The organism is Ralstonia sp. TCR112 (assembly GCF_007997035.1).
GTDB lineage: Bacteria > Pseudomonadota > Gammaproteobacteria > Burkholderiales > Burkholderiaceae > Ralstonia > Ralstonia edaphi.
The window spans coordinates 1-94,883 of record NZ_VOSS01000009.1; the positions used below are offsets into that span (position 1 = coordinate 1).

Genomic DNA, 94,883 nt, shown 5'->3' on the forward strand with positions numbered 1-94,883 from the left:
AGGTCCAGCTCCTGGCGCAGCACTTCGGTTTCTGCCTGCGACAGCAGCAGGTTGCCCGGGTCGTGGCGCCGGAAGACTTCATAGAACAGGCCGGAAGATGCCTGCAACTGGCGCGCGCTCTTGTGCGCGCCGGGGTAGCCCTGAAACACCAGGCCCGATACACGTGCGATCTCGCGAAAGCGGCGTTGCGCCAGTTCTCCGGCGTTGAGGCTGGCCAGCACATCGTGCATGAGCGTGTGCGTGGCAAAGAGTTCGCCGCTGGCCAGCAGCGCCGGCCAGTCGATGGGCGTGGCCGACAGCAGTTCGAGGCCGTAGTCGTTGAATGCCAGTGAGAAGGTCGCCGGCGTGCGATTGGCCGCGCGCCAGCCGAGGAGGCTCGCGAGGCCCAGGTGCGCATGCCGCCCGGCAAACGGGTAGAGAAACAGATGCCAGCCTTCGCGTGAGTGCAGCGTCTCGGCCACCAGCGTTGCCGTGGTGGGCAGCGCAGACCAGCGCGCCTGCAACTCCAGCAGCGGGCGCGCGGCCTGCATTTCGGGGCTGTCGAAGCGGGCATGTGCTGCCGCATCAAGCTGCGCCACCACCGCGTGCGCCAGCTCGGTGGAAAGCGGCATGCGACCGCCGTTCCAGCGCGGCACGGCAGCGCGTTTGCCGGTGGCGCGCCGCACATAGGCCGTCATGTCCTGCACGCGCACCAGCTCCAGCAGGCGGCCTGCAAACAGGAAGTTGTCCCCGGGGCGCAGCCGCGCAATGAAACCTTCTTCAATCGACCCCAGCGCGCCGCCGCCGGAGGCGTGCCACCAGCGCACGGTCATCGTTGCATCGCTGACGATGGTTCCGATGCTCATGCGGTGTCGCCGCGCAAGGCGTGCGTCGGGCACGCGCCAGACGCCGTGTTCATCGGGCACGACGCGGTGGTAGTCGGGATACGCCGTGAGCGAGTGGCCGCCCTGTCGTACGAAGTCGAGCGCCCATTGCCATTCGTCGTCGCGCAAGTCGCGGTAGGCCCAGGCGCGGCGCACTTCCTCCAACAGCGCGTTGGGCACGAAGCCACCGCCCAGCGCCACCGTCACCAGATGCTGCACTAACACGTCCAGCGGCTTATGCGGCGAGGTGCGGGCTTCCACCTGGCCCGACATGGCTGCTGTGCGCGCGGCCGCGCCTTCCACGAGTTCAAGGCTGTGCGTCGGCACCACCGTCACGCGAGAAGGGCGGCCGGGCGCGTGGCCAGATCGCCCCGCGCGCTGCAACAGCCTCGCCACGCCCTTGGGCGAACCGATCTGCAGTACGCGTTCCACGGGCAGAAAGTCGACTCCGAGATCGAGGCTGGACGTGCAGAACACGGCCTTCAGCAGGCCCTGCTTGAGGCCGGTCTCGACCCAGTCGCGCGTTGCGCGGTCCAGCGAGCCGTGATGCAACGCAATCAGCCCCGCCCATTCCGGCCGCGCGTTGATGACGGCCTGATACCACAGCTCCGCTTGCGACCGCGTGTTGAGAAACACCAGCGCGGTGCGGGCGCTTTCCAGCTCTTCCAGCACATGCGGCAGCATCGCCATGCCCAGATGACCGGCCCAGGGAAACCGCCCCACGCCGTCGGGGAGCAGCGTATCGATCTCCATGCGCTTGGGCAGGTGGCCCTGCACCAGCGTGCAGGGGGAGGGCGTTCCTGCATCGCCCAGCGCGTCCATGGCTTCCGTCAGGTTGCCCAGCGTGGCAGAAAGCCCCCACACGATCAGATCCGGCGACCACGCGCGCAGCCGGGCCAGCGCCAATTGGACCTGCACGCCGCGCTTGTTGCCAACGAGTTCGTGCCATTCATCCACGACGACCACGCGCACCGAGCCCAAGGCCTCGCGTGCATCGGCGCGTGCAAGCAGCAACGACAGGCTTTCGGGTGTGGTCACCAGAGCGGTGGGCAAGCGGCGTGATTGCGCGGCACGTTCGGCGCTGCCGGTGTCGCCGGTGCGCAAGCCGAGCGTCCAGTGCGGCGCCAGTGCCTGTGCCGCTTCGGTCAATGCGCGGGTGGTGTCGGCCGCCAGCGCGCGCATGGGCGTGAGCCACAGCACCGACAACGGCGGTGCGCCGCCACGTCCGCGCACCTGCGCCAGCCGCTGCAACGCCCCGAGCCACACCGCATAGGTTTTCCCCGCGCCGGTGGTGGCATGCAGCAGGCCCGATTCGCCGCGCGCCATGGCCGACCACACGGTGCGCTGGAACGGCATGGGCGTCCAGCCACGCGCAGCAAACCACGTATCAAGATCGGGCGGTGCAGGTGCGTTCATGACGGCGGTAGCAGGCTTTCCAGCGTCTGCAGCGTATCGGCTTCTGCGACGGGCTTGTCGTGCCGCCAGCGCAGCATGCGCGGAAACCGCACCGCGATGCCGCTCTTATGCCGGGGGCTGCGCGCAATGCCTTCAAAGCCCAGTTCGAACACCAGCGTCGGCGCCACGCTGCGCACGGGGCCAAAGCTCTCCACGGTGGTCTTGCGGATGAGCGCGTCGACCTGACGGATTTCTGCGTCGCTCAGGCCGGAGTACGCCTTGGCAAACGGCACCAGCTTGCGCTCGGGGACATCGGGCGGCGCATCCCACACGGCGAAGGTGTAGTCGGTATACAGGCTCGCGCGCCGGCCGTGGCCACGCTGCGCATAGATCAGGACGGCGTCTACCGAGAACGGATCGATCTTCCACTTCCACCACACGCCCACGTCCTTGGTGCGGCCGACGCCGTAGCGCGCGTCGCGCCGCTTCAGCATGAGCCCCTCCACGCCAAGCTCGCGGGACGCCTCGCGCTGCTGCGCAAGATGCTGCCAGTCGTCGCCTTGCAGCAAAGGTGACAGCTCCAGCGCCGGATGGATGCATTCGGCAATCACGCGTTCGAGTTGCGCGCGCCGTTCGCTCTGCGGGCGTTCACGCAAGTCTTGCCCCTGCCATTCCAGCAGGTCATACGCCAGCAGCACGGCCGGCGCATCGCGCAGCACGCGCGCATTCAGCGTCTTGCGGCCGATGCGTTGCTGAAGCAGGGCAAACGGCTGCACGCGGCCCGCCTGCCAGACCACGATCTCGCCGTCGAGCACGGTGCCTGGCGGCAGCACCTCGGCCATCGCAGACAGTTCGGGAAAGCGTTCGGTGATGAGTTCCTCGCCGCGCGACCACAGCCATGCGCTGTCGGCGCGACGCACGAGTTGCGCGCGGATGCCGTCCCACTTCCATTCGATTTGCCATTCAGCGGGCGCGCCGAGCAGGGTGTCGAAGGCTTCCACGTCAGCCTGCAGCGGGTGCGCGAGAAAGAACGGATACGGGTGCCCGGTATCGAGCGCGTGGCCATCGACGCTGGCATCGGCCAGCAACGCGCGATAGCGCTCGGCGGTGGGCGCCTGGCCGATGTCGGTATAGCCCATCAGCCGTTGCGCCACATGCTTGGGGTCGGTGCCGCCCACCTCCGCCAGCGCGCGCGTGACCAGCAGTTTGGACACCCCCACGCGAAACGCCCCCGTGATCAGCTTCATCAACACCAGCCGCGCATGCAACGGGAGCCCACGGCACAGTTCAGCCAGGCGCGGCAGCACGACTTCGGGCGGCTGCCCGCGCAACGGCAGCAGGCGGGCTTCCATCCACTCGGCCAGGCTGGCGTCGTCGGCGTGATCTGCATCGGGCAGTACGAGCGCGATGGTCTCGGCCAGATCGCCCACGGCCTGGTAGCACTCGTCAAACAGCCATTCGGGCAGGCCGGAGGTGGTCTGCGCAAAGCTGGCGAGCACGCGCACCGGCACCAGCTGGCGCGGCTTGCCACCGGCCAGGAAGTAGACCGCCCACGCGGCGTCGGCATCGGGCGCCGTGCGCAGGTAGGCCACCAGTGCGGCCAGCTTGCCGTTGCTCGATGTGGTGGCGTCGAGCTGCGCGTACAGGTCGGCGAAGGCTTTCATGACGCGGGCGTGTCCTCTGGGGCGCTTGCCGTGGGCGTATCAGCTGTTTCAGCGGCATTGCCTTCTTCGCCCTCGTCGCCATACTCGGTGGCGAAGGCGCGCGCATCCAGGCCCCGTTCGCACAGCCAACGCACCATTGGCGCCACCTGGCCGTGCGTGACATAGACACGCGTGGCCCCCGTGGCGTCGATGGCCTGCAGCAGGCCGGGCCAGTCGGCATGATCGGACAGCACGATGCCGCGATCGACGCCGCGCCGCCGACGTGCGCCGCGCAGCTGCATCCAGCCGCTGGCAAACGCATCTGCGTAGTCGCCAAAACGCCGCATCCACGCCGTGCGTTGTGCGGAGGGCGGTGCCAGCACGAGCGCGCGTCGCAAGTCCGCGCGCGGCACGTCGGTCGCGAGTTGCGTGGGCGGCAACGCCACGCCCGCGTGCCGATACGCGGCATCCAATTGCAGCATGGCGCCGTGCGAAACGATGGGCCCAATGTCGGTATCGAGCCCGGAGAGAATGCGCTGCGCCTTGCCGAAGGCGTAGCAGAACACCACGCTTGCGCGGCCCGCGTCGGCGTTGTCCCGCCACCATGCGTTGAGCTGCGCAAAGATCTCGGTCTGCGGGCGCCAGTGGTAGATCGGCAGGCCGAAAGTAGATTCGGTGATGAAGGTATTGCATCGCACCGGCTCGAACGGCGTGCAGGTGCTGTCAGCCTCCACCTTGTAGTCGCCGGACACGACCCACACCTCGCCGCCATATTCCAGTCGTACCTGCGCAGAGCCCAGCACGTGCCCCGCCGGGTGGAAGCTCAGCCGCACGCCGTGGTGGACGATGGATTCCCCGTACGGCAGCGTCTGCAGGGGGATGTCGTCACCCAGCCGCGCGCGCAGCACGCCCGCCCCCGGAGCGGCAGCCAGGTAATGCCGGTGCCCGACGCGAGCGTGGTCACTGTGGGCGTGCGTGATGACGGCGCGATCGACCGGCCGCCATGGGTCAACGTAGAAGTCGCCTGCAGGACAGTACAGGCCGCTGGGCGTTGTCACGATCAAGTCCGCTGCACTGGTCATCGCTCGCTCTCATTGGATGCCCCGATCTGGCTCCCGCGACAACATTAACGCAATGGCTGCTTGCGCACAGGCTCGCCGCGCATGTCCGCAGGCCCTCCCGGGCCCGCTGCGGCACTGGTGCCCGACGAATCAATGCTGCCACCGGGCTCGCGTGGTCCTGCGGGCGGGTTCGTGGTCTGCGGGGAGGGCGATTGTGGTGCGGAGGCCGGCATGGTGTCCGGATATCGCGACAAGGAGTGCTTTGCCGTCTTCGCTTCGCCGGGTTGAGGGGCTTGAGCGGCTTGAGCGGCGTCGGGCGATGCCGACCGGGGCTCCGTGGGCTGCGCGAGCGAAAGCCCGCTGCCCGTCGTCGATATCAGGAAGAGCAGCCAACCCGCGGCTGCTTGTCTTGTTACTCGTAATGCGTGATGCATGCGTGGCCTCCGGTTGCGCTCCCGTGCCGTAAGCAGCCGGCATGCCAGGCCGGCTGGCCGACTGGTTGCGGCGCCGAGGGGCCCGTGGCAGCGGCGCACCTGGCCGTTTCTTCAATGGTGAGAAAAAACGACGTTCGGCGCACGATCGGTTCGCGGGGCATAAGCGTCGATTGCAAAGGTCCTGGACGGCTGAACGCAGTTGAACGCCGCATCCGCGGTGCCTGCCGATCCAGTCGGAAGTTGATCTGTGTCAGCCAGCGAGGGGCAGCATCGACGTACCGTGGGTCCTATCAGAGAAGCCATCCAATAGGCTAAGAACGGGGAACGTCATGCTTGAGCAACAACCAGATGAGGTGGTCGCCGCCACGCTTTGGGAACTGGAATCCTCGGTGTCCCGTGCGCTGCCCGGAGGCGCGCTTGTCAGTTCCGCAAGGGCCGCCTGCGGCGGCTACGACGTGGCAGCGAAGTGGACGATGCCGACAGCCCTCGGCAATCGGCAGGAATGCACCTTGAAACTGCATTTCAGCTTGGTGGAGGCCAGGGCGTACTGCCGGTTGAACCATCCAAGACGGGAGGAAATCTGCCGGCGCATGAGCGAATGGCTGGTGGGGCAGTTGGAAATCCAGGGCCGAGAGCGCGCAGACACCGGGTACGACCTGGTGCTGGCCGTGCCAAACGACTTCTTTGTGGATGAGCAAGACACCATTCAGGTGGGCCGCCAGGACAGGGAGCACGATTTTTCGCTCTATCGAGGGGCATCACTGCCGCCGCTGACGTGAGCGGAAGTTCGGTCCGCCATTTGACGCTCCTCCGCTAAACATCGGTTCGTTGTGCGCCGTCAACGCACGCGGCTACGCAGGAGCTACCTTCGAATGGCGGCCCGTCAATGTGGGTGCGCGGAAATGCGGAGGCCTTATGCGCGAGACGATCAGCGAAGCCGAGAAGACCTGTCTACGTGAACTCCAAGATGCGCTAACCGAGACGCTGCCCCGCCGGGCCGTCTTGCGACTGGAAGGCGACGAGCTAGACGGAATAGATGTTCATGCGTGGTGGATAGTGGAAGGCCCGCAAGGCGCCAAGCAGGTGAATTCGTTTTCGTTCCACCTGACGGAGTCGATGTTGCAGGCTTACTTCCACCAGCCCATGGAGGCGCGTGCAAGTACGTGCAGACGATTGAAGGATTGGGCGAACTGGGCGCTCGAAGGTGCAGAGGAGACTGGCGACAGCGAGATGGGCTTCGATATCTGCGTTGCCGTACCTGGGGGCATCTTCCATCCAGGCGCTGATTTGCAACGGGCCTGACGGTCCATCGCAGGCGACGGCGGGAAGGGCTCGGTGCCATCGCGTGCGGGCCGGTAATGGACGTTGTGGGCGTCCATCCCGGAGCCCGCGTCAGGGCCGCTGCAGCCGGTAGCGAACCGGCAACCCCATCGCACCTGCTTACTGCGTAATCGCAGCGGTGCCCACTCGATAGCAGGTCGGAATCGCGTTCTTCTTGGGGCGTTGATAGATCAGTTTGTAGGCGCCGGTCGAGGCACGCGACTGCGGTGAACTGAATGTCACGACCTTCCCGTAATCGCCGTTCGCAGTGGCTTCTTTACCGATGATCAGCGGCGAGAGGATCGGGTCTGTACGCGCGGAGTCCGCGTCGATGATGCGGCGCACGTGCGAGAGATTCTCGACGTACCAGTCCGCCTTCATCGCTGCGGTGGGGATCACGAACGGACGATATGCCGGGCCCGCAAAATGGCTGTCGATGATCATCCATGGGTCCTTGTCGGCACTTCCCAGTTCAGACGGAAGCACCTTCTGACCGGCCGTTGCGCTCTTCAAGTAAGAACCAATGTCGGCACCCAGGCGCGAGCCGCGTTCTCCAGCGGTGGCCGGGTCGAACAGGTTGCCGTCCGGGCCATTTCTGAGTTCGCTGAATCGTTTGCCCGTCCAGGTGATGACGTGGGAGACGATGTAGCCGTTCGCGATGTTCGAAGGCGTGGCGTTCCTGGGCTGGGGCGCGGTCTGCGTGATGTACAGAAGGTCGCCCGGCCGCAGGTGGCCAACGAGGCTCGCGATGTTGCCTTGGTTGATGTCGAGCAGGACGCCCGCCTGCTCCTTGCCCACCAGCGGATCATCGCCGGTCGAACATGCCTGCGTGCCGATACCGGTTTCGAGATTGCCGTCCTTTTGCGTGACGCCCGCAAAGTTGTATGCCCATGATGTGAAGTCCGAGCAATCGACCCCTAGCCACTTGACCTCGGCATGTGTCAGGGCAGCGAGACTCTGCGCGCCGTCGCTCCTGCGATTTGCCGTACACGTCATGCCGGAGCTATCACCACCAGATGTACTTCCGGATGACGAATTGCGGAACTTCGCCGGGCTTGCGGGCGGGAGCCAGCCGGGGATGTGGTGGTGGCAATAGTTCAGGCCCTGGTCCACCCAGTAGTTTTCCACGGCCATCACGAGTTCACGCTGGAACGTCGCAACGTCGGCATTGCACGACGCCGCGGAAATCGCGCCGTATACGGCGGCATGCGGTCCCCACGTCCCCCCATTTGCGTAGTTCGCCCAATTGGCGACGGTCACGCCGTTGCCAAGCTGCGCCTGCACGTCGTTCTTTCGACTTTCGAACAGGGGGGACGCTTCGCCCAGGAGCGCGTTGCGGTCGTGGCAGGCCGCGTTGCTCACGGTGATGGACGAGGGTTGGCCCGGGATGATGGCGCGCAGCTTCGAAACAGACGTGATGCCAGAGCGGTTACGCGTCCCGCCGATATAGTCGGCAGCCCCTACCGTGATGGCGCAGTTCGCAGCGGCTGGCGCACTCACCGTGCCGTCAGCGGCTACGTCGCCCGCGCCGGCGTGGCAGTCGCTTAGTGTGTCGCCGTTGGCCGCCTGCGCGACGATGTTTGCAGTGCTCTCGGCAACTGATATCCCGGCAGACGTGCGGCTTTGTGATTCGGCACCCAAGGCCAGCGCCATGAGCGCGCCCGGCGTCACGTCCGACGTGCCGCCCGTTTCCACGAACGTGGGCAGCGTCTGCTGCACGTCGATGTTGCCTGCCAGGGCGTTCACGCGCGACAAAGCGGCGGCGACGTTGTCGGGAGTCAGGCCACCCGCGCTGCGGGCGTCTTCGACCACGGCATTCGACCACGGAGAGACAACCATCCGCGTCGGCTCAGACAAGTAGACCGCATCGACTTCACCCGAGAGGTTGCCGCTTGCGCCGCTCGCCTCTTCTTCGTATGTGCCTCCCGTTACCCGGACGAGCACGGGATAGCGCAGCGCCTGCCACAGCGAAAACGTGCCGTCGCTCGCGGTCATGGTGGTGGCAAGCGGCTCTGGCGCCGCACTGCCGTCGGGGTTCAGTGCGTAGATTGCGACTTTCGCGTTCGCCACGGCGCCCATTAAGACGCTGCCGGAAACGACGGGGGCGGACGAGCCGCAGCCCGCGAGGGTAAGCGCGAGTACAGCGCTCGCCATGTAGGAGAGTTGTAAAGCTTTCACGGATGGACGTGTCCGAATTCTGAGGCGGTTGATATTGCCGAGCTGCTCGAGCATCGACGTTGAGTATCTTCAGCGTATAAGGCGCACTGCCCGCCTGATCAACTAAATAGCGAAGCGGACACCAGCCTTATCTTCCAATTGCGCAGATGCCGCGCCGGCATGTGCGCGCGACGCCGGTTGCCACCGCGGCCGATTCAGTTTTTGTCGGTGCTCAAGGAGGGCCGCCGCACTGCGGTACGGCTTCTGTGATCGGAACGTCGTCGGAGAATTCGTAGCGCGCTTTGCCGTGGCCCTTGGCGCGATAGAGCGCCTCGTCTGCGGCGGCAAACACGACGGCCCGCTCCACGTTGTGGCTCAGTCGTGCCACGCCAACGCTACACCCCAGTTCAATGACGACTTCACCAAACTTGTAGGGCCGCGCGCCGATCGAAACGATTCGGCCAGCCAGCCTGTGCAACGCTTCGTCGTTCACCGGCCCGACGATGACGGCAAATTCGTCGCCACCGAAGCGGGCGACAAAATCGGACGGACGTGTGACTGTGCGCAGCCGGTCGGCAAATGCGCGCAGCACCTCGTCGCCGGTTGAGTGGCCGTAAGTGTCGTTGACGCGTTTGAACCCGTCGAGGTCGATGAGCAGCAGGGCGCCCAGCTCGCGGCGGTTGCCGGAAGAAAGCGCTTTCTCCATCTGGTTGTCAAAGCCAGCGCGGTTCATCAGACCCGTGAGATGGTCTGTCATCGACAGGGTTTTCAGACGGATCTCCTTCTCCCTGCGGGCGGTGATGTCCGTGACAAGGATGTGCACACCGATGACGGTGCCGTCGGCCCGGAACTGCGGAACATACTGAACTTCCCGGTATGTGAGCGAGGACCCGATGCGCTCCTCGCGCTCGAACTTCTGCGGGCTTCCCGCCAGCGCCTTCTCCAATGGCTCGCGCAGGCGCTCATACGCGGCCAGGCCCACGACTTCGGCAACGGTCTTGCCGACAAGACTCGAACGTGGCATGCCCATCTCGCTTGCATAGGCGGCGTTTACAAATTCGTATCGGCCGTCTGCGCCCACGAACAGCACGTGCCCCGGCATTGCGTCCGTGATGGTCTGCAAGGTCTCTGCGTTGCGCTGGATGGCTTCTTTCGCTGCCTTTTCGGCACGGATGTCCCGCATGAGCGCGGAGTAATGGTCAAGCTTGCCGGTGGCATCGCGGTGAACGATGACGGTGTGGGCCACAGGAACGACTTCTCGCTCGGCGTTGTATGCGAGCGTTTCGCCCATCCACATGCCCGATCTCAGCGCGGTGGGCACGGCGACCTCTTTCAGCAGCTGTAACGTCTGGGGCGGGTGGTAGTCGGCAATGGTCGTTTCGCTGACGGCTTTGTCGGGCGGAATGCCCGCGAAGACTCGACCCGCCGGGTTGATGTAGGTCAGTTGCCCGTACCGGTCTGTTTGGGCAATGAAGTCCGGCGTGGCTTCCAGAATGGACATCAGCGCGCCAATCGCCTCTTCGGCGCGAACGCGTTGTGTGATGTCTTCAATGACGCCGACATATCCTTCGGCTTTCCCGTCCACCACAACAGGGGCAGCCGTCACGGATATCTGGCGGTCCGGTTCGCCCGGTATGGAGAAGCGCTGCATGTCGCGAAAGAGCAGGCCCGCTTCTCTCGAGGCATCCCACGCGTTCTCTGCGCGCTCCTTGTCTTCCGGTGAGAGCCTTTCACGCCAGGAATCTGCAAGCGCATCTTCCTTCGACAGGCCGAGAATGCGGCAGTACGCGTCGTTGACATAGGTCGTGCGGCCGTCATTGCGTGTCCGGAAGAATCCGAGCGGTGATGCGTCGTTGACCGCTTCGAGTTCGGCCCTCTGCTGTACGACCTGACCCATGAGGGCGCGCAGGCTCCGCACGATGGAGTCGATTTCGGGAGAAGCGCGTCCGATATCGAGCGTAGTGAGCCCATCCCATTCGCAGTGGTCGGGCCGACGCAAAGCGACGTGCAGACGGTGCAAAGGCCTGAGAAGCCACTGCATGCCGCTCCACACAGACAACGCGACCAGACCAATCAGGCAAAGGGAAACCCACCCCAGGCGGTGTCGCATGACGGCAAAGGGGGCATCAACTTCGGCCCTGGGGATGACCGACCCCAACGTCCATCCTGTGGCAATGACGTTCTCCAGCGTGATCATCGGCGCTGCCTCATCCAGAGGTTGGCCGGCAAGCGCCTTTGCGATGTCCGGCTCCGCTGTGGTGTTGGCGAGGAGCTTTTCGTCGTCTGGATGGATGACGAATACCGGGGCATTGCCCCGCTGAACAACGAATAGATAGCCGTGCTCGCCAATGCGGGTACTCCGCATGTCGCCCAGAAAGTTCGGGCGAAGCAACCCCAGCGATGCGCAGAACACGCCAACCATGTGACCCGCTTCATTCAAGACGGGTGCGGCGAAGACGATGTTTGGCGCGCCTCCGATTCGGTTGCGCAGCGGTGCCGAGATGGTGGCCTGACCGACGACAACGACTTGCTTGAAGTAGTCGCGGTCATGAACGTCCAGACCGACTACCTGCTCTACGTAAGGGGACACGGCTGTCACCTTGCCGTCCATGCCGACAAGGAACACGCCATCAAACATCCCGGCAGTGGGCGCGATGGAAGCAAAGTACTTGCGAGCGTCTTGCATAGACGCGAAGTGGACCGTGCGGGTCTGGCCTGCGGTGCGCTGGACAATGTCGAGGTACGCGTCCATGCGCTGACGGAGATCGGTCGCGGCATCCTTTACCAGCGCCTGTTGGTGCTTCTGAATCAATACCTGAATGTCTGACCGGAACTTCGTTCGTTCGGCCAGGAAAGCGATGCAGATCAGGGTGGCCACGATGAGGCTGGCCAGCAAAGCAGCTTGGAATTTCAGGGTGGGCCGGCTCATGCGGATTTTTCTGTTATGCGTTTTGTCCGACTGCGGGACCGACGGCCCGGCGGGGCGCCGTCCACAGGCGCCGGCCGTTGTGAGCGGGATTGGGATTCGACGGAGTCACGGTGGTGGATCGACGCGCATCTCAATAGGGTGGCGTGCGTCTCGTAACGCGTGATCGCGGTGTACCGCTGCTCCAATCGACGCCTGCCGCGGAAACCTTAGAACCGCGTGCGAACGTTTCTTGATCTACGTCAAGGGTTTGGCGCTTGATTGCCGGCGACAGGACCGATGTTCAATGTTGCGTTTTTCCACAACTGTTCCAGAGTGGAACGTTGCTCAAGCAGAGGGCTGCCGTGTTGGCCGCTGTGTTCGCCTCACGGCGGCGGGCCACTACGTGGACGTCCTTTGTCAGCTTGCGCTTGGCTGCTTCTGGCCTGGGTCTTGCAGAGATGGCATCGCAGGCCAACGGACCTGCGGGCCAACCGTCATGCGTTGCGCCCTTACACAAAAACGCTGTTTTGCTGGGGAGCGCTATGCAACTTCTGTCGAGATTCAGTCTCACCAAGAGACTCTATTTTTTCTCCTTCATCTTGATTGGCGCATTGGCCGCACTGGCCATGGCGTCTTGGGTTCAGCTGTCCAACGTGGCGGCGCTTGCCGACACCGCTGGACGTGTCCGCGTGCTCCAATTGCAGCGCATCGCCAGTACCGAGCAGTGCGTGACGCGGGTGTTGCTGCAGATCCGCCATGCCATGTTGGTGAAGACGCCCGAAGACGTGGGCCAATCGGTTGAGCAAATCAACGCGCGACGCAAGCAGATTTCCGAGAACGATGCCGCGTTCCTGAAGGAACTGACCAAGGCCGCAGACCGTGACGCTTTTGAAGCGAACTGGTTGAACCTTCAGAAGGTCACGTGGCCCTTTGTTGAGCGCAACCTGAAGCTCATCCAAGCGGGGCAACGAGACGACGCGTTCCACATGCTCATGACTGAAACCATTCCTGCGCTGGATCGCATGCAGGCATGGCTCGACGCCGAGAAGAAGCGGCAAGAGGGCATCCTCACCGATGAAGTGGCGGGCATTACCGCCGCAGCATCGCAGACGCGGGGTCAGCTCAATGGCCTGGTGCTGGCGATTGCGGTGGGGCTTGTCGCTTTCTCGTGGTTCACGGGACGTTCCTTGCGTCAGCGTGTCGAAGTCTCGCAGCGTGTTGCAGAACGGGTGCGCGACGGCGACCTGATCGCAACACATGCCGACATGGCACGCGACGAATTCAGTCCGCTGCTGTCGGCCCTGAAGGCCATGCAGGATTCGCTGGCCAGCGTGGTCGGTACGGTCCGGCAGAACGCCGACAACGTTGCTGCTGCGTCCACCGAGATTGCGCAAGGCAATACCGACCTCTCGAAGCGCACCGAAGAGCAAGCCGCGTCCTTGGAGCAGACCGCTTCGACGATGGCTCAACTTACCGAGACGGTCCGGCAGAACGCCGATGCCGCCAAGCAGGCGAACGCTCTCGCCACGCGCGCTACCGACGTAGCCGACGCGGGCAACGATGCCATGCAAGGCATGGTCGGCACGATCGAGCAGATCAGCGGCAGCTCCACAAGAATCTCCGAGATCACCGGTGTGATCGAAGGCATCGCATTCCAGACGAACATCCTCGCGCTGAACGCGGCGGTGGAGGCCGCGCGCGCCGGCGAACAAGGCCGTGGCTTTGCGGTGGTTGCCAGTGAGGTGCGCAGCCTGGCGCAACGCTCGGCTGCAGCCGCAAAGGAGATCAAGGATCTGATCGGGTCGTCTGTGGCCATGATCCAGGATGGCGCCAGGCAAGCGACCGATGTCGGCGCCACCATCGGAGAAGTAAAACAGGCCATCAAGCAGGTCGCCGATATCGTCAGCGAGATTGCCGCAGCTTCGGAGGAGCAAAGCCAGGGCATCGAACAGGTCAATCAGGCGGTGAGCCAGATGGATGAGGCCACCCAGCAAAACGCCGCGCTCGTGGAAGAGGCGTCTGCGGCCGCGCATTCGCTAGAGGAACAGGCGATCAAGCTCAAGCAGGCCGTGTCCGTTTTCAGGCTTGCCGACGATGGCGGGCTGGCCATGAGCAGCGGGGCGCTGCATGGCATGCCGGCGCCTAAGGGCTCCGTGGCGCGCAAGCCGAGTGTCAGCCCCAGGCGAGGTTCTGAACGCCTGGCATCCGCGGTGCAACCTGCAATGGCAGCGGGCTCAGGCGACCAATGGGAGGCCTTCTGATGGACGCAGCAGCGATGATGTACGGCCCAGGAACATGCGGTGCGGCAACGGAGGACTTTACGCGGACAACCGCTGAAACCGTACTGCGGTTCAGTGGACGCCTGGCGGTGCTCTACCAGTTTGTGGGCGCGGTCTTTCTGCAGTGCGACGGCAAGCAACTCAAGGCCATTACGCCTGCCTTCCGGCGTGGCATCGAAGAGTCGATGTCATTGACGGACGACATGGCCGTCCCGGCGGAGTATCACGATGCGTTGCTGGAACAGGCAAACGTCTTGTTGACAGCCCTCGAAGCCTTGGGGAACAAGCCCGTATAGGGCAGCGTTTCCCTGGACGAGCGTCGGTCGCCCAATCGCCTCCCCATCCTTTCGGTGCCGCGTTGCCGTGGCACCTGCTTGAGGCAATTCCATGGTGGTGGGGAGTCTGTTTTGGGCGCGTAGAACGTCGCCACCGCATCGGCTTTGCTCTCCACCTCCACTACGGTGTGCGCGCAGCAGCTGAGTTGAGCTTGAGCAGGATCAACTCCGCTCGCCTCCATCCCGTGTGTGAAAGCAGGAGTCGCACTTAACTTGAGGTAAGCGGTTGAGTTGGTGAGCGCCTTTAACGGCGAGCAGCCTTGCGACAGGGAGGAGACAGCCATGACGCCCGAACCGGAAGACACAGGCGAGCTTATTCAGGTCAAAGCCGTTCTGCGAAAGAACCTGGAGTCCATGGGCGCCATTGCGGCGCGCATGGTGGTGCTGATGAAGTTTCGGGAGGCGGTATTGCCGTATCTCCCGCCTGCCGCCGCGCGGGCGGCCCTCGATGCCTTCAACGCAAGCCTGGAAGAGGCGATCCCGCTGGCGGCCGAGTTCGGATCGATGCCCGCATACAGCGATGCGTTTTTCGATGAAGTTCTGACGACCCGGGCAGCGATGCAGCGGCGGCAGAACGGCGAAGCGGTTCTCGATCATTGACGCGGCCGGACAACGCTATTTCGGTCTTTGATGGCCCCAGCCTGTCGTGGCCATCGATGCGGCTCGTCGTGGCTTTTTTTCCTGTTGCGATAGCGCGAATTTGCCTTAGCTCTTCCGGCGGATTCCAGGCCGCCCGGATTGGCCGCAGGATGTCGCCCGTGCCGTCCACGCTCGTGTTGCGGCACCCAGGGCGAGAGCTGACCTTCTCGTCTGTCCGAGGCCAAGCGCGTCCCAGCTTGGCCTTTTTTTTTGAGGGGCGCTTCGATCGCCAGGGCAATGGTGCAGTCGCTTTCCCAGGCCGGGTCGACGGCGGAGCTTGCGCAGCCGATGGCGCGGCGCAGAGCGGGTAGCGGGAAGCGGCGGTGTCGTTGGGTGCCATGCCGCTTCCGTGTGGGCGGCTTATGCAGCGGCAGGCAGGGAGGCGGAGGTTTCTTCAGCGGTCTGCTTGCCGAGCAGAATCGCCGCGCTCAATGCCATGCCTTCGGTGATGAAGCCTTCAGGCGAACACGCAGACTGCCACTCCAATGGTGCTCTGCCGGTGGGCGCATAGCGAAACTCGCTCGCCCATCTGCCGTCGGTTCGTCGCTGTGTGCGTATTTCGACGTGGCCTCTCTGTGCTTTGACGATCAATTCCATGGGACCCCTCGTTATTGTGTCCCCCCTTCTCCCGTAGGCGGGGCGCCGTTCTGCGCGGCGCATCCCAATAGCATCACGGTATGAATGTTTGAGTTCAATGTCTAGCGATTCCTCCAGTACATCGCGCGAAGCGCTGAATGGCCGCGCGTTTTCAGGATGTGCTGAATTGCGATGCGGCGATTTCTGCCAAGGCAGCGTGCCTTGCCCATTTGCCTTTGGGCGCATGGAAGATGCTCGCGAATGATCGACGAGCGAAAGCGCTTTCGCCGCCTGCTTCGTTCAGCGGAGGCTAGAGAACCGGGCGCTTTTGAACGCCCGCCTGTGCAACCGTCTCCAGCCCTTGCACGTCGAGGATCTGGATCTCGCGATGGTCCACTCGCAAGATGCCTTCGCGCGCGAGCAAACTGAAGATCCGGCTCACGGTTTCGAGTGTCATGGCGAGGTGCTCGGCAATCTCTTCGCGGCTCATGCGAAGGATGATGTGTCGATTGGAAAAGCCCCGTTCCCGCAGGCGTTCAGAAAGGTCGAGCAAAAACATGGCGATACGCTCTTCCGAGCGCATCGAACCGATGCAGAGCATCAGCCGTTGTTTGCGGCCGATGCGCGCGCTGAAGATCTGCGTAACCAGTTGTTGAATCGCGCCTTCCCGTTGTGCCAATTCGGCAAGGCTGTTCCACGATATGGCGCATACCTCGGAGTCTTCCAACGCGATTGCCGTTGAGGTTCGGGTATCCGACTCGAAGCCGTCCGTGCCGAATATGTCGCCGCTCAGGTAGAACGCTGCGATCATTTCCCGGCCTTCGGCGGTGCCCAGCGTCAGCTTGAACGTCCCGTACTTGACCGCATAGATATCGTCCAGCGCATCGCCGGAACGGAAAATCGACTCGCCTCTCTTTACCCTGATCTTTCGATGTGCGATGTCCTCCACCAAGGCCGCCTCGCGGGTGTTCAAGCCACGCGAAAGGCAAAGGTGACCGTTCCGGCACGTGGTGCAGCCGAGGTTGGGGGTGTTGTTGGACATGAGGCGTGCGGGGGGGCGGGAGGGGAAACAATAGTGTTATCGGCAGCCGCTCCCGGAACTTCATGTTGCCGCGTCAGATACCCGATACGCAGGTATCTTCGCGGCACGTAGCTCTTCGCGTGTGACGGATCGTTTGCAGAAGCCACAGTAGTACACGAGCCCACCGCCGATACGCCCAATAATTGATCCACGTCAGTATTTTGGCCAACGCGGCGGGTACGCTCGGGGAATTTCGATACTGGTCCAGCTTCGAACCCGGGGGAAACGCAATGCTGAACGCACAAGTCGAAGAGACCGGCGCCGCTGCCGAACGGGAATTGGGCGCCGTGGTCGCAGCAACGCTACCGCGAAGTGCATTTGTCAGAACATTCCACACAAAAGCCGGCGGCTACGACGTCGAAGCGGAATGGACGACCCGTAGCCCTTACGGGCTGCAGGCAAATTGCACGCTTGCGCTCCATTTCACGGGCGCGGAGATATCCAGCTACGCCAGTTTCAGTGCCGCCAAGCGTGAAGAGGCATGCCGCCGAGTGGCCGACTGGTTGAGTATTCGGCTGGAAGTGCAGGCAGGGGACATTCTCTGGGACAAGGGGTTTGATATCGAGGCGGTGGCGCCTTCGGCCTTCTTCGTTGAAGAGACCGGTCGGACTAAAACCCTGCAGTAGGTCGTTGCCCGCGATACCACTGCTGAAATTGGCGGCCCTGCAGACAAAAGAGGGTTGCCTATCTTGCGGGATGGCGCGCCGATCGACCAACCTCAACCACAAAGAGCCGGCACCCTAGGCGCCGGCCTTTACCCTCGGTTCAATTCCTCGGCACTACGCTTCGGCACTACGCTCACAGCCTAGTGCCCCTGCCCATACCCCTCCAGGCTCAGCAGCAATCCCTTCAACGCATCCTTGAAGCTATGGCCGGCCTTCATTAGTTCCGCCAGGCTCTTCACACACTCGGCGCGCTTGGCACCGGGCGGGTGGTCACCAGACCAGCCGGCGTTGAAGATGCCGGTCGCAACGCCGTTGTTGGCAACGTTGCAGATATCGTCCCAGCTCACCCCGGCTTGCTTCAGCAGGTATGCGGCACCCAGGTCCGCAATGATCTCCGTGCGCGGGCCGTCCAGCGGTCGCTTGTGGTCGTAGCCCAGGTCTGCCGCCAGCTTTTCGCTGAAGGCGTGGCCCAGTTCGTGGGCAAGGGCAAATTTGATGGTGTTGTCGCCAAGCTGGAGCAAGCGGCTGTTCACGTCGATGACGACGTCGGTCACGTTGTTGTGTTCGTAGGTGCCCAGCGTGGAGTTGGGCACAGCGTTGCCGATGCCGTTGTCCAGCCTGACTGCCCCGGTGACGGGCAGCCCGCCGATGGCGGTGAATGCGCCGCCGTTGTAGAAGTCCCGCTTGATGATGGCAACCAGGTTGCCACCAATAACAGTTGCTTGTGCGATGTCCATGATCGATCTCTTCCTGACGTTGGTTTGGGAGTCGGTCGACAACGTCAATCTGAACGAAGCCATGCGCGCAAAATGCGAGATCGCGATCGCACGTGTGTCGTCATCCGTTGCCGTGAAGAGAAGGTAGGTCTGCGTGCCGCATGAAACCATGTGCCAATCGGCCCAGCCGTCGCTATATGCCGTTGACAAGGGCCGGTGCGCGGCGTGTCCCGCAACAGGTGTTTGGCAGCGTTAAAGGCGTGGCACGCGGCAATTGCCGCAACCGTTAATCGCCTTACGGAATGAGCAATAGCTTTCCGATGGTCGCCCGGTTTTCCATGTCGGCGTGAGCGCGTGCTGCTTCCGAAAGCGGATATTGGCCACCAATCGTCACGTTGAGGCGGCCTTCGCCGATCCATTCGAAGAGTTGATTGGTGTGGCGACGAAGTAGGGTTGGCGTGGGGATGTGGTCGGAGAAGACCGCATAGCCGATCTTGACGCTCTTGGGCAGGCTCATGATCTCGATAGGGCCTGGTCCACCAAGAACGGGCCCAAACCAACAGAGGGTGCCCGAAGGACGAAGCGCGGCAAGAGAACCTTGAAACGTCTTCGGTCCTGACCCATCAAAAACGACGTCGACGCCTACACCTCCAGAGAGGCGGATCGCTTCCTCCGCGAAGGAGCCTTCAGTATCGACGATGACGTGATCTGCGCCGGCGGCCACCGCAGCACCGATTTTGTCGGAACTGGACACGCGACTGATCACATTGCCCCCTCGAAGCTTAATGAGTTGGGTCAGGATGAGTCCCAGACCTCCTGCCCCTGCATGAACGAGGGCGAGATCGTCTTGCCGCACGGGATAGAAGTCAGTGGCGAAGTGGCTCGCCGTGAGGCCTTGCATCATCACCGCTGCCGCTGTCAGATCGTCAATGTGGTCAGGAATCTTCACCAGCGAATTGACGTTTGCAACGACACGCTCGGCGTAGCTCGAAGCAACGTAAACCCAAGAGACGCGGTCGCCGGGACGAAAGCCGACCACGCCCGGTCCAATTTCGATGACTCGGCCTGCACCCTCAACGCCGAGAATGGTGGGCTTGTAGGCGCCTCCTTTCATGCCGCGCCGGATGCCGATGTCCATAAAGTTGACCCCGGCAGCGCGGACATCGATCAACACCTCGTTTTCACCGGGACGGGGATCTGGCTCATCGCTGTACTTGAGAACATGGACGTCGCCGACGCCGGTCATCCTGATAGCTTTCATGCCTTTCCTTTTTTGGAACAATCGTTCAAGAATTGGTAAAAAAAATCAGCGCAAAGCACGGATTGCGAGCCGTTCCATGACTTCAAGTTGGGCCCGCTGTGCGCCGCCCCGCGCCGCAACGCGTATTCCGGTAATGCATGCAACCAGAAAGTCGACGACGGAGTTTGGGTCAAGTTCGGACAGCAGGTCTCCGGCAAGCTGCGCCTCGCGAACGCATGCCACGAAAACTTGGCGCAACGAATGGTCGGCGGCGGCATTGATGTCGTTGACCTCGGGTTGTCGGCTGCCGAACTCGCAGACGGAGTTGATTCCCAGGCAGCCTTGATGAGCCTCTTGAACGACCCGCCGCAGCGCTGCCTTTATTCCATCGAGCGCACGCGTTTCGCTTCTCAGAGCCTTTGCGTGGGCGGTGATCTCGGTATCGACATAGCGCCGTAACGCAGACAGGTACAACTGCCACTTGTCCCCGAATGTGTCGTAGATACTCTGGCGCCCGATCTTCATTGCATCGGCGAGCATGCCCGAAGAGGCACCGTCGAAACCATGCTCTCTGAAAACTTCCAGCGCGGCATCGAGCGCGCGATCAACGTCGAATTCTTTTGGTCTGGCCATGCGGCCGAGTATAGGAATTCTGGAACGATAAGTCAAAAATATTTCGGCAGAAAAGCCAACTAGGCGCGTGCGTTTGCCAGACGTTGTCGAGCACCCGCAACCGTTGTCCCGTGGATTCGATAAGCACAAACGCTAACGCTTCGTTGCGGTAGAGCGTGGGGCGGACAAACAAGCGAATTTTTTAAGGGGGGAGAGGGCGCCGGCAGCAGGGAGCATTGGTACGCCATCGTGAAGGCGAGCGAACTCGATTTTGATTGGATGACGCTGTAAGTCCTGCTGATATTGGCCCTCTCCTCAGCGTACAGACTTGCGGGTTGACCCGAGCCTATGACTGCTCCACAACGGCCTGAGGCGTGTTTCGGAAGCTGATTGCCATGCGGTTGTAGGTGTTCATGATGCCGACGGCGATCGTCAGATCTACCAATTCGCGCTCACTGAACACGGCGCGCGCCGCTTCAAAGGCTGAGTCCGGCACGCCCGTTTGAGCCACCAGCGTGACCGATTCCGCCCACGCCAGCGCTGCGCGCTCGCGCTCGTCGAACAGGTTGCCCGCTTCCCGCCAGGCCTGCACGAGGGCCAGCTTTTCGACCTTCACGCCTTTTCCCAACAGGTCCCGAGTATGCATGTCGAGGCAATAGGCGCAGTTGTTCATTTGAGAGACACGAAGGTAGACCAGGTCGACCAGAACGGGCGATAGGTCACTCTGCATGACGTAGCCATAGACTCCGCCAAGGGCTTTGACGCCCGCAGGCGCGACCTGGATATAGTCAAGACGTTTGCTCATGGCATGACTCCTTATGACGGCGCATTATTTGAGGGGTGTGGTCAGGGCTTTGTCGTCGCTGTCCGTGACAAACACAGCGAGCAACTTTGCAGGGCGTGAGTCGCTTGCATTGCGGCTTATGCGATGTACGGCGCCGGGCTCCTCAAAGAAGCTCTCGCCCGCGTGGTAGACGCGCTTTGGGCCGTCATCCACCTGTGACTCGATGTCGCCTGACACAACGTATGCGTAGATGAAAGCCGACGCCGCATGCTTGTGAGCAACAGACGCTGCGCCGGGTGCGTAATCGACAACGACCGCTATCAACGACTTTCCCGGGATGTTCGGAATGACGTGCCGAAAGTTTTGCGTGACGGTCTCCGCCGTGTCATGTGCTGCTGCAGGCGTTGCGATGCCGAACGCCATTGCTGCGCAGGCAACTCCGAGGGCTGATGGAATGTTCATGGGGGCTGACTCCTGTGTGCCCATGCATTGTCGTGCCGCAGGAGGGCATGTAAAAAGCACCAGGAATGAACATTCTTGATGTACCAAGTCGGAGGACTTGGCAGGAATTTTTGGCCCGCTAGTGGCGCCCGCGAACGATTTCCAGCAGGCGAGAACAGTTGGCCGTCAGCGTTCTCTCATTCACATTGGTTACGCCGAGCAGGAGCCCTTGCACTGCCGGTTTGCGCGTGTACCACGGCGAGAGAGGTACCGGGGCCAGCCCGAAAGTGCGCGCCCGAGCGGCGACATCGATATCCGATACGGAGGGGGGCAGGGCGGCCACGACAGTCATGCCTGCAGCGGCGTGCACATTGATGAATTCCGAGCCGAGACTACCCAAGCAACGGACTAGAGCGTCCTGTCGATCCGCATACAGACGTTTCATCCGCCGCAGATGGCGAAGATGGTGGCCGTCGTGCATGAACTCGGTCACGGCGTGCTGAACCGCCGCAGCGGGGGCGGGAGCGAGGCAGGCTGCGATGTCGCCGAAGGCGGAAGCCATTACGGGCGGAACGACGAGAAACCCCAGTCGAAGTGCGGGGGAGATCGTCTTGCTGAAAGTGCCAATGTGGAGCACGCGTCCATGCTGATCGAGCGAGGCGAGCGCAGGTGCAGCGCGTCCTTTCAACTGCAGCTCACCAAGATAATCGTCTTCGATGATCCAGGTGCGCTGTTGTTCTGCCCAGTCAAGCAGTGCCAACCGTCGGGCCAGCGACATAGTCATCCCAAACGGTGCATGTTGGCCTGGTGTAACGACTGCGAGGGCGGCTTTAGGTGCGATCCGTTTCCCAACGTCGATATCCAAGCCATCAGCGTCCACCGGGACACCTGCCACCGTCATGCCCGCCAACCTCAGCGCCGTGCGGGTGAGCGGGAAGCCGGGTTCCTCCATCCATGCGTGCTTGCCCTCAACCTGCAGGCCGCGAATTGCGAGATTTAGGGCACCCGAGAATCCATTTGTGACGAAAACTTGGGATGGGCTGCACCGGATTCCGCGCGAGACCGCCAGATACGCCGCAATCTCCTGTCTCAGATCGGGATCACCACGCGGATCCGGATATGCGACCGGAGCAGCGGCCGCACGTCGTGCTGCCCGCGCCTGAATGCGCGACCAGAGCTTGAAGGGAAACGCGTCTTGCGCTGGAACGCCCATCTGAAACACCAAAGGCGCTGTGTTGAAGTCGTTGAACAGGTTCGGAAGGGGTGGCGCCTCGGGCGACCATTTGCTCGGCGCCTGCACGGGGCGCGCCGCTACGCGAGTTCCCGCTGCGCCTAGCCCGACCGCAAATTGTTCGTCAATCAGACGCTCATAAGCAGCCCGTACGGTGCCACGTGACACGCCCAGTTGAGTGGCCAAGTCCGACCAAGAGGGGAGCCGGGCTCCTGCAGTGAGCTGGCCTGACTCGATCGCATCTCGAATCGAACCGTAGATTTGCATCGACAGTGAGACACGCGTCGTGCGATCAAGGCCAATAGAAATAGGCGTTGCCATGGTCCGGATAGTACATCGAGATTTCGCAATCTTGGGCCTGTCCGATGCTCCATGGGAAGCGTAATTTCGTGTTGTACCGAAGCGGATCGTCTCTTTCGTCCCATCCACCCTCCAGGTTGGCCGGACCGGGACAGTCGACCCTCGGTGGCACGTGTTCTTCACAGACGGAGTGACCCCATGAAGCACGATAAAGCAATGCGCACCGGGCAGATCATCGGCGTGGTGATCCCTGACAGCCGACTGGCGCGTGAAGCAGCCCAGCTTATTCGTGATACCGAAAGCGAGCTGCTGTTCAACCATTCCACGCGCGTCTTCCTATGGGGGGCAATGTTGGGGAAACAAAAACGCGTCGACTTCGACTCCGAGCTGCTCTACGTCGCCGCCATGTTCCACGACATTGGCCTGACACAGGCCTATCAGAAAAGTGAACTCAGGTTCGAAGTGGACGGTGCCAATGCGGCCCGCGATTTTTTGCGCAGCCATCAGGTTTCCGAGGCTGACGTAGCCAAGGTATGGGCTGCAGTAGCCCTGCATACCACGCCGGGCATTCCCGAACACATGGGCGGTGAGATCGCATTGGTGCAGGCCGGAGCGGGATTGGATGTGGCGGGACGAGACTTCGAGGCGCTCACGGCAGAGCAGCGGGCACTCGTGGTCACGGCCTATCCGCGTGGGGGCGATTTCGCCGCCAACATGATCGACGCCTTCTACGAAGGCATGAAGCATCGACCAGCCACCACATTCGGCACGTTCAACGACGATTTTCTGGCTCACAAAGACCCGAGCTTCCAGCGCACGAACCTGTGCACGGTCATCCTGAATTCCAAGTGGGGCTGACCTCTTCGGCGGGCCTCACAAGCTAACCCCTAGTTCTGCAGGATTTTCGTAATGCAAAAACGTACATTCTTGGTCACCGGAGCGAGCAAAGGCATCGGTCGGGCACTTTCCCACCGGCTCGCTGCCGATGGTCATCAGGTCGTTGGTCTTGCGCGCAAGGCTGACGATCCGAGCTTCCCCGGCACATTGATTTCGGTGGACTTGACCGATCGCGATGCGACGGCGCAAACGCTCGACAAGCTGGTAGACCGCTACGCCTTTGATGGCGTCGTCAACAATGTGGGATTCGTCCGGCTGGGCGCCTTGGAGGCTGTCGATCTGGACGACCTCGAAACGTCCTTCCGACACAACCTCATCTCGGCCGTGCAAACAGTGCAGGCCTTAGTGCCAGGCATGCGTGAGCGAGGGTGGGGCCGGATTGTGAACCTTTCCAGTTTGGTGGTTCTCGGGGTTGCCAACCGGACGGCCTACGCCGCATCAAAAGCGGCAATGATGAGCTTTACACGCACGTGGGCGCTGGAGCTCGCGCAAACTGGCATCACCGTGAATTCGGTCGCGCCTGGGCCCACCGAAACCGAACTGTTCCGCCAGAACACGCCCGTGGGTAGCGAGGCAGAGGAACGCTTTCTGTCTTTGGTGCCGATGAAGCGATTCGGCAGGCCCGAGGAATTGGCAGCGGCCGTGGCGTTTCTCTTGTCCGAGGATGCGGGCTTTATCACTGGGCAAACCTTGTTTGTTGACGGTGGCGCATCGATAGGTAAGGCGGCATTCTGATCGCTTACTGATTGCCGACCATATGGGCTATCGGCTTCGCTGCACTGAGTTACTGCGGTACCGCGCATCGTGCGAAACCGCGCAGACGTAGTCGTCCGAAGTGCGCAAGAACTTTCTTCTGAACGAGCCCGCAATTTGCTTGTCCAGCTCCATAGCCTGGTAGAGGTGAATAGGCAGCTTTGGAATCTCCCTTATCCATTGCGGAGTGCCGTGCTTGGCAGCGTTAAAGGCATGATCACCTTGCTGCAGGAAGCGCGGGATCGTATGGAGGCGGACTGAAGGTCACCGAAGCGTAAGAGTTCAAGACAAAAGCCGGCCATTGGCCGGCTTTTTTGCCCGTCGGTTTTGTGACTGTTTGAGGATCCGCCCGTCAACGTGCGCCGTGGCGATAAAGCATAGCGTGGCCGATCAGGTAAAGAACCATAACCTGTCCAAATGGCCACTTTATGCTTAACGGCACAACAACGTTGGTTGCTCCTCAATATCATTAGATGGTGGGGCGTACAGGATTTGAACCTGCCTGCCTGCGCCGGTAAACCGTCGCCGCTCGACCTATGAGCTACCGCCCCGCCTTCACTATATCGACCCATCCTGAGGAAACCCGAGTCGGGACATCCCCCTAGCCGGATCGGCCAGGGCGTCCTCATCGTGGGGGCATCCGGATGCTCTACCCCGGAATGATCCTGCGCTCGCGCAAGTCGTCGAAGATGCGCATGAGCATCGCTTCCGTCTCTACGTATTCATGAAAGCCGAAGCGGCGAGCCTTCGAGCCGTCGCCGAACATGTCGTAATCCCATGAGAAGACGAAGTCGGCAAAGCGCCACGAAGACACATCGCGGTAGGGCGTGTTTGCCAGGCCATGTCGGGCGATCATGCTCTGCCAGAGCAGCGCCTTGTCGGCCATGACGGTGTCGAGCGACAAGGGCAGCGGCGGGGCGACTTCCAGGTCAAAGTACCGCGCGATCCGGGGCCACATTTCGCTCCAGCGGAACAGGTCGCCGTTGTTGATGTTGAAGGCCTGGTTGGCGCAGCGCGGGTCGGTGGCGGCCCACACGGTGGCGCGGGCGAGCAGGCCGGCGTCGGTCATTTCCAGCAGGTGGTCGTACGCGCCCGGTTTGCCGGGAAACCGCAGCGGCAAGCCCAGCTCTTTCGAGATCGACGCATATACGGCGATGGCCACGGCAAGGTTCATCGGGTTGCCCAGCGCGAAGCCGCCCACCACCGACGGGCGGATGGCCGACCACGTCCACGCTTTGCGCTGCTGGCGCGCTTCCAGGAAGGTCTGCTGATCGAACATGAATTCAGGCGGCATGAAGTGCGCATCGGTTTCGCGCGCCGGCGTTTTGAATGGCCCAAGGTGACCGCCGTAGACCTTGTAGCCCTGCATCAGGCTGATGTGCGTGAGGTTGGGCGATGCGGCTTCGATGGCGTCGACCACGTTGGTCAGCATGGCGAGGTTGGGCGGCACCAGCTCGGCCCAGCTCGGACGGTCTTGGTATGCGGCGTAGAAGATATGGGTGACGTTGCCCAGTGCGCCGAGCTTGATGCGCGTGTCAGCCGCATCGAGCAGGTCGACGGCGATGTGCCGGACGCGCTGTGTCGATTCACCGCCGCGACGCGACAGGCCCACGATGCGCCAGTCGTCCAATGTGGCGAGGTGTTCGATCAGGTTGCGGCCGATCACGCCCTGCGCTCCCACGACGAGCGCGACTTTGTCCTGTGTAGTCATGTTGGTGTTGGATGGAGCCTCGAATCAGCAATGGCTACCAGTATGAGAACGCCAGGATCTGTGCGATAGACTGCCTGTCAGAACAATATCTATGAATTGAAATCACAATGGCGCGGCTCGATGTCAATCGTTTTGGCGAGATGGAAGTCTTCGTGCGCGTGGTGGAAGAAGGCGGTTTCTCGGCGGCGGCGCGGGCGTGCCGGATGACGCCGTCAGCGGTGAGCAAGCTGGTGGCACGGTTGGAAGGCCGGCTGGGCGCGCGGCTAGTGAACCGCTCCACGCGGCGCTTCCAGCTCACGCTGGAGGGCACGGCCTTCTATGAGCGCAGCGTGACGGTGCTGGCCGATCTGGACGAGGCCGAGCGTGAGGCTTCTGCCGGGGCGCAGCCTTCAGGGCGATTGCGCATCAATTCGAATGTGCCGGTCGGCACGCATTTGCTGCTGCCGATCGTGCCGGCGTTTCTGGCGTGTCACCCGGAAGTGTCGCTCGACATTGCGCTCACGGATCGTGTGGTCGATCTGCTGGAAGACCGCACCGATGTTGCACTGCGCAGCGGACCGCTGAAGAGTTCCAGGCTGGTGGCGCGCAAGCTGGGACAGACGCGCTTGATGGTGGTGGCCTCGCCGGCCTATCTGGCGCGCGCCGGCACGCCGCGCACGCCGGCTGATTTGGAGGGCCACAACTGCCTGACGTTCAGCTACGTGCGCGCCGCAAACGCCTGGCCTTTTATCAAGCGCGGTCGCCGCACCGAATTCAACCCGCACGGCAACGCCCAGATCAGCGATGGTGAGGCGCTGCGCGCCGTGGTGGTCGCGGGCCTGGGTTTGGCGCGCTTGGCGGAGTTTCAGGTGCGTGCCGATCTGGAGGCCGGCCGCCTCGTGCCCGTCCTGGAGGATTACAACCCCGGCGAGACCGAAGACATCCACGCCGTCTATGTCGGCCAGGGCGCGAATCTGCCCGCCCGCGTGCGGACGTTTCTGGATTTCCTCGTCGCGCACGTGAAGGTTGCCTAGGCTTGTGTTTCCCCACGCTGGAAGGGCGCGGCGTTCACATTCGCAAAACGCCTTCAAGTTGCCAAACGCCGTGCCGTTTACCGCCACATAACGTGTGCTTGAACGGGGGAAGACAATGTCGCAGCACGAAGTTGATGAACGGACCAATCTGACGAACAACAACCGCTTTGAGCTGTTGTTGTTCCGCCTGGGCGAATCTGCGCGTTCCAATCAGCGCGAAATGTTCGGCATTAACGTCTTCAAGGTGCGCGAGATCATGGTCATGCCGCCTGTGACGCATGTGGCGGATGCCGGCGCCCATATCCTGGGTGCGGTCAATGTGCGCGGCCAAATCATTCCCGTGATCGATCTTGCCAGCGTGATCGGCACCAAGAACGGCAATGCCAACATCCTCCTGATTACCGAATACGCGCGCTCGACCCAAGGCTTTGCGGTGGAGGAAGTGGACGAGATCGTGCGCCTGGAGTGGAGCCAGATCTTCCCGGCCGAGGCGAGCGTGGGCAGCAGCAATATCACGAGCCTGGCGCGCCTGGATGGCAATGCAGACAACTCGCGCCTGGCGCAGGTGATCGACGTCGAGCAGATCCTGGTGGATGTGTTCCCGACGCGCCGCACCGATCTGGCGCCGGACAATGACGAGCGGCCGATCAAGCTGCCGCCGGGCGCAAAGCTGCTTGTGGCGGATGACTCGGGCCTCGCGCGATCGCTGATCGCAAACGGTCTGGAGGCGATGGGCACCCCATACGTGATGACCAAGAGCGGCCAGGAAGCGTGGGATACGCTGCAGAACATCGCGCGCGATGCCGCTCGCGAAGGCAAGACCGTGCGTGACAAGATCGCGCTGGTGCTGACCGATCTGGAAATGCCCGAGATGGACGGCTTCACGCTCACGCGCAAGATCAAGACCGAGCCGGCGTTCCAGTCGATTCCGGTGGTGATCCACTCGTCGCTGTCGGGCTCGGCCAATGAAGACCACGTGCGCCGCGTTGGGGCCAACGGCTACGTCGCCAAGTTCGAAGCCAACGAACTCGCGCAGGCCATCGCTTCTGCGCTGGGTTAAGCGCGGCGCCAGCATCGAAACCCGCGCGGCGTGCAATGCGCCGCCGGGCGCTGTCTCTGGATTACTTGCGGCTCTGGTGGTCTCCGCCGAGCGGGTCGACGACGATCATGGTGCGATCGAGCACGCCGTTGTCGTCGAAGAGGGCGTTGAAGTGCGCCTGCTGATACCCGAGCACGTACATCCGATATGACCACGCCTCCCGCTTCATCAGCGGGTAGTACTGCGTCGGCTCCTTTGGTGTGCCGAAGCGCTCGAGCACATCGCGTTTGGTCCACACACCGGGGCGCGCCTCGTAGATTTCCTTTTCCGTCAGCATCTGCCGATAGTTGGTGAGCTTGCCGCTTGCATCAAAGTCGGCGGCATAGACTTCGTGGCCCATCGGCTGCTTCGAATAGATCCAGCGGTGCGTGCCGTTTGCCAGTTGATACGTCTCGGTGGGCGCGCCGAAGGTCTCGCGCACGGCGCTTTCGGGCTGGCCGATCATCTTTTGCCCCGTCTGGATCGGCGTGAGCGACGCGCACGCGCTCAACACGAGCGCGGCGGCGCTGATCCATGTGCCAAGTCGCATCTGCATGGTGGTTCTCCGGTGTGTGGCTTTTGCCTTGATGGTAAACACTTCGAGCGCAAGCCATATTCCATTGACGCACCGGTTCAGTCGTCTCTACAGGCCGTTCTCCACCATTTCCACCACGCGCAAGGCAATGGCGCCGGTTTGCTCCGGCGGGCGCCCGCGCAGCGGCCCATCGATGATGAGCAGCGCCAGCCCGTGCACCGCCGACCATGCGAGGTATTCGGCACCCGGGCGACGTTCGGGCGGCAACACGCCGGCAGCGGTCATGCGGTCCAGCGCCAGGCCCAATAACTGGAACGGGTTCAGGCCGCTATTGCCGGCTTTGGCCGGGTCCGCATCGTTTTCCACTTCGTCGGGCACAGCAAAGGCCGTACGGAAGAGGCCGGTCTCCATCTGCGCAAACCGCAGATAACCCACGCCGATGGCGCGCAGCGACGCACGTGCGCGCACATCCTCGGGCCACGTCGGGTCGATGGCGTCCAACTCGGCCTCCATGGCGCGCGCCAACGCGGCCAACGCCTCTGCCCGCACGGCTTGCAGCAAGTCCTGTCGCCCCGCGAAGTGCCGGTAGGCGGCGTTCGGCACCACGCCAGCGCGGCGCGTAGCTTCGCGCAGCACGATGGCGTCGGGCCCGCCGGCGCGCGCCAGTTCAATGCCGGCGTCGAGCAGCGCACGTCGCAAGTCGCCATGGCGATACGTGCTCCGCACGGGCGGTCGGGGTGGTTCCTGGGTCATGCAATGCGTCTCCGCAAGTTCTATGTGGACACCGTCCATTATGTCTGCTATCGTTTGTGGACAGTGTTCACAATTGAACCCTAGGCGCTGCTTCGCAAATTTCCAAGCGTTTATTGCGACAGACCTTTCGGAGACCGACATGACCCTAGCCACAGCCGCAGCGGACGATGCAGCGGAACTCCGCACGTTGATCAACGCATGGGCCGCCGCCGTCCGCGCCAAGGATGTCGACGCCGTCATGCGGCATTACGCGCCCGATGTTGTCGTGTTCGACGTGATGCCGCCGCTGTTCGTCAAAGGTGTCGATGCATACCGCCGCAACTGGCAAAGCTGGTTCGACGCGCTGGAAGGTCAGGCCGATTTCCAGTTCACCGAATTGCATCTTGAGGTGAGTGGCGATCTGGCCTATTGCTTCAGCGTGAATCGGTTGCGCGCGCGCTACCGCGACGGCGCAAAGCACGATGCACAGACGCGCGCCACCGTGTGTTTTCGCAAGCGCGATGGCCGTTGGCAAGTCGTACACGAGCATGCCTCGGTGCCGATGCCGGTGCCCGAACCTGCGTGCAGCTGATCGAGTTTTTTCCCCGACCGCGTGGCGCAACGCGCGGCTTTGCAGTCCCCCAAGTCCACCCCAAGGAGTTGTGATGCTAGTTCAACCGTATCTGTTCTTCGAAGGTCGTTGTGAAGAAGCGCTGGAGTTCTACAAGAAAACGCTCAGCGCCAAGGTCGATGTCGTGATGCGCTACAAGGATGCGCCCAAGGATGCGCAGCCCACGGCCGAGCAATGCGGCGGCGTGGCGCCTCCGCTCGACAAGGTCATGCATGCTGCATTCCGCGTCGGAGAAACGCAGATTCTGGCGTCCGACGGTATGGCCGCCGGCAAGACGGATTTCAAGGGTTTCGGGTTGTCCGTGAACGTGGCTGACAACGCCACTGCGGAGCGCACCTTCAAGGCACTCGGCGAAGGTGGCCAAGTCACGATGCCGATGTCCGAAACGTTTTTCGCCAACGCATTCGGCATGGTGACCGATCGCTTTGGCATCACGTGGATGGTCATCGCCCCCAAGCCGATGTAACTGCACGGCGTGTGCGGACGGCCGCCGCCCGGTGGCCGTTCTACGCAAAATCGTAGGCGGTCTGTCTTGGCTCACGACGGCGGTCCGGTGCTAGACTGCGCGATCACTGGGGCTTTACCAATATCAACGAAACCACCCCCTTTGTGACGACCGGCTGTTCTGGCCGCGACCCTTTGCATGGCCCGTGCAAATGTGTCCTTTTCACCTGCTGCCCTCATCCGTCGGAGCGCTCTTCATGCTGAAGATCATTGCGATTGCATCGTCGTCGCGATGACCGCTGTGCCGGGCACATTTTCAAGCTGACGGGCCTTTTTCTGTACGGATGCGATAACCGGCAAGGACGTTGAAGCCGGTCTCGCCAACCCCAAATCGGCTGCGCAATCCTGAGCGACATTCAGGCACGGCGGCCAAGCATAGGAGTGATTCCATGACGCATGGCATCGACGAACGCAAGCGCTGGCTTGCCCTCATCGTGCTCTGCCTGGGCGTGCTGATGATCGTGCTGGATACGACCATCGTGAACGTTGCGCTGCCGTCCATCCAGGCAGACCTGGGCTTTACCGAAACCTCGCTCGTGTGGGTCGTTAACGCCTACATGCTGACCTTTGGCGGGTGCCTGTTGCTGGGCGGTCGACTGGGTGATCTGTTCGGGCATCGCAAGCTGTTCCTGCTGGGGCTGACGCTGTTCACGCTGGCATCGGCCGCATGCGGGCTGGCGAATTCGCAAGGGCTGCTGATTACGGCGCGCGCCGTGCAGGGGCTGGGCGGCGCGGTGGTGTCGGCGGTGTCGCTGTCGCTGATCATGAATCTGTTCACTTCGCCAGCGGACCGGGCCAAGGCAATGGGCATCTACGGCTTTGTCTGTGCGGGCGGCGGCAGCATCGGGGTGTTGCTCGGTGGCCTCCTGACGAGCACGTTGAGCTGGCACTGGATCTTCCTGGTCAATCTGCCGATTGGCGTGGCGGTGTACGCCGCCTGCGTGGCGTTGCTGCCGGTGGGCAAGCCGTTGGCCGATCGCACAAAACTGGACGTGGCAGGCGCGATTGCCGTCACCGCATCGCTGATGCTCGCGGTGTACGCCGTCGTGCACGGCAACGAAGCCGGTTGGACATCGACGCAGACGCTCACCCAGCTGGGCATTGCCATTGCGTTGATGATCGCGTTCCTGGTCATTGAATCGCGTGTGTCGCATCCGCTGATGCCGCTGCGTATGTTCGCGCTGCGCAACGTCGCCACGGCAAACGTGGTCGGCGTGCTGTGGGCGGCGGCGATGTTTGCGTGGTTCTTCATCTCGGCGCTGTACATGCAGCGCGTGCTCGACTACAGCGCGATGCAGGTGGGGCTGGCCTTCCTGCCCGCCAACATCATCATGGCGGTGTTCTCGCTGGGGTTGTCGGCCAAGCTGGTGATGCGCTTCGGCATTCGCGCGCCGCTGTCGGTGGGTTTGCTGGTGGCGGGCATTGGGCTGGTGTTGTTTGCACGCGCGCCCGCCGGCGGCAGCTTTGTGCTCGACGTGCTGCCCGGCATGCTTTTGTTGGGCTTGGGCGCCGGTGTGGCGTTCAACCCCGTGCTGCTGGCCGCCATGAGCGATGTGGCGCCCGATGAATCCGGCCTGGCGTCCGGCGTGGTCAACACGTCGTTCATGATGGGCGGTGCGTTGGGCCTAGCCATCCTGGCAAGTCTGGCTGCCGCGCGCACCGAAGGTCTCGCTGCGGCAGGAGCCGACGCCACGACGGCACTCAATGGTGGCTATCACCTCGCGTTCCTGCTGGGGGCAGTTGCCGCCGTGCTGGGTTCGGTGCTGGCGGGCGTGTTTGTGCGCACGCGCACGCAAGGGGCCGGGCAGGGCGAAGCCTCGTCGGCAGCGCCAATTTAAGTCACAGAGAAGGAACCCGCGGAAGGGAGCGCACCGCATGTCTCACACGAGACCTGCGGTGAAAACCGTTATTGACCGACCGGTCGGACGGTTTATAATCGATCCACCCAAAACACGATGCGCATGACGTGCCGTGCACATGCCGCGCCAGCGGCCGGAGGATCGCATGTACACCCAAAGCCTCGACCAACCCGGCGGTCTGCCCACGGAGCAGGAACTGGCCGCCGCCTCTCAAGGCGAAGCCGATTTGCAGGCGCGCTTCGATGCGCGCATCGGGGCCGACCACAAGATCGAGCCGCAGGACTGGATGCCGGCGCCGTACCGCAAGACGTTGCTGCGGCAGATTTCGCAGCACGCGCATTCCGAGGTGGTCGGCATGCTGCCCGAGGGCAACTGGATCAGCCGCGCGCCGTCGCTCAAGCGCAAGGCCATCCTCCTGGCCAAGGTGCAGGACGAAGCGGGCCACGGCCTCTATCTCTATTCCGCCGCAGAAACACTCGGCAGCTCACGCGACGAGATGATCGACGCCCTGCACGAAGGCCGCGCGAAGTATTCGTCGATCTTCAATTACCCGACGCTCTCCTGGGCAGACGTGGGCGTGATCGGCTGGCTGGTCGATGGCGCGGCCATCATGAACCAGGTGCCGCTGTGCCGTTGCTCATACGGCCCGTATGCGCGCGCCATGATCCGCATCTGCAAGGAAGAGTCGTTCCACCAGCGTCAGGGCTATGAATCGTTGCTGACGATGATGGGCGGCACGCAGGCGCAGCGCGACATGGTGCAGGAAGCCGTCAACCGCTGGTGGTTTCCGGTGCTGATGATGTTCGGGCCGCCCGACACCGCATCGCCCAACAGCGCGCAGACCATGGCCTGGGGCATCAAGCGCATTTCGAACGACGATCTGCGGCAGCGTTTTGTCGATGCCACGGTCGAGCAGGCGCGCGTGCTCGGCGTGACGCTGCCGACCCCGGCCTTACGTGGAACGAAGCGCGCGGCCATTACGATTTCTCGCCGCTCGATTGGTCCGAATTCAAGCGCGTGCTCGATGGTCACGGCCCGTGCAACCGCGAGCGCCTTGCCACCCGCAAGCGCGCACACGAAGAAGGCGAGTGGGTGCGCGAAGCCGCGCTCGCCTACGCACGCAAGCAGGCCGAACGCGCCGCCGCCAATCAACAAGCTGCCTGAACCGGAAGGAGCCCGCCATGCATCAACACGAATGGCCGCTGTGGGAAGTGTTCATCCGCAGCAAGCAGGGCCTGGAGCACAAGCATTGCGGCAGCCTGCACGCCGTGGACGCCAAGCAGGCGCTGCAGATGGCGCGCGATGTCTACACGCGCCGGCAGGAAGGCGTCTCCATCTGGGTGGTGCCCTCGGCCGCCATCACCGCGAGCGAACCTGACGACAAGCCGATGCTCTTCGACCCGATGGCCGACAAGATCTATCGCCACCCGACGTTCTATCGGCTGCCCGATGAAGTCAACCACATGTGAGCCGCGGTGATGACTTCCGACGCGCATCTGCAATACATCCTTCGCCTGGCTGACAACGCGCTGATCCTTGGGCAGCGCAACGCGGAATGGACCGGCCACGGCCCCGTGCTGGAAGAAGACATCGCGCTGTCCAATCTCAGTCTTGATCTGATCGGCCAGGCGCGATTGCTCTACACGCACGCGGGGCAGATCGAAGGCGAGATCACCGGCACACCGCGCACGGAAGACGACTACGCCTACTGGCGCGCCGAGCCGGCTTTCCGCAACTACACGCTGCTCGAGCTGCCCCATGCCGGGCCGCTGGTCGCGACATCCGCGGCGACGCGCGACTACGCCGTCACCATCGTCCGCCACTTCCTGTACGCCGCGTTGATGGTGCCGCTGTGGGAAGCGTTGACGCGTTCGACCGACACCGAGCTGGCCGCCATTGCCGCCAAATCCGTGAAGGAGATGCGTTACCACCTCGCCCATACGCGCGACTGGCTGGTGCGCTTCGGTGATGGCACCGACGAATCGCATGCACGTGCGCAGGCCGCGCTCGACTGGCTGATGCCGTACACGAACGAATTTTTTGCCACAGACGACCTTGAAGCGGCAGCGGCCGAAGCCGGCATCGGCGTGCGTCCGGCAGACCTGCGCGACGCATGGGAGGCGACGGTGCGTGACGCGCTGGACGAGGCCACGCTGCGCTGGCCCGAGCCCGGTCCCTATGTCAGCACCGGCAAGCACGGCGTGCATTCCGAGCATATGGGCTACCTGCTGGCCGAGATGCAGGGATTGGCGCGCCAGTTCCCGGGGGCATCGTGGTAAGCGAGCGATTGCAGCGCGCGCGCATCGCGCTGGAGGCCGTCACCGACCCGGAGATTCCCGTGGTGACGATTGCCGAGCTGGGCATCCTGCGCGATCTCCAGCTCGACGAGGCCGGCACACTGGTCGCGACGATCACGCCCACGTATTCCGGCTGCCCCGCCATGGGGCAGATTTCCGATGACGTGAGCCGGGCGTTGCAGGCAGCGGACGTGGGTGCGTATCGCGTGCGTTCGGTGCTGTCGCCGGCATGGACGACGGATTGGATTACCGCTGAAGGGCGCCGCAAGCTGCGCGACTTTGGCATTGCCCCGCCGGCGCACGTGGCGGACGACGGCGGGGCTCGCCCGATTCGTCTCACGCGTCCCGCGCAGGCCGAGCATATTGCCTGCCCGCAATGCGGGTCGCACGATACGGCGCTCATTTCCGCCTTCGGCTCAACGGCCTGCAAAGCGCTGTACCGCTGCCGCGCGTGCCGCGAGCCGTTCGACTACTTCAAGCCTTACTGAGCCCACCGGGCACGACCGCCATGACCCCGCAATTCCACCCCTTGCGTGTTGCCGAAGTGCGCGGCGAGACGGCCGATACGATTTCCGTGCGCTTTGACGTGCCGAATGACCTGCGCGATGCGTACCGCTTTACGCAGGGCCAGTTCCTGACGCTGCGCGTGCCGCCGGGCCACTTGCCCGGACATGAAGAACTGCGGCGTTCGTATTCGATCTGCTGCGCCGTGCAGGACTACGACGCGCACGGCGAGTTGCGTGTGGCGGTCAAGCGCGTCGATGCGGGGGTCTTCTCCAACCACTTGCACGATCGCATCCGCGTGGGCCAGACGCTCGATGTGCTGCCGCCGGATGGCCGCTTCTACGTGCCGCTGGCGGCCGAAAGCGCGCGCCACTACGTCGCCTTCGCGGCCGGCAGCGGCATCACGCCGATCCTGTCGCTCATCAAGACGACGCTGGCGGCGGAGCCGCAGAGCCGCTTCACGCTGGTCTACGGCAATCGCAGCGTCGACAGCATCATCTTTGGCGAGGCCCTCGAAGACCTGAAGGACCGCTATCTCGATCGCTTCGCGCTGTATCACGTGCTGTCGCGCCAGGCGCAGGAGATTGCGTTGTTCAACGGCCGGCTCGACGGTGCGAAGGTGCATGCGTTTCTGGATGCGCTGATTCCGCCGGACGATATCGATGCCGCTTTCATCTGCGGCCCGTCGACGATGATCGATGCCGTGGAAGCCGCGCTGCTTGAGCGCGGTGTGCCGCGCGAGCGCGTGCATGCCGAACGCTTTGGCGTACCGGTGGGCGATGCGACGGCAGCGGCCAAACCACGCAAGCATGCCGCCGTCGCGGGCGATGTGGCGCTGACCGTTGTACTCGACGGCAAATCGCACGAGGTGCCGATGGCGGGTGACGCCAAGGTGCTGGACAGTGCGCTGAGTGCGGGGCTGGATCTGCCCTATGCGTGCAAGGGCGGCGTGTGCTGCACGTGCCGCGCCAAGGTGCTGGAAGGCCGTGTGGAGATGGAGAAGAACTTCACGCTGGAAGACTGGGAGATCCAGCAGGGGTTTGTGCTGACCTGCCAGGCGAGGCCGCTCACGCAGCGCGTGGTGGTCAGCTACGATGAGCGTTGAGCGTCAGCCCTTTTTTCCGTCCGGGCCGCCCAGCCCGTTCTCCAGCATGTCGATCACCATTTCCGCATAGCCTTCATACGAAAGTGGCCCGTCGGGTTTCAGCCAGGTGAAGGTCCAGTTCATCATGCCGAACAGCATCATCGTGATGGGCGTGCGGTTGGCCTCGTCCACCTTGCTCGGATAAGCCGCCCCGAGCTGTCGGCCCACCGCGGCCACCACGTCGCGTTCACGCGCGAGCACGATGTCGCGCTGCTCCGGCGCCAGGTATTTCACATCATTGAGCAAGGCCACATGCCGCGTGCGCGATGTGGCGTATTCGGCCAGGAACGTACGGATCAGCAGATGCAGCGTGGCGCGTGCCGAGAGCTTGGCGTGGCGCGCGTCGCTCTCGGCGCGTTCAACCAGATCGGCCAGCCGGCGCGTGTAGCGGTCGAGCAGGTCGAACAGGATGGCTTCCTTGCCTTCGTAGTAGTGATACAGCCGCGATTTGGAGCCGCCGCACGCAGCGGCAAGCTGGTTCATCGACACGCTCGGGTAGCTGTCGGCCGCAAAGGCTTCGGCGGCGGTGTCGAGCACGCTTTCGCGGCGCAACTCGAATTCGTCTTCGTTCTTGACGCGGGACATGGCGGGCGGCACATCGGTTGGATGGCCGCCATGTTAACCGGCTGGGTTGCCGTGTGTCGATGCTGCATTGATGCTGCAACAAGGCGTCAGACGGTTTCGTGCACGCCCAGGAAATCCAGCACGGCTTCGACAAACGCGTCCGGCTGCTCCACGTTGGCGAGATGCACGGTGTCGAGCAGGCGCAATTGCGCGCCCGCAATGGCAGCCGCAATCTCCTCGCCATGGCGGGCAGACGTCACGGTGTCGTGCCGGCCGGCAATGACGAGCGTCGGATGCGTGATCAGCGTGATCGTGCGGCGCAGATCGGCATCGCGCACGGCTGCCCAGCCACCGATGATGCCCTCGCGCGGCGTTGTCAGCAGCGTGCGGCGGAACGGTGCAACGGCCGGGTCATTGGCCTCCAGCATGCGCGCCGGAAACCAGTTGCGCAGGAACGTTTCCGTTGTTGCCTGCATGTCGGGCGCTTGCTGAAGCTCGGCGATGGCCTGATCGAAATACTGCGTCGGGCCGATGTGCGCGGCTGTATTCGAGAGGATCAGCCGGTCGATGCGTTCCGGCGCATGGATCGCCAGCCACTGCGCCACGATGCCGCCGAGCGACAGCCCCAGCATATGCACGCGCTGGATGCCCAGCGCATCGAGCAGCTCGACCACGTCACGACCGAGCCGATCGATCGAATAGGCGCCGGCTGGCGCATCCGAAGCGCCGTGGCCGCGCGCGTCGTAGCGCAGCACGTGAAAGTGCTCGCCCAGGCGCGGCACGGTCACGTCCCACATGTGCAGGTCGGTGCCGATGGAGTTGGCCAGCAGCAGGACGGGCTTGCCGGCGGTGCCATCAAAGCGATAGGCGAGACGTGTGCCGTCACCGGCGGTGATGAAGGAGAGGTCGTTGCGGGTGGTCATGTTGGGCTCCTGGGAAAGACGGTGGAAACGATTGGGATGCCGTCATCCTAGAAGCCGACGCGGCTGGCCGATACTATGAAGTTTGGACGAACTTTGTAGGTTTTGCCGACAATGCAGAACTTCACGCTTCATGAGCTGCAGTGCTTCGACGCGGTGGTCACCGGTGGCAGTTTCCAGGCAGCGGCCGAGCGGTTGCATCGCTCGCACCCGTCTGTGTTTGCGGCGGTCGCCAAGCTGGAAGGACAGTTGGGTCTAAACCTGCTGGATCGCAGCGGTTATCGCGTGCGCTTGACGGAAGCGGGGCGATCGTTCCACCGCAAGGTGCAGTCGTTGCTGCGTGAGAGCGAGGAGCTGCGGACCCACGCAAAACAGCTTGCGATGGGCGAGGAGGCCGAGCTGCGCGTGGTGCTGGGTGACCTGTGTCCGCTGCAGCCCGTGCTGGCACTGCTGAGTCAATTCTTCGGCCAGTGTCCGCAAACGCGGCTGCAATTGCAGTTCGAAGCCGTCACCGGGCCATGGGAGCGCTTGCTGGAAGACGATGCGGACCTGATCGTCCACCGCGTGCCGAAAGGCGACGTGCGCATGGAGTGGATCGACTTGGGCAAGATCGCCATGGTGCCGGTGGTGGCGCCGGGGTTTTTGCCGTTCGCCATCACGTCGGCCATCACGCCGCAGCAGATGCAGCGCTTCATGCAGTGCGTCATCAACGATTCCGCGCGAACCCGCCCGAGCACTCCCATTTCGTCATCGACGGTGCGCCGCAGTGTGCCGTGCCCGATCAATTGATGAAGAAAGAGTTGATTCTCCACGGCATGGCATGGGGGCATCTGCCGCGTTTCCTGATCGAGACGGAACTGCGCGAGGGGACGTTGCTGTCGATTGCGGGGCGCCATTTTCCCGGCATGGTGCAGGAGCTGGTGGTCGCGCGCAGGCGCGATCAGCCGCATGGGCCGGTCGCCAACCGGCTGTGGGGCTTCCTTGGCGACCACGCGCCGGTGCTGAAGCCTGCGTTGGGCCGTATGCCACGTCAGGCGGCCGCGGCCGTCCGAAAGCGCGTGTAGTTTGCAGACACGTCCATGCCTGGGCAGGCTCGCCATCTAGTCGACTTGGCGGAGTGCCCGCCGCGCGGTTCCCGACTATAACCATTCATGCCCGATCCTTTCACGGGCAAAGGTGGTGAATGATGAGTGCACATGGCACCGATCAGGTTTTCTCGGGTTCCATTCCCGAGCTGTACGACACGTTGCTGGTGCCGCTGATCTTCGCGCCGTATGCGCAGGACATGGCCGTGCGGGCGACGGCATGTCAGCCGCAGCGCGTGCTGGAGGTCGCCGCCGGTACCGGCGCGGTGACGCGTGCCTTGGCGCAAGCACTGCCGGCCACTACCGAGATTGTGGCGACCGACCTGAACCCCCCGATGCTAGAGCGTGCGGCTGCCGTGGGCACATGCCGGCCCGTCACGTGGCAGCCGGCGGATGCGCAGCAACTTCCGTTTGCCGACGGCAGTTTCGATTTGGTGATCTGCCAGTTTGGCGTGATGTTCTTTCCGGACCGGCCCAAGGCCTTTGCCGAAGCACGACGTGTGCTGACGGCGGGCGGCAAGCTGCTCTTCAGCGTGTGGGACCGGATCGAAGACAACGACTTTGCGAATGCGGTGACGAAGGCGCTGGCGAAACGCTTTCCGGAAAACCCGCCGATGTTTCTCGCGCGCACGCCGCATGGCCATTACGATCCGGCGCCGATTCAGGCCGACGCCCGCGCGGCGGCTTCACCGCAGAGGTCACGTACGACGTTGTTACCGCACGCAGCCGGGCAGACACCGCGCGCACCGTCGCCACCGCCTATTGCCAAGGCACGCCGGTGCGCGCCGAGCTGGAGGCGATCGGTGGCAATGCACTGGCCGACGCCACTGACGTGTGTACCGATGCGTTGGCCGCCCGGTTCGGCACAGGGCCGGTCGAAGGCAAAATCCAGGCGGTGATGTTCAGCGTGACAGCCTGAAGCGGACGATCAAGCGGCTTGCTTGGTCGCGCTCATGTAGTTGCGGTTGTAGTTCAGCACGCGGCCCGTGGCCAGGTCATAGCCGACGCGCCCCGCCAGGGTTTCCAGCGCTCGGCCATACAGGTGGAAATGGCGGGTGGGTGTGTTGCCCAGCACGTGGATGCTGTGGATGTCGTCGTCGACGAACGTGATGGGCGTGCCGGGCTGTACCACGACTTCGCGCGACAGGGCCAGTGTGGCGCGCTCGGGGTCGCGGCCGTCGTCGGTGCGTGTGTAGACGCGGTTCAACTCTTCGCCTTCGAGCGCCACGATGACCGCCCACGTGGTGTGGTTGTGCGGCGGCGTGGTCTTGCCCGGGTTGATGGAGTTCAGGTAGAGCGCGAAGGTCTGGTCGGGCTCCACGTGCAGCAGGTAACGGCTGGAGGCATCGGCATCGCCCGCTGCGGGCGGCGGGAAGGCATCGAGCGGGAACAGCGCTTCCTGCGCGGCAAGTTCATGCAGACGATCGGCAATGCGTGCAAGCGATGCCTGCGTAATGCCATCTTGCGCGGCAATGGCGCGGATGGCGACGAGGGTCTGGCGGACGGCGTGGTCGCGTTGCTGGGCGAGGCTCATGGCAGCTCAAAGCGGATCGGTGAAGCACTCAGTGTAGGGCGCCGGCACCGCACGACCAACGCAGCATCCTGCATATGGTTAGACGCATCGGTTCGTTCTCGGGCGCGGGGTGGCGTGCCTAACATGGGCCTCTTCAGAAACACGCGAGGCCTGCATGACACGCTCTTCCATCGACGCTCATTCCAACGCGCCGGATGCCTCGGGTTCTCTTGCAACACGCCTCGTCCACGCAGGCAGCCCGCCGTTCGTGGAGGGCACTGCGCCGGTCAACGTGCCGGTGGAGCGCACCAGCACCGTCCGCCATGCCAGCACCGCCGCGCAGCATGACGTCCACGCGCGCCGCAAGGCCGGCGAGAACATCGCCAGCTACGGCCGCCACGGTTCACAAACGCATCGCGCGCTGGAGGATGCGCTGCTGGCCCTTGAAGGCGGCGTGCGCGCGTTCCTTGTGCCATCGGGCTTGTCGGCGATTTCGCTGACGTTCCTGGCGCTGTTGTCGCCCGGTGACCACGTAGTCGTGACGGACAGCGTGTATGCGCCCGTGCGCCGGCTCGACACCGGTCTGCTGCAACGCCTGGGCATTGAACTGACCTATGTGGACCCGCGCGACGGGCAGCTCGAAGCGGCCATCCGGCCGCACACGCGGCTCATCTATACGGAATCGCCGGGGTCGCTGCTCTATGAAATCTATGACTTGCGTGCCATCGTCCGAATAGCGCAACGGCACGGCATCGCGCTGGCCACAGACAACACCTGGGCGTCTGGCATTCTCTTCCGGCCGCTCGATGCAGGGGCAGACATTTCAATCCTGGCCGCCACCAAGTACGTGGCCGGGCATTCCGATGTGATGCTGGGCGCCGTCATTGCCCGCACCGATGCCGTGGCCGCGCGTATTGCCGCCGCACATGATGTGCTCGGCCTCACGATCGGCGCCGATGATGCTTATCTGGCGCTGCGCGGCGTGCGCACGTTGCCGGTGCGCATGGCCCAGCACCAGCGCAATGCCACGCGCGTGGCGCAGTGGCTGCAGGCGCAGCCGGGTGTGGGGCGGGTGTTTTATCCGGCATTGCCGGGTGACCCGGGTTACGTGCTGTGGCAGCGGGATTTCTCGGGCGCCAACGGGCTCGTTTCATTCGTGCTGGAAGGCGCGGATCAGCACGCCGCAGAACGGGTCGCCGATGCGTTGCGGTTGTTTGCGATTGGCGCCTCGTGGGGCGGGTACGAAAGCCTCGTCACCGTGGTTGCGCCCGAAAGGCTGACGGACCACGCGCAATGGGATCAAGCCGGTGCCGTGCTGCGTCTGCATGTCGGCCTGGAAGATGCAGATGACCTCATTGCCGATCTGGAGCAGGCGCTGCAGCACGCGCCCGTGGCCGCGCTGCACGCGATTGGCGGTTGAAGCTCAAAGGTCACAGGTCAAAGGTCAGACGGCAAACGTCGCGCTGGTGAAGGCAGCGTGCCATGGTGCATGCACGGTCGGTCGCGCACCTGCATGACCCGATAGCGTGCGCGATAGGAATGCACGCGTGCGGTCGCTCGTCGGGGAGGAGAAAACCTGTTCTGCCGAGCCGCGTTCCACCACGACACCGTGTTCCGTGAACACCACCTCGTCGCTGATCGCCCGCGCGAAGGCCATTTCATGCGTGACCAGCACGCAGGTCAGGCCATCGTCGACCAATTCGCCGATGACGTTGAGCACTTCGCCCACCGTTTCCGGATCGAGCGCGGACGTCACTTCATCGAACAGGATCAGTTCCGGTTTCATGGCCAGCGCACGCGCAATGGCCACGCGCTGTTGCTGCCCGCCGGACAGCTGCCCCGGGTATGCGCGCGCCTTGTCTGCCAGGCCCACTTTCTTGAGCAGCGCATGCGCGGTGGCTTCAGCCTCCGACCGCGCTTTGCCGAGCACGCGCACGGGTGCGGCGACCAGGTTGTCGAGCACGCTGAGGTGCGGAAACAGGTTGTATTGCTGGAACACAAAGCCGATGCGCTTGCGCAGGGCAATGGTGTCTTCTTCGGTGTTGAGCTGGTCGACGCGGATGCCGTCCACGGTGATGCTGCCGCGCTGCGGCCGAAGCAAGCCGCTGATGCAGCGCAGGAGCGTCGACTTGCCCGAGCCCGACGGCCCGATGATCGACACGGCCTGGCCACGCTGCACGTCGAGGTCGATGCCCGACAGCACCGGCGTGATGCCGAAACTCAAATGCACGTCGCGGAGTGAGACAAGCGGTGGGGCAACCGGCGTAGATGCATCGAGAGGAAGAAGATCAGGCAGCGACATGCGCGCGCTCCATGCGCCGGGTCAGGCGCGAAATCAGGTAGCAGTAAACGAAGAACAGGGCGAGCACGGTGAAGTAGGTCAGCACCGTAAACGGCGTGCGATTGACCGTGTTGCTGGCGATCTGGGCGGTGTCGAGCAGATCGTGCACGCCCACCAGCGACGCCAGTGCCGTGCCCATGGTGATGACGGCGTACAGGTTCATCCACGAAGGCAGCATGCGGCGCACGCACTGCGGCAGCACGATGCGCCAGAGGATGTCGCGCCGCGTAAACGCCAGCGACGCTGCGGCTTCCCACTGCGTATGCGGGATCGACTGCACCGCGCCACGGAAGATTTCCGCCACGTGCGCACTTGCCGGCAATGCCAGCGCGAATGTCACCTTGAGCCAATCCGGAAACGGGATCACGTGGCCGTGTACGACAATTTCGAAGGGCACCGCGTACGCAATGCCGTAAACCAGTACAAGCCAGGGCGCATTGCGAAACGCAACGACATAGCCGCCGGCGAGCTGCCTTAGCCCGCGCACCGACGACAAATGCAGTGCGCCGATCGCCAGCCCCACCAAGGTGCCGAACCCGACGGCCAGCAAGCTGATGCCGACGTTGATGCCCAGCCCCCGCAGCAAAGCTGGCGACCAATGGAAAAGCGTGGCGAGAAGGGTGTCAGGCATGCGCGGCGCTCCCCAATGCGGTGTGGCCAGCGGCGCCGTAACCGGGCATCTGCAACCGGCGTTCGATCCATACGCCCAGCGCATGCACGGCATAGGTCACCACGCCGTAGAACAGCAGCAAGAGCACCATGCATTCGAGCACGTTGTCGCGCTGTGTCCAGATCATCAGCGCGCTATACGTGAGGTCGCCCACCGCAATGGCGGATGCCAGCGACGATGCCTTTACCAGCTCGACGGTGTTGTTCATCAGCGAGGGCCATGCCGCGCGAAGTGCGAGCGGCAGTTGCACGCGCCACAGGCGCTCGCGTGCGCTGAAGCCGAGCGAAGTTGCGGCTTCCAGCATGGCGGGCGGCACGGCTTCAATGCCGGCACGCAGGGCTTCCGCATGAAACGCCGCCTTGTGTAGCGAGAGCAACGTCACCGCCCAGAAGAACGGCGTGAGCGGATTGGTCAACTGCCACTGCGCCAGCGTTTGCGTGATCAGCGTGTTGACGACGAGAAACGCGCAGCACAACTGCACGAGCGTGGGCGTGTTGCGCGTCAGTTCGATAAAGCCCTGCGCCAGCCATCTCACGCGCTTATGCGGCGACACCAGCAGCCGCGCGAGCCCAACACCAAAGACGAGGCTCAGCACCACGGTGCTGAGCATCACCAGCAGCGAAACTTTCGCGCCTTGCAGCAGCGCATTGCGCTCGTACGCCTCGGCCAGAAAGCCGTAGTCGAGGCCGGTGTGGCGGACCAGCGCAATCGCCCGCGCGAGCAGATCGTCAGTCAACTGCAGCCTCTCGATCAGCCGCGCGTGGCCTTCAGCTTGTCATGCCATTCGACCAGCGCGGGCGAAGGCGGCAGGATGCCGTTCTTCTTCTCCGTTTCGATCAGCCAGCCGGTGCGGTGCCAGCCCTGGACGATGCGGTCGAGGGCGGCCACGGTGTCGTTCTCGCCCTTGCGCGCCCAGATGACCGTGGGCGAAGGGATGAGGTCCGGGCCGACGATGCGGTAGTCCTTCCATTCGGGGTTGCTGCGGGGCAGCGGCTGCAGCAGCGTGGCGTCGTGCACGGCGGCAGCGCAGTTGTTGCCGCGCAGGGCCAGCAAGGACTCGGCCGGGCTCTTGAACCCCTTGGGCGTGGCACCAATGTCGGCTGCCAACGGCTTGGCATAGCTGCTGCCTTGCGACAGGCAAACGTCCTTGCCCTTCAGGTCGCTCCACTGGTGCACCGGGCTGTCTTTCGGGACCAACGCCACGCCGCCCACGCGGTAGTACGGCGTCGGCACGTGGGCGAGCAGGTCTGCGCGCTCGGGGTTCAGCTCCATCGCCGCAACCAGGACGTCAACACGCCCCTGCTGCAGAAATTGCACGCGGTTGGAAGGTTGCACCTGCACCGTCTCCACTTCCACGCCAAGCCCGCGCCCGAGTGCCTGGGCAAGGTCGACGTTGAAGCCCGTACCGCGCTGTGTGACGGGGTCGATGGAGCCGAATGGCCCGCCCGACAGCACCACGCCCACGACAAGCTTCTTGCGCTGCTGGATCTTGTCGAGCGTGGCATCAGCATGTGCCGCTGTTGCACTGAACGCGGCGGCCGCTGCCAACGCGACGGCAGCGAAGACGGATCGGCGGAACGAGGAAGAAGGGGCGGACATGGCACGCGACAGATTGTTTCTGAAGCAGCCATTGTCCGAGACGCCCGTCGTGCAACGAACGAATAAAAACCGGAAACGTTATGCGCCGCTCAGGGCTTTTGCGGCCCGAGGCGGGTCCGCAAGGCCCGCCGGCGGTTGCGCATCCAGTCGACGGCGCGGCGGCCGAGGGCGATGGATGGCAGTTCGACATAGCGATGCAGCAGCACGGCCAGCGCCAGCGTGAGCGCGAGGTTGACGGCAAACAGCATCAACTGCGTGCCGAGCCACTCCGGCGCGAGCCTCCCCACCACGCGATGCGTGGCTTCAATCACGCTCGGGTGCACGAGGTACAGCGCATACGACAACTCGCCCAGCCAGGCGGCGACGCGCGGCACGCGAAGCTCGCCGCAGTGCTCCATGGCCACCATGCCGATCAACAACGCGCCGGCGGGCAGGCCCCGCGCGAGCAGATCGAATTTCGGGACCGGGCCGACGACCGACATCACGAACGTTGCCGCGCCAATCGCCATCAGGACACGCGCAACGGCCGGTGTCAGGCGATGCCGATGTGCCGCATACAGCCATGCCAGCCCGGCGCCCAACAGGAACTCCAGCACCAGCGGGTTGGCTGCCATGGCCTGCAATGGCGTGGCCCAGTCGTACAACGCTTCCGGGTTGCGCTGCACGACGCCGTTGTGCCAGAACGGCACGATGATCGTTGTCGTGAACAGCGCCAACGCCACCAGCCCAAGCGCGCGCCGTCCGAACAGCGCCAGCCCCACCGCGCACAACGCGTAGAAAAACACTTCGTAGTTGAGCGACCAGCCGACGTACAGCGCCGGATAGCCGAAGTACGGCGCATCCACATTGGCCTGCGGCAAAAACGCCAGCGAAGTGAGCAATACGCCCGACGAGACGGGATTGAGCCACGTCGAATGCAGGACCGACATCAGCCAGTAGGGCGGCGCCAGGCGGAACGCCCGCTTGACGAGAAATTCGTCGGCCGGCTCCGGCCCCTTGGGGCCGAGAATGGCCACCCACGCAATGATGAAGCCGCTGATGACGAAGAACACGTCCACACCGACATGCCCGCGCTTGATCACATGCGACGTCAGCCACGCAAGCGCAGGGACGTCGACATGGGCCAGGGCAAGTCCGGAATGGAACACCACGACATACAGCGCAGCGAAGCCCCGCAGCGCCTGGATGCTGAGTAGAGAAGACGAAGAACGGTTCACGCGGGATGGCTATCGATAACGCAGAGAGCAACCCACGCTGGCAAGCAAGCTACGTGCCCATCACGTCTTCGTGTGCCGGTGTTGCAGGCGTTGAGGCAAAAGGTGATGTGCGCGGCGCGCCAACCTCGCCCAGGCGAATCAGCCGGGCCCGCACCACGTTGCGGCTGACCCCGAGCACGCGCGCGGCGTCGCTTTGGCTGTAGTGGCAGTACCGGAATACCTCCCGGAACAGCGCGTCTTCCACCACCTGATAGACATTCCCGACGCTGTCGTTGCAGAGGTGCTGGATCGCTTGGCATAGCAGGGCAGCTTCGTCTGCACTGGACGGGTCGGGCGGTTGCGCGGTCGGCGGGGCGGTGGAGGCGATTGGCGGCTCGGTCTCGGGCCGGGCCTGCGCCACCGCCTGCGCCGGGGAACTGGCAGGGCGGCTGGACAGCCGCAGGTCGGACGCGTCGATGGTGTTTCCGTCGCAGAGCAGGAGCGTCCGATGAATGACGTTTTCAAGCTCGCGCACGTTGCCGTGCCAGGGGCTCTGTGTCAGCAGGCGTTCGGCCGCCGGTGTGAGCGTCGCGCGCGCGTGGCCGAGTCGCTTGCTGTAGGTGTTGATGAAGTAGCGTGCCAGCGGAACGATGTCGCCCGGACGCTCCTTCAGCGTGAGGACGTTGAGATTGACGACATTCAGCCGGTAGTAGAGATCCTTGCGAAAGCGCTTCTCCTGGACGAGCGTTTCCAGGTCGACGGTCGTGGCCGCGACGATCCGGAGATCGACCGGAATGGGCGTGCGCCCGCCCAGGCGTACGATTTCGCGCTCCTGCAGCACGCGCAACAGCTTGTTCTGCACAGGCAAGGGCAAGTCGTTGACCTCGTCGAGGAAGATCGTCCCGCCGTTCGCCTGCTCGAACCACCCCACCTGCGTGCCGAATGCGCCGGCGAACGCGCCGTTTTCGTGGCCGAAGAGTTCTGCATCGACGAGCGTGTCGGAGAACGCTCCGCAGCTCACCACCACGAATGGACCACCCTGCCGCGCGCTGCGGTTGTGCAGGTAGCGGGCAATCAGCTCTTTGCCCGTGCCGGTTTCACCAGAGATCAGCACCGCCGCGTCGCTGGGCGCGACCTGTTCGACTTCATCGAGCAGGGCGCGGGAGCGCGGATCCTCGAAGATCCATTCTGGCGTGCTGGCCGCCGACTCCTGGCCAAGCGGCGGAGGCCATACAGGGAACGTCGCCATGATTTTTCATTCAGCGCGTGGGGTCAGGAATAGAAGGAAGGTTCGGGCAGCGTGCCGTTCAGCGCCCAGTCGCCCAACTCGTGCAGCTTGTAGTCGACAGGGTCGTGCAGCGTCTGCGTGCGCAGGTTGCGCCAGAAGCGATCCAGCGCGAGCGCGCCGTGGGTGGCGCGTGCGCCGGTGGTCTCGAACATTCGGCTGGTCAGATCGAGCCCGACCCGCGTGGCTGCGACCTTGGCGGTGGCGATGGCAACACCAACGTGGCCGCGCGCGCGTGCCGTCAACGTGGGGCCTTGCACCCACGCTTCGTCAAAGCGTGTGGCCGCCTGCCGCGCCAGCAGGCGCACGCTCTCCAGGCCGACAAAGAACTCACCGTAGTGGGCCAGCGTGTACGGGTCTTCGCTCGCCCGCTTTGCTGCAGACCGATGCCAAGGTCGCGCCTCGTGCAGCGTGTAGTGCCGGGCCTGCTCGAACGCACCTTCTGCCAGACCCAGGAACAGGTGCACGAACACCAGCTGCGCCAGCAACGGGCGCAACGACGAAAAAGGCGTGGTGAGCGGCCCCGGATCGCGGAGCAGTTCGTTTTCTTCCACACGGACTTTCTCGAACAGGGCGCTGCCGCTGTCGGTCTGGCGCTGCCCGAAGGCGTTCCAGTCGTGGTTGAGCGTGATGCCGGCGCGTGCAGTCGGCACCGCTGCAACCAGCAGCTTGCGACTGTGTTCATCGATGCCCGAGGCAATCAGCATTTGCGAATCCAAGGCGCCCGAGCAGAAGCTCTTCTTGCCGGAGAACTCGTACCAGCCGTCGAACCGGCGCACGATGGTGCGATCGTCCAGCGGGTTCAGCGCGTTGCCCCAGAACCAGTGCTTGCGCGCGGTCTGCTCGTACCACGGCTCCCACTGGTCTGGCCGCGCAAACAGGCGCACGGTCGCCAAAAGCAGATGGTGGAAGCCGTAAACGTGGGCGATGGAGCTATCCACCTGTGCCAACTCGCGCACGGTGTCCAACGTCTCGGCCCAACTGGCACCGTGCCCGCCATAGCGCCTCGGAATCGCCAGGGAGAGCAGGCCGCTGCGCCGCAACGCGTCGCGTTCGGCCAAGGGCGTGCCGCCCGCGGCATCGCGTTCCACCGCCGTCCGGGCGAACTCGGCAGCCAGTGCCCTGGCGGATGACGGCGCCGGCACTGCAAGGGTTTCGGTGTCAGGAAAGATTGCCGTTTCTGTTGTCATGAACACTCGGGAAAAACGAATGGACGCCGCTCACGCCAAGGCTGGTGCTTGGTGCGCAACATCGCGGCCGAAATAGAAATGCTGGATGTCCTCACGCTGGCGCAACGCCTCAGCCGTGTCATTGAGCACGGTGACGCCTGCCTCCAGCACCGTGGCGCGATCGGCGTATTGCAGGGCCACCGTGGAGTTCTGTTCGGCCACCAGGATCGACAGCCCGTCTTCACGATTGAGCTGCCGCAGCCTCGCAAAGATGTCCTGCACGACCAGGGGCGCAAGGCCCATCGACAGCTCGTCCAGCACCAGCAGGCGCGGGCGTGACATCAGCGCGCGCCCAATGGCGGCCATCTGCTGCTCACCGCCCGACGTGAGGCCGGCGGCAACCCGGCGCCGTGCTTTCAGGCGCGGGAAGATCGCGTACACGCGTTCCAGGTCGGCGGCCGTCTCCGCGCGCGAAGCGCTGCGCCCGAGCGCACCGGTAACGAGGTTCGCCTCGATGGACAGGTTCGGAAAGCAGCGCCGGCCCTCCAGCACCTGAACGAGCCCCAGGCGCACCAGCTGCGCAGGCGTGGTGCGAACGACGTCATGCCCGTCCAAACGGATGGTGCCGGCAGTGACCTGTCCGCGTTCGGGCACCAGCAGGTTGGAGATCGCCTTGAGCGTGCTCGACTTGCCCGCACCGTTTGCGCCCAGCAGTGCGTGCACCTCACCGCGTTGCACGGTGAGGTTCACGTTGTGCAGGGCGACGATGGCATTCTGGTACGTCGCTTCGACACCGTTGACGTGCAGCAGCACAGCAGGATCGCGCATCGTCATCACGCTCAGGCCGCTTTGGCGATGGGCGGTGTCGCCGTGGTACCGGGCCCCGCACCGATCTGCCAGACATACGGCGGTTCGGTGCCGTTGATGTGCCAGTCGCCGATGATGCGCGCCTTGTAGATCAGCGGATTGTGCGAGGCCACCGTGCGCGCGTTGCGCCAGTGGCGGTCCAGCGCCTTGCCCGAGGCCGTGGCGGATGCGCTGAGCGCATTGAAGAACTGCGTGGACGCACGCAACACGAGATCGGAAATCGCCACCTGCCCTTGCGCGGATTCGAGTTCGGCGTCGATGTTGGCCTGGCGCTCCTGCGCAGCGTCGCCGGCCCAGCGGGCGTCATAGGCACGTTGCGCGGCGAAGGTGGCGCGAATGGCCGTGGCCTCCGCCGCGTAGGCCAATGCCGACACCTCGCCAACCACCTGCTGCACCTGCACGTCTTGCGCCACCGCCGAGGCGTTGCCGGTGCTGAAGATGCGTTTGCGCTCGCGCACCTGCTGCGCGACCTCGCGCGTGATGGCCCGCGCAATGCCGGCCAGCGTGGCCAGGTGGAACAGCTGGTAGAACGCGGTCTGATACTTGAAGCGGCTGCTGAACGGGAAGATGTTTTCGTCTTCCACGGCGGCGTTCTCATACACCGAGGTGCCGCTGCCGGTGGTGCGCTGGCCGAAGCCGTTCCAGTCGTCGTGGTGCGTCACGCCGGGCTGATGCGAGCTGACGGCGGCGATCACGTCGGTGCCGTCTTCCAGGCGCGCATACAGGTCGACCCAATCGGCAAAGATGCTTCCGGTGCTGTAGTACTTGCGCCCGTTGGCAACCCAGCGGCCGTCCCGTTTGGAGATGCGCGTGATGACATCGCCAATGGCCACGTCGCCGACTTCCGTCCACGCGTTGCCGACCAGGTCGCCGGCCACGAAGCGCCGCAGCCAGACTTCGTTGCCGGCATCGCGCGGTGCGTTCAGGCGATCTTCCACGAAGGCGAAATGCCCGCGCAGCGCCTGCACGATGTTGGAGTCGGCGTCGGCCAGCTCAATCAGCAGCTGGAACAGTTGGGGCAGCGTGGCGCCGTCGCCGCCGTATTCCACCGGCACGCGCACCGCGCCGAAGCCCGCCTGCTTGAGCCACTGGATGGCGTCGACGCCGAGCTGGCGGTTGTGCTCGCGCTGCAAGGCGGTATCGCGGATGCGCTGGAAGACGGGGCGGTACTTCTGCGCAAGGGTTTCGTAGGGAGCGCCGAACAGGGTCTCGGCGTGCGGCTGCGTCATGGCGAACCTCCGGGTGGGTCGGGCAGGGTGGAGAGACAGCGGAATTCAATCGTTGATGCTCGTGCGCACCTTGATGTTTTTCTCTTTGGCGTACGCCAGCGACGATTTCTCGATGATGGGCCGCAGCAGTTTCCAGTCCGGTGCGATCCAGTCGGAGATCACGTTCCATTTTGTGCCATCCCACTGCTGGAAGGCGACGCGGCCGTCTCCTTCATGGTTGTCCCACGTGACGTTGATGGAGTGGAACAGGCCCTTGGCGCCCAGCGCAGCGGCGCGGGCTTCGTCAATCTTCAGGTTCTCCAGGCCCCAGCGGACTTCGTCGCCGGTCAGCGTGCGCTTGCCGAACTTGGCCTGCGCGATGCGAATGGCTTCCACGTTCAGGATGCCGTTGAGCACGCCCAGGTTGTGGTACACGCTGCCGATGCGCTTCTTGTCTTGCAGGTTGCCCTTGCCGTGGTCGTACAGCGTTTTGGTGATCTGCTGAACCACCGGGTATTGCGCACCCGCAGCCACCGTCGTGATGGCGACGTAGCCCTTGGCGGCATCGCCGGCCGGGATCACGTCTTCTTCGGAGTTGGACCACACGTTGCCGATGATGTGGTCGGCCGGAAAGCCTGTCTTCTGTGCCGTCTTGAGCGCCACCGGGTTCATCACGCCCCAGCCGCGCAGCACGACGTAATCGGGTTTGGCGCGGCGGATGGCCAACCATTGCGACTGCTGCTCATTGCCCGGGTGCGGCACTTCGATCTGCTGCACCGTGAAGCCGTATTTCTTCGCCAGCAGTTCATAGATGGGGATCGTCTCTTTGCCGTACGGCGAGCCGTGATACAGCACGACGATCTTCTTGCCCTTGAGCTTGTCGACGCCGCCTTCCTTGGTGCCGATGTAGTTGACGATGCCGGAGGTCTCGCTGTACGGGTTGAGCAGCAGCGGGAAGATGTACTTGAACACGCGTCCGTCCGTCGTGTCGGTGCGGCCGTGGTTGATGGTGAGCAGCGGCACCTTGTCGGCGGTCACCCGGTCGAGCAGCGCATACGCAATGCCGACCGACAGCGGATTCCATGTGGCGATGCCGGGGTGCGTCTTCAGGCGTTCGTACACCTCCACGCCGCGTTCCACTTCGTACTGCGTTTCGCCTTCTTCCCAGGTCAGCTTGACGCCGCCCACGCCGCCGTCTCGCGTGTTGACGAGGTTCAGGTAATCGATGAAGCCGCCAAAGAACCCCGTGCCGCCGGCTGCATATGGGCCGACGCGGTAGCTTTGCAGCGGAAAGAACTGCTCATCCGCATGGGCGGCTTGTACGCCCAGACCGGCCAGGCCAGAAAGGGCCAGCGCGCCGGTCAGCAACGCCATCTTGATGGTGCGGGGGAGGGACATGGTGCAGATGCTCCTGGTATCGATGCGACGTAGGTTGAGTGGAGACAGAGGACGGAATCAGCGCCGGGAAGCGCGGCGCACGACATTGCTTATCCGGCGCAGCACCCGCTGCCACAGGGCGGCAAGGCCCTGCGGCTCGGCAATCAGAAAGGCCACGATGAGCGCACCGATCACGATGCGCTGGCTGAGGTCCAGTACGCCGGAGTCGAACCGGCTGCCGAACACGAACGCGCCAAAGCGGGACAGCAGCAGCGGGAACACCACCACCAGCGCTGCGCCCAGGAACGCGCCCCGGATGGTCGCCAGGCCGCCGATGATGACGATGAACAGGATCTGGAACGATCGATCGAGATTGAAGCCCGCGGGCTCCACCGTGCGCAGATAGACGAAGCCCCACAGCACACCCGCCACGCCAATGACGAACGATGAGATGGCAAAGGCGAGCAGCTTGGTCCGCAGTACGGGCACGCCGGTAACGCGCGCCGCCATTTCGTTGTCGCGCACGGCAATGAAATGGTGTCCGGTGGGCGTTTGCACGAGCCGCCAGACCAATGCCGTGAGGATCGCCACGACCGTGAGCGCAAACACGTAGCGCAGCGCTGGCGTGTCGAATGCGAAGCCCGCCACCACGATGGGCGGCGCGTCGATCACGCCCGATGCGTTGTTGTTGCTGAACCAGCCGTACTTGGTCAGTGCCCACTGCACGAAGAATTGCGCGGCGAGGGTCGATACGGCCAGGTAGAAGCCGCGCAGGCGCAGGCTCGGCAACCCGAAGGCGACGCCGATGGCGGTGGCGGCCAGCCCGGCCAGCACGATGCTGACAGGCAGCGGCAGACCGTCAACGCGCAGGTTGAAGTTGTACGCGGCGAACGCGCCCACTGCCATGAAGGCGGCCGAGCCCACCGACAATTGGCCCGCGTAGCCCGTCAACAGGTTCAGGCCCACCGCCGCAAGCGACAGCGCGAGGAACGGAATGAGGATGGCATCCAGCCAATAGTCCGATGCGACCGGCGGCACGACGAAGTAGGCCAGCAGCAGCGTCACCGCGGGCGTTGCCCATGCGGGCCAGGACAGGTGCGTCCGCGCAGTAGAGGGGCGCGTGGTGTGCCCGGATGGGGCGTCCAATGCAGTCGACATGGCTCAGGCTCTCTCGACAGGGCGCAGGCCGAACAGCCCGCCCGGTTTGACCAGCAGGAAGGCAAGCGCGGCCACATAGGCGATCCAGCTCTCGATGCCGCCGCCGACAAATGGCCCCAGGTACACCTCGGCGAGCTTCTCCAGCGCGCCGATGATCAAGCCACCGACCACCGCGCCCAGGATCGAATCGAAGCCGCCCAGCACCAGCACCGGCAGCGCCTTGAGCACCACCAGCGACAGCGAGAACTGCACGCCCAGGCGTGCGCCCCACAGCAGCCCCGCCACGAGGGCGATGACGCCGGCTGTGGCCCAGACCGTTGCCCAGATGCGCGGTAGCCGCAAGCCCACGGCAATGGCGGCGAATGTGTCGTCCGCCACGGCACGAAACGCCAGCCCCACGCGTGTGTAGCGGAAGAACACCGACAGCGCCGTCACCATGACGGCTGCAGTGGCGGCGGCAAACAAGTCAAAGCTGGAGACGAGGATGCCGCCGATCTGCAGCGGCGCATCGGAAATGCCGAGGTTCAACTCGTGTACCTGCGTGCCCCACACCAGCTGCGCCACGCCCTCGATCACGTACGACAGGCCGAGCGTCGCCATGAACAGCGTGATGGGCGGCTGATTGACCAGCGGCCTCAGCACCGCGCGCTCGATCCCGAGCCCCAGCAGCACCATCAACGTGAAGGTGAGCAGCAACGCGAGCGGGAACGGCACGCCGCGCTCGAGCAGGCTGACAAATGTGAGCGCAGCAAACAGCAGCTGCGCGCCCTGCGCGAAATTGAGCACGCCCGAGGTCTTGTAGATCAGCACAAAGCCAATCGCCACCAGCGAATACATCACGCCGGACAGCAGGCCGCCCACCAGCACCTCGGCAAAGAACGCCAGGTCGAAGTCGCCCATCATTGGGCCTCCGCCGCGCTTGGCGCGTCGTGTGCGACGCCGAGGTAAGCATCGATGACGGCCGGGTCGTCGCGCACGGCTTGCGGCGTGCCGTCGGCGATCTTGCGGCCGTAGTCGAGCACCGCCACGCGATCGGACAGGCCCAGCACGATGCCGATGTCGTGTTCGATCAGCACGATGGTGGTGCCCCACTGGTCGCGCGCCGCGCGGATCAGGTCGGCCATCTGAACCTTCTCCGTCACCGTCATGCCGGCGAGCGGCTCATCGAGCAGCAACAGGCGTGGCCGCGCGACCAGCGCACGCGCCAGTTCAACGCGCTTTTGCAGCCCATAGGAAAGCGTGCCCGCGAGCTGGTCCTGCACGTCGCCCAGGCCGACAAAGTGGATTACCTGTTCCGCACGCTCGCGCGCATCGGCCAGCTCGCGGCGCGCGCGGCCCAGCCCGATCAACTGCTCGACGAAGACGGAGCGGGTGTGCTGTACGCGGCCGAGCGCAATGTTGTCGCGCACGCTCAGGCCCTTGAACAACGCCAGGTTCTGGAACGTGCGGGCAATGCCAAGACCGGCCAATCGTGCCGGCGACACCTTGCGCATGGCGCGGCCATTGAGCCAGATGCCGCCGCGGTCGGGTTCGTACAGGCCGCTGATGATGTTGACCAGCGAGCTTTTGCCCGCACCGTTGGGACCGATGATGGCGCGGATCTCGCCCCGCGCCACGGTGAGCTCGACGCCCTTGAGCGCCTGAATGCCGCCGAACGACAGGTCGATGTCGGCCAGCCGCAACGCGGGTGCCGCGGCCGGCACGGCATGGGTGTCAACGCTGCGTGCAGGCGATGGCGCATCGGCGTTACGCGTGTCGGCGTAGCGTGCGAGCGGCGGTGGCGGGGCAGCAAGTTCAGCGGACGTGTGAGACATGGCGGTCTCCGCAAAGCGACAGGCAACAGAACTCCCCCGCGCCCACTCAACTGAGCGGGCGCGTGCGGGAAACGCGGGTATCAGGTCAGGCGGTCAGGCGGCGGACGTGGCGGCCTCGGCCTCGCGCGTGTCGGCGCTTGTGTCGGCGCCTGACGCAGCGCTTGTGGCAGCGCGTTGGGCTTCCAGCTCGCGCACCAGCGGCAGCACCTTGCGACCGAAGTACTCGACTTCTTCGATGAAGTGCAGGAAGCCGGCCAGGATCAGGTCAACGCCGATCGACTTCAGGTGCACGATGCGCTCCGCAATCTGCTGCGGCGTGCCGATCAGGTTGGTGCGGAAACCGTCGTTGTATTGAACGAGATCTTCAAACGTGGATTTCGCCCAGTTGCCTTCACCTTCGGGCGATGCCTTGCCGGCTTGCTTCACCGCATCGCCAAAGGCATGCACGGCTTCCACGTGCGCATGCTTGATGATGTCGTCCAGCACCGCCTTGGCTTCTTCTTCGGTATCGCGCGCGATGATGAAGGCGTTCACCCCGATGCGGACCTTGTGGCCGTTCTCGCGGGCCTTCGCCTGGATATCGTCGATCTGCGCCTTGATGCCTTCGGGCGTATTGCCGTTGGTGAAGTACCAGTCCGATACGCTGGCCGCGTTGTCGCGTGCGGCACGCGAGCTGCCGCCCTGGAAGATCTCCGGGTGCGGCTTCTGCAGCGGCTTTGGGCTCAGCGTGTAGTCGTTGATGCGGTAGAAGTCGCCCTTGAAGGTGAACTTGTCCTGCGTCCAGATGCCCTTGAGCACGCGGATGAATTCGTTGGAGCGGCGATAGCGCTCGTCGTGTTCGAGCCAAGGCTCCCCGAGTGCCTGGAACTCGCCCTTGAACCAGCCGCTGACGACATTGATGGCGATGCGGCCGTTGGAGATGTGGTCGATCGTGGCCAACTGCTTGGCCACCACCGCCGGATGCCAGGGGCCCGGCAGGATGGCGGCCAGCACCTTCAGCTTGGTGGTGGCGTGCAGGATGGCCTGGCTGAACGACACTGATTCGTGCTGATGCTCGGCGCCGTAGCCGGCGGTAAAACGGATCTGGCTGAGCGCGTAGTCAAAGCCGGCCTTCTCAGCCGTCTGCGCCAGCTTCTGGTTGTATTCGAGGCTCCAATCGGTGCGCTGCGGGATGGTGCTGACGACCAGGCCGCCGCTGACGTTCGGCACCCAGTAGGCAAACTTGATAGTGGCGCTGGAAGAAGATTGGCTCATCGCGATGGTCCTTTGCTCAGTGCGGGATGGGAACGAACGAAGCGGCGCTTCAGGCGGCTTGCGCCACCGGGGCGGTGCGGAGGTCTGCGGCCGACGCCGTGCTCAGCAGCGGCAACGCACGCGTGACGGCCAGGGCGATCCGGTCACGCAGTGCCTGACTGGTGATGTCGTAGCCGTTGAAATCCTGCTCGGATGCATACACGCCGAGCGGCAATGTGCGCGCCTGGAAGAAGCTGAAAAGCGGCCGCAGCTGATGGTCGATCACCAGCGCGTGACGGTCGCTGCCGCCCGTGGCTGCCAGCAGGACAGGCACGTCGATGAGCGCTTCGTGGTGGACCAGATCAAAAAGATGCTTGAACAGACCCGTGTATGAGCCGCGATACACCGGGCTCGCGACCACGAGCACATCGGCCGACTCAATGGCGGCAAGTTCCGCCTGCACCCGGCCCGGCAGCTGGTCTCGATACGACGTGCCACCAATGGCTGGAGCCAGTTCTTCGAGCGTGATCAGGTGGACATCGATGGGAAGAACCTCGGCGAGGGCGGCCAGCAGTTGCTCGACCAATACGAGTGTCCGCGAGGGGCGCTGCACGCTGCCCGAGACGGCCACGACCTTGAACTTGCGACTCATTGTGAGTACCTCTGCGCTTGCGCGATCGACGGAACGATGTGAATGCATGAGCGCGGCCGGCCTTGAGCCATGTCCTGCGCCTGCAAATCATTCTGCGTCGCACCATGCGCAGCGGCATACGTAGAAATCGGAGCATCTATATTTCAATGCTCGCGTTTCACGCTAAGTCTCTGAGCTGTAAAGAGAATTGAATTCAGTCTTTGGCATTGGGGCGGTGTTGCCAATCCGCAATCGCGCGATGTCATATCGAAAGACGAATTCCGGATGCGTGCAAGCACGCAATCTGCTGGAGACTTGCTTCCAAAGCATCACGATCAACGTGCAGGTCGGTGTGATGATCGACAGCGTCAGCTGCGCGTGTGGTGCCGCAGCCGGTCAATGGCGCGGTCTATGGCGAGCGCCTCCTGTGTCGTACTGCGACGTGGCCGCGGCGACGCCGCGCCTTTGACGGGCTCCTTTTTGGAAGCCCTTGTGTGACTTCAAGTCGCTATCGCCTCGCCACGCGCGCACTCCGGCGCTACGGCCGGCTCGCGAGACATCTCGTTCGTGCGATACGACTCGCCCCACTCGCGCAGGCTGATGAGCACCGGCGCCAGCGATTCGCCAAGCGGGGTGAGCGCATATTCGACCTTGGGCGGCACCTGCGGATAGACATGCCGCGCGATGACGCCGTCCGCCTCGAGCTCGCGCAATTGCAGCGTCAGCATGCGCTGCGTCGCGTTGGGAATCAGCCGCGTCAGTTCCATGAAGCGCTTCTTCCCGGGCAGTAGATGGAACAGGATCACGGGCTTCCAGACGCCGCCGATTACGGAAAGCGTGACTTCGACCGCACAGCCGCTTTTGCCGTCCTGACGTTTCAGACGCATGGTTTTATACCTACAAAATTGATAGTACCTGTGAAAATTGTACGTTCTTGCGAAGCAGGAGGTACGACGTGACAATGCCTGCAATGCGGTATCGCTGCAAGTTTTGCAGCGCTGCCTTTGCAACCTTCTCACTGAGGACATCGTCTTTATGAAAGCCATTACCCTGCGCCAGCCCGCTGGCCTCGACAAACTTCACCTCGTCGATCTGCCCGACCCCGGCCAGCCGCGCGCCGGAGAAATCCGCGTGCGTGTGCATGCCAGCTCGCTCAACTTTCACGATCTGGGCGTGGTCAGTGGCCGCATGCCGAGTGCCGACGGCCGCATCCCCATGTCAGATGGTGCCGGGGTGGTGGAAGCAGTGGGCGAAGGCGTGGATGAGTTTGCCGTGGGCGATTCGGTCGTCTCGACGTTTTTTCCGACCTGGCTGGATGGCGGGCCGACCATCGCCGATTTTGCGACCGTGCCCGGCGACGGCGTCGACGGCTATGCACGCGAATACGTCGTGCGCCCGGCGCATTGGTTCACGCATGCGCCGCGCGGTTACAGCCATGCCGAAGCGGCCACGCTGACGACGGCAGGCCTCACTGCATGGCGTGCGCTGGTGGTCGACGCGCGCTTGAAGGCCGGTGACACCGTGCTGGTGCTCGGCACGGGCGGCGTGTCGATCTTTGCGCTGCAATTTGCCAAGAGCATGGGCGCAACGGTGATCGCAACTTCATCCTCCGACGAGAAGCTGGCACGGGCCCAGGCGCTCGGCGCTGATTTCACGATCAACTATCGGCGCGATACCGACTGGGCGGCCAAGGTGCTCGAGTACACGAACGGCCGGGGCGTGGACAACGTGATCGAAGTGGGCGGCCCCGACACGCTCGGCCAATCCATTCAGGCGTGCCGCACGGGCGGGCATATCGCCCTGATCGGGGTGCTGACCGGCGTTGCCGGCCCGGTGCCGACGGTTGAGCTGATGCGACGGCATCAGACGCTGCAGGGTTTGATTGTCGGCAGCCGAAGCCACCAGCGCGACATGGTGCGCGCCATCGAGGCGACCGGCATCAAGCCGGTGATTGATCGGACGTTCGCGCTGGAAGACATTGCCGACGCGTTTGCGCATCAGGCGGCGGGCAAGCACTTCGGCAAGCTTTGCCTGTCGATTTGAGTTGCGCGGGCGGCGCGAAACACCCTCGGCTTGGGTGGGACGCCGCCCGAATCTGCCGGCCAATGCACCGGCGTGAAGGCGAGGGTTATACGGTGAAGTATTCGGGCCGCAGCCGGCGCGTGATTTCCAGCACCGGCAGCACGTGGTCCAGATGCTCGCGCATGGCGCGCACGGCGCGTTTCGGGTTGTTGGAAGCCAGGGCGTCGATCACCGCGCGGTGCTCGGCCAGCACCTCGGTCATGCGGCCCTCCAGGGGCAGCGTCAGCAGCCGGTAGCGGTCGATTTGCGTTTTGACTTCGAGGATGATCTGCCAGACGCCGGGGTAGCCCGACAGCTCGGCCAGCGTGGCGTGAAAGGCTTCATCGGTGCGGAAGAAGCCGCGCCGGTTGCTCTCGCGCACGCATTGGGCTTGCCGCTCCAGCACGACGTTGAGCTTGTGGATGCCTTCGGGCGTCATGCGCTCGGCAGCCTTCTCGATGATGGCGACCTCCAGCGCGCCGCGCACGAGCATGGCTTCTTCCAGCGTATTGAGCGGAATGCGGGAGACGAACGTCCCGACGCGGGCCTGGACGTCGATCAGTCCTTCCTCGGCCAACCGCTGGACCGCCTCGTGCACGGGGGTGCGGCTGGTGCCGAATTCTTCTGCGAGATCCTTCTCGACGATGCGCGTTCCGGGCAGCAGTTCCATCTCGACAATCCGCTCACGCAGGCTCAGGTACACGCGTCGAGAGGCGGTCATGGTGGCCTCGTCCTCACGCGACGAGGGGAAAGGGCGCGAAGTCATACAGCTCGCAACGAGTTCGGGGGGAAGTGGAAAGGGTCGCAACGGCGCAGCCTGAGGTTTCGATGCGGTCAGAGACCAAGGGCGGCGCGGGCACCATGATAGCGGCAAACTCCGCGCGCTTGAACAGAGGTGAACCCGGGCACGGCGTCCGAAGTGGACGCTGTGCCCGGCGCTCAAACCGGTCAGAACCGGTGAATCATGCCGACAGCCACGGCCAGCTGCGACCCGGTTGCCGAGGGTGCGCCGTTCTGGCCGTCGCCGATGGACGCCGTGGCGTCGATGATGCTGCCCGTGGGCGAGATCGTCTTGCCGTTGGCCTTCTGGTACGCCTCCAGCAAGTACAGGCCCGTGCGCTTCGAAAAGCTGTAGTACTGCGACAGGTTGAACTGGTGATACGTCGCCGCATCGGCAATGCCGTTGGCCTTGGTGGCGCGCGTGTACGAATAGCCGGCTGCCAGGTCAAGCGTCGGGGTGGCCTTGTAGTGCAGCACGGCGCCGCCCGTATTGAAGATCGCCTCGCTGGCGAACTTGGAGTTCAGGCCCGGGATGTACTGCACGTTGGAGTACGACACCGACACGTCCCATGTCGGCGAGAACGTGTACGAGCCCAGCACGGCAAAGCGCTGCTGTGCGGCCGCCAGCTGGTAGCCGGCATTGATGGCGGACACGGCCGGCTGGCTGCCGTTGTTGGATAGCGCCGAGTTCGCGCCCCAGGCGCCTCCGCCCACCGTGGAGTTGTTCACGCGCATGAAGCCGGCCCCCACGCCGACCGGCCCGTTGGCATAGCGCGCGGCAAAGCTCCAGGTGGACCCATTGCCCGCGCTGCCCGGCGTTTCGCCCATGCCGTACGAGCCGCTGAACGTCACGCCGCCTAGCGTGGGCGACATGTACACCACGGAGTTGTTGACGCGGTAGTTGGTGTCGAGCGAATCGATATCGCCGGGGTGCGCACCGTAGAAGCCGGTCAGCCAGTTGATCGGGCTGTACGGGGCGAGGATCGAGAAATACGCCGTGTACTGACGGCCCAGCGTGACGGTGCCCAGGTCGCGGTTGGCAATGCCGACGAACGCCTGGCGATTGAACATCAGCCCCGAGACCGATTGCGAGCCCGTGTCGCCGTTAAAGCCTTCTTCGAGCACGAACTGCGCGCTGTTGCCGCCGCCCAGGTCTTCGTTGCCCTTGAAGCCGAAGCGGCTGCCCGACCAGATGCCGCTGTTCTGCTTCACGACCGAATGGCCGTTCGAGGTGGAGCCGACCGAGGTCTGGTTGCTCTGATACCCGACCGACACGTCGATGTTGCCGTACAGCGTGACGCTGCTCTGCGCGTACGCCGATTCGGCGATGCCTCCTGTGAGTGCAATCGCTGCCGCGATGGCTACCTGGCTCTTCATGATGACTCCTTCCTTGATGTCGCAGCCGTGGCCGCATGTTGGTTATTCGTGGGGATTGCGTTTGTGCTCAGAACACCGGATGCCCGTTGATCACGCTCGGCAGCCAGGTCGAGAAGAACGGCACGTAGGTCACCACGTTGATGGCGGTGAAGATGGCGAGGTAGTAGGGCCAGGCGATCTTGGTGGTCTCACCGATGGAGACCTCCCCGATGGCGCAGCCGACAAACTGCACCGAGCCGATGGGCGGATGCACGAGGCCGAGCGAACAGTTCAGCAGCAGCATGATCCCGAACTGCACCGGGCCGACGCCGCAGTGCATGGCCATCGGCAGGAACAGCGGCGTGGTGATCAGGATGTGCGCCGCCATGTCGACGAACGTACCCAGGAAGACCTGCAGGATGTTGATGTAGAGCAGCATCAGCCAGGGTGCGGCGCTGGTCTGCGTGAGCATCTGCTCGATGGCGTCCGGGATCTCCAGGTAGGCCAACTGGAAGCGCAGCATGTTCGACACGGCAATCAGCAGCAGCACCACGCCCGTGGTCTTGGCGGCGTGGGCGAGCGCGCGGCGGAACTTGCTCCACGTCATGGAGCGATAGACGAGCACCGTCAGGCACAGCGAATACGCGACGGCGATGGCGGCGGCTTCGGTGGCCGTGGCAATGCCCATGGCCACGCATACCAGGATCAGCGCGATCACCATCAGGCCCGGTACCGCGCCCACAAAGGCGCGTGCCACGGCAAACCAGCCGGGGAAGGCCGGCAGCTCGGTCGAGCCGTCGGCGCGGCGCGGGAAGCCGTAGCGCTTGGCTTGCCAGTAGGCGGCGATCAGCACGAAGCCCATGACCCACAGCACGGGCAGCAGCCCCGAGAACAGCAGGTCGCCAATCGACACGCCGCTCACCTGCTGACCGTTGAGCGAACCCACGATGCCCTGCGCCGCAAAGGCGTAGATGATCATGTTGGTTGAGGTCGGCATGAGCGCCCCGGCCAGCGAGGCATGCGTGGTCACGTTCACGGCGTAGGCCGCGCTGTAACCTTCGCGCTTCATCAGCGGGATCACCACGCCGCCCATGGCCGACGTGTCGGCGGTGGGCGAACCCGACACGCCGCCGAACAGCGTGCAGGCCACCACGTTGGCCATGCCGAGGCCACCGCGGAAGTGCCCCACGAGGGATTGCGCGAAGCGCAGGATGCGGTCTGCGATGCCGCCGTGCAGCATCAGCTCGCCCGACAGAATGAAGAACGGCACGGCCAGGAACGAGAACGCGTTCATGCCCGAGATCATCGACTGCATGGCGGTGGCCGCCGGCAGACCTTCGTGCAGATACGTCAGCACGCATGACAGGCCGAGCGCGAACGAAACCGGTACGCCCAGCAGAAGAAACGCCAGAAAACTGACGGAGAGAATGGCGAGATCCATGGTGACTTAACTGCGTCTTGCGCGAACAGCCCGATCAGGCGTTCGAGAGCGAATAGGGCGATGGCGACACTGGCCACGATCGGAATCCAGTAGCGGACGGCTTCAGGCAGGCCGAGGATGGGAATGCGATCACCGAACGTGGTTTCGGCCATGTCGAAGCAGCCGATGAAGATCACCACGGCAAAGGCGATCAGACACAGCTTCTGCAGCACGTGCGCGGCGCGCTTGCCACCAGCAGGGAGGCGCTCAACAAAGGAATCCAGGCCGATATGGCCGCCTTCGCGCACCTTGAGCGCGGCCCCGAACATCGCGATGGCCACCACCATGAGTAGGGCGATGGGTTCAACAAAATCCGGCGCGTTGTTGAAGACGTAGCGCATGACCACGCCGTAGAAGACGAGTACGGTCAGCGTGGCCAGGCATGACGCCGCCACAAGCGAGAGCACAAGCGCAAACGCATCGTTGATGCGTTTGAGTAAAGACATCGATTGCATGCTGAACCTGGAGGGGGAGCGCGGTATCGGAGGTGGGCAGGCGTGGCCGGTGTACCAACGGCGCACATCGGCAGCCTGCCCGGCGCGGGCTTGCGGGAAAGGCGCAGGCCCTGCGCTTGAGCGGTGAGGCAGGCTTACTTGGTGGCGACGATCGCGTTGACGATGTCCTTCATCTGCGGCGTGGTTTCGTACTTCGTCCAGAGCGGCTGCATGGCCTTGACGAAGGCGGCGCGGTCGACCTGCGACGCCGGCACGATGGTGGCGTTGCCCTTGGTCACGGTGGCCGTGGCAGCCTGCTCGCGCGCGGTCCAGAGCTTTACGTAGTACGGCACCGAATCTGCAGCGGCCTTGCGAATGGCGGCTTGCTCCTGCGGCGTGAGCGTGTCCCAGATCTTCTTGGAGAACACCAGCACTTCCGGCGTCATCGCATGCTGCGTTTCGGAGTAGATCTGCGCGACTTCAAAGTGCTTGGTTTCCTCATACGACGGGATGTTGTTTTCCGCCGCATCCACCAGGCCCGTCTTCAGGCCGGTGTAGACCTCGCTGAAGGGCATCGGCGTGGGCGTGCCGCCCATGGCCTTGATCTCATCCACCATCAGGTCCGACGGCTGCACGCGGATCTTCACGCCCTTCATGTCGGCCGGCGTGTGGATCGCCTTCTTGGCGTAGATCGACCGCGCGCCGCTCTCATAGAACGTCAGCGCGACGAAACCCTTGGCAGCAAACGCATCGAGAATCTTCTGGCCGACCGGGCCGTACATCACCTTGCGGAAGTGCTCGATATCGCGGAACAGGAAGGGCAGCGAGGGGATGACCGATTCCGGGACGATCTCGTTGAAGGCCGCGCCGTTGGCACGCACCATGTCGATCGCGCCGATGCGCACCTGGTCGATGGTGTCTTTCTCCGAGCCCAGCGCGCTGTTGCCGAACACCTTGACGGAGTCCTTGCCGTCGGTGGCCTTTTTGATTTCCTCTCCCATGAACTTGACGGCCATGTTGGTCGGATAGGTGTCGCCGTGCACGTCGGCCACACGGAAGGTGCGTGCTTGCGCGGCGCCGCTTGCGAAGGCGGCCAGCAGTGCGGCGAACAGCAGGGACGAACGGGCGATTGCGATAGGGCGTTTCATGATGGATGGGTGGGCAGCAGGGTCGGAATAAAAAGGCGCCGGCCGGCGGATCCAGCCGAGCGCGAAGGAGGCGGGTTGCTCAGCGAGCGTCGGTCACGGTGGTGTTGAAGGTCTGTCCACCGATCACGACGTTCTGCAGCGTGATGTCGTGCACGTTGTAGGCGTAGATCGGTCCCGGCGTGGTGGCGCTTGCCGGGCCCGCCGCCGTGGGCGTGCCGAAGTTGCAGTTCGAGATCGTGACGCCGGTGATGGGCGGAACGGTGGGCACAGGCAGCGGGCCGTTGTAGTCGAACGCCACGGGGCCCTGCGCAACGATGGCCTGGAAACACGAGCCCGTGAGGCCGCCCGTGGTGACGTTGCCCGCAGTCACGTTGGAGATGTTCACGTTCTGCACCAGGGCCGGCCGCGTGCGGATGGCATCTGCAGCAGGCTGGTAATCGCAGTCGAACGTGATCAGCCCGCCTTGCGACGCCGAGGGGTTTGCCGCAGCCGCCGTCACCACGCCCAGCGGCACCGTGCTGTTGATCGGGCTGCCAGCCAGCATCTTGCTGCCATAGCCGGCGCCGGTGAGGTTCACGCCGTTGGGCAGGCTGACGTTGGTCACATAGAAGTTCTTCACGAACCCGCCACGGTTCATGTTCGTCTTGATGCGGATGGCGATGTTCAGTGAGTTCGTTGCCCAGAACTGGTTCAGCATCGCCAGGTTGCGCGCATAGATGTTCTGCACGCCGCCACCCATTTCGCTGCCCAGCGTGATGCCGCCGTGGCCGCTGTTCATCGTGCAGTTCTGGATGACGTGGTCTTGCGCCGGGCCGTAGCCGGTGTCGAGGTTCTTGCCCGACTTGATGGCGATGCAGTCGTCGCCTGTGTTGAACGTGACGTTTTCGCACAGCACGTTGCTGCAGGCATCGGGGTCGAAGCCGTCGTTGTTGGGGCCGATGCTGTCGACCGTCACGCCACGGATGACCACGTTCGTGCAGTGCACCGGATGGTGCTGCCAGAACGGCGTGTTGATCGTGCGGTAGTTCTCCATCAGCACGTTGGTGCAGCCGATGAACTCCACCATGCAGGGGCGCAGGTAGTGCCCGAGCCCGAAGATGCGCTTCTCCACCGGAACGCCGGCTTCGGACAGTGCCGGCAGGTAGTTCTGGTCTTGCTGCCAGGGCGTTGCCGGATTGGTCAGCAGCGTGTACAGCGCGCTCGGAATGCCCGGCACCGCGGTCTGCAAGTCGACATTGTTCGGGTTGCTGTAAGCCTGCGACGGCGTGCTCGAGCTGGCGCAGCCATAGGCGCCGTTGGTGCCCTTGAAGGTCCACCAGCACGTGCTGGTGTTGCCCGTGCCGGCAAACGGCGTCATGGCCTGGCCGTTGAGCACCGAGGTCGCCCCCTCGCCCGTCAGCGCGATGTTGCTGGCGTTGCGTGCGTAGATGGGCGAGCCGTAATTCAGGCAGTCGTCGGCTTGCCAGCGGCTGTAGTACAGCTTGCCGTTGGCGCCGCAATCGATCGGGCCATCCTTGGCGTAATCCGCCGGATTGGCGCTGAAGTAGATCGTGCAGTTGGCGCTGAGGTGGAAGTTGACGTTGCTTTGCAGCACGATCGGCCCCGCGCAGTACCACGTGCCCGAAGGCACGACCACGCGCCCGCCCCCGGCTGCGTTGCATGCCGCAATGGCGGCCAGGAATGCGGGGCGCGAGTCGAATGCACCTGCCGCTTGCGTTGCGCCGGCGCCCGAACTCACGGGGGATTTGGTCGGATCGGTGTATGGGCTTGTTTGTGCGACCACGCTGCAGGGCTGCGCGCCAAACGCCTCGACCTGGAAATCGACTGCCGGGAAGGCACTCTGCGCCACGCCCTTCAGCGACGAGATGATGTTGGTGGCCAGGCCGTTAGCACCCCAGATCGGGTCTGCCTGCACGGGCGCCGTCGGCGTGGTGGCAACTGGTGCAGCCGCGTCGTCGGAACCGCCGCCGCAGGCGCTCACCAGCGCCCCACCGACCACGGCCCCGCCATAGCTCAGAAAGGCACGTCTCGACGGGTTGTGCGGGGCGCGGGCATCAGATGCCAGCCGCCGCCGGTTGCGGAAGGGCGCTGTCATTGGGTCTCCTCGTTTTGGTTTTGTTTGACGTGTCGACCCGGCAGGAGGCTGCAGAAGCCGGGCATGTCTTTTGATATATCAGAATTTATGGATTGATATATTAGAGGTCAAGGGCGGGTTTTCCCGGTCCCTACCAGCGGGGGACGGGGGCCGGCGATGGCCTTGTGGCGGCCCCGCGGATCGCTGTATGAGGCCCTGGTGGCGTCGCCTGCAAACGGTGTTGAGCCCGCTGGATGGCCGCGTCGTCAATCCCTGAAGATGCCGCTGCGTGCCGGCGAAGCGCATGGCGCCGGGCATCCGGCATTCGCACGCAGCGTCCAAATAGACGCTTGGGTTCTATGCGTTGAATCGCGTTTCAAACCGGTCGCGATTGGATGTGCATGGCTTAAAGAAATGCCTTTGTCACACGCGATTCCTACCATGCGGATGCCAATCGATGCGACCGATTCAATCCATGAATCGCAGGCAATAAAAACAGCATCGAACGCATTCGCTATCTGAGGTTTTTTGAGAATGTTGTTTCTCAAAGGCTCAGCGCGGTTGATCTGTGTCGATGAGAATTGCGCTTTTCCGGCATCACTTCCATTTCCCTTCGAGCGTTGGACCAACCCTGCGAATTGCGACGGCAATCGCTTTGCCTTCTGGGTAGCCAAAAACGTAACGGAGAGAACCATGTCAATGAAAAGTCGGGTCGATCAACTGGAGGTGACGCTGGATGATCTGGCCGCTGTTCCTGAACTGAAGCGCAGGCAACTGCTGCGCATGATGCTGGCCTCGTCGGCGGTTGGCCTGTCGGGCCTGCTGAGCGGATGCGGTGGTGGAGATTCAGCGGATGCCTCAACGGGCTCCGGCTCAACGGGCACGGGCACGTCACCTGGCTCGGGGGATCCGGGCACCGGCACGGCCACGCCGAAGCTGGTGTCGTCATTTACGTTGGCGGCGTTGCCGGATACGCAGTTCTATCCGCGCTATGCATCCGCAAAAATGGGCGAGTTGTATCAAAAGAATTATCCGACCATCAATCCGCAATTCGACAATCCATTCAAAGCGCAAACGCAATGGATTGCCCAGAATGCAAAAGCGCTGAAACTGGCCTTTACCACCCATCTTGGCGATATTGTCGATCAGTCCTGGTATTACACGTCTGAAGGTTCGGCGCCGTGGAGCGCGAGTACCGATTTGTTGAGCAACAGCCAACTCAGCAATGGCACCGTCACCAAAGAATGGGAACTGGCGAGCCAGGCAATGCAGGTGCTGGAAAAAGCCAACTGCAATTATTCGATTTGCGCCGGCAACCACGATGTCGGCGCCATCGGTTCGTCAATGCAATGGGGGCCTGACTGGGGCGTCGGCGTTTCCGGCTTCGACAACACCGACGGATACCAGGACGGCGGCAGCCACCGTCAAGGCTTGCTGGAGCCGTATCTGAAAGTGTTCCCGACCGCGCGCGCCCAACAGCAGTCAACCTTTGGTGGCCGCCACGGCTCGGGCTTTCACGAGTACCACGTCTTCAAGGCGGAGGGGAATCAGTTTCTCGTGCTGTCGATGTCGTGGCGCGCTTCCGACGATGCGATTGCATGGGCCAATTCGGTCATCGCAAAGAACCCCGGCATTCCGGTCATCCTGATTTGCCACCAGCTTGCGGGCATTGGCCCGGATGCAGTGACGGCGGTCGATACGGCCTATTCGAACTACCTGTGGGACAAGCTGATCAAGAATAACGACCAGATTTTCATGGCCGTGTCGGGTCACTATCACGGCTCCTGCAAGATGACGAAGAAGAATGCCGCCGGCAACGACGTCATCTTCATGGTCGTCGATTATCAGATGGCGTATATGGGCGGCAATGGCCTGATGCGCCTGTTCGAATTCGATCTGACGAACAACAGGATCGTCGCCAGTTCGTTCTCGCCGTGGGTGCCGGTCAAGCCGGAGGCGAGCCTGAACCAGTTCGATTCGGCGTGGCTGACGTCGGATAACCAGAACTTCTCGATCGACATCGATTTTGCCAAGCGCTTTGCCGGTTTCAATCCCGGCTTCAAGGCAGCGGCCGGCTCGGTGTCGGGCAGTCTGACCGACGTCGCCAAGGGCCTGATCCTGGCGAACTATCACAACCCGCCGCAGGACGCGGGCAAGCCGCCTCCGGCCCGAACGACTACCCGGTGGTGCCGAACACCTTGGCGCACTGGCGCTTCTACAACACGGCTGCGGCCGAAGGCGAAGCGCTGTCGCCGTATCAGCCCGGATTCCAGATCAAGGATGCCTCCGTGCCGGGCGATACCACGGCCGGCGCGAACCCCATTTCGCTCAACACGTGGATGGGAGGTCAGCCGGGCGACCTTGTCTGGTCGAAGGATCATCACCCGCTGTCTTCCGCGCCCGGCAGTCTGCAGTTCAAGAACGCCAACCAGACGAGGTCTTCGTATTTCACGACCGATACCGCTTCGCCGCTGAACGTACAAACGTTTGCCAACGGCTACACGATCGAGGCGTTCCTGAAGATCGATTCGGCCTGGACCGCGCAGAACAACGCGTGGATGGGCATCCTGTATCGACTTGGCGCGCGCAGCGCAGCCACCGGCGTGTCATGGCCGGGTGATGTCGACCAGGGCGACACGATGGCGATGTTCGCGTTTTCCAACCTGATGGAGTTCCAGTGGGAGGTGATCCCGACGACAACACCGAGAACCTGGCGTGCTGGTCCGGCGGTGTGTCGGCTGGGCAGTGGCTGCACGTTGCCATCGTCAACGACGGCAAGGGCAGCACGACGATGTACGTGGAAGGCGCGCCCATCCTGCGCAACAACAGCGGGATGAACGGCATCCGCTACGTGGCCAGCAACCAGCAGATGGCCATCGGCTGCGCGCAGTACGGCGGCAGCATGGGCAATGGCTTTTTCGGCAGTCTTGGGGAGATGCGGATTGTCGGCGCGCCGCTGCCACCCAGCCAGTGGCTGACGGCACGCGCCTCGTAATGTGAGGATGGCTCCCGCCGCTGCGGTCGGCGGGAGCGCGGCGCGGAATATCGACTCAAATCCGACTCATGCGTGCGCAAAAAGCGCGTTACGCGCTTCATTTCATTGACGATGTTGGCCGTACAGCGTTTCATGTCAGCAAAGCAGTTCTTGCATGGAGACGCACGTGCCACAAGAAGACAACGCGGCCCCGATGTACCGAAGCGGAACGGCCGCCCGCATGGCCAAGATGCCTGTATCCACCCTGCGCGTGTGGGAGCAGCGCTATGGCGTGATTTCACCGACCAAGTCGGAGTCCGGCCAACGGTTGTATTCGAGCGAGGACGTCCGGCGCCTCGCACTGCTGCGCGCGCTCGTCAACCAGGGCCACGCGATCGGCGCCATTGCGCATGCCGACAGCACTGAACTCGAACAACTGCTGGAAAACGCCCGCGCCGCTGAGGCCCCGGGGCCCGCGCCGTCCACCGCTGCAATTTCACTTGTGGTCTGTGGCGCCGTGCTCGCAGAACGCGTGCGGCGCAGAAAAAGCACGCTTGCCTCACTGGGCATCGAGCCCGTCATCGAGTTGCCCGCGCTCGACGGCGAGACACACCTGGAGCCTCCGCCACGCACAGACGCCTTGATCGTCGAGGCCGCGTCCCTGCATCCGGAAACGGCCGAAGCCGTCTTGGCCGCGGCACGCCGGTGCGGTGCCAGTGCCGTCGGCGTGATCTACAGCTTTGGCACGGTGCGCGCCACCGACATGCTGCGCGCGGCTGGCGTGCGGCTGTATCGGGAGCCCAACGCGCAAGCTGAACTCGACCAAGTCCTGCAGGAGCTGGCGCAGCTCGTGCGCGTGGATGCCGTCTACGGAAAGCTCGAACCGTTGCGGCGCAATGCGCGCAGGTTTACGGACCGCCAGCTCGAGATCTTCGCCAACGCATCGCAGACGATTGCCTGCGAGTGCCCACGGCACCTCGTCGGGCTGATACGCCAGCTCGACGCGTTCGAGCGTTTCAGCGACGGCTGCGCGGTGCGGTCTGCGCTCGATGAACAGCTCCACCGCCACCTTGGGGACGTCGCGAACCGTGCCCGCTTGATGCTCGAAGACGCGATGGAATTCGCCATTCGGGCCGAGACGCTGAATCCACCAGCGAGTTAGCTGCGTATAGGAGCGTATACGCCCCATTCACCTCGCTCGTAGGCGCCTCTGAGGCGGCATGAGCGGTGAGTGCACCGCCGATTTTCGGAGGCAACTTCAATGAAACTGACTTTGGATCCGCCCGGATTTGCCGGGGCGGCTGGCAGCGTGCCGCTTTCTGTCCGGATTCGGGAGCGGTTGATGAGCGCCGGCCACCGCTTTCACGCCAATGACAACATCGCCGCCTACCTGCGCGAAGGCGAACTCGATCTGCTCCAGGCAGAGGTTGAGGAGCGCCTGCAGGCCGTGCTGCGCGCGCTCGTCATCGATGTGGAGCAAGACCACAACAGCCGGGAAACCGCGCGCCGCGTGGCCAAGATGTTCGTGCGCGAGGTGTTTGCCGGCCGCTATGTCGAAGCGCCCGAAGTGACGGCGTTTCCAAATGCGGAGCGGTTGAACGAACTCATGGTGGTGGGGCCGCTGCGGGTGCGCAGCGCCTGCTCGCACCACCTGTGTCCGGTGATGGGGCGCGCGTGGGTTGGCGTCATGCCGCGCCAGGACTCCCAATTGATCGGGCTATCCAAGTACGCTCGACTGATCGACTGGGTCATGAGCCGTCCGCAGATCCAGGAAGAAGCCATCAAACAGATTGCCGATCTGCTGGAAGACCGCATGGCGCCCGACGGCCTGGCCGTTGTGCTGGAGGCCGAGCACTACTGCATGCACTGGCGCGGCACGAAAGACGACGGGTCGCGCATGGTGAGCAGCGTGATGCGCGGCGTGTTCCTGACCGATCCCAGCTTGCGGCGCGAGTTTCTTGCGCTGCTGCCCGGCCGCCACGGCGGATGAGCGCCCAGCCACCCCAAGAGGCATCGCCTTGAACATTCTTCAGTTTCCTGCAAAGCGCATTGCCGTGGTCGGCTCGGGCATCTCGGGGCTGGCGGCCGCGCATTTCCTTGCGAAGCGGCACGACGTGACGCTGTTCGAGGCCGCCCCTCGGCTTGGCGGACACACCAATACGGTCGACATCGAGGAGGGCGGGCAGGTCTTTGGCGTCGACACCGGTTTTCTCGTGTTCAATGCCCGCACGTATCCGAACCTGATTGCGTTGTTCGACGAGCTTGGCGTAGCGCATTGCGAGAGCGACATGTCGTTCAGCGTATCCGTCGACGGCGGGGCGCTGGAATGGGCCGGCACCAGCCTCAGCACGGTCTTTGCGCAGCCGCGCAATCTGGTGTCGGCGCGGTTTCTCTCGATGCTGGGCGACATTCTGCGCTTCAATCGCCAGGCGCACGCCAACCTGGCCGTGGCGCGCAATGAACGCCACAGCCTCGGCATGCTGCTGGCAGCCGGCCGCTATGGCGAGCCGTTCTGCGCGCACTATCTGCTGCCGATGGCCGCCGCCATCTGGTCGACGCCGAGCCGCGAGATCCTGGCGTTTCCGGCCGAAACATTCCTTCGGTTCTGTTTGAACCACGGCTTGCTGCAGATCTTCAACCGGCCGCGTTGGCGGACCGTCAAGGGCGGTGCGCGCAGCTATGTGCAGGCGATTGCCGGCCGGCTGGCCGATGTGCGTGTCGGCACGCCCGTGCGAGGCATCCGCCGGGCACAGACCCATGTCGATGTCCGTACGGATGCGGGAAGCGAGCGCTACGACGCCGTGGTACTCGCCACGCATGCGCCGCAGACGCTGCAGCTGCTCGACGATGCCACCGACGACGAGCGCGCCGTGCTGGGAGCCTTCCGGTACCAGCCCAACACCGCGTTCCTGCATCGGGATACGCGCCTGTTGCCGCGTCGGCGGCGCGTTTGGTCGGCATGGAACTATCTGGATGCGCCCCACGCCGGTACAACGGCGGGCGCGCCGTGCGTCAGCTATCTGCTGAACCAGCTGCAGCCGTTGCCGGTGTCGACGCCCGTGGTGGTCACGCTCAATCCATCCGCCTTGCCCGCGCCCGAGCTTGAGTATCGGCGCTTCGAATATGAGCATCCGGTGTTCGATCAGCCGGCCATCGACGCGCAGGCCCGCCTGCCGGCATTGCAAGGCCGCAGTCGCACCTGGTTTGCGGGCGCCTGGACCGGCTACGGATTCCACGAAGATGGCCTGAAGTCCGCCCTGCGCGTGGTGTCGGATTTCGGCTGCGCTCCAGCCTGGGCACAGGTTGCGCCATGAACGGCGACGCGCAGCTTCTCGTCGGCCAGGTCATGCACCGCCGCCTGCGGCCGGTCGCCAATCGCTTCGTCTATCCGGTGTTTGCCGTGCGCGTGAAGCTCTCCGCGCTGGGTCGCCTGACCGGAGCGTGGTTCGGCGTCGACTGCCTGCGGCCACTGTCCTTGCGCGTGCGTGACTACGGCCCGCGCGACGGCACGGACCTGCTCACGTGGATACGCGGCGTACTGCGCAGCGCGGGTTTGCCTGCCGATGGCGAGGTCTGGCTGCAGACCTTTCCGCGCATTGCCGGCTGGATGTTCAACCCCGTCTCGTTCTGGTATTGCCACGACGCGGCCGGCACGCTGCGCGCGGTCTTGGCCGAGGTCAACAACACCTTTGGGCAGCACCATCGATACCTGCTGTGCGCGCACGACGGCGGAGCCATCGACGCGTACACCGTGCTGACGTGCCGCAAGCAGCTGCATGTCTCGCCGTTCTGCCGGGTCGAGGGCGGCTACCGGTTCCGCTTTACGGAGACCGCTGCAACCGCGTTGGTGCGTATCGATTATCACGACCAAGACGGCCTCTTGCTGCATACCGCCATCGGTGGCCGGCTGCAGCCTTTTGATGCCGCCCACCTGCGGCGCGCGCTGCTGCGCCAGCCCTTGCTTGCACTGCAGGTCATCGGCCGCATCCATTGGCAAGCCGCGCGCCTGTGGTTCAAGGGCGTGCCGTTTTTTGGCCGCGTCCCGCACGACAGATCTTCTCCGGAGAACTCCCGATGACAGCCTCGCGCTCCCTTGCCTGGGTGCCGCCCCATGTTCCTGCTGCCGGCCGGCTGTTTCTAGCGCTGGCCGGGCGGCTGCGGCACGGCGTCCTTCACCTTGTCACGCCTGATGGCGAGGTGCAGATCGGCGATGCCGCGTCGCCGCTCGTGGCAGATCTGCGCATCACCGACTGGCGCGCCTGCGGACGCATCCTGCGCAGCGGCGACGTGGGCTTTGCCGAGGCATATCGCGACGGATGGATCGACTCGGGCAACCTCTCCAACCTGCTGCGGCTGGCCATCGTCAATGCGGCCACGCTGGACCAGGCGATCTTCGGGAATGCGCTGGCGCGCTCCGTCCTGCGCCTGCGCCACCTGCTGCGCCGGAACAGCCGTCGCGGCAGCCGTCGCAACATCCATCTGCATTACGACCTGGGTAACGATTTCTATCGCCTCTGGCTGGACGAAGGCATGGCGTATTCGTCGGCCTGGTTCAACGGCAATCTGCGGCATGGCCTTGCTGAGGCGCAAGCTGCCAAGTACCGGCGCGTGTGCGACCTGCTGCGGGTGGAGCCCGGCATGGATGTGCTGGAAATCGGCTGCGGATGGGGCGGCCTGATGGAGATGGCCTGCGCACGCGGGGCACACGTGCACGGCATCACGCTCTCGGAAGAACAGCGCCGCTACACGGCCGAGCGCCTGGCCGACGAGCCCCGGGCCCGTGTGGATCTGCGCGACTATCGGGACCTGGATGGTGCGTACGACGCCATCGCGTCCATCGAGATGTTCGAGGCCGTGGGCGAGGCTTACTGGTCGACCTACTTCCAGACACTGGTGCGCTGCCTGCGCCATGGCGGGCGGGCGCTGGTGCAGAGCATCACGATCGACGAGGCGCACTTCGAGCGCTATCGCGCCGGCACCGATTTCATCCAGCAGTTCATCTTCCCCGGCGGCATGTTGCCGAGCCGCGAACGCTTCATCCGGCTGGCCGAACAGCACGGCTTTCGTGTGGTCGACGGGCTCGACTTCGGCCGCGACTACGCAGAAACACTGCGCCGCTGGAGCCAGCGTTTCGAAGCCCGGCTCGATGCCGTGCGCGCACTCGGCTTCGACGAACCCTTCATCCGCCTCTGGCGTCTCTACTTCGCCTACTGCGAGGCCGGCTTTGACGAGGGCCGGATCGGCGTGTCGCAGTTCCTGCTGGAGCGGGCCTGACCATGTCGGCGATTGGCGTTGCACTGGTTGCGCTGATGTTTCTGGTGGCGGTGTTCAGTGCCGTGTGGGCGTGGCAGCTGCGCAGCAAGAACGCCGGCATGGTCGACCCGGTGTGGGCGTTCTCGCTGGGCGTGGTGGCGTTGCTCTACGCGGCGCTGAGCACCGGTTCATTGCCGGCACGCTTGCTGGTCGGGGCCGGCGGAGCGGTGTGGGGTGCGCGCCTTGGCTGGCACCTGTGGCGTCGCAACGCCGGCAAGCCGGAAGACGCGCGCTACCGCACGTTGCGTGAGGAGTGGGGCCCGGCCGCATCGCGAAACATGTTTGGGTTCTTCCAGTTGCAGGCGGCGGTATCGATGTTCCTGTCGATCGCGTTTGCCGTGCCGAGCTACCGGCCGGATTCTCCCAGCGCTTTCGCCATGGCGGTTGCCCTGGCGCTGTGGCTGATTGCGGTGGCGGGCGAGGCCGTGGCAGACGGGCAGTTACGCCGCTTTGCTGCAGACCCGGCCAACCGGGGCAAGACCTGCCGGGTGGGGCTGTGGCGCTACTCGCGGCATCCCAACTATTTTTTTGAATGCGTGCACTGGCTGGCCTACGTGCCGTTGGCGATCGGCACGCCGTGGGCATGGCTCACGCTGTTGCCGCCCGTGGCCATGGCGTGGTTGCTCGTCAAAGTCTCGGGTGTTCCGATGCTTGAGGCGCACATGCACGCCACGCGTGACGACTATGCCGAATACGCCCGCACAACGAGCGTGCTGATCCCCTGGCCGCCGCGCCACTGACACCCGACGTACAGATCCAAGGAGCCCACATGACTGCACTGTCCACGCCGACCCTACCGCCGCAGGCTGCGGCCGCCGCCGGTGACGGCTGGCTTATCCAGTGCTGCGAGCGCGGATGGCTGCCGGATGCGCTCGTGCGCGCCGGCATGCGCGCCCTCATGCGCCAACGCTTGCGAGACGAGGGTCTGAACGACGGCGAACTGCGTTCGCGGCGTTTCAATGCTCTGCTGGACGAGCTGCACAGCAGCCCCATCGCCATCGAGACAGATGCGGCCAACACGCAGCACTACGAATTGCCACCGGCCTTTTTCGAGGCCCATCTGGGGCCGCAGTTGAAATACTCCTGCGCCCTGTACCCGACCGGCAACGAAACGCTGGCCGAGGCTGAAGAGGCAATGTTTGCGTGCTACGCCGAGCGTGCCAGCCTGGCCGACGGTCAGTGCATTCTCGACTTGGGCTGTGGCTGGGGATCGCTGTCGCTGTGGATGGCCAAGCGCTATCCCAACGCACGCATCGTGGCGCTGTCGAATTCGCGGGGCCAGCGCAGCCGGATCGAGGCTCGCGCTGCCGAGCGCGGCCTGACGAACCTGACCGTGCACACCGGAAACATCGTCGATTTCGAGTTTGCCGAGATGCCCAAGGGCGGCCGCTTTGATCGTGTTGTCTCGATTGAAATGTTCGAGCACATGAAGAACTACGGCCTGCTGTTGAGCAAGATCGCGCGATGGATGCGACCGGACGCGGTGCTCTTCGTGCACATCTTTGCGCACCGCACGCTGGCGTATCACTTTCAGGTGCAGGACGGCACCGACTGGATGTCGAAGTACTTCTTCACCGGCGGCACGATGCCATCGGAGGCGTTGCTGCTGGAATTCCAGGACGACCTGCGCATGGCGCGGCATTGGTGGGTCAGCGGCACGCACTACGCGCGCACCGCCGACCATTGGCTCGCCAACCTGGACGCGGCCCGTGATCGTTTGATGCCGGTGTTCGTCCAGACCTACGGCAAGGCCCAGGCGGCCGTGTGGTTTCAGCGCTGGCGCATGTTCTACCTCGCAGTGTCGACGTTGTTCGGCTATGCAAACGGCAACGAATGGGGCGTGGCGCATTACCGGTTCGTCAAGCGCTAGGCACCGCAGCGGCAGTCAGGGCGGAATGCCGATGCCATCGCTGCGCTCGCCCATCCACACCAGCAGCGGCATCCATATCGCCCAGCCGACGGACAGCATGCTGAGCAAGACGGCCATCTCCGAAATGTGTGCGGCCCCAAGCGCTGCGCCCGCACGAAACGAGAGGGGGCCGGCAACGGCTCCCAGCGTCATCGCCAGCCACCATCTGCCGCGCAGCCAACGAAAGAGGACATTCACTTGGATCGCGAACAGCACCCACAGCGCCAGCAGCCAGGGCGGTGCGAATCCGGCCCACAACGTGCCGTGCGGATAGGCGATGAGGCCGGCGCGTATCAGGACGGTTTCCCACGGCGCCGCCAGCATCACGACCGACAGTACCAGCCGCAATTCCCGCTGCGGCTGGCGGGCTTGCCGCAGGTGCAGCGCGAGCAATCCGGCGACGAAGACGATGCCGATCCACGCGGCATCGCGCGCGGCACTCAACACACAGACAAACCAGCCGGCTTGTCCGGCGATTGCATAGAGGAGCGCACGATGAGAACGCATCGAAGAGGCCACCGTTGGCTCACGCTGTCAGGTTGGGCGCGTTGGCTGGCAGTCGTCACGCTGGCATTTGCCAGCGCGGCCTGCTCCGGCCCCCCGCCGAATCCCAACCCGCGGGCGGCCGTGCCGCTGAAGACCGTACCGGTCGACCTGCCGCGCTACATGGGGCGTTGGTATGTCATCGCCAACATTCCGTACTTTGGCGAGCGGGGCAACGTCGGCAGCTATGCCGAATGGTCGCTGCGGCCCGATGGCCGTATCGACGATGCCTACGTCTATCGGCCCGGCGGTTTCGACGCGCCGTTCAAACGCATGCAGTTCGTCGATTCGGTGGTGGACGGCAGTGGCGGCGGCGAATGGCGCGTGCGGTTGTTCTGGCCCATCTATGTGTCGCAGCTGACGCTGTATGTCGACCCGGAATACCGGGTAACGCTGCTCGGCTATCCGGACAAAAGCCTCGGCTGGGTGTTCTCGCGCGACCCCAACATGAGCGACGCCGACTATCGGGCAGCATTGAGCCGTTTCGACGCGATGGGTTACGACATTTCCCGTTTCCGGCGCGTAGCGCAGTTCCCCAGCCAGATCGGGCAACCGGGCTTCCAGTCGCCGGGAGACGCCAACTAGCCGTGCGCGCATCAACGTGACTTGCCCAGAAGGTGACGGCGCAAGGACGGTGCGCGCGTGCCGGGTGCCAGCCAGATATCGAAGAAGGCGCGCGCGAACGCGGGATCGTCCACCTCGGTCGTCAGTTGTCCATTTGCGTAGAAGCGTGCGCCGCGGCCGGGCAGATACACGCCGCACAAAGTGTCGCCCGGTTTGACATCGGGGAAGGCGGGCGTCATGGCGCGTTGCCATTGCGCGAGCGTGTCGTCGGGCGGGATGGGACTCTGCAGCCGCCGGATTTCGTCGATGGCGGTTTCGATGAGGCGGCTTCGCTCGATTGCGCGCCGGTATGTCACTTCCAGGGCAAAAGGCGCGTCATAGCTTGGCGGGAGTTCAGCGCTCCATAGCTGCGCATCGTAGAGGCAGAATCCAAAAAGACACAGCGCACCCTTGCCGGAGAGTTGCGGCGCTGGCACGGTGTCACGGCAATCGGCCCACGCTCCAACGCTGATGAGCGTACACAGAACGAGGAGGGTGGTTCGAGCGGCGTGAGTGCATTTGGCGGGCATATCGCAAGGTGCGCGCACCGGTGAATTCAGCGATGAACAGACGGCTTGTTGGAGTCTACCGACGGCACGGTGGATCGGGGACTACGGGCACGAAGTTTTCTTGACGCATTTCCTGCTCAGCGGTTGCACCCGCAGTACAACAGCGGCATTGAGCGGACGTAGGCGGGCATGTCGACTCAAAGCGTCTTCATTGGCGGAAAGGCGCCATGTGTTCTTCTGCATTGCATTGACGCGCGGCACTGTGCGGCGTCTTATGGCGCAAGCGCGGTATTTATTCGGGAGGACTCAGATGGCAGATACGTTGACACACGCGTCGCGACTTGCGAGGCGCGCGCGGCATGCGTTGAGCTTGTTGAGGGGGATCGGCGTTGCGCAGCATGCCGGCGGTGCGCGCACAGTCCGTGGACGCCTGCACTGGCTCACCCCGGTGCTTGCATGCGCCGCATTCCTGGCGGCATGCGCACCGACGCGTCCACCCGAAGGCATCAGCGCCGTCACGCCGTTCGACCTACAGCGCTACCAGGGCCGCTGGTATGAGCTGGCCCGGCTCGATCACGGGTTCGAGCGCGGCTTGACCGATGTTTCCGCCACGTATCAGCCGCGGCCCGACGGCAGCGTCCGCGTCGTCAACCGCGGCTTCGACCCGGCCAAGGGCGAGTGGCGGGAGGCGGTTGGCAAAGCGGTGTTCATCGGCGACGACCATACCGGCTCGTTGAAGGTCTCGTTCTTCGGGCCGTTCTATGGCGGGTATCACGTGGCTGCGCTCGACGCCGACTACCGGTGGGCCCTCGTGGTCGGGCCGGATCGCAGTTACTGCTGGGTGTTGGCACGCGATAAACGTCTGGGCGCGGCACAGCGCGAGGCCATTGCCGCGCGCGCCCGGTCCCTGGGGATCGATACCGCTGCGCTGATCTGGGTCGCGCATGAACGGCAGGATCCTGTCGGGCCGACGTAAGGGTCCGCCACGCCGGGCAACCTGAGGGCTGGCGGTTTGCCGCCATCCCACCTGCAACGCCGGCGTGGCGCGGCTCCTACGAGGCGGCGCTCGCTTCGCGATTGGCGGACTGTTCCGCCAGACGGGTCAGCTTGGCGTCCGTCGCCTTTTCCTCGTCCAATGTGCTGACGATCAGCGGCACCGCTTCATGGAAGCCGATCTCCTTCGCGAGGGCCGCGAGCGTGCCATACGAGGCGATCTCGTAGTGCTCGACCTTCTGCGCCGCGCCGATCAACCCGGCATCGAGAACCGGGCCCTTCGGGATCTCTTCGATCAGCTCGTTCGCCTCTTCGATCAGGCCCTCCATGGCAGCGCACTTCATGCGCTTGAGCTTGATGGCGCAGGTCTCGACGATCTGATCGATTCTTTCGATCTGACCTTGTGTTTCTTCCAGATGGCTTTGGAATGCCTCCGAAAGCGCTTCGTTCTGGGCGGTGCGGGCGAGCTTGCCCAGCGCTTTGGCCAGTTGCTTCTCCGCGCTGTAGATGTCCGACAACGAGTGGACGAACAGGTCTTCAAGGGTCTTACGTGTCATTGGTATCTCCGGACGAGGCGTAGTGGAAAGGGCGAAATCAGCGCTTGGCTTCCGCGCCCGGGGTCTCGGCGCGGGTCAGGAACGTCGTCGTGACGGACGCGAGATGCTCGGCCAGCCAGGCCGCCATGGCCTGCTCTTGCGGGAGGATGGCGTCGCAAACGCGCACGGTCTCGGCGTCGCCGCAATGCTCGGCGGCCGCGCGCAAGCTGGTGTAGGAGGCGATTTCCATATGCTCGAAGACGTAGCTCGCCATCGAGCCTTTGACGACTTCGTCCGAGACCACCATGCCGCTCAGCCCTTGGCCAAATGCCGCAATACGGGCGGTGATGTCTTTCACGACGGAGGTGCTTCCGCCGAGGCGCCGGATGCACGAATCGACAAGACGCTGCTGCTCCAGCGTCTCTTCAATATGGCGGTCGATCCGCGCCTTCAGCTCCGGATAGTGTTCGAGCCGGCCGGATTGTGCGCGCAGCATCTGCTCCGCTTGCTGTTCCATCGCGTGCGCATCGCGCAGCCAGTCGAGTAGGTGCTCCTGGGCAGACGTAGTCATGTTCGCTCCTGATTGGGTGGAGCGAACGGCAACGCAACGAACGGGCCTGCGGGCTGAACGTCTTGCCTTTTCCGCCTGGCCGCCACGCGGCACAGCCGTTGCTGGAAGCTGAGGGCGCAGGCGAAGGGCTTGAGCAAAACCACGGAGCAAGCAATGACCAACCAGAACCGCACTGAAGAGAACCGCAGCGAATCCCGCCGCGATGAGCGCCAGGAAAACCGCCGCGATGAAGATCGCCAAGAGGGTGGCTCGGCACAGAACCGCCGTGAAGAGCGCCAGGAGGAGCGCAACGAGGAACGCCAGGAAAGCCGCCGGGAAGAGGACCGCGAGCGCCGTGAAGAAGACCGTGAGCGCCGCCAACAATAAGCGCGAGTACTGACGCGACCCGGCCCCGCCCCGCTACAGCGCCGGCGGGGCCTTTTCTTGTGCGAGGACGACATGACACGCCCGTTTTCTATCGACGATATCTCGCGCTATGAGCGCATCACAGACGTAGCGGCGTGTCGGATGTCCGACCGCGTTGCCTACTGCGTGGAATCCGTTCATGGCGACACGTACTGTTCGGCAATCTGGATCGCGGGCGGTGAAGAAACTCCATGGCAATTGACCGCCGGGACAGCGCTGGAGACCGCCCCGCAATGGGCGCCGGACGGGAGCAGCCTGGCGTTTCTTTCCGATCGGCATGGCGGCGCGCCGCAAATTTACAGCGTGCCCTTACGGGGCGGAGAGGCGCGGCAGGTCAGCCGTTTGCCGCATGGCGTGCAGAGCTTCATGTGGTCACCCGACGGCAAGTCGCTGTTGGCGGTTGGCTGATCGAGGTTGACCCTCCTGACGCGACCCACGGCAAGCGCCGTGCGGAGGGCGTGCATGTCATCACGGAAGTGCCGTACAAGCTCGATGGCGCCGGTTTTACGTTGAATCCCCGGGCGCACCTGTTCATGGTGGATGCTGCAAGCGGCGCACATCGCCAACTGACGAACGGTCGGTATGAAGTGCGACACGCGGCGTGGAGTCCGGACGGGCAAACCGTGTATTACACGCGGACGCGCGAAGGACGATTGACGCATCGCACCGACATCTGGGTGGTGCGGCAAGACGGCACCGACATGCGCCAACTGACGGAGCAGGTCGCGATCGTGCAGGACCCTCAGCCTTCTCCGGATGGGCGGCGCCTCGTGTTTGCCGGCAGTGAATCCGCCGGCGACGCGCAGACGCGCCTTTGGCTGGTGGATCTGCAGAGCGGGCAAGTCAGCGCGTTGGGCAGTGAAGACTTGGAAATCGTCTCCGGCAAATCGTTGAGTTGGGCCGAAGGCTCCGATGCGGTCCATGTGATCGCCGCCCGCAACGGGCTGCAGGAAGTTGCGCGTATCGACGTGGCGTCGGGCGCCTACCAGACACTGGTGGCGGGGCGGCGGCATGTCTCTGCGATGGCCATGACGCGCGACCGCCTGTATTTTTGCGCGACATCGATCGCAGAGCCCGAGCAGCTCTATGCATGCCCGCACAGCGGCGAACACGAGCAACAAGTGAGCGCGACCAATGCGTGGTGGTACGAGCGAACCCGCCCCGACGTGCGCTACGAGGCGTTTGTAGTGCGAACCGATGAAGGCCGGGAAGACACCGTCTGGGCTTGGGTGATTCGCCCACCCCAACCGTGTCCGGCCGGGCCGCTATTGCTGGACTTTCATGGCGGCCCTGCAAGCTATGTGCTGCTGGCCTATGCGTCGCGTCCTTACTGGAACATCCTTTGGTCTCACGGATGGACGATTGTGGCGGTCAATGCAGTCGGCTCCAGCAGCTTCGGCCGCGCCTTCTGCGACAGGCTGCGTGGCCGCTGGGGCGAGCTTGATCTTCCGCAGCACCTGGCCGTGGCGGATGCCTTGCATGAGCAGGGCGCGCACAACGGCGCCATCGCCGCGGCCGGCAAGTCCTACGGCGGCTATCTGTCGGCATGGGCGGCATGTACCACCGATCGGCTGAAAGCGGCGGTGGTGTCGGCTCCTGTAGCCGATCTGCGCAGTCACTTTGGTACGTCGGATTCCGGCCCCTATGCGGACCCGTATGCGTTGAGCGGCAGTCCGTGGGAGGCCGTGCACACCTACGACACCTTGTCGCCCATCTACCATGCCCCGCGCGCCACGACGCCGATGCTGCTGTTGCAAGGGATGGACGACGAACGCTGCCCGCGCGGTCAATCCGAACAGCTCTTTGCAACGCTCGCCAGGAGCGAAGCGGCCCCGGCCGAGCTTGTCCTGTATCCGGGCGCGGGGCATCACTTCTTTGAATCGGGGCGACCCTCCTATCGCGAAGATGCTGCCGCGAGGGTGGTTGACTGGCTGACCCGCTGGCTCGGGCTTGGAGGCGCCATCGAGTAGGCGCCGCGTGGGCACGCGCAATGCGGATAGGCCGACAGCCCGCGGTCCGCCCTCCCAGCCATGCACACCCTTTCTCTGAGCCTCGTCGACTGGTATCGCTTTCTCTTTGGCGATGCATCCGCCGGCTTCCTGCCGGAAGTGCTGCTGCGCACATGCCTCACGTATGTGTTGCTCATCGTAGCAATGCGCTTGCTCGGCAGACGTGTCGCAGGGCAATACACGCTGTTCGAAATATCCATTGCAGTGACGCTTGCAGCCGCCATCGGCGTGCCGCTCCAGACTGCCGAGCGCGGGCTCCTGCCGCCGCTCGTGATTGCCGCCGTGGCGATCGCACTGCAGCGTGCACTCGCGCGCGCAGGCTCCACGCATCGGCGCTTCGATACGCTGCTCTCTACGGATGTGACGTTGCTCGCCTCCGACGGCTGCCTCGACCACGCCGAGCTTTCCCGCTCGGGCATGCCGCGCGAGAAGGTCTTCCAGGCGATGCGCATCAAGGGCTGGCAGCACCTCGGCCAGATCAGTCGGCTTTACATGGAGCCATCGGGTTCTTTCTCGTTTATTCCTGCCCGGCCCGCGCGCCCGGGGTTGTCTGTCCTGCCTGTTATTGACGAAACGCTGCGCGCCGAAGGTCGCATGCAAGGCTGGTCCGCCTGTATTGCATGCGGCAACACGATCGAGAAGGAAGATCTGCACGGACACCGATGCGACCGCTGCGGCTCACGAGACTGGACCTATGCCGTCACGGAAGTGGAGTGCTGATGGACTTTATCGAACGCCTGCTGGTCGGCGATGCATCGTGGTCGTTCCTCATGGAGGTGGTGCGCGCGCGGTGCTGGTCTATGTGCTGTTGCTCGTGTCCATGCGGTTGATGGGCAAGCGGATGGCAGCGCAACTGAGCATTACGGAACTGGCCGTCGTCCTGATGCTGGGCGCGGCCATCGCGGGTCCGATCCAGGTGCCGTCGCAAGGCGTGATGCCGGCGCCGGTGGTGCTCGTGGCGGTGGTGGTCTTGCAGCGGCTGACAGCCAAAGCGGGCCTGCGCTGGCGCCGCTTCGAGGTGCTGGAGCAGGGCGACGTCACCATCCTCGTGAAAGACGGCCGGATGCTGCTGGACGAGCTGAAGCGGTGCGAGATGTCGCGCGAGATGCTGGCGTCCCACCTGCGCGCTGCCGATGTCGGCCACCTGGGCCAGCTACGGCGCGCGTACCTGGAGGCGTCGGGGGCGATCAGCATTGTCTGGCGCAAACACGAACGCCCTGGGCTGACAGTCAGGGCGGACATGGAGCGTTCACTGCTCGATGTGCTGGGTGCAGATGGATATTTTGCTTGCTGGAGCTGCGGCTTCACGGTTGCTGCTCGCGCACGTCCGGCGCAGCCTTGCGAGATGTGCCACGTCACCCGATGGGAATCGGCCGTGCACCTGTCTCAGGAGCCGTTGCATTAGCGGCGATGGGGCACGGGCGACACAGGCAGGCCGCGCGAGATGCGTATCGATCGATCAGTCCTCCACGGCCGTCGATCCGGCTGCCGTGCGTTCATGGCGGTCAACGCGGTTCAACGCTCGCAGCACGGAGCGTCCGGTATCGGTGAGCCGCGCACGGTGGCGTTGCCCTTCGGCGGAACGCTCGAGCATGACCAACTGCCGCTCCAGCAACGCATCCAATTCAGCGCGGTTCATGTCGACCTGCTCGGGCGACTGGCTCAGCAACATCAGGGTGGCAAATTCGTGTGCACTCAGCATCTTTGTCTCCTAGTAACAAACAACCGTAACCAGGGGGCACGGTGCCAAATGCAGGCGCGCAAGGAGCGCGCCCGCTTGCAAGGCAAACAGCGGCCGGTGATGCGCTCAGCCGGCGTGGACTTCGATACGCCGCGGCTTCGCCTCGTCGCGGCGCGGGATGGTCAGCTTGAGAACCCCATCGCGCAACTGCGCATCGATGCGCGAGGCGTCAAAGTCGGGGCTCAGCACAAACGTGCGCGAGAAATGCGGATGCCGAACTTCGCCATGCTGCAGACGCAGCCCCGACGGCGTGGGCACCATCAGTTCGGCATCGACCGTGAGCGTGCCATCCTGCACGCGCACATCGAGCTTCTCGCGCGGCACGCCCGGCAGGTCGGCGAACAGCGTGATGCCCTGGCGGTTTTCAAAGATGTCGACAGGCGGCGCCAGGTGCGTCTGGCGTGCGGCGGGTTGTTCTGCCGGCTGCTTTGCGACCGCGGCATGACCCGGCTGCGCCTGGGTCGCCAATTGTGTGGTGTCGTTCATGATGTGCTCCTTCATGCTTGCGCAAGCTGTGGCTCAGCCTTGCACGGTGATCTGACGCGGCTTGGATGCCTCCGACTTGCCGACGCTGATGGTCAGGCAGCCGTTGACGTACCGGGCATTGACCTTCTCGGGGTCGACGTCCTGTGGCAGCTCGATCACGCGCCGGAACGCGCCGGTGAAACGCTCGTCGGCATACACGCGCGTATCGTCGGTCATCTCGAAATCCGGACGCTTGCGTTCGCCGCTGATCGTCAGCAGCCCCTTGTCGATCGAGACGTCGATCTGCGCGGGGTCGAGCCCCGGCGCGAAGGCGACGATCTCGATGGAGTCATCGGTGCTGCCAATGTTGACGGGAGGAAAGGTGCCGATGCGCGTTGCGCGCAGGCTGGCGGGCACGCCCGCAAAGAGACTGGCCATCTGCCGGTGCAGGCGGTCGAACTCGCCCAGCAGATCGGTGCCAAAAAACAGATCGCTCATGGCTGGCTCCTGGTGGGGCCCGCTCGGAGACTGAACCGAACTACGCGCTCCAGTTCATCCGTCCGTGGCGGGCCACTGACAAACAAATCGAAACACGCAGCGCGAGAACCGCGACTGCTTGACGACACCTAAAATAGGGAGGCAAGCGGAAATTTCAAGAGGCCATTCGATACGTCATTCGGAGGTTTCATGGACCTTTTCAACGCAGTGCACGAACAGATGGATGCGGTGCGCCTGCCGTTGGTCGCGGTCACCGTGACTGCGGCCCGGCGACCGAATACGCCGCTCGTGGCGATCCTGCATTGGCACGGATTCCGCCGCGCCAGTCCGCTCGTGTTACCGGGAATCGACATTCCGCCGCGCTCCGTGCCGGGCTCGGCCATTCAACTGACGCACGCCTGGCATTGCGTCGAAGCCGTTGACGAGGCGCTGCTCGATGCCGCCTGGCAGCTCGGCGCATGGGACCTGGAGCGTGTCGAGCGACGCGGCTGCAACGTGGTGGGCGCGTCCGCGGGTGAAGCGCTGGCATGTCGCCAGGCATTCGGCGATTACGACGGCGCTTCGGCGGACGAGGCACTCATCGACGGCGCGCCCGATCGCGCCGAGCTGATGCAGCTCGCCGCTGATGCAGGCTACCTGCGCTGGCTGTTCCGACCCGTCAAGGGCGGCGTGTGGCGGCAGCTTGATGAGCCGGACGACACGCTCGGCCCTGATGGCGGACGGGAACCGCCGTGTCCTGTGCTGCCGATACCGCCGACACCGCGCCAGCGGCCGGCACGCGGCCGTACGGTCTATCGCCTGGGAGCCGTCCGGCGCATCCTTTTGCCTTGAAACATTTTGTTACAAAGTCGCTGTTTTTTCGCCTCTTGAACTCGCGGCGGGGCGCTTCTATTTTGCATTCCGCCAAGTCTTTGGCACGGCTTGCCTGCCCTGCCGGGCGCCCTGCTTGAACGGCGTGCAAGTCGGATTCCCTTTTTTGGTGATCTATCGCTCAGGAGATGGAAATGAAGATTCGTCCCCTCTACGACCGGGTTATCGTCAAGCGAATCGAACAGCAACGGACGACGGCCTCGGGCATTGTGATTCCTGATTCCGCCGCAGAAAAACCCGAGCAGGGTGAAGTCATCGCGGTCGGCACGGGCCGCTTGCTTCAGGACGGCACGCAGCGCGAACTCCAATTGAAAGTCGGTGACCAGGTGCTGTTCGGCAAGTACGCCGGGCAGACCGTCAAGGTCGATGGCGAGGAACTGCTCGTCATGCGTGAAGAAGACGTCATGGGCGTCATCGAAACCCACGCCGAGGCGGTTGCCAAGGCCGCCTGAAGCCTCGAGCCGCTCGCGGACACCGCCGGATACCGCCGGACACGCAAGGAGGCCGGTTGTTCGCGACGTGTTGAGTCAACGACTTATCCGGAGCAACAAACATGAGTGCAAAAGACGTCAAGTTCCACGACAGCGCGCGCGTCCGTATCGTCAAGGGCGTGAATGTTCTTGCCGATGCCGTGAAGGTGACGCTCGGGCCCAAGGGCCGTAACGTGGTCATCGAGCGCAGCTTTGGCGCCCCGACCATCACCAAGGACGGCGTGTCTGTCGCCAAGGAAATCGAACTGAAGGACCGCTTCGAAAACATGGGCGCGCAGATGGTCAAGCAGGTCGCGTCCAAGACCGCGGACATTGCCGGTGACGGCACCACCACGGCCACCGTGCTGGCCCAGGCCATCGTGCAGGAAGGCATGAAGCACGTGGCGGCCGGCATGAACCCGATGGATCTCAAGCGCGGTATCGACAAGGCCGTGGCCGCCGTGCTCGATGAGCTTCGCAATCTGTCGAAGCCGATTTCGACCAACCGCGAGATCGCCCAGGTGGGCTCCATTTCGGCCAACTCGGACGAGGCCATCGGCAAGATCATCGCGGAGGCCATGGAGAAGGTCGGCAAGGAAGGCGTCATTACGGTCGAGGATGGCAAGTCGCTCGACAACGAGCTGGACGTGGTCGAAGGGATGCAGTTCGACCGCGGCTACGTCAGCCCGTACTTCATCAACGACCCGGACAAGCAGGCGGCCTATCTGGACGACGCGCTGATCCTGCTGCACGACAAGAAGATCTCGAACATCCGCGACCTCCTGCCGATCCTGGAAGCTGCATCGAAGGCCGGCAAGCCGCTGCTGATCGTGGCGGAGGATGTGGAGAGCGAAGCGCTCGCCACCCTCGTCGTCAATGCGATGCGCGGCATCCTGAAGGTCGCCGCCGTGAAGGCGCCCGGATTTGGCGACCGCCGCAAGGCCATGCTCGAAGACATTGCCGTGCTCACCGGCGCAACGGTCATCTCCGAAGAAACCGGCAAGCAGCTCCAGAAGGCCACGTTGGAAGACCTCGGCCGGGCCAAGCGTGTGGAGGTTCGCAAGGACGACACCATCATCATCGACGGTGCCGGCGACCAGGCCAGCATCGACGCGCGCGTCAAGTCGATCCGCGTGCAGATCGACGAAGCCACGAGCGACTACGACCGCGAGAAGCTGCAGGAGCGCGTGGCGAAGCTTGCCGGCGGCGTTGCCGTCATCAAGGTGGGCGCGGCGACCGAAGTCGAGATGAAAGAGAAGAAGGACCGTGTCGACGATGCGCTGCACGCCACCCGTGCAGCCGTCGAAGAGGGCATCGTGCCGGGCGGCGGCGTGGCCTTGCTGCGCGCGCGTTCTGCGGTGCTGAACCTCAAGGGCGCGAACAGCGATCAGGATGCCGGCATCCGGATCGTGCAGCACGCGCTGGAGGCCCCGCTGCGCGCCATCGTCGCCAACGCCGGTGAAGAGCCGTCCGTCGTGATCGCGAAGGTTGCCGAAGGCAAGGGCAACTACGGCTACAACGCGGCCACCGGCGAGTATGGCGACCTCGTGGAAGCGGGCGTCGTCGACCCGACCAAGGTCACGCGCACGGCGCTGCAGAATGCCGCGTCTGTCGCCGGGCTGATCCTGACCACGGATGCGACCATCGCGGACGCACCGAAGGAAGACAAGCCCGCGCAAATGCCGGCACCCGAGATGGACTACTGAACCACGCAGTTGCGCTGCCATCGACTGGCCGGTTCGCCGGCCAGTGCAACTGCATTTCGGCGCCGTACGGTCTTGCGGCGGTGCCGCCTTTTTCAGGTTCGATCGCCACGATGAAGCTACAACTCACCATTGACGCGAAGCACCTCGACGTTGAGATCGATGATGTCGTCGCCGGCCTGCTGGCTGCGCGCCTGGGCCTGCCGGAAGGTGCCGACCACCGCGACGCGCTCGCGCGGCACCTCAGCGAGGTCAGCGCTCCGTGGGTGTTGGACGATGAACACATGCGCAAACGCGTGCTGCGTCGCCTCATTCTGGAGATTGCAGATCCGACGCTGTTGATGCGCCATCTCATGATGGACTAGCGGTGCGTGCCGGGATGCTCAGCATTTCGTGCAGACGCCTCAACGATAAATATTTCACGGCACGATCACGATCGGCTCGTCCGGGTGGATGAGCCCGACATTGCGATGCGCGAACTGCGGGTTGATCTGCAGCAACTGCGCAAGCGCTGCCTCCACCTGCTTCTCGTCCGACATGGCCTGGCGCTGCGCATCGGAAACGTGCGCCTCGTGCAACAGCGGTGTGCGATACCGGTCGGCAATGCCGTTGAGCGTGTCGCCCGGCTGCACCACGTATTCGGAATGCGTGGGGGCAGGTTGCGGCGTGGCCGGTGTGCTCGGAGGCTGGCCGGACGGTGGACTGGTCGAGGGCGCAGTCGGGCCGGCCGATGACGAAGGCGATGCGGACGGCGACACCACCGCCGACGGCGAGACCGATGGCGACGGTGACACCGAAGGCGATGCCGATGCACTCGGTGATGCACTCGGCAACGGCGTGACAGCCGGTGTGCCGGGCGGGCGCTTGTTCTTGTCGTCCTGCATGAACAGCGGCTTGATCAGGTTGAATGCATACGCCGAGAGCGGCAGCAGCGCGATGGCGATCTTGTGCTTGCTCACAAACTCCGACGCATTCGGGAAGTGCGAGCTGAAGCGCGAGAGGCCGAGCGCGCCCGACGACAGCAGCATCGGCACGCCCTTGATGTAGTCGCCGCCCATCATCTGCGCGGCGCCGAGCAGCATGCCGCCGGTGGCGGCGAGCGTATCTGCCGAGATATCGAGCCCGCGCACCGTGCGGCTGCGCTGCTCGATGTCGATGTTGCGCCCGCGTCCGAGCAGCACGCCGGTGGTATACGCGATCGACGCCACTGTGCCGCCCGTAGGCAGTACGTACCAAATGGCCGAATCGTGCGCCAGCGTCCACGCCTTGGTCGCCATCGCATGCGCATACGAGGCGAGGCCCATGCTGTAACCCCCGATGGCGATCTGCCGGCCCCAATAGCCGAGCTTGGTGCGCGGGTGGCCCAGGTGCACCTGCTGCAGCCCGGTGCCGCTGAAGATGGCCTGGATCTGCTTGACCAGGTCGGCCGACACGGCCTGCGTAGCCTCGGTGGCCTGCGTGCGCGTGATTTCCCGATTGCCCAGGCGCTGGTAGATGTTGTGCACGCTCCAGTTGGCTTCGGCCACGAACGTGCGCAGGCGCGTCTCGATGTCGGCCAAGTCAGCCGGCACGGTCTTTTCCGACGTGTGGTCCGGCAGTGCCTTGACGAGCCGGTCGACCATCGTCTGCGTGGCCTCGCTGAAGACGCGCGGGTCTGCCCGCTCGATGGTCGCCATCGTCGCCTGATGCAGCACCTGCGCCGAGCGTCCGACCCGCAGCAGCAGCATGGAGGGGTTGCTCGCCAGCGAAACCGTGTTGGCCCCGGTGCCCGGTATGCCGATCAGCACCGCACCGGCACCCCCTGCCACGGAGGCACCCACGGTCATCACTTCGCGCGCACGCGTGCCGAGCTTGGGCTTGGCGCCTTCCACGCCCAGCGCATTGAGTTCCGCCGATGCCTGTTCCGGCTTGAGCAAGACCTTGCGCGCGGTCTGCGTGGTCTGGACACGCCCCGCGCTCTGAGGCTCGCCGGACGCGTCCACCGACAGGGCCTTCTCGTTTTCCACCATCTGCCTCCAGGTGGGCAGCGGTGTGGCCGGGTCTCGGGCCGACGCCGGCAGTGCCTTGGCGCCCGCGGGGCGCGCGGCCACGCCCATCTCGTCCGTCCATTGCTTGGCAAACTGACTGGCGAGTTCCTCCTTCGGACTCAGGCGCCCCTTAGCGTCCCACAGCGGTTTGGCAAAGGCGATCTCGGTGGCGCGGGCACGATTGACGAGCGCGGTCGTGTTGCCGTTGAAGACGCGGTCGATGATCGCGTTGACCTGGCTGTCCGAGAGGTTGTACTTCTGCCTGCCAAGCCGCGCGATCTCGGCCAGCAGCACCTGGTTCTGCGCGTCGTACTGGCTCTTGGACGGGCGCTCGAACACACGCGTGAGGGCATCGTCGCCATGCAGCCGGCCCTGGGTGGGCGCGCCGTCCTGCTCGAAGCGCAGCACCATGTCGGCGACGGCGGTGTTCAGCCGTTCGTTGGCGATGGCATCGGCACCATTGGTGGCGTACGACACGCCCATGTGCACCCAGGGCAGCGTGGGCCGTTCCAGCACCTGTTCGACGAGCTTGGCGTTGCCGCCGCCCGGCACCGGCTCGAGCACCGTATCCCAGCCATGGAAGCTGACCATCACGTGGGGCGCCGGCGCATCGGCGTGGGTGGCGCCCCACTTCTCCAGCATCGAGAACAGCCGCACGTGGTTGTCGTACGCGTCATTGGTGCGTGCGGTGAAGTGGTTGTTGGTGCCGATCAGCGGCCGCGACGGCGCGAACTCCAGGCGGATGACCACGCCGGTCTGCGACGACAGGTCGAGCCATTTGTCGAGATGCGACTGGTGCAGATCGTCGAGGAACAGCTTCTTCTGGTCGGCGCCGCTGCCGGACTTGATCTGCGCGTTGGCATGGTCGATCGTCGCGTTGTTCACGTCGATCTGCTTGGCGGCGCGCACGAAGCTCGGGTCCTGGCGCTTGCCCACAGCGGCACGCAGCGAATACGGGTCGACCACGAGCGAAATCACCGGCATGGCGCCGCCCGTTTTCTTGATGAACGCAAGCGCCTTGGCGGGGTCGTCGCGCAGGCGATATGCCCGGCCCATCGGCGCCAGCCGCGCCTGGAGAGGGAATTCCGAACGCAGGAATGTGTTGACCATGTGCCGGTCACCTGTGGCCGCTGCCGAGTACCGCTGTGCGATGCGTTTGCCCGCAAAGGGCACGCGGCGCGACACGGTGTTGGCGGCCACGTCGCGGGCCACGCGCAGCTTGAGCTTGATCTTGCGCCAGAGCTGCGCATCGGCCATCACGACCTCGGGCGCGCGGTCCTTGACCGGTTTGAATTCCACATTGCTGGCATAGGGATCGGTCTTCTTTCCGGCCAGCAGTTCGACCTCGTCCAGCGGGCGGGTGAGGTTGCCCAGCTTGGGCGCGTCGGGCGGCAGCGCCACCGTGGTGGTGCTGGAGAGCACCGGCTGGTACACGCCGATCTCCAGTCCGGTGCCGCTGCGCTGCCGTGCCTCGAATTGATCCGGGGGCAGACGCGTGAGCAGGAAGTGGGTGTCCGCGCCAAAGCTGTCGTGACCGATGGCCAGCTCCTTGGCCGGGGTGCCGTTCTGCTGCGCGGCGGCCTTGTTCCAGGTGCCATACCAGGTGAGAGCGTTGCCCTCGGGCTCCAGGCGGCCGATTGGCGTATGGCGGCCCAACTGGCCTGCGTTGTCGGCCGTCTTGTAGACGTAGATGTAGTGCGTGCCCGCTTCGAGCCAGCCTTGCTTGACCAGGTCGCGCAGGTGGACGATGTTCGGTCCGCTGTAGTCGAGCGCGGGGACTTTGGTGTCGGGCAGCATGCGCACTTTGGCGTAGCCCAGAGCCGACGCTTCGAGCGGCGTGCCGGTGGTGACGGGCTCTTCCAGCTTTCGCTGCCGCCATTGCAGAAGCTGGGCGGCCCGCCCGCGCAGGAAGCCGCCGTTGGCCTGACGGTTCAGTGTGGTGGCGGCCTGTGCGACTTCGCCCGGCTTGAAGGCCGGCATGCCGTATTCGGACCGTTTCCAGAGCGTGCGCGGCTTGAGGAAGCCGCCCAGTTCCTTCACCGTCTCGGGCTGCACCGAGCTGACCACGAAACGTACGCCGCGCGGCGCGCTGCGCAGCGTGCGTGCGCCGTGCGTCTGCTGCTTGGCAAAGGCGGCTTCGAGGCTGCGTTCGGGCACGGTGGCCCCGTCCATCGGCGCATCGACGTGGTATGTCCATGTGCCGTCGGTGCCGCGCTTGGCATGGCCCTTCGGGGCACCGCCTTTCTTGTCGATCACGTAGATGATGTCGCTGTCCTTCGCGGCTTCGGTGGCGTCTTTCACGCTCTTGTAGCGCTTGGCGTGCCCAAGCTGCTGGATGTCGGCCACGACCTTGGCGTCGATCTTGTCGGCCGCCGGTGACAGCACGTGCGAACCGTCATCGCCATTGATGCGCGATGGACCGCCCAGGGCCTGCAACCGCTCGTACGACACGGGGCTGATGTAGAAATCGACGCCCTTGCGTGCGGTGTGCATCGCAGAGTTGTCGCCGCGCACGGCGCGCTTGATGATCTTGGGGACCTTGCTGCCGGCCACGGCCTGGGGCGGCGCGAAGGTGCCGTCGTCGCGCAGCTGCGTGGTCGCGACGATGACGGGCGTGCCGTCTGGCTGGGTGCTGCCTTTGAGCGCGATCAAGACCGTATTGCTGCCAGCCTTGCCGGCCAGCACACGCAGCTTGGGCACCTCGGCGCCCGGCACATGCCGCAGCGTGCGCAGGTCTTTCACGTCGAGCCATTCGGCGGCCTGTGCGGCGGCTTTCTGGGCGTTCGACGCCGCTGCCGACGCCGGAGCCGGCATGTGCGGTGTGCCCGGCGCCGCGCCGTTCCAGCGCGAGGCGTAGTACTGCGCGTAGGTCTGGTCCGGCGCGGTGGACGGCCGCAGGCTGCCCATGGTCTGCGCCAGGCGCAAGTGGGCCTCGGGGTTGTTGGCATCCCACTGCGCATAGGCCTGTTCCAGCGGCTGCGGCATCTGCGCGCGGGCGCCGATGTCCACACCGGTTGCGGCCAGTATTTCGTCGCGTACGTTGAATGCGTTGCCCTGGGCACTGGCCTCGCCGGCGAGCAACGTCTGCACGAAGCTGTCCTCGCTGTGGCGTTGCAGGCCCTGCAGATCGAGCTCCGCTTTCACAGCGTGGTCGGCCTCATGGCTCAGCGTGTAGACGAGCGATCCGGCGTCGGCGGCGTTGGCGTCGAGCGTGATGGTCTTGCGCGCGGCATCCATCGCCGAGCCCTGGTTGCGGTGTCCGAGGCGCACCGTCCAGCCGGCGTCGTGCAGCAGGCGCAATTGGCGCGTGAGCGTGTCGGAGGCGCCAATCAGCGCGCGGGCGCTGGGCGGCAGCGGTGCGCCGCCAAACGACATCGTCACGCGGTCGGCCGGCGTGGTCTGGTAGGTGGCATCCTGCGGGCGGTATTGCGTGCCGGTGCCGCTGTAATCTGGGGCACCGGCCGGGCGCGCCACCGGACCGCCGAGGTTGCGCGCCGGGTTGGTGGGGTCGATGCCGATCTCGGCAAAGCGCCGGCCGGTGGCTTTCTGCAGCGCGGCGCTGTAGTCAAACGGTAAGCCGTATTGGGCGGCGGCCTGCTGCGCCAGCACGGTGTCGTGCTGGGCCAAGGAGATCGCGTAGGCGCGGATGCTGCCAAAGCTCTGTTCCGCGCCCGGCGTGCGGCCGATGTCGGAGGCGCCAAACTGCGTGTTGCCGGCGGCAAACCTGTCGATGGCGCTGAGCAGCCGGTTAACCATCGCGGGGGTCGGTTCCGCGGCGGTGGACACGCCGCGCAGCTGTGCCTCCGTCATTGACGGCACGGTGTCGTGGAAGTGCTCCGGATGCTGCTGCTGGTAATGCCGCAGCGCCTCCACAACGCGGTCGACGGCCGCGCGATCGGTGGCATACACGACGATGTTGTCGGCGCGCGGGCCAGCGGCGTCGGGGCCGGACGCCTTGGCCGCATAGATGCCCGGGAAGCGGCCGGGCTGGTCCACCACGCCGCGCACCAGGAAGTCGAGCACGTCCAGCACGTGCGGCGTCTTTGCGTTGACGTAGACGCGCTCGGTGACGGCGTCGGGGTCGACGAGACCGTCCTCGCGCATGAAGTGATAGAACGTGGTGCGCGCGCGGCCTTCCGTCGGCATCGTGCTGTCAACGAAGGCCCCGTCGGCTTGCGACACGGTGTAGGCGCCTTCGGGGCGCTGCTCTGCCAGGGCGATCAGGCGCGGGAAATAGAACTCGCCCGGCATGGTGTCTTCCGGCCCCGTGACGCCGCCCGTGCGGGCGTACAGGCGGTACACGTCCTTGTTGCTCAATGCACCGTGGGCTGCGTCTGCCCCTTCTGCCTGCACGCGGGCCAGCAGCGCCTGCTGCGACTCGAGTGCCGATTCGGCGCCACGCGGCCCCAGCTCGGGCAGCACGCGTTGCGCGGCGTGCTGCCC

At 64.2% G+C, this 94,883-nt stretch carries 88 protein-coding genes, 1 tRNA gene and 4 pseudogenes; 42 read left to right on the top strand and 51 right to left on the bottom strand.

Features of this window, described 5'->3' with window-relative positions:
* From FUT88_RS03795 to FUT88_RS03805, 3 genes are all read right to left on the bottom strand, one after another.
* On the bottom strand, positions 1 to 2,279 hold a 2,279-nt coding region (locus tag FUT88_RS03795; protein WP_147213882.1), incomplete at its 3' end, for a ligase-associated DNA damage response DEXH box helicase.
* A complete protein-coding gene (locus tag FUT88_RS03800; RefSeq protein WP_147213883.1) occupies positions 2,276 to 3,922 on the bottom strand; it encodes an ATP-dependent DNA ligase in 1,647 nt (548 codons plus the stop codon). The genes FUT88_RS03800 and FUT88_RS03795, both read right to left, overlap by 4 nt.
* Positions 3,919 to 4,983 carry a ligase-associated DNA damage response exonuclease gene (locus tag FUT88_RS03805; protein WP_147213884.1) on the bottom strand — a complete coding sequence of 355 codons (1,065 nt, stop codon included), beginning with the start codon at positions 4,981 to 4,983 and terminating at the stop codon, positions 3,919 to 3,921. Before FUT88_RS03805 ends, FUT88_RS03800 begins: the two co-directional genes overlap by 4 nt.
* Before the next feature lie 742 nt (positions 4,984 to 5,725).
* On the opposite strand from FUT88_RS03805, the gene FUT88_RS03810 reads away from it, so the two are divergent.
* On the top strand, positions 5,726 to 6,175 hold the full coding sequence (locus FUT88_RS03810; RefSeq protein ID WP_147213885.1) for a hypothetical protein: 450 nt from the start codon (positions 5,726 to 5,728) through the stop codon (positions 6,173 to 6,175).
* Between the two features lie 136 nt (positions 6,176 to 6,311).
* On the top strand, positions 6,312 to 6,698 hold the full coding sequence (locus FUT88_RS03815) for a hypothetical protein (RefSeq protein WP_147213886.1): 387 nt from the start codon (positions 6,312 to 6,314) through the stop codon (positions 6,696 to 6,698).
* Positions 6,699 to 6,836: 138 nt separating this feature from the next.
* Here the strand turns inward: FUT88_RS03815 and FUT88_RS03820 are convergent, their stop codons facing one another.
* Entirely contained in the window at positions 6,837 to 8,948 is a 2,112-nt protein-coding gene (locus FUT88_RS03820) for a hypothetical protein (protein WP_410003865.1), read from the bottom strand.
* 157 nt (positions 8,949 to 9,105) lie between these two features.
* Entirely contained in the window at positions 9,106 to 11,802 is a 2,697-nt protein-coding gene (locus tag FUT88_RS03825; protein ID WP_147213887.1) for a diguanylate cyclase domain-containing protein, read from the bottom strand.
* A 521-nt stretch (positions 11,803 to 12,323) separates the two neighbouring features.
* On the opposite strand from FUT88_RS03825, the gene FUT88_RS27070 reads away from it, so the two are divergent.
* The 3 genes from FUT88_RS27070 to FUT88_RS03840 all read left to right on the top strand — a co-directional run bounded on the left by FUT88_RS27070 (position 12,324) and on the right by FUT88_RS03840 (position 14,995).
* Entirely contained in the window at positions 12,324 to 14,042 is a 1,719-nt protein-coding gene (locus tag FUT88_RS27070; RefSeq protein WP_147213888.1) for a methyl-accepting chemotaxis protein, read from the top strand.
* On the top strand, positions 14,042 to 14,356 hold the full coding sequence (locus FUT88_RS03835; RefSeq protein WP_147213889.1) for a hypothetical protein: 315 nt from the start codon (positions 14,042 to 14,044) through the stop codon (positions 14,354 to 14,356). The genes FUT88_RS27070 and FUT88_RS03835 overlap by 1 nt, the downstream gene beginning before the upstream one ends.
* Before the next feature lie 321 nt (positions 14,357 to 14,677).
* Complete coding sequence (locus FUT88_RS03840; RefSeq protein WP_147213890.1) at positions 14,678 to 14,995, top strand: hypothetical protein; 318 nt, start codon at positions 14,678 to 14,680, stop codon at positions 14,993 to 14,995.
* A 399-nt stretch (positions 14,996 to 15,394) separates the two neighbouring features.
* Here FUT88_RS03840 and FUT88_RS03845 read toward each other — a convergent pair whose 3' ends face one another.
* Both FUT88_RS03845 and FUT88_RS03850 read right to left on the bottom strand, forming a co-directional pair.
* Entirely contained in the window at positions 15,395 to 15,631 is a 237-nt protein-coding gene (locus FUT88_RS03845; RefSeq protein WP_147213891.1) for a hypothetical protein, read from the bottom strand.
* A 289-nt stretch (positions 15,632 to 15,920) separates the two neighbouring features.
* Complete coding sequence (locus FUT88_RS03850) at positions 15,921 to 16,652, bottom strand: cyclic nucleotide-binding domain-containing protein (protein WP_147213892.1); 732 nt, start codon at positions 16,650 to 16,652, stop codon at positions 15,921 to 15,923.
* A 269-nt stretch (positions 16,653 to 16,921) separates the two neighbouring features.
* On the opposite strand from FUT88_RS03850, the gene FUT88_RS03855 reads away from it, so the two are divergent.
* The gene (locus FUT88_RS03855; protein WP_147213893.1) at positions 16,922 to 17,317 is read left to right on the top strand and encodes a hypothetical protein; all 396 of its coding nucleotides are present in this window, start codon (positions 16,922 to 16,924) and stop codon (positions 17,315 to 17,317) included.
* Positions 17,318 to 17,496: 179 nt separating this feature from the next.
* Here the strand turns inward: FUT88_RS03855 and FUT88_RS03860 are convergent, their stop codons facing one another.
* From FUT88_RS03860 to FUT88_RS03885, 6 genes are all read right to left on the bottom strand, one after another.
* Positions 17,497 to 18,243 (bottom strand): hypothetical protein, encoded by a 747-nt coding sequence (locus FUT88_RS03860; protein ID WP_147213894.1) that lies wholly within the window; start codon positions 18,241 to 18,243, stop codon positions 17,497 to 17,499.
* A 124-nt stretch (positions 18,244 to 18,367) separates the two neighbouring features.
* Positions 18,368 to 19,333, bottom strand: coding sequence for a quinone oxidoreductase family protein (locus FUT88_RS03865; RefSeq protein WP_147213895.1), 966 nt, complete (start codon positions 19,331 to 19,333; stop codon positions 18,368 to 18,370).
* 45 nt (positions 19,334 to 19,378) lie between these two features.
* Positions 19,379 to 19,945, bottom strand: a complete 567-nt coding sequence (locus tag FUT88_RS03870; RefSeq protein WP_147213896.1) for a TetR/AcrR family transcriptional regulator — start codon at positions 19,943 to 19,945, stop codon at positions 19,379 to 19,381.
* 325 nt (positions 19,946 to 20,270) lie between these two features.
* On the bottom strand, positions 20,271 to 20,729 hold the full coding sequence (locus FUT88_RS03875; RefSeq protein WP_147213897.1) for a carboxymuconolactone decarboxylase family protein: 459 nt from the start codon (positions 20,727 to 20,729) through the stop codon (positions 20,271 to 20,273).
* 24 nt (positions 20,730 to 20,753) lie between these two features.
* Entirely contained in the window at positions 20,754 to 21,170 is a 417-nt protein-coding gene (locus FUT88_RS03880) for a cupin domain-containing protein (RefSeq protein WP_147213898.1), read from the bottom strand.
* Positions 21,171 to 21,288: 118 nt separating this feature from the next.
* Positions 21,289 to 22,701, bottom strand: coding sequence for a PLP-dependent aminotransferase family protein (locus FUT88_RS03885; protein WP_147213899.1), 1,413 nt, complete (start codon positions 22,699 to 22,701; stop codon positions 21,289 to 21,291).
* 177 nt (positions 22,702 to 22,878) lie between these two features.
* Between FUT88_RS03885 and FUT88_RS03890 the strand changes: the two genes are divergently transcribed.
* Together FUT88_RS03890 and FUT88_RS03895 are read left to right on the top strand one after the other, a co-directional pair.
* Entirely contained in the window at positions 22,879 to 23,538 is a 660-nt protein-coding gene (locus tag FUT88_RS03890; protein WP_147213900.1) for an HD domain-containing protein, read from the top strand.
* A 51-nt stretch (positions 23,539 to 23,589) separates the two neighbouring features.
* Positions 23,590 to 24,312, top strand: coding sequence for an SDR family oxidoreductase (locus FUT88_RS03895; protein ID WP_147213901.1), 723 nt, complete (start codon positions 23,590 to 23,592; stop codon positions 24,310 to 24,312).
* 492 nt (positions 24,313 to 24,804) lie between these two features.
* Here FUT88_RS03895 and FUT88_RS03900 read toward each other — a convergent pair.
* Together FUT88_RS03900 and FUT88_RS03905 are read right to left on the bottom strand one after the other, a co-directional pair.
* Positions 24,805 to 24,881, bottom strand: a tRNA-OTHER gene (locus tag FUT88_RS03900).
* 98 nt (positions 24,882 to 24,979) lie between these two features.
* Positions 24,980 to 26,041, bottom strand: coding sequence for an SDR family oxidoreductase (locus FUT88_RS03905; protein WP_147213902.1), 1,062 nt, complete (start codon positions 26,039 to 26,041; stop codon positions 24,980 to 24,982).
* A 107-nt stretch (positions 26,042 to 26,148) separates the two neighbouring features.
* Here FUT88_RS03905 and FUT88_RS03910 point away from each other — a divergent pair, with 107 nt between their 5' ends.
* Both FUT88_RS03910 and FUT88_RS03915 read left to right on the top strand, forming a co-directional pair.
* Positions 26,149 to 27,054, top strand: a complete 906-nt coding sequence (locus tag FUT88_RS03910) for a LysR family transcriptional regulator (protein WP_147213903.1) — start codon at positions 26,149 to 26,151, stop codon at positions 27,052 to 27,054.
* Between the two features lie 115 nt (positions 27,055 to 27,169).
* Positions 27,170 to 28,114 (top strand): chemotaxis protein, encoded by a 945-nt coding sequence (locus FUT88_RS03915; protein WP_092971204.1) that lies wholly within the window; start codon positions 27,170 to 27,172, stop codon positions 28,112 to 28,114.
* Positions 28,115 to 28,175: 61 nt separating this feature from the next.
* Here the strand turns inward: FUT88_RS03915 and FUT88_RS03920 are convergent, their stop codons facing one another.
* Both FUT88_RS03920 and FUT88_RS03925 read right to left on the bottom strand, forming a co-directional pair.
* Positions 28,176 to 28,688, bottom strand: coding sequence for a hypothetical protein (locus tag FUT88_RS03920; RefSeq protein ID WP_147213904.1), 513 nt, complete (start codon positions 28,686 to 28,688; stop codon positions 28,176 to 28,178).
* An 87-nt stretch (positions 28,689 to 28,775) separates the two neighbouring features.
* The gene (locus FUT88_RS03925; protein WP_147213905.1) at positions 28,776 to 29,420 is read right to left on the bottom strand and encodes a TetR/AcrR family transcriptional regulator; all 645 of its coding nucleotides are present in this window, start codon (positions 29,418 to 29,420) and stop codon (positions 28,776 to 28,778) included.
* A 139-nt stretch (positions 29,421 to 29,559) separates the two neighbouring features.
* On the opposite strand from FUT88_RS03925, the gene FUT88_RS03930 reads away from it, so the two are divergent.
* From FUT88_RS03930 to paaE, 8 genes and pseudogenes are all read left to right on the top strand, one after another.
* On the top strand, positions 29,560 to 29,991 hold the full coding sequence (locus FUT88_RS03930; protein ID WP_147213906.1) for a YybH family protein: 432 nt from the start codon (positions 29,560 to 29,562) through the stop codon (positions 29,989 to 29,991).
* A gap of 73 nt (positions 29,992 to 30,064) precedes the next feature.
* Positions 30,065 to 30,496, top strand: a complete 432-nt coding sequence (locus FUT88_RS03935; RefSeq protein ID WP_147213907.1) for a VOC family protein — start codon at positions 30,065 to 30,067, stop codon at positions 30,494 to 30,496.
* A 427-nt stretch (positions 30,497 to 30,923) separates the two neighbouring features.
* Complete coding sequence (locus tag FUT88_RS03940; protein ID WP_147213908.1) at positions 30,924 to 32,372, top strand: DHA2 family efflux MFS transporter permease subunit; 1,449 nt, start codon at positions 30,924 to 30,926, stop codon at positions 32,370 to 32,372.
* A gap of 166 nt (positions 32,373 to 32,538) precedes the next feature.
* Positions 32,539 to 33,557: pseudogene (paaA, locus tag FUT88_RS03945) on the top strand (1,2-phenylacetyl-CoA epoxidase subunit PaaA).
* Positions 33,558 to 33,574: 17 nt separating this feature from the next.
* Entirely contained in the window at positions 33,575 to 33,862 is a 288-nt protein-coding gene (paaB, locus tag FUT88_RS03950; protein ID WP_004635034.1) for a 1,2-phenylacetyl-CoA epoxidase subunit PaaB, read from the top strand.
* 9 nt (positions 33,863 to 33,871) lie between these two features.
* On the top strand, positions 33,872 to 34,672 hold the full coding sequence (gene paaC / locus FUT88_RS03955; RefSeq protein WP_147213958.1) for a 1,2-phenylacetyl-CoA epoxidase subunit PaaC: 801 nt from the start codon (positions 33,872 to 33,874) through the stop codon (positions 34,670 to 34,672).
* Positions 34,666 to 35,178 carry a 1,2-phenylacetyl-CoA epoxidase subunit PaaD gene (paaD, locus tag FUT88_RS03960; protein WP_186829231.1) on the top strand — a complete coding sequence of 171 codons (513 nt, stop codon included), beginning with the start codon at positions 34,666 to 34,668 and terminating at the stop codon, positions 35,176 to 35,178. Before paaC ends, paaD begins: the two co-directional genes overlap by 7 nt.
* 20 nt (positions 35,179 to 35,198) lie before the next feature.
* A complete protein-coding gene (gene paaE / locus FUT88_RS03965) occupies positions 35,199 to 36,299 on the top strand; it encodes a 1,2-phenylacetyl-CoA epoxidase subunit PaaE (protein ID WP_147213909.1) in 1,101 nt (366 codons plus the stop codon).
* 3 nt (positions 36,300 to 36,302) lie between these two features.
* Here paaE and FUT88_RS03970 read toward each other — a convergent pair whose 3' ends face one another.
* Both FUT88_RS03970 and pcaD read right to left on the bottom strand, forming a co-directional pair.
* Positions 36,303 to 36,923: a TetR/AcrR family transcriptional regulator gene (locus FUT88_RS03970; RefSeq protein WP_147213910.1), complete on the bottom strand. Its 621-nt coding sequence runs from the start codon at positions 36,921 to 36,923 to the stop codon at positions 36,303 to 36,305.
* Between the two features lie 86 nt (positions 36,924 to 37,009).
* Entirely contained in the window at positions 37,010 to 37,825 is an 816-nt protein-coding gene (gene pcaD, locus FUT88_RS03975) for a 3-oxoadipate enol-lactonase (RefSeq protein ID WP_147213911.1), read from the bottom strand.
* Positions 37,826 to 37,936: 111 nt separating this feature from the next.
* On the opposite strand from pcaD, the pseudogene FUT88_RS03980 reads away from it, so the two are divergent.
* Positions 37,937 to 38,886: pseudogene (locus FUT88_RS03980) on the top strand (LysR family transcriptional regulator).
* A 122-nt stretch (positions 38,887 to 39,008) separates the two neighbouring features.
* Positions 39,009 to 39,826: pseudogene (locus tag FUT88_RS03985) on the top strand (class I SAM-dependent methyltransferase).
* 9 nt (positions 39,827 to 39,835) lie between these two features.
* Here FUT88_RS03985 and FUT88_RS03990 read toward each other — a convergent pair.
* Positions 39,836 to 40,441, bottom strand: a complete 606-nt coding sequence (locus FUT88_RS03990; protein ID WP_147213912.1) for a cysteine dioxygenase family protein — start codon at positions 40,439 to 40,441, stop codon at positions 39,836 to 39,838.
* Positions 40,442 to 40,595: 154 nt separating this feature from the next.
* On the opposite strand from FUT88_RS03990, the gene metC reads away from it, so the two are divergent.
* Entirely contained in the window at positions 40,596 to 41,840 is a 1,245-nt protein-coding gene (metC, locus tag FUT88_RS03995; RefSeq protein WP_147213913.1) for a cystathionine beta-lyase, read from the top strand.
* A 24-nt stretch (positions 41,841 to 41,864) separates the two neighbouring features.
* Here metC and FUT88_RS04000 read toward each other — a convergent pair whose 3' ends face one another.
* The 16 genes from FUT88_RS04000 to FUT88_RS04075 form a co-directional block, all read right to left on the bottom strand.
* Positions 41,865 to 42,722 carry an amino acid ABC transporter ATP-binding protein gene (locus FUT88_RS04000; RefSeq protein ID WP_147213914.1) on the bottom strand — a complete coding sequence of 286 codons (858 nt, stop codon included), beginning with the start codon at positions 42,720 to 42,722 and terminating at the stop codon, positions 41,865 to 41,867.
* Positions 42,709 to 43,392 (bottom strand): amino acid ABC transporter permease, encoded by a 684-nt coding sequence (locus FUT88_RS04005; protein ID WP_147213915.1) that lies wholly within the window; start codon positions 43,390 to 43,392, stop codon positions 42,709 to 42,711. The genes FUT88_RS04000 and FUT88_RS04005 overlap by 14 nt, the downstream gene beginning before the upstream one ends.
* The gene (locus FUT88_RS04010) at positions 43,385 to 44,167 is read right to left on the bottom strand and encodes an amino acid ABC transporter permease (protein WP_147213916.1); all 783 of its coding nucleotides are present in this window, start codon (positions 44,165 to 44,167) and stop codon (positions 43,385 to 43,387) included. Before FUT88_RS04010 ends, FUT88_RS04005 begins: the two co-directional genes overlap by 8 nt.
* Positions 44,168 to 44,181: 14 nt before the next feature.
* Positions 44,182 to 45,030 carry a transporter substrate-binding domain-containing protein gene (locus tag FUT88_RS04015; RefSeq protein WP_147213917.1) on the bottom strand — a complete coding sequence of 283 codons (849 nt, stop codon included), beginning with the start codon at positions 45,028 to 45,030 and terminating at the stop codon, positions 44,182 to 44,184.
* An 89-nt stretch (positions 45,031 to 45,119) separates the two neighbouring features.
* Entirely contained in the window at positions 45,120 to 46,247 is a 1,128-nt protein-coding gene (locus tag FUT88_RS04020) for an acyltransferase family protein (RefSeq protein WP_147213918.1), read from the bottom strand.
* 49 nt (positions 46,248 to 46,296) lie between these two features.
* The gene (locus FUT88_RS04025; protein WP_147213919.1) at positions 46,297 to 47,475 is read right to left on the bottom strand and encodes a sigma-54 interaction domain-containing protein; all 1,179 of its coding nucleotides are present in this window, start codon (positions 47,473 to 47,475) and stop codon (positions 46,297 to 46,299) included.
* Positions 47,476 to 47,498: 23 nt separating this feature from the next.
* Positions 47,499 to 48,701 (bottom strand): acyl-CoA dehydrogenase family protein, encoded by a 1,203-nt coding sequence (locus tag FUT88_RS04030; protein WP_147213920.1) that lies wholly within the window; start codon positions 48,699 to 48,701, stop codon positions 47,499 to 47,501.
* A 30-nt stretch (positions 48,702 to 48,731) separates the two neighbouring features.
* Positions 48,732 to 49,508, bottom strand: a complete 777-nt coding sequence (locus FUT88_RS04035) for an ABC transporter ATP-binding protein (RefSeq protein ID WP_147213921.1) — start codon at positions 49,506 to 49,508, stop codon at positions 48,732 to 48,734.
* A gap of 11 nt (positions 49,509 to 49,519) precedes the next feature.
* Complete coding sequence (locus tag FUT88_RS04040; RefSeq protein WP_410003866.1) at positions 49,520 to 50,815, bottom strand: monooxygenase; 1,296 nt, start codon at positions 50,813 to 50,815, stop codon at positions 49,520 to 49,522.
* Between the two features lie 6 nt (positions 50,816 to 50,821).
* Positions 50,822 to 52,153, bottom strand: coding sequence for an ABC transporter substrate-binding protein (locus tag FUT88_RS04045; RefSeq protein ID WP_147213922.1), 1,332 nt, complete (start codon positions 52,151 to 52,153; stop codon positions 50,822 to 50,824).
* 57 nt (positions 52,154 to 52,210) lie between these two features.
* Positions 52,211 to 53,290: a branched-chain amino acid ABC transporter permease gene (locus FUT88_RS04050; RefSeq protein ID WP_147213923.1), complete on the bottom strand. Its 1,080-nt coding sequence runs from the start codon at positions 53,288 to 53,290 to the stop codon at positions 52,211 to 52,213.
* Between the two features lie 3 nt (positions 53,291 to 53,293).
* On the bottom strand, positions 53,294 to 54,175 hold the full coding sequence (locus tag FUT88_RS04055) for a branched-chain amino acid ABC transporter permease (protein ID WP_197032062.1): 882 nt from the start codon (positions 54,173 to 54,175) through the stop codon (positions 53,294 to 53,296).
* Positions 54,176 to 54,189: 14 nt separating this feature from the next.
* On the bottom strand, positions 54,190 to 55,104 hold the full coding sequence (locus FUT88_RS04060) for an ABC transporter ATP-binding protein (protein ID WP_147213924.1): 915 nt from the start codon (positions 55,102 to 55,104) through the stop codon (positions 54,190 to 54,192).
* Between the two features lie 93 nt (positions 55,105 to 55,197).
* Complete coding sequence (sfnG, locus tag FUT88_RS04065) at positions 55,198 to 56,358, bottom strand: dimethylsulfone monooxygenase SfnG (protein WP_147213925.1); 1,161 nt, start codon at positions 56,356 to 56,358, stop codon at positions 55,198 to 55,200.
* Positions 56,359 to 56,407: 49 nt separating this feature from the next.
* Positions 56,408 to 56,989, bottom strand: a complete 582-nt coding sequence (msuE, locus tag FUT88_RS04070; RefSeq protein ID WP_147213926.1) for an FMN reductase — start codon at positions 56,987 to 56,989, stop codon at positions 56,408 to 56,410.
* Positions 56,990 to 57,468: 479 nt separating this feature from the next.
* Complete coding sequence (locus FUT88_RS04075; protein ID WP_147213927.1) at positions 57,469 to 57,855, bottom strand: winged helix-turn-helix transcriptional regulator; 387 nt, start codon at positions 57,853 to 57,855, stop codon at positions 57,469 to 57,471.
* A 148-nt stretch (positions 57,856 to 58,003) separates the two neighbouring features.
* On the opposite strand from FUT88_RS04075, the gene FUT88_RS04080 reads away from it, so the two are divergent.
* The gene (locus tag FUT88_RS04080) at positions 58,004 to 59,011 is read left to right on the top strand and encodes a zinc-dependent alcohol dehydrogenase family protein (protein ID WP_147213928.1); all 1,008 of its coding nucleotides are present in this window, start codon (positions 58,004 to 58,006) and stop codon (positions 59,009 to 59,011) included.
* Between the two features lie 85 nt (positions 59,012 to 59,096).
* On the opposite strand, the gene FUT88_RS04085 is transcribed toward FUT88_RS04080, so the two are convergent.
* The 7 genes and pseudogenes from FUT88_RS04085 to FUT88_RS04115 form a co-directional block, all read right to left on the bottom strand.
* A complete protein-coding gene (locus FUT88_RS04085) occupies positions 59,097 to 59,750 on the bottom strand; it encodes a GntR family transcriptional regulator (protein WP_024541853.1) in 654 nt (217 codons plus the stop codon).
* 227 nt (positions 59,751 to 59,977) lie between these two features.
* Positions 59,978 to 61,186: a porin gene (locus FUT88_RS04090; RefSeq protein WP_147213929.1), complete on the bottom strand. Its 1,209-nt coding sequence runs from the start codon at positions 61,184 to 61,186 to the stop codon at positions 59,978 to 59,980.
* Positions 61,187 to 61,253: 67 nt separating this feature from the next.
* Positions 61,254 to 62,606: a TRAP transporter large permease gene (locus FUT88_RS04095; RefSeq protein WP_147213930.1), complete on the bottom strand. Its 1,353-nt coding sequence runs from the start codon at positions 62,604 to 62,606 to the stop codon at positions 61,254 to 61,256.
* 20 nt (positions 62,607 to 62,626) lie between these two features.
* Positions 62,627 to 63,100, bottom strand: a pseudogene (locus FUT88_RS04100) (TRAP transporter small permease); the annotation flags it as partial.
* Between the two features lie 134 nt (positions 63,101 to 63,234).
* A complete protein-coding gene (locus tag FUT88_RS04105) occupies positions 63,235 to 64,227 on the bottom strand; it encodes a TRAP transporter substrate-binding protein (protein WP_147213931.1) in 993 nt (330 codons plus the stop codon).
* A 79-nt stretch (positions 64,228 to 64,306) separates the two neighbouring features.
* The gene (locus tag FUT88_RS04110) at positions 64,307 to 66,322 is read right to left on the bottom strand and encodes a glycoside hydrolase family 28 protein (protein WP_147213932.1); all 2,016 of its coding nucleotides are present in this window, start codon (positions 66,320 to 66,322) and stop codon (positions 64,307 to 64,309) included.
* A gap of 245 nt (positions 66,323 to 66,567) precedes the next feature.
* Positions 66,568 to 66,996, bottom strand: coding sequence for a hypothetical protein (locus FUT88_RS04115; protein ID WP_147213933.1), 429 nt, complete (start codon positions 66,994 to 66,996; stop codon positions 66,568 to 66,570).
* On the opposite strand from FUT88_RS04115, the gene FUT88_RS04120 reads away from it, so the two are divergent.
* The 9 genes from FUT88_RS04120 (at position 66,995) to FUT88_RS04155 (ending at position 76,458) form a co-directional block, all read left to right on the top strand.
* The gene (locus tag FUT88_RS04120; protein WP_261796959.1) at positions 66,995 to 68,776 is read left to right on the top strand and encodes a hypothetical protein; all 1,782 of its coding nucleotides are present in this window, start codon (positions 66,995 to 66,997) and stop codon (positions 68,774 to 68,776) included. The genes FUT88_RS04115 and FUT88_RS04120 overlap by 2 nt on opposite strands.
* A 202-nt stretch (positions 68,777 to 68,978) precedes the next feature.
* Complete coding sequence (locus tag FUT88_RS26555) at positions 68,979 to 69,296, top strand: LamG domain-containing protein (RefSeq protein ID WP_261796960.1); 318 nt, start codon at positions 68,979 to 68,981, stop codon at positions 69,294 to 69,296.
* Positions 69,297 to 69,462: 166 nt separating this feature from the next.
* Positions 69,463 to 70,437, top strand: a complete 975-nt coding sequence (locus tag FUT88_RS04125) for a MerR family transcriptional regulator (protein ID WP_261796961.1) — start codon at positions 69,463 to 69,465, stop codon at positions 70,435 to 70,437.
* Between the two features lie 99 nt (positions 70,438 to 70,536).
* Positions 70,537 to 71,265: a GTP cyclohydrolase I gene (folE, locus tag FUT88_RS04130; protein ID WP_147213935.1), complete on the top strand. Its 729-nt coding sequence runs from the start codon at positions 70,537 to 70,539 to the stop codon at positions 71,263 to 71,265.
* Positions 71,266 to 71,293: 28 nt separating this feature from the next.
* Complete coding sequence (locus tag FUT88_RS04135; protein WP_147213936.1) at positions 71,294 to 72,589, top strand: NAD(P)/FAD-dependent oxidoreductase; 1,296 nt, start codon at positions 71,294 to 71,296, stop codon at positions 72,587 to 72,589.
* A complete protein-coding gene (locus tag FUT88_RS04140) occupies positions 72,586 to 73,353 on the top strand; it encodes a DUF1365 domain-containing protein (protein ID WP_147213937.1) in 768 nt (255 codons plus the stop codon). The genes FUT88_RS04135 and FUT88_RS04140 overlap by 4 nt, the downstream gene beginning before the upstream one ends.
* Complete coding sequence (locus tag FUT88_RS04145) at positions 73,350 to 74,549, top strand: SAM-dependent methyltransferase (RefSeq protein ID WP_147213938.1); 1,200 nt, start codon at positions 73,350 to 73,352, stop codon at positions 74,547 to 74,549. Before FUT88_RS04140 ends, FUT88_RS04145 begins: the two co-directional genes overlap by 4 nt.
* 2 nt (positions 74,550 to 74,551) lie before the next feature.
* Positions 74,552 to 75,328 (top strand): DUF1295 domain-containing protein, encoded by a 777-nt coding sequence (locus tag FUT88_RS04150; protein WP_147213939.1) that lies wholly within the window; start codon positions 74,552 to 74,554, stop codon positions 75,326 to 75,328.
* 29 nt (positions 75,329 to 75,357) lie between these two features.
* On the top strand, positions 75,358 to 76,458 hold the full coding sequence (locus tag FUT88_RS04155) for an SAM-dependent methyltransferase (RefSeq protein ID WP_147213940.1): 1,101 nt from the start codon (positions 75,358 to 75,360) through the stop codon (positions 76,456 to 76,458).
* A 15-nt stretch (positions 76,459 to 76,473) separates the two neighbouring features.
* Here the strand turns inward: FUT88_RS04155 and FUT88_RS04160 are convergent, their stop codons facing one another.
* Positions 76,474 to 77,004, bottom strand: coding sequence for a DUF2878 domain-containing protein (locus FUT88_RS04160; RefSeq protein ID WP_147213941.1), 531 nt, complete (start codon positions 77,002 to 77,004; stop codon positions 76,474 to 76,476).
* On the opposite strand from FUT88_RS04160, the gene FUT88_RS04165 reads away from it, so the two are divergent.
* Positions 76,993 to 77,625: a lipocalin family protein gene (locus FUT88_RS04165; RefSeq protein WP_261796962.1), complete on the top strand. Its 633-nt coding sequence runs from the start codon at positions 76,993 to 76,995 to the stop codon at positions 77,623 to 77,625. The two genes, FUT88_RS04160 and FUT88_RS04165, sit on opposite strands and share 12 nt — an antisense overlap.
* Before the next feature lie 11 nt (positions 77,626 to 77,636).
* On the opposite strand, the gene FUT88_RS04170 is transcribed toward FUT88_RS04165, so the two are convergent.
* Positions 77,637 to 78,116: a chalcone isomerase family protein gene (locus tag FUT88_RS04170; RefSeq protein ID WP_147213961.1), complete on the bottom strand. Its 480-nt coding sequence runs from the start codon at positions 78,114 to 78,116 to the stop codon at positions 77,637 to 77,639.
* Between the two features lie 346 nt (positions 78,117 to 78,462).
* On the opposite strand from FUT88_RS04170, the gene FUT88_RS04175 reads away from it, so the two are divergent.
* Complete coding sequence (locus FUT88_RS04175; RefSeq protein ID WP_147213942.1) at positions 78,463 to 79,128, top strand: lipocalin family protein; 666 nt, start codon at positions 78,463 to 78,465, stop codon at positions 79,126 to 79,128.
* Between the two features lie 76 nt (positions 79,129 to 79,204).
* Here FUT88_RS04175 and FUT88_RS04180 read toward each other — a convergent pair whose 3' ends face one another.
* Together FUT88_RS04180 and FUT88_RS04185 are read right to left on the bottom strand one after the other, a co-directional pair.
* The gene (locus tag FUT88_RS04180; protein ID WP_147213943.1) at positions 79,205 to 79,702 is read right to left on the bottom strand and encodes a ferritin-like domain-containing protein; all 498 of its coding nucleotides are present in this window, start codon (positions 79,700 to 79,702) and stop codon (positions 79,205 to 79,207) included.
* A 37-nt stretch (positions 79,703 to 79,739) separates the two neighbouring features.
* Positions 79,740 to 80,252 (bottom strand): ferritin-like domain-containing protein, encoded by a 513-nt coding sequence (locus tag FUT88_RS04185; protein WP_147213944.1) that lies wholly within the window; start codon positions 80,250 to 80,252, stop codon positions 79,740 to 79,742.
* Between the two features lie 153 nt (positions 80,253 to 80,405).
* Between FUT88_RS04185 and FUT88_RS04190 the strand changes: the two genes are divergently transcribed.
* From FUT88_RS04190 to FUT88_RS04210, 5 genes are all read left to right on the top strand, one after another.
* The gene (locus tag FUT88_RS04190; protein WP_147213945.1) at positions 80,406 to 80,618 is read left to right on the top strand and encodes a hypothetical protein; all 213 of its coding nucleotides are present in this window, start codon (positions 80,406 to 80,408) and stop codon (positions 80,616 to 80,618) included.
* A 72-nt stretch (positions 80,619 to 80,690) separates the two neighbouring features.
* Positions 80,691 to 81,065 (top strand): TolB family protein, encoded by a 375-nt coding sequence (locus tag FUT88_RS04195; protein ID WP_147213946.1) that lies wholly within the window; start codon positions 80,691 to 80,693, stop codon positions 81,063 to 81,065.
* A complete protein-coding gene (locus FUT88_RS04200; RefSeq protein WP_186829232.1) occupies positions 81,026 to 82,627 on the top strand; it encodes a S9 family peptidase in 1,602 nt (533 codons plus the stop codon). Before FUT88_RS04195 ends, FUT88_RS04200 begins: the two co-directional genes overlap by 40 nt.
* Before the next feature lie 60 nt (positions 82,628 to 82,687).
* The gene (locus FUT88_RS04205; RefSeq protein WP_147213948.1) at positions 82,688 to 83,386 is read left to right on the top strand and encodes a DUF421 domain-containing protein; all 699 of its coding nucleotides are present in this window, start codon (positions 82,688 to 82,690) and stop codon (positions 83,384 to 83,386) included.
* 70 nt (positions 83,387 to 83,456) lie between these two features.
* A complete protein-coding gene (locus tag FUT88_RS04210; protein ID WP_186829233.1) occupies positions 83,457 to 84,071 on the top strand; it encodes a DUF421 domain-containing protein in 615 nt (204 codons plus the stop codon).
* A 54-nt stretch (positions 84,072 to 84,125) separates the two neighbouring features.
* Here the strand turns inward: FUT88_RS04210 and FUT88_RS04215 are convergent, their stop codons facing one another.
* From FUT88_RS04215 to FUT88_RS04225, 3 genes are all read right to left on the bottom strand, one after another.
* On the bottom strand, positions 84,126 to 84,368 hold the full coding sequence (locus tag FUT88_RS04215; protein WP_147213950.1) for a hypothetical protein: 243 nt from the start codon (positions 84,366 to 84,368) through the stop codon (positions 84,126 to 84,128).
* Positions 84,369 to 84,473: 105 nt separating this feature from the next.
* A complete protein-coding gene (locus FUT88_RS04220; protein WP_147213951.1) occupies positions 84,474 to 84,893 on the bottom strand; it encodes an Hsp20/alpha crystallin family protein in 420 nt (139 codons plus the stop codon).
* 33 nt (positions 84,894 to 84,926) lie between these two features.
* On the bottom strand, positions 84,927 to 85,370 hold the full coding sequence (locus tag FUT88_RS04225; protein ID WP_147213952.1) for an Hsp20/alpha crystallin family protein: 444 nt from the start codon (positions 85,368 to 85,370) through the stop codon (positions 84,927 to 84,929).
* Positions 85,371 to 85,559: 189 nt separating this feature from the next.
* Here FUT88_RS04225 and FUT88_RS04230 point away from each other — a divergent pair, with 189 nt between their 5' ends.
* From FUT88_RS04230 to FUT88_RS04245, 4 genes are all read left to right on the top strand, one after another.
* A complete protein-coding gene (locus tag FUT88_RS04230; protein ID WP_147213953.1) occupies positions 85,560 to 86,201 on the top strand; it encodes a diguanylate cyclase in 642 nt (213 codons plus the stop codon).
* Between the two features lie 173 nt (positions 86,202 to 86,374).
* The gene (gene groES, locus FUT88_RS04235) at positions 86,375 to 86,692 is read left to right on the top strand and encodes a co-chaperone GroES (protein ID WP_004628765.1); all 318 of its coding nucleotides are present in this window, start codon (positions 86,375 to 86,377) and stop codon (positions 86,690 to 86,692) included.
* A gap of 101 nt (positions 86,693 to 86,793) precedes the next feature.
* The gene (groL, locus tag FUT88_RS04240) at positions 86,794 to 88,416 is read left to right on the top strand and encodes a chaperonin GroEL (RefSeq protein WP_147213954.1); all 1,623 of its coding nucleotides are present in this window, start codon (positions 86,794 to 86,796) and stop codon (positions 88,414 to 88,416) included.
* A 110-nt stretch (positions 88,417 to 88,526) separates the two neighbouring features.
* On the top strand, positions 88,527 to 88,778 hold the full coding sequence (locus tag FUT88_RS04245; RefSeq protein ID WP_147213955.1) for a hypothetical protein: 252 nt from the start codon (positions 88,527 to 88,529) through the stop codon (positions 88,776 to 88,778).
* 54 nt (positions 88,779 to 88,832) lie between these two features.
* Here FUT88_RS04245 and FUT88_RS04250 read toward each other — a convergent pair whose 3' ends face one another.
* Positions 88,833 to 94,862: an LWXIA domain-containing protein gene (locus tag FUT88_RS04250; RefSeq protein ID WP_222614248.1), complete on the bottom strand. Its 6,030-nt coding sequence runs from the start codon at positions 94,860 to 94,862 to the stop codon at positions 88,833 to 88,835.
* Positions 94,863 to 94,883 lie beyond the last annotated feature (21 nt).

Bases quoted from the DNA above. Each gene is read 5' to 3' on its own strand.
- FUT88_RS04180 (WP_147213943.1), bottom strand. From the start codon at position 79,702: ATGACACGTAAGACCCTTGAAGACCTGTTCGTCCACTCGTTGTCGGAC.
- FUT88_RS03825 (WP_147213887.1), bottom strand. From the start codon at position 11,802: ATGAGCCGGCCCACCCTGAAATTCCAAGCTGCTTTGCTGGCCAGCCTC.
- FUT88_RS04205 (WP_147213948.1), top strand. From the start codon at position 82,688: ATGCACACCCTTTCTCTGAGCCTCGTCGACTGGTATCGCTTTCTCTTT.
- FUT88_RS04080 (WP_147213928.1), top strand. From the start codon at position 58,004: ATGAAAGCCATTACCCTGCGCCAGCCCGCTGGCCTCGACAAACTTCAC.
- FUT88_RS03815 (WP_147213886.1), top strand. From the start codon at position 6,312: ATGCGCGAGACGATCAGCGAAGCCGAGAAGACCTGTCTACGTGAACTC.
- FUT88_RS04215 (WP_147213950.1), bottom strand. From the start codon at position 84,368: ATGCTGAGTGCACACGAATTTGCCACCCTGATGTTGCTGAGCCAGTCG.
- FUT88_RS03895 (WP_147213901.1), top strand. From the start codon at position 23,590: ATGCAAAAACGTACATTCTTGGTCACCGGAGCGAGCAAAGGCATCGGT.
- FUT88_RS04150 (WP_147213939.1), top strand. From the start codon at position 74,552: ATGTCGGCGATTGGCGTTGCACTGGTTGCGCTGATGTTTCTGGTGGCG.
- FUT88_RS04005 (WP_147213915.1), bottom strand. From the start codon at position 43,392: ATGCCTGACACCCTTCTCGCCACGCTTTTCCATTGGTCGCCAGCTTTG.
- FUT88_RS04145 (WP_147213938.1), top strand. From the start codon at position 73,350: ATGACAGCCTCGCGCTCCCTTGCCTGGGTGCCGCCCCATGTTCCTGCT.
- FUT88_RS04140 (WP_147213937.1), top strand. From the start codon at position 72,586: ATGAACGGCGACGCGCAGCTTCTCGTCGGCCAGGTCATGCACCGCCGC.
- FUT88_RS03800 (WP_147213883.1), bottom strand. From the start codon at position 3,922: ATGAAAGCCTTCGCCGACCTGTACGCGCAGCTCGACGCCACCACATCG.
- pcaD (WP_147213911.1), bottom strand. From the start codon at position 37,825: ATGACCACCCGCAACGACCTCTCCTTCATCACCGCCGGTGACGGCACA.
- FUT88_RS03880 (WP_147213898.1), bottom strand. From the start codon at position 21,170: ATGAACATTCCATCAGCCCTCGGAGTTGCCTGCGCAGCAATGGCGTTC.
- FUT88_RS04120 (WP_261796959.1), top strand. From the start codon at position 66,995: ATGTCAATGAAAAGTCGGGTCGATCAACTGGAGGTGACGCTGGATGAT.
- FUT88_RS04175 (WP_147213942.1), top strand. From the start codon at position 78,463: ATGGCAGATACGTTGACACACGCGTCGCGACTTGCGAGGCGCGCGCGG.
- FUT88_RS03845 (WP_147213891.1), bottom strand. From the start codon at position 15,631: ATGGAATTGATCGTCAAAGCACAGAGAGGCCACGTCGAAATACGCACA.
- FUT88_RS03940 (WP_147213908.1), top strand. From the start codon at position 30,924: ATGACGCATGGCATCGACGAACGCAAGCGCTGGCTTGCCCTCATCGTG.
- FUT88_RS03915 (WP_092971204.1), top strand. From the start codon at position 27,170: ATGTCGCAGCACGAAGTTGATGAACGGACCAATCTGACGAACAACAAC.
- FUT88_RS04095 (WP_147213930.1), bottom strand. From the start codon at position 62,606: ATGGATCTCGCCATTCTCTCCGTCAGTTTTCTGGCGTTTCTTCTGCTG.
- paaB (WP_004635034.1), top strand. From the start codon at position 33,575: ATGCATCAACACGAATGGCCGCTGTGGGAAGTGTTCATCCGCAGCAAG.
- FUT88_RS04245 (WP_147213955.1), top strand. From the start codon at position 88,527: ATGAAGCTACAACTCACCATTGACGCGAAGCACCTCGACGTTGAGATC.
- FUT88_RS03855 (WP_147213893.1), top strand. From the start codon at position 16,922: ATGCTGAACGCACAAGTCGAAGAGACCGGCGCCGCTGCCGAACGGGAA.
- FUT88_RS04195 (WP_147213946.1), top strand. From the start codon at position 80,691: ATGACACGCCCGTTTTCTATCGACGATATCTCGCGCTATGAGCGCATC.
- FUT88_RS04035 (WP_147213921.1), bottom strand. From the start codon at position 49,508: ATGCGCGATCCTGCTGTGCTGCTGCACGTCAACGGTGTCGAAGCGACG.
- paaC (WP_147213958.1), top strand. From the start codon at position 33,872: ATGACTTCCGACGCGCATCTGCAATACATCCTTCGCCTGGCTGACAAC.
- FUT88_RS03850 (WP_147213892.1), bottom strand. From the start codon at position 16,652: ATGTCCAACAACACCCCCAACCTCGGCTGCACCACGTGCCGGAACGGT.
- FUT88_RS04225 (WP_147213952.1), bottom strand. From the start codon at position 85,370: ATGAGCGATCTGTTTTTTGGCACCGATCTGCTGGGCGAGTTCGACCGC.
- FUT88_RS04025 (WP_147213919.1), bottom strand. From the start codon at position 47,475: ATGGCGACGTTCCCTGTATGGCCTCCGCCGCTTGGCCAGGAGTCGGCG.
- FUT88_RS04230 (WP_147213953.1), top strand. From the start codon at position 85,560: ATGGACCTTTTCAACGCAGTGCACGAACAGATGGATGCGGTGCGCCTG.
- FUT88_RS04050 (WP_147213923.1), bottom strand. From the start codon at position 53,290: ATGTCGACTGCATTGGACGCCCCATCCGGGCACACCACGCGCCCCTCT.
- FUT88_RS03935 (WP_147213907.1), top strand. From the start codon at position 30,065: ATGCTAGTTCAACCGTATCTGTTCTTCGAAGGTCGTTGTGAAGAAGCG.
- FUT88_RS03865 (WP_147213895.1), bottom strand. From the start codon at position 19,333: ATGAAAGCTATCAGGATGACCGGCGTCGGCGACGTCCATGTTCTCAAG.
- FUT88_RS03885 (WP_147213899.1), bottom strand. From the start codon at position 22,701: ATGGCAACGCCTATTTCTATTGGCCTTGATCGCACGACGCGTGTCTCA.
- FUT88_RS03820 (WP_410003865.1), bottom strand. From the start codon at position 8,948: ATGCTCGAGCAGCTCGGCAATATCAACCGCCTCAGAATTCGGACACGT.
- FUT88_RS04085 (WP_024541853.1), bottom strand. From the start codon at position 59,750: ATGACCGCCTCTCGACGCGTGTACCTGAGCCTGCGTGAGCGGATTGTC.
- FUT88_RS04045 (WP_147213922.1), bottom strand. From the start codon at position 52,153: ATGTCCCTCCCCCGCACCATCAAGATGGCGTTGCTGACCGGCGCGCTG.
- FUT88_RS04110 (WP_147213932.1), bottom strand. From the start codon at position 66,322: ATGACAGCGCCCTTCCGCAACCGGCGGCGGCTGGCATCTGATGCCCGC.
- groL (WP_147213954.1), top strand. From the start codon at position 86,794: ATGAGTGCAAAAGACGTCAAGTTCCACGACAGCGCGCGCGTCCGTATC.
- FUT88_RS03925 (WP_147213905.1), bottom strand. From the start codon at position 29,420: ATGACCCAGGAACCACCCCGACCGCCCGTGCGGAGCACGTATCGCCAT.
- FUT88_RS04165 (WP_261796962.1), top strand. From the start codon at position 76,993: ATGAGAACGCATCGAAGAGGCCACCGTTGGCTCACGCTGTCAGGTTGG.
- FUT88_RS04155 (WP_147213940.1), top strand. From the start codon at position 75,358: ATGACTGCACTGTCCACGCCGACCCTACCGCCGCAGGCTGCGGCCGCC.
- FUT88_RS03835 (WP_147213889.1), top strand. From the start codon at position 14,042: ATGGACGCAGCAGCGATGATGTACGGCCCAGGAACATGCGGTGCGGCA.
- groES (WP_004628765.1), top strand. From the start codon at position 86,375: ATGAAGATTCGTCCCCTCTACGACCGGGTTATCGTCAAGCGAATCGAA.
- FUT88_RS04090 (WP_147213929.1), bottom strand. From the start codon at position 61,186: ATGAAGAGCCAGGTAGCCATCGCGGCAGCGATTGCACTCACAGGAGGC.
- FUT88_RS03910 (WP_147213903.1), top strand. From the start codon at position 26,149: ATGGCGCGGCTCGATGTCAATCGTTTTGGCGAGATGGAAGTCTTCGTG.
- FUT88_RS03810 (WP_147213885.1), top strand. From the start codon at position 5,726: ATGCTTGAGCAACAACCAGATGAGGTGGTCGCCGCCACGCTTTGGGAA.
- FUT88_RS04000 (WP_147213914.1), bottom strand. From the start codon at position 42,722: ATGTCGCTGCCTGATCTTCTTCCTCTCGATGCATCTACGCCGGTTGCC.
- FUT88_RS27070 (WP_147213888.1), top strand. From the start codon at position 12,324: ATGCAACTTCTGTCGAGATTCAGTCTCACCAAGAGACTCTATTTTTTC.
- FUT88_RS03840 (WP_147213890.1), top strand. From the start codon at position 14,678: ATGACGCCCGAACCGGAAGACACAGGCGAGCTTATTCAGGTCAAAGCC.
- FUT88_RS04075 (WP_147213927.1), bottom strand. From the start codon at position 57,855: ATGCGTCTGAAACGTCAGGACGGCAAAAGCGGCTGTGCGGTCGAAGTC.
- FUT88_RS03875 (WP_147213897.1), bottom strand. From the start codon at position 20,729: ATGAGCAAACGTCTTGACTATATCCAGGTCGCGCCTGCGGGCGTCAAA.
- FUT88_RS04060 (WP_147213924.1), bottom strand. From the start codon at position 55,104: ATGTCTCACACGTCCGCTGAACTTGCTGCCCCGCCACCGCCGCTCGCA.
- FUT88_RS03990 (WP_147213912.1), bottom strand. From the start codon at position 40,441: ATGAGCCTCGCCCAGCAACGCGACCACGCCGTCCGCCAGACCCTCGTC.
- metC (WP_147213913.1), top strand. From the start codon at position 40,596: ATGACACGCTCTTCCATCGACGCTCATTCCAACGCGCCGGATGCCTCG.
- FUT88_RS04190 (WP_147213945.1), top strand. From the start codon at position 80,406: ATGACCAACCAGAACCGCACTGAAGAGAACCGCAGCGAATCCCGCCGC.
- FUT88_RS04030 (WP_147213920.1), bottom strand. From the start codon at position 48,701: ATGACAACAGAAACGGCAATCTTTCCTGACACCGAAACCCTTGCAGTG.
- paaE (WP_147213909.1), top strand. From the start codon at position 35,199: ATGACCCCGCAATTCCACCCCTTGCGTGTTGCCGAAGTGCGCGGCGAG.
- FUT88_RS04160 (WP_147213941.1), bottom strand. From the start codon at position 77,004: ATGCGTTCTCATCGTGCGCTCCTCTATGCAATCGCCGGACAAGCCGGC.
- FUT88_RS04015 (WP_147213917.1), bottom strand. From the start codon at position 45,030: ATGTCCGCCCCTTCTTCCTCGTTCCGCCGATCCGTCTTCGCTGCCGTC.
- FUT88_RS03930 (WP_147213906.1), top strand. From the start codon at position 29,560: ATGACCCTAGCCACAGCCGCAGCGGACGATGCAGCGGAACTCCGCACG.
- FUT88_RS03870 (WP_147213896.1), bottom strand. From the start codon at position 19,945: ATGGCCAGACCAAAAGAATTCGACGTTGATCGCGCGCTCGATGCCGCG.
- FUT88_RS04105 (WP_147213931.1), bottom strand. From the start codon at position 64,227: ATGAAACGCCCTATCGCAATCGCCCGTTCGTCCCTGCTGTTCGCCGCA.
- FUT88_RS03890 (WP_147213900.1), top strand. From the start codon at position 22,879: ATGAAGCACGATAAAGCAATGCGCACCGGGCAGATCATCGGCGTGGTG.
- msuE (WP_147213926.1), bottom strand. From the start codon at position 56,989: ATGAGTCGCAAGTTCAAGGTCGTGGCCGTCTCGGGCAGCGTGCAGCGC.
- FUT88_RS03970 (WP_147213910.1), bottom strand. From the start codon at position 36,923: ATGTCCCGCGTCAAGAACGAAGACGAATTCGAGTTGCGCCGCGAAAGC.
- FUT88_RS03805 (WP_147213884.1), bottom strand. From the start codon at position 4,983: ATGACCAGTGCAGCGGACTTGATCGTGACAACGCCCAGCGGCCTGTAC.
- sfnG (WP_147213925.1), bottom strand. From the start codon at position 56,358: ATGAGCCAATCTTCTTCCAGCGCCACTATCAAGTTTGCCTACTGGGTG.
- FUT88_RS03860 (WP_147213894.1), bottom strand. From the start codon at position 18,243: ATGGTTTCATGCGGCACGCAGACCTACCTTCTCTTCACGGCAACGGAT.
- FUT88_RS03905 (WP_147213902.1), bottom strand. From the start codon at position 26,041: ATGACTACACAGGACAAAGTCGCGCTCGTCGTGGGAGCGCAGGGCGTG.
- folE (WP_147213935.1), top strand. From the start codon at position 70,537: ATGAAACTGACTTTGGATCCGCCCGGATTTGCCGGGGCGGCTGGCAGC.
- FUT88_RS03920 (WP_147213904.1), bottom strand. From the start codon at position 28,688: ATGCAGATGCGACTTGGCACATGGATCAGCGCCGCCGCGCTCGTGTTG.
- FUT88_RS04220 (WP_147213951.1), bottom strand. From the start codon at position 84,893: ATGAACGACACCACACAATTGGCGACCCAGGCGCAGCCGGGTCATGCC.
- FUT88_RS04185 (WP_147213944.1), bottom strand. From the start codon at position 80,252: ATGACTACGTCTGCCCAGGAGCACCTACTCGACTGGCTGCGCGATGCG.
- FUT88_RS04115 (WP_147213933.1), bottom strand. From the start codon at position 66,996: ATGGTTCTCTCCGTTACGTTTTTGGCTACCCAGAAGGCAAAGCGATTG.